72 protein-coding genes are annotated in these 100,276 nt (G+C 73.4%); 50 read left to right on the forward strand and 22 right to left on the reverse strand.

The features are described from left to right. Window positions 1–296 precede the first annotated feature (296 nt). Together ACLJOU_RS43095 and ACLJOU_RS43100 are read left to right on the forward strand one after the other, a co-directional pair. A complete protein-coding gene (locus ACLJOU_RS43095; RefSeq protein WP_410575064.1) occupies window positions 297–2,795 on the forward strand; it encodes a DNA translocase FtsK in 2,499 nt (832 codons plus the stop codon). 38 nt (window positions 2,796–2,833) lie between these two features. Then, complete coding sequence (locus tag ACLJOU_RS43100; protein ID WP_410575065.1) at window positions 2,834–3,256, forward strand: hypothetical protein; 423 nt, start codon at window positions 2,834–2,836, stop codon at window positions 3,254–3,256. On the opposite strand, the gene ACLJOU_RS43105 is transcribed toward ACLJOU_RS43100, so the two are convergent. From ACLJOU_RS43105 to ACLJOU_RS43115, 3 genes are all read right to left on the reverse strand, one after another. Next, the gene (locus ACLJOU_RS43105) at window positions 3,249–3,860 is read right to left on the reverse strand and encodes a nitroreductase family protein (protein WP_410575066.1); all 612 of its coding nucleotides are present in this window, start codon (window positions 3,858–3,860) and stop codon (window positions 3,249–3,251) included. The two genes, ACLJOU_RS43100 and ACLJOU_RS43105, sit on opposite strands and share 8 nt — an antisense overlap. Window positions 3,861–3,893: 33 nt before the next feature. Next, window positions 3,894–4,328 (reverse strand): phospholipase, encoded by a 435-nt coding sequence (locus ACLJOU_RS43110; protein ID WP_410575067.1) that lies wholly within the window; start codon window positions 4,326–4,328, stop codon window positions 3,894–3,896. Between the two features lie 92 nt (window positions 4,329–4,420). Next, window positions 4,421–4,939 carry an amino-acid N-acetyltransferase gene (locus ACLJOU_RS43115; protein ID WP_410575068.1) on the reverse strand — a complete coding sequence of 173 codons (519 nt, stop codon included), beginning with the start codon at window positions 4,937–4,939 and terminating at the stop codon, window positions 4,421–4,423. An 88-nt stretch (window positions 4,940–5,027) separates the two neighbouring features. Between ACLJOU_RS43115 and rimO the strand changes: the two genes are divergently transcribed. The 7 genes from rimO (at window position 5,028) to ACLJOU_RS43150 (ending at window position 12,156) form a co-directional block, all read left to right on the forward strand. Then, complete coding sequence (rimO, locus tag ACLJOU_RS43120) at window positions 5,028–6,455, forward strand: 30S ribosomal protein S12 methylthiotransferase RimO (RefSeq protein WP_410575069.1); 1,428 nt, start codon at window positions 5,028–5,030, stop codon at window positions 6,453–6,455. After that, window positions 6,452–7,093, forward strand: coding sequence for a CDP-diacylglycerol--glycerol-3-phosphate 3-phosphatidyltransferase (pgsA, locus tag ACLJOU_RS43125; RefSeq protein ID WP_410575070.1), 642 nt, complete (start codon window positions 6,452–6,454; stop codon window positions 7,091–7,093). Before rimO ends, pgsA begins: the two co-directional genes overlap by 4 nt. Before the next feature lies 1 nt (window position 7,094). Next, window positions 7,095–7,577: a CinA family protein gene (locus ACLJOU_RS43130; RefSeq protein ID WP_410575071.1), complete on the forward strand. Its 483-nt coding sequence runs from the start codon at window positions 7,095–7,097 to the stop codon at window positions 7,575–7,577. 99 nt (window positions 7,578–7,676) lie between these two features. Then, window positions 7,677–8,135, forward strand: a complete 459-nt coding sequence (locus ACLJOU_RS43135; protein WP_410575072.1) for a helix-turn-helix domain-containing protein — start codon at window positions 7,677–7,679, stop codon at window positions 8,133–8,135. Window positions 8,136–8,400: 265 nt separating this feature from the next. After that, window positions 8,401–9,240: a PspA/IM30 family protein gene (locus ACLJOU_RS43140; protein ID WP_410575073.1), complete on the forward strand. Its 840-nt coding sequence runs from the start codon at window positions 8,401–8,403 to the stop codon at window positions 9,238–9,240. Between the two features lie 31 nt (window positions 9,241–9,271). Further along, complete coding sequence (gene pspM / locus ACLJOU_RS43145; protein WP_410575074.1) at window positions 9,272–10,258, forward strand: phage shock envelope stress response protein PspM; 987 nt, start codon at window positions 9,272–9,274, stop codon at window positions 10,256–10,258. A gap of 503 nt (window positions 10,259–10,761) precedes the next feature. After that, window positions 10,762–12,156: an amidase family protein gene (locus tag ACLJOU_RS43150; protein WP_410575075.1), complete on the forward strand. Its 1,395-nt coding sequence runs from the start codon at window positions 10,762–10,764 to the stop codon at window positions 12,154–12,156. On the opposite strand, the gene ACLJOU_RS43155 is transcribed toward ACLJOU_RS43150, so the two are convergent. The 4 genes from ACLJOU_RS43155 to ACLJOU_RS43170 form a co-directional block, all read right to left on the reverse strand. Beyond that, window positions 12,128–13,159 carry a quinone-dependent dihydroorotate dehydrogenase gene (locus tag ACLJOU_RS43155; protein WP_410575076.1) on the reverse strand — a complete coding sequence of 344 codons (1,032 nt, stop codon included), beginning with the start codon at window positions 13,157–13,159 and terminating at the stop codon, window positions 12,128–12,130. The genes ACLJOU_RS43150 and ACLJOU_RS43155 overlap by 29 nt on opposite strands. Window positions 13,160–13,289: 130 nt before the next feature. Then, window positions 13,290–13,850 (reverse strand): GNAT family N-acetyltransferase, encoded by a 561-nt coding sequence (locus ACLJOU_RS43160; RefSeq protein ID WP_410575077.1) that lies wholly within the window; start codon window positions 13,848–13,850, stop codon window positions 13,290–13,292. A gap of 566 nt (window positions 13,851–14,416) precedes the next feature. Beyond that, the gene (locus tag ACLJOU_RS43165) at window positions 14,417–15,226 is read right to left on the reverse strand and encodes a DNA-formamidopyrimidine glycosylase family protein (RefSeq protein ID WP_410575078.1); all 810 of its coding nucleotides are present in this window, start codon (window positions 15,224–15,226) and stop codon (window positions 14,417–14,419) included. Window positions 15,227–15,229: 3 nt separating this feature from the next. Further along, complete coding sequence (locus tag ACLJOU_RS43170; protein WP_410575079.1) at window positions 15,230–16,123, reverse strand: ParA family protein; 894 nt, start codon at window positions 16,121–16,123, stop codon at window positions 15,230–15,232. A 106-nt stretch (window positions 16,124–16,229) separates the two neighbouring features. Between ACLJOU_RS43170 and ACLJOU_RS43175 the strand changes: the two genes are divergently transcribed. From ACLJOU_RS43175 to ACLJOU_RS43185, 3 genes are all read left to right on the forward strand, one after another. Further along, window positions 16,230–16,955 (forward strand): methyltransferase domain-containing protein, encoded by a 726-nt coding sequence (locus ACLJOU_RS43175; protein WP_410575080.1) that lies wholly within the window; start codon window positions 16,230–16,232, stop codon window positions 16,953–16,955. A 76-nt stretch (window positions 16,956–17,031) separates the two neighbouring features. Further along, on the forward strand, window positions 17,032–18,252 hold the full coding sequence (gene dinB, locus ACLJOU_RS43180; RefSeq protein WP_410575130.1) for a DNA polymerase IV: 1,221 nt from the start codon (window positions 17,032–17,034) through the stop codon (window positions 18,250–18,252). Between the two features lie 250 nt (window positions 18,253–18,502). Beyond that, on the forward strand, window positions 18,503–18,907 hold the full coding sequence (locus ACLJOU_RS43185; RefSeq protein ID WP_410575081.1) for a DUF3040 domain-containing protein: 405 nt from the start codon (window positions 18,503–18,505) through the stop codon (window positions 18,905–18,907). 474 nt (window positions 18,908–19,381) lie between these two features. On the opposite strand, the gene ACLJOU_RS43190 is transcribed toward ACLJOU_RS43185, so the two are convergent. From ACLJOU_RS43190 to ACLJOU_RS43200, 3 genes are all read right to left on the reverse strand, one after another. Beyond that, window positions 19,382–21,919: a transglutaminaseTgpA domain-containing protein gene (locus ACLJOU_RS43190; RefSeq protein WP_410575082.1), complete on the reverse strand. Its 2,538-nt coding sequence runs from the start codon at window positions 21,917–21,919 to the stop codon at window positions 19,382–19,384. 151 nt (window positions 21,920–22,070) lie between these two features. Next, window positions 22,071–23,345, reverse strand: a complete 1,275-nt coding sequence (locus ACLJOU_RS43195) for a DUF58 domain-containing protein (protein ID WP_410575083.1) — start codon at window positions 23,343–23,345, stop codon at window positions 22,071–22,073. Window positions 23,346–23,437: 92 nt separating this feature from the next. Continuing rightward, on the reverse strand, window positions 23,438–24,505 hold the full coding sequence (locus ACLJOU_RS43200; RefSeq protein WP_410575084.1) for an AAA family ATPase: 1,068 nt from the start codon (window positions 24,503–24,505) through the stop codon (window positions 23,438–23,440). A gap of 294 nt (window positions 24,506–24,799) precedes the next feature. On the opposite strand from ACLJOU_RS43200, the gene ACLJOU_RS43205 reads away from it, so the two are divergent. The 17 genes from ACLJOU_RS43205 (at window position 24,800) to ACLJOU_RS43285 (ending at window position 43,610) form a co-directional block, all read left to right on the forward strand. Next, window positions 24,800–25,150 (forward strand): hypothetical protein, encoded by a 351-nt coding sequence (locus tag ACLJOU_RS43205; RefSeq protein ID WP_410575085.1) that lies wholly within the window; start codon window positions 24,800–24,802, stop codon window positions 25,148–25,150. A 4-nt stretch (window positions 25,151–25,154) separates the two neighbouring features. Beyond that, window positions 25,155–25,700: a DUF3558 domain-containing protein gene (locus ACLJOU_RS43210; RefSeq protein WP_410575086.1), complete on the forward strand. Its 546-nt coding sequence runs from the start codon at window positions 25,155–25,157 to the stop codon at window positions 25,698–25,700. Between the two features lie 27 nt (window positions 25,701–25,727). Continuing rightward, on the forward strand, window positions 25,728–26,285 hold the full coding sequence (locus ACLJOU_RS43215; protein ID WP_410575131.1) for a PPE domain-containing protein: 558 nt from the start codon (window positions 25,728–25,730) through the stop codon (window positions 26,283–26,285). Next, window positions 26,282–27,007 carry an ESX secretion-associated protein EspG gene (locus ACLJOU_RS43220; protein WP_410575087.1) on the forward strand — a complete coding sequence of 242 codons (726 nt, stop codon included), beginning with the start codon at window positions 26,282–26,284 and terminating at the stop codon, window positions 27,005–27,007. Before ACLJOU_RS43215 ends, ACLJOU_RS43220 begins: the two co-directional genes overlap by 4 nt. Before the next feature lie 683 nt (window positions 27,008–27,690). Beyond that, window positions 27,691–28,122, forward strand: a complete 432-nt coding sequence (gene mraZ / locus ACLJOU_RS43225; protein ID WP_004561064.1) for a division/cell wall cluster transcriptional repressor MraZ — start codon at window positions 27,691–27,693, stop codon at window positions 28,120–28,122. Window positions 28,123–28,335: 213 nt separating this feature from the next. Next, window positions 28,336–29,289: a 16S rRNA (cytosine(1402)-N(4))-methyltransferase RsmH gene (gene rsmH / locus ACLJOU_RS43230; RefSeq protein WP_410575088.1), complete on the forward strand. Its 954-nt coding sequence runs from the start codon at window positions 28,336–28,338 to the stop codon at window positions 29,287–29,289. Beyond that, window positions 29,286–30,026 (forward strand): hypothetical protein, encoded by a 741-nt coding sequence (locus ACLJOU_RS43235; protein WP_410575089.1) that lies wholly within the window; start codon window positions 29,286–29,288, stop codon window positions 30,024–30,026. Before rsmH ends, ACLJOU_RS43235 begins: the two co-directional genes overlap by 4 nt. Beyond that, complete coding sequence (locus tag ACLJOU_RS43240; protein ID WP_410575090.1) at window positions 30,026–31,951, forward strand: peptidoglycan D,D-transpeptidase FtsI family protein; 1,926 nt, start codon at window positions 30,026–30,028, stop codon at window positions 31,949–31,951. The genes ACLJOU_RS43235 and ACLJOU_RS43240 overlap by 1 nt, the downstream gene beginning before the upstream one ends. 266 nt (window positions 31,952–32,217) lie before the next feature. Then, window positions 32,218–33,762, forward strand: coding sequence for a UDP-N-acetylmuramoyl-L-alanyl-D-glutamate--2,6-diaminopimelate ligase (locus ACLJOU_RS43245; RefSeq protein ID WP_410575132.1), 1,545 nt, complete (start codon window positions 32,218–32,220; stop codon window positions 33,760–33,762). Next, window positions 33,759–35,261 (forward strand): UDP-N-acetylmuramoyl-tripeptide--D-alanyl-D-alanine ligase, encoded by a 1,503-nt coding sequence (locus tag ACLJOU_RS43250; protein WP_410575091.1) that lies wholly within the window; start codon window positions 33,759–33,761, stop codon window positions 35,259–35,261. Before ACLJOU_RS43245 ends, ACLJOU_RS43250 begins: the two co-directional genes overlap by 4 nt. Further along, window positions 35,258–36,340 (forward strand): phospho-N-acetylmuramoyl-pentapeptide-transferase, encoded by a 1,083-nt coding sequence (gene mraY, locus ACLJOU_RS43255; RefSeq protein WP_410575092.1) that lies wholly within the window; start codon window positions 35,258–35,260, stop codon window positions 36,338–36,340. The genes ACLJOU_RS43250 and mraY overlap by 4 nt, the downstream gene beginning before the upstream one ends. Window positions 36,341–36,342: 2 nt before the next feature. After that, window positions 36,343–37,749, forward strand: coding sequence for a UDP-N-acetylmuramoyl-L-alanine--D-glutamate ligase (gene murD / locus ACLJOU_RS43260; RefSeq protein WP_410575093.1), 1,407 nt, complete (start codon window positions 36,343–36,345; stop codon window positions 37,747–37,749). Continuing rightward, window positions 37,736–39,238: a putative lipid II flippase FtsW gene (gene ftsW / locus ACLJOU_RS43265; RefSeq protein ID WP_410575094.1), complete on the forward strand. Its 1,503-nt coding sequence runs from the start codon at window positions 37,736–37,738 to the stop codon at window positions 39,236–39,238. Before murD ends, ftsW begins: the two co-directional genes overlap by 14 nt. A 104-nt stretch (window positions 39,239–39,342) precedes the next feature. Then, a complete protein-coding gene (gene murG / locus ACLJOU_RS43270; RefSeq protein ID WP_410575095.1) occupies window positions 39,343–40,461 on the forward strand; it encodes an undecaprenyldiphospho-muramoylpentapeptide beta-N-acetylglucosaminyltransferase in 1,119 nt (372 codons plus the stop codon). Next, entirely contained in the window at window positions 40,454–41,851 is a 1,398-nt protein-coding gene (gene murC, locus ACLJOU_RS43275; protein WP_410575096.1) for a UDP-N-acetylmuramate--L-alanine ligase, read from the forward strand. Before murG ends, murC begins: the two co-directional genes overlap by 8 nt. 4 nt (window positions 41,852–41,855) lie before the next feature. Continuing rightward, on the forward strand, window positions 41,856–42,704 hold the full coding sequence (locus ACLJOU_RS43280; RefSeq protein WP_410575097.1) for a cell division protein FtsQ/DivIB: 849 nt from the start codon (window positions 41,856–41,858) through the stop codon (window positions 42,702–42,704). 75 nt (window positions 42,705–42,779) lie between these two features. Continuing rightward, window positions 42,780–43,610 carry an NAD(P)H-binding protein gene (locus ACLJOU_RS43285; RefSeq protein WP_410575098.1) on the forward strand — a complete coding sequence of 277 codons (831 nt, stop codon included), beginning with the start codon at window positions 42,780–42,782 and terminating at the stop codon, window positions 43,608–43,610. Between the two features lie 80 nt (window positions 43,611–43,690). Here ACLJOU_RS43285 and ACLJOU_RS43290 read toward each other — a convergent pair whose 3' ends face one another. Then, window positions 43,691–44,860, reverse strand: coding sequence for an MFS transporter (locus ACLJOU_RS43290; RefSeq protein WP_410575099.1), 1,170 nt, complete (start codon window positions 44,858–44,860; stop codon window positions 43,691–43,693). A 79-nt stretch (window positions 44,861–44,939) separates the two neighbouring features. Between ACLJOU_RS43290 and ACLJOU_RS43295 the strand changes: the two genes are divergently transcribed. Next, complete coding sequence (locus ACLJOU_RS43295) at window positions 44,940–45,497, forward strand: CGNR zinc finger domain-containing protein (RefSeq protein ID WP_410575100.1); 558 nt, start codon at window positions 44,940–44,942, stop codon at window positions 45,495–45,497. Window positions 45,498–45,672: 175 nt separating this feature from the next. On the opposite strand, the gene ACLJOU_RS43300 is transcribed toward ACLJOU_RS43295, so the two are convergent. Continuing rightward, window positions 45,673–46,659, reverse strand: a complete 987-nt coding sequence (locus tag ACLJOU_RS43300) for a HEAT repeat domain-containing protein (protein WP_410575101.1) — start codon at window positions 46,657–46,659, stop codon at window positions 45,673–45,675. Further along, window positions 46,653–47,318, reverse strand: a complete 666-nt coding sequence (locus tag ACLJOU_RS43305) for a HEAT repeat domain-containing protein (RefSeq protein WP_410575102.1) — start codon at window positions 47,316–47,318, stop codon at window positions 46,653–46,655. The genes ACLJOU_RS43300 and ACLJOU_RS43305 overlap by 7 nt, the downstream gene beginning before the upstream one ends. 159 nt (window positions 47,319–47,477) lie before the next feature. Here ACLJOU_RS43305 and ACLJOU_RS43310 point away from each other — a divergent pair, with 159 nt between their 5' ends. Continuing rightward, complete coding sequence (locus tag ACLJOU_RS43310; protein WP_410575103.1) at window positions 47,478–48,539, forward strand: hypothetical protein; 1,062 nt, start codon at window positions 47,478–47,480, stop codon at window positions 48,537–48,539. Between the two features lie 113 nt (window positions 48,540–48,652). On the opposite strand, the gene ACLJOU_RS43315 is transcribed toward ACLJOU_RS43310, so the two are convergent. Both ACLJOU_RS43315 and ACLJOU_RS43320 read right to left on the reverse strand, forming a co-directional pair. Continuing rightward, window positions 48,653–49,264 (reverse strand): TetR/AcrR family transcriptional regulator, encoded by a 612-nt coding sequence (locus tag ACLJOU_RS43315; protein ID WP_410575104.1) that lies wholly within the window; start codon window positions 49,262–49,264, stop codon window positions 48,653–48,655. A 56-nt stretch (window positions 49,265–49,320) separates the two neighbouring features. Continuing rightward, on the reverse strand, window positions 49,321–50,772 hold the full coding sequence (locus ACLJOU_RS43320) for a hypothetical protein (protein ID WP_410575105.1): 1,452 nt from the start codon (window positions 50,770–50,772) through the stop codon (window positions 49,321–49,323). A gap of 336 nt (window positions 50,773–51,108) precedes the next feature. Between ACLJOU_RS43320 and ACLJOU_RS43325 the strand changes: the two genes are divergently transcribed. The 7 genes from ACLJOU_RS43325 (at window position 51,109) to ACLJOU_RS43355 (ending at window position 65,838) form a co-directional block, all read left to right on the forward strand. Further along, on the forward strand, window positions 51,109–52,002 hold the full coding sequence (locus ACLJOU_RS43325) for an ArsR/SmtB family transcription factor (protein WP_410575106.1): 894 nt from the start codon (window positions 51,109–51,111) through the stop codon (window positions 52,000–52,002). Beyond that, window positions 51,983–52,210, forward strand: coding sequence for an MbtH family protein (locus ACLJOU_RS43330; RefSeq protein ID WP_410575107.1), 228 nt, complete (start codon window positions 51,983–51,985; stop codon window positions 52,208–52,210). Before ACLJOU_RS43325 ends, ACLJOU_RS43330 begins: the two co-directional genes overlap by 20 nt. A 29-nt stretch (window positions 52,211–52,239) precedes the next feature. Continuing rightward, window positions 52,240–53,259 (forward strand): guanitoxin biosynthesis L-enduracididine beta-hydroxylase GntD, encoded by a 1,020-nt coding sequence (gntD, locus tag ACLJOU_RS43335; protein WP_410575133.1) that lies wholly within the window; start codon window positions 52,240–52,242, stop codon window positions 53,257–53,259. Between the two features lie 44 nt (window positions 53,260–53,303). Further along, window positions 53,304–54,599 (forward strand): sensor domain-containing protein, encoded by a 1,296-nt coding sequence (locus ACLJOU_RS43340; RefSeq protein ID WP_410575108.1) that lies wholly within the window; start codon window positions 53,304–53,306, stop codon window positions 54,597–54,599. Then, window positions 54,596–55,258, forward strand: coding sequence for a response regulator (locus tag ACLJOU_RS43345; protein WP_410575134.1), 663 nt, complete (start codon window positions 54,596–54,598; stop codon window positions 55,256–55,258). Before ACLJOU_RS43340 ends, ACLJOU_RS43345 begins: the two co-directional genes overlap by 4 nt. Window positions 55,259–55,421: 163 nt before the next feature. After that, window positions 55,422–56,435, forward strand: a complete 1,014-nt coding sequence (locus ACLJOU_RS43350) for a TauD/TfdA family dioxygenase (protein ID WP_410575109.1) — start codon at window positions 55,422–55,424, stop codon at window positions 56,433–56,435. Then, entirely contained in the window at window positions 56,422–65,838 is a 9,417-nt protein-coding gene (locus ACLJOU_RS43355; RefSeq protein ID WP_410575110.1) for an amino acid adenylation domain-containing protein, read from the forward strand. The genes ACLJOU_RS43350 and ACLJOU_RS43355 overlap by 14 nt, the downstream gene beginning before the upstream one ends. Window positions 65,839–65,901: 63 nt before the next feature. Here the strand turns inward: ACLJOU_RS43355 and ACLJOU_RS43360 are convergent, their stop codons facing one another. After that, window positions 65,902–67,845, reverse strand: a complete 1,944-nt coding sequence (locus ACLJOU_RS43360) for an FtsX-like permease family protein (protein ID WP_410575111.1) — start codon at window positions 67,843–67,845, stop codon at window positions 65,902–65,904. Next, window positions 67,845–68,609: an ABC transporter ATP-binding protein gene (locus tag ACLJOU_RS43365; RefSeq protein WP_410575112.1), complete on the reverse strand. Its 765-nt coding sequence runs from the start codon at window positions 68,607–68,609 to the stop codon at window positions 67,845–67,847. The genes ACLJOU_RS43360 and ACLJOU_RS43365 overlap by 1 nt, the downstream gene beginning before the upstream one ends. A 237-nt stretch (window positions 68,610–68,846) precedes the next feature. Here ACLJOU_RS43365 and ACLJOU_RS43370 point away from each other — a divergent pair, with 237 nt between their 5' ends. From ACLJOU_RS43370 to ACLJOU_RS43385, 4 genes are all read left to right on the forward strand, one after another. After that, the gene (locus ACLJOU_RS43370; RefSeq protein WP_410575113.1) at window positions 68,847–69,851 is read left to right on the forward strand and encodes a methyltransferase domain-containing protein; all 1,005 of its coding nucleotides are present in this window, start codon (window positions 68,847–68,849) and stop codon (window positions 69,849–69,851) included. Window positions 69,852–69,863: 12 nt separating this feature from the next. Next, window positions 69,864–82,109 (forward strand): amino acid adenylation domain-containing protein, encoded by a 12,246-nt coding sequence (locus ACLJOU_RS43375; protein ID WP_410575114.1) that lies wholly within the window; start codon window positions 69,864–69,866, stop codon window positions 82,107–82,109. A gap of 7 nt (window positions 82,110–82,116) precedes the next feature. Next, window positions 82,117–83,391, forward strand: a complete 1,275-nt coding sequence (locus tag ACLJOU_RS43380) for a serine hydrolase domain-containing protein (protein ID WP_410575115.1) — start codon at window positions 82,117–82,119, stop codon at window positions 83,389–83,391. A gap of 135 nt (window positions 83,392–83,526) precedes the next feature. Further along, a complete protein-coding gene (locus ACLJOU_RS43385) occupies window positions 83,527–84,786 on the forward strand; it encodes an MFS transporter (protein ID WP_410575116.1) in 1,260 nt (419 codons plus the stop codon). 41 nt (window positions 84,787–84,827) lie between these two features. Here ACLJOU_RS43385 and ACLJOU_RS43390 read toward each other — a convergent pair whose 3' ends face one another. Then, window positions 84,828–85,844, reverse strand: a complete 1,017-nt coding sequence (locus ACLJOU_RS43390) for a class I SAM-dependent methyltransferase (protein WP_410575117.1) — start codon at window positions 85,842–85,844, stop codon at window positions 84,828–84,830. 25 nt (window positions 85,845–85,869) lie between these two features. After that, window positions 85,870–86,994, reverse strand: a complete 1,125-nt coding sequence (locus tag ACLJOU_RS43395) for a branched-chain amino acid aminotransferase (RefSeq protein ID WP_410575118.1) — start codon at window positions 86,992–86,994, stop codon at window positions 85,870–85,872. Window positions 86,995–87,150: 156 nt separating this feature from the next. On the opposite strand from ACLJOU_RS43395, the gene ACLJOU_RS43400 reads away from it, so the two are divergent. The 6 genes from ACLJOU_RS43400 (at window position 87,151) to ACLJOU_RS43425 (ending at window position 93,920) form a co-directional block, all read left to right on the forward strand. Continuing rightward, complete coding sequence (locus ACLJOU_RS43400) at window positions 87,151–88,365, forward strand: cytochrome P450 (RefSeq protein ID WP_410575119.1); 1,215 nt, start codon at window positions 87,151–87,153, stop codon at window positions 88,363–88,365. Window positions 88,366–88,565: 200 nt separating this feature from the next. Further along, window positions 88,566–89,711, forward strand: coding sequence for an enduracididine biosynthesis enzyme MppP (gene mppP / locus ACLJOU_RS43405; protein ID WP_410575120.1), 1,146 nt, complete (start codon window positions 88,566–88,568; stop codon window positions 89,709–89,711). Continuing rightward, window positions 89,711–90,895: a PLP-dependent aminotransferase family protein gene (locus ACLJOU_RS43410; protein ID WP_410575121.1), complete on the forward strand. Its 1,185-nt coding sequence runs from the start codon at window positions 89,711–89,713 to the stop codon at window positions 90,893–90,895. The genes mppP and ACLJOU_RS43410 overlap by 1 nt, the downstream gene beginning before the upstream one ends. 2 nt (window positions 90,896–90,897) lie before the next feature. After that, complete coding sequence (gene mppR, locus ACLJOU_RS43415; RefSeq protein ID WP_410575122.1) at window positions 90,898–91,695, forward strand: enduracididine biosynthesis enzyme MppR; 798 nt, start codon at window positions 90,898–90,900, stop codon at window positions 91,693–91,695. A 175-nt stretch (window positions 91,696–91,870) separates the two neighbouring features. Beyond that, a complete protein-coding gene (locus ACLJOU_RS43420; protein ID WP_410575123.1) occupies window positions 91,871–92,968 on the forward strand; it encodes a hypothetical protein in 1,098 nt (365 codons plus the stop codon). A 190-nt stretch (window positions 92,969–93,158) separates the two neighbouring features. After that, on the forward strand, window positions 93,159–93,920 hold the full coding sequence (locus tag ACLJOU_RS43425; protein WP_410575124.1) for a DinB family protein: 762 nt from the start codon (window positions 93,159–93,161) through the stop codon (window positions 93,918–93,920). A gap of 10 nt (window positions 93,921–93,930) precedes the next feature. Here the strand turns inward: ACLJOU_RS43425 and ACLJOU_RS43430 are convergent, their stop codons facing one another. Both ACLJOU_RS43430 and ACLJOU_RS43435 read right to left on the reverse strand, forming a co-directional pair. Next, complete coding sequence (locus ACLJOU_RS43430; RefSeq protein WP_410575125.1) at window positions 93,931–95,739, reverse strand: hypothetical protein; 1,809 nt, start codon at window positions 95,737–95,739, stop codon at window positions 93,931–93,933. Further along, window positions 95,642–96,256: an SEFIR domain-containing protein gene (locus ACLJOU_RS43435; RefSeq protein ID WP_410575126.1), complete on the reverse strand. Its 615-nt coding sequence runs from the start codon at window positions 96,254–96,256 to the stop codon at window positions 95,642–95,644. Before ACLJOU_RS43435 ends, ACLJOU_RS43430 begins: the two co-directional genes overlap by 98 nt. 198 nt (window positions 96,257–96,454) lie before the next feature. Here ACLJOU_RS43435 and ACLJOU_RS43440 point away from each other — a divergent pair, with 198 nt between their 5' ends. Next, window positions 96,455–97,924 (forward strand): amidase, encoded by a 1,470-nt coding sequence (locus tag ACLJOU_RS43440; protein WP_410575127.1) that lies wholly within the window; start codon window positions 96,455–96,457, stop codon window positions 97,922–97,924. Between the two features lie 109 nt (window positions 97,925–98,033). On the opposite strand, the gene ACLJOU_RS43445 is transcribed toward ACLJOU_RS43440, so the two are convergent. Continuing rightward, window positions 98,034–98,801 carry a S1 family peptidase gene (locus tag ACLJOU_RS43445; protein ID WP_410575128.1) on the reverse strand — a complete coding sequence of 256 codons (768 nt, stop codon included), beginning with the start codon at window positions 98,799–98,801 and terminating at the stop codon, window positions 98,034–98,036. A gap of 269 nt (window positions 98,802–99,070) precedes the next feature. Here ACLJOU_RS43445 and ACLJOU_RS43450 point away from each other — a divergent pair, with 269 nt between their 5' ends. Then, window positions 99,071–100,003, forward strand: coding sequence for a hypothetical protein (locus ACLJOU_RS43450; RefSeq protein ID WP_410575129.1), 933 nt, complete (start codon window positions 99,071–99,073; stop codon window positions 100,001–100,003). Window positions 100,004–100,276 lie beyond the last annotated feature (273 nt).

Raw genomic sequence — 100,276 nt, forward strand, 5'->3', positions numbered from 1 at the left:
CTCTGGAACCTCGGACTTGATCTTCGCAAATCCAGTCCTACCAGGGGCCCCACGCCTCAACCCCGGTCAACACGCGCACCCGGCCCCAGCCTTACTGAGAAAACCTCAATGTGGCCTTCGGTGCGTCTGACGCACCGAAGGCCGCCTTGGGTGCGTCAGACGCAACCAAGGCCACATTGGGGCGCTCGGGGGCGTTCACCCGGATGGCCGCTCGACGCGCGGTGTGAGGCAGAAGTTCACCCTGGGCCGAGAGTGGCGCGTGGGACGAACCCCCACGGCCGGTTACCGTAAACGGCATGGCTGGGTCGGCGACGAGGAAGAGAAGCACGGGAAGCGGCGCGAAGGGGGCAGCGGCGCGTAAGCCGCGCACACCTGCGAAGCCACGTACGTCGTCCACCCGCAAACCCCCGCCACGCGCCCGGCGCAAGACACCCGGGATCTTCGGCAAGGGGGTCCGCGGCACCTGGAACCTGCTGGCCAAGGGCCTGGGCACGCTCGCCCGCACGGTCGGCCGCACCCGCGAACTCGAGCCGGAACACCGCCGCGACGGGCTCGCGCTCGGCCTGATCGCCCTGGCCATCGTCGCCGCCGTCGGCGTCTGGTGGCGGGCCGCCGGGCCCATCGGCGCCGGCGTCGAGATCGCCACCCGGACCGTGCTCGGGGCCGGGGCCGTCACGCTGCCGCTGGTGCTGGTCGTCGTCGCCGTCGCGCTGATGCGGTCCGAGCCGCACCCGGAGACGCGGCCGCGGATGGTCGTCGGGACGATCATGGTCGTCCTGTCCGTGCTCGGGATGCTGCACATCTTCACCGCGCTGCCGGAGACGAACGACGGCCGGATGTACGCCGGCGGCATCGTCGGCGCCTTCTCCGGCGGCCTGCTCACCATGGGCGTCACCACCTGGGTCGCCGTGCCGCTGCTGATCCTCGCGCTGTTCTTCGGCGTGCTCGTGTTCACCGGCACGCCGGTCCGCGAGATCCCGCACCGGCTGCGGAACTGGGGCCTCGACGAAGAGGAGATCGCCGAAGCCGAAGGGCAGCGGCCGGGCTTCGCCACCGACGAAGAGAAGGTCACCGACGCCGACCCGAAGGGCGCGCGGCTGCGCAAGCCGTCGCGCCGCCGTCAGTCGAGCGAGGCCCCGCCCGAGCAGCTGGACATCGACGCGATGCTCGCCGAGGCGCCGACGCCGATCAAGCCGCCCAAGGCCCTGCCCAAGCCGCCGCCGGCCGACGTGCCCGAGAAGAAGCCGAAGAAGGCCCCGGAGCCGCCGCTGGCCGTCACGCGGACCGTCGAGGGCGACTACCAGCTCCCGCCGCCCGACCTGCTGAAGCTCGGCGACGCGCCGAAGTCGCGCAGCAAGGCCAACGACGCCATGATCGAGGCGATCACCGGCGTGCTGGAGCAGTTCAACGTCGACGCGCAGGTCACCGGCTTCACCCGCGGCCCCACGGTCACCCGCTACGAGGTCGAGCTCGGCCCGGGGGTGAAGGTCGAGAAGATCACCGCGCTGACGAAGAACATCGCCTACGCGGTGGCCACCGACAACGTCCGCCTGCTGGCGCCGATCCCGGGCAAGTCCGCGGTCGGCATCGAGGTGCCGAACTCCGACCGCGAGATGGTCCGCCTGGGTGACGTCCTGCGGGCGCCGTCCACGGTCAAGGACAACCACCCGATGGTGATCGGCCTCGGCAAGGACATCGAGGGCCACTTCGTCACCGCGAACCTGACGAAGATGCCGCACCTGCTGGTCGCGGGTTCGACCGGGTCCGGTAAGTCGAGTTTCGTCAACTCGATGCTGGTGTCGCTGCTGGCACGCTCGACGCCGGACGAGTGCCGGATGATCCTGATCGACCCGAAGATGGTCGAGCTGACGCCGTACGAGGGCATCCCGCACCTCATCACGCCCATCATCACCCAGCCGAAGAAGGCGGCGGCCGCGCTGGCCTGGCTGGTGGAGGAGATGGAGCAGCGCTACCAGGACATGCAGGTCAACAAGGTCCGGCACATCGACGACTACAACAAGAAGGTGCGCTCGGGGGAGATCACCGCGCCGCCGGGGTCGGAGCGCGAGTACCGGCCGTACCCGTACATCATGGCCATCGTCGACGAGCTGGCCGACCTGATGATGACCGCCCCGCGCGACGTCGAGGACGCGATCGTCCGCATCACCCAGAAGGCGCGCGCGGCGGGCATCCACCTGGTCCTGGCCACGCAGCGGCCGTCGGTCGACGTCGTCACCGGCCTGATCAAGACGAACGTGCCCTCGCGGCTGGCGTTCGCGACGTCGTCGCTGACCGACTCGCGGGTCATCCTCGACCAGCCGGGCGCGGAGAAGCTGATCGGCATGGGCGACGCGCTCTACCTGCCGATGGGCGCCGGGAAGCCGGTCCGCATCCAGGGCGCGTTCGTCGGCGACGAAGAGATCGCCGCGGTCGTCAACTACGCCAAGGAACAGGCGCAGCCGGACTACCAGGACGGCGTGACGGCGCAGAAGGCGGGCGAGAAGAAGGAGATCGACCCGGACATCGGCGACGACCTCGACGTCCTGCTGCAGGCGGCGGAGCTGATCGTGACGTCCCAGTTCGGTTCGACGTCGATGCTGCAGCGCAAGCTGCGCGTCGGGTTCGCCAAGGCGGGCCGGCTGATGGACCTGCTGGAAAGCCGCGGGGTGGTGGGCCCGTCGGAGGGCTCGAAGGCCCGTGACGTGCTGATCAAGCCGGAGGAACTGGAGTCGGTCCTGTTCATGATCCGCGGCGGCGGCCCGGTGGACGCCGACGCCGGCGACGACGAGGAGTAGCGGTGCAACCCGTGCTCGCCCGGTTCCGTCCTGAGCACGTGGACCTACCGCGATTCCTCGCCGGACTGTTCGCCTTCGCCGTCGTCACGGTGGGGGCCGGGAGCTCGATCGCCGCCGCTCCGGCTCCGCCGGCCGCGGCGTCGCCGGCCGTGAGCGTCGCGGCCGGGCAGGACGTCACCCTGCGGCTCGGGCAGGAGGCCGCCGTGCAGGGGAAGGACCTGACGGTGCGCTACACGCGGGTGGTGGCCGACTCGCGGTGCCGGCCCGGCATGCAGTGCTTCTGGCAGGGGGAGGCCACGCTGGTGTTCCTGCTGAAGGAGCCCGGCCACGGCGAAAGCACCACGGCCGAGCTCCACAGCGGCCCGCGCACCGGCCCCCGGGCGACGACGTTCGCCGGGAGCCGGATCGAGCTCGTGTCGGTCAGCGAGGACGCCGGGGAGGCGACCGTCCGGATCAGCTGAGCGGCGTGCCCCACTGGTCGAGGTAGGCGACCTCGGACAGCGGGGTGCGCGCGGCGGGCTTGAAGTCCGGCACCGTCGTGTACGCCACCGGCAGCAGCCCGGCCTGCGTGTGGCCCTCCGGGATGCCGAGGATCTCCGCCGCCTCCGCCTCGCGGGAGAGGTGGTAGGTCGTCAGCGTCGAACCCAGCCCGCGCGAGCGCAGGGCCAGCTGGAAGTTCCAGACCGCCGGGAAGATCCCGCCGTAGAACGCCGCGTCGACCGCGTTGTCCCCGGCCGGGCGCCCCCGCAGGACCGGGATCACGAACACCGGGACGCGCTCGATCACGTCGATCAGGTGCCGGCCGGAGGCCAGCGCCCGCGGTTCGGCGCGCTGCGCCCGTTCCGCGAGGTAGGCCTGGCCCACCTCGCGGAACAGCACGCCGAGCCGGTCTTTCACGCCTTGGTCGCGCACGACCAGCCAGCGCCACGCCTGGACGTTGCCCGGTGTCGGCGCCTGCAGCGCCAGGTTCAGGCACTCCTCGAGGACTTCCGGCTCGACCGGCCGGTCGAGGTCCAGCTTGCGGCGCACCGCGCGGGTCGTGCTGAGCAGGTGATCGATCTCCATGATCACCATCCTGGCCCGGCCCGGGCCGCCACGTCAGCCGCCGAACTTGCGGACCGCCTGGTAGTACGTCCACGCCGCGCCCTTGCACGCGATGTTCGACCCGCAGACGCTCTTCAGATCCGAATACAGGTTGTCGTCGATCTTCAGCCGGTTCGCCGGGGTGAACCGGCCCTGCTTCTTGTAGTTGCGGTAGCCGAAGTCGTGCCGGTGGCAGCCGGGGAGGAACTGCCAGCCGAACGGCGTGTCCGGCGACCAGGAACAGCCGTCCGACGACCAGTCGAGCTGGCCGCTGTAGGGCGCGGAGTTCCGGATCGTCTCGAAGTTCGAAAGGGAGGTGCTGAAGAGGTACTGGTCGGTGACCGTCGGGATGTCGACGGCCGCCGCGGTGCCGGTGCCCAGCAGGGCGCCCGCGCCGACAGAAACGGCCACCGTCACGGTGGCCCCCAGGTTCCGCAGTGTCGTGCGCATTCGGTGTTTTCCTTGCCGATCGGTGGACAAGTGCCGCGATCAGCTTCGGGCAGGGCAGTGGTGCGCGTCACCGCCCGAAAGGAGGTTTTCACTCAGAGTTCGAGCAGCATCCGCGAATTCCCGAGGGTGTTCGGCTTGACGTAGGGCAGGTCCAGGAACTCGGCGACGCCGGTGTCGTGCGAGCGCCGCATCTCCTCGTACACCTCCTGCGACACCGGGGTGCCGTCGATCTCGACGAACCCGTGCCCGGCGAAGAAGCTGGTCTCGAACGTCAACACGAAGAGCCGCCTGAGACCCAGCTCACGCGCCTCGTCGACCAGCCGGGCGACCAGCACCCGCCCCACCCCCTGGCCGCGGACGGCCTTGTCGACCACGACGGTGCGCAGCTCGGCGATGTCCTCCCAGAGGACGTGCAGCGCGGCCGCGCCGACCACCTCGTCACCCACTTCGGCGACCCAAAACTCCTGGACCGCCTCGTACAGCGTGACCAGGTCCTTCTCCAGCAGGACGCGGCCCGCGTCCGAGTCGACCAGGGCCTTGATCTTGCGGACGTCGGCGATCCGGGCGCGGCGGACGGTCGGGCGGGGCGAGTCGGACGGCACGAGCGTCAACCCTGCCACATCGCCCCGTGCGGGCGGATGTCACGACCGGGCTACGCCGTCGTCGGGCCGCCCGGGACCGGCGGCTACCCTAAACGTCGTGCCTTCCCCTGCCGCGGACCCAGCTGCCACCCGACGCGTCTCCCTGCTGACCCTGGGCTGCGCCCGCAACGAGGTCGACTCGGAGGAGCTCGCGGGCCGGCTCGCGGCCGGCGGCTGGGAGCTGGCGGCCGACCCCGAGGACTCCGACGTCGTGGTGGTCAACACCTGCGGCTTCGTCGAGTCGGCCAAGAAGGACTCCGTCGACACGCTGCTCGCCGCGTCCGACACGGGCAAGAAGGTCGTCGCCGTCGGCTGCATGGCCGAGCGCTACGGGCACGAGCTCGCCGACAGCCTCCCGGAGGCCGACGCGGTGCTCGGCTTCGACCACTACGCCGCGCTTTCCGACCGCCTCGACGACGTCGTCGCCGGCCGCAAGATCGCTTCGCACACGCCGGGCGACCGCCGCAAGCTGCTGCCGATCAGCCCGGTCGAGCGGCCCGCCGCCGCGGAGACGGTCGAGGTCCCCGGCCACGGCTGGGGCCCGCGGGTGCTGCGCACGCGTCTCGACGATTCCCCGGTGGCGGCCCTGAAGATCGCTTCCGGGTGCGACCGGCGCTGCTCGTTCTGCGCGATCCCGTCGTTCCGCGGCTCGTTCGTCTCGCGGCAGCCGGACGAGATCGTCGCCGAGGCGCTGTGGCTGGCCGAGCACGGCGTCAAGGAGCTGTTCCTGGTCAGCGAGAACTCGACGTCCTACGGCAAGGACTTCGGCCGCGACGGCGCCACCGCGCTGGAGCGGCTCCTGCCGCGGCTGGCCGGGATCGACGGCATCGAGCGCGTCCGCGTCTCCTACCTGCAGCCCGCCGAGACGCGCCCGCAGCTGGTCAAGGCGATCGCGACCACGCCGGGCGTCGCCGAGTACTTCGACCTGTCGTTCCAGCACTCCAGCGAGCAGGTGCTGCGCCGGATGCGCCGGTTCGGCTCCACGGACTCGTTCCTGGCGCTGTGCGAGCAGATCCGCGAGTACGCGCCCGAGGCGGGCATCCGGACCAACGTCATCGTCGGCTTCCCCGGCGAGACCGAGCACGACCTGAGCGAGCTGGAGCGGTTCCTCACGGGCGCCCGCCTGGACGCCGTGGGGGTCTTCGGCTACTCCGACGAGGACGGCACCGAAGCCGAGAGCTTCGACGGCAAGCTCGACCCCGAAGAGGTGGCCAAGCGCGTCACGCGGATCTCCACGCTGGTCGAGGAGCTGACCGCGCAGCGCGCCGAGGACCGGATCGGCACCTTCGTCGACGTCCTGGTGGAGCTGGACGACGACGGCGAGCTCACCGGCCGCGCCGCGCACCAGGCCCCGGAGGTCGACGGCGAGTGCGTCATCCTGGACGCGCCGGAAAAGGTGCAGGTTGGTGACTTCCTGCGGTGCGAGGTCGTCGACTCGGCGGGCGTGGACCTGATCGTCCGCGCGGTACCGGACGCCGACCGGTGAGTGCGCTCCCCAGCGACGCCGCCGACGAGGGCCTCACCCACGAAGCCGCCGCCGGAGTCCCGGCGCCGACCCCGGTCCCGACGCTGAACGTCGCGAACCTGCTGACGCTGTCGCGCCTGGTCCTGGTGCCGCTGTTCGTCGTCGCCCTGTTCGTCGGCGACGGCCAGGACAACACCTGGCGCGCGATCGCGACCGGGTTGTTCGCGATCGCCTCGGCCACCGACCAGCTGGACGGCTGGGTGGCCCGCAAGTACGGCCTGATCACCGACTTCGGCAAGATCGCTGACCCGATCGCGGACAAGGCGCTCACCGGCGCGGCGCTGGTCGGGCTGAGCGTGCTCGGCGAGCTCGGCTGGTGGGTCACGATCGTCATCGCGGTCCGCGAAATCGGCGTCACGCTGCTGCGGTTCTGGGTGATCCGGCACGGCGTGATCCCGGCCAGCCGGGGCGGGAAGGCCAAGACGCTGGCCCAGATCGCGGCGATCGTCGCGTACCTGCTGCCGCTGCCGGCCGGGGCCGACCCGGTGCGGTGGGCGTTGATGGGGCTGGCGCTCGTGCTGACCGTCGTGACCGGCGTGGACTACCTCGTGCGCGCGGTGCGGCTGCGGGCCGCCGGGCGCCGGGTCACGGGAGCTTGAGGTGACCGCCGCCGGCCCCGACGGGCAGGCCGCCGCCCTGATCGGGGCGCTGACCGCGCGGTCCGAGACCGTCGCCGCCGCCGAATCGCTGACCGCCGGGCTCGTCTGCGCCACCCTCGCCCGCGTCCCCGGCGCGAGCGCCGCCCTCCGCGGCGGCTTCGTCGTCTACGCGACCGAACTCAAGCACCGCCTCGCCGGCGTCGACGCCCGCCTGCTGGCCGAGCACGGCGCCGTGCACCCCGAGGTGGCCGCGCAGCTGGCCGAGGGCGCGCGCGACCGCTGCGGGGCCACCTGGGGCCTCGGGCTGACCGGCGTCGCCGGTCCTGCCGCGCAGGACGGCGTCGACCCGGGTACCGTGCACGTCGGGCTGGCCGGGCCGGGAACACGCACAGTCCGGACCCTGGCCCTGACCGGCGATCGCGACTTGATCAGGACCGAGTCGGTCTTGGCCGCGTTTGCCCTGCTCGGGGAACATCTGGCGTGAAACACGCGTTCGCCCTTGGCGTACGTGCACACCAACTCCTGCGCCCGGGGCGCCGCTCTGGGTAACGTAGGGGGTACTTGTTCGGAAGGGAGGCGCGTGATGACCGTGCTGTTGCGTGAGGCGATCGGTGATCGGCTCCGTCATGCCCGCACCAACCAGCGTCGTACGCTGCGCGACATCTCCCGCGCCGCCAGGGTCAGCCTCGGCTACCTCTCGGAGGTGGAACGGGGTCAGAAGGAGGCGTCGAGCGAACTGCTCGCGTCCATCTGCCAGGCCCTGGACCTTCCGCTCGGCGAACTGCTGCACAACGTGGCAGCGGACGTTTCGGCCCTCGACCACGTCGAGGTCCCACCGGTCGACGAGCGGATCGTGGAAGGCGCGCCCCGGGAGAAGCGGGGCGCCGAGGCCTCGGCGGCCGGCATCGAAGGCGGCCGCCTGATGTCCGAGCTGATCGGGAACGACCTCGCCGACCTGCGGGTTTCCCCGGCGCCGCGGATGAACACGACATTGCGGACGACGATCGGCCAGCCCAAGCTGGCCTCCACCATCGCTGCGTGATCCGACGCGCGGGAGGGCCGGCTCACCCGGCCCGCCCGCCACGTTTCCGCCGAGAGCCCCGGGCAACCCGCCCGGGGCTCGCCGCGTTGTCTACGGGTAGTGATCAGGGGGATCCCTGAATTCGGCCGGGTCGCCTGGAATGGACGTGGCCGACCTGACACGATGGAACCCGACGCCGGGGTCGGTGCGTTGCTAGTGCAGGGGAGCGACGCCCCACCACCCCGAGCACCAAGGCCCGTGGGACGCAAGAAGGCAGGCGGAGGAGATGGCCAACCCGTTCGTGAAGTTCTGGAAGTACATGATGGCGGCGTTCTCGTCGAAGATCGACGAGCACGCCGACCCGAAGGTACAGATCCAGCAGGCCATCGAGGAGGCGCAGCGCAACCACCAGGCGCTGACGCAGCAGGCCGCCTCCGTGATCGGCAACCAGCGGCAGCTGGAGATGAAGCTCAACCGGCAGCTCGGCGAGGTCGAGAAGCTGCAGGCCTCGACCCGGCAGGCGCTGGTCCTCGCCGACGAGGCGCGCGCCAAGGGCGACGAGCAGAAGGCCACCGAGTTCGAGAACGCCGCGGAGAGCTTCGCGACGCAGCTCGTCACGGCCGAGCAGAGCATCGAGGACCTGAAGACGCTGCACGACCAGTCGCTGCAGGCCGCGGCCCAGGCCAAGAAGGCCGTGGAGCGCAACTCGCAGATGCTGCAGCAGAAGCTGGCCGAGCGCACGAAGCTGCTCTCGCAGCTGGAGCAGGCGAAGATGCAGGAGCAGGTCTCCGCTTCGCTGAACCAGATGAGCCAGCTGGCCGCGCCGGGCAACACGCCGTCGCTGGAAGAGGTCCGCGACAAGATCGAGAAGCGCTACACCACGGCGCTGGGCTCGGCGGAGCTCGCCCAGAACTCCGTCCAGGGGCGCATGATGGAGGTCCAGGCCTCCACCACGCAGCTGGCCGGCCAGTCGCGGCTGCAGCAGATCCGCGCGTCGATGCACGGTGACTCGGTCGCCCAGGTGACCGACGGTGGCGCGGCCCAGAAGCCGGCGAGCAGCTCGGCCGACATCCAGCGTGAGATCCAGGCGCGCGTGCAGGCCGAGCAGGGCAAGAACCCGGCCTGACCGGGCGATCCGTTCGAAGGGGGCGAGCACCATGGCGCAGCAGGGCAGGCGGCGTGACTTCGGCGAGCTGAGCGCGAAGCTGGAGAAGCACATCGAGAAGCTGCCCGACTACGCCGTGCGCGCCCAGGAGAAGCTCCAGAAGGTGCAGAAGTACTTCCCGCCGGCCGAGCCACAGGCCGGCGGGAAGTACGCCCGCCCCAACCCGCTGCAACGGCCGCCGGTGCGGCGGCCCGACCTGACGGCCGCGACCTGGTCGTCGGTGGCGAACCAGGTCCCGGCGTTCGCCGAGGCCCGCGCCAAGTGGGACCGCTGGAACCACCCGGCCGCGAAGCTGGAACGCCGCAAGCGCCGGACGTCTCGCGCGCTGACGCTGTGGATCCTCCTGACGATCCTGTGCGGCGTCCTGACCCTGGCCGCCGGCATGGGCTGGCTCAGCGCCGCGGCGACGCCGATGATGCCGCAGGCGATCGCCGCGTTCGCCGGGGCCGTCGTGTTCGGCACGTTCAGCGTCCGCTCCGGCGTGAAGCTGCGCGAACTCAAGCGCACCCCGATCCCCGCGGCGCCCGCCGGCCCGCCGCCACTGCCGCCCGCCCGCTCGGCCGCCCGCGAGCCGATGGAGCGGCTCGCCGAGTGCGAGGCCTCGCTGACGGAGCTGCTGCGCCAGCTTTCGGTGCCGTCCCCGCTGGGCACGCCCCCGGTCTCGGAGATCTCGGTCGCCGACGCCCGCCAGACGGCCACGGAGGCAGCGGCCGCACTGCGCGGCCTGGCGGCCCGCATCCACGCGATCGAGCGCGGCCGCGACTCCGCACCCGCCCGCGAGAAGGCGGCCCTGGACGCCGCGGTGGCCAAGCTCCGCGAACAGCTCGACGACGGCCTCGAGGGCTACCGCGGCCTGGTGGCCGCGGCCGGCCACACGGTCGCCGCCTCCAGCGACGGCCTGGTGACGTCCAAGCAGGCCCTCACCGACGCCACCGACCGCCTGGCCGGCCTCGCCATGGCCCTCCGCGAACTCTCCTGACCCGTGATCCGCAGGTCGACACGCGTGATTGCGGAGCCGACACGCGTGATTGAAGGGTCGACACGGCCAACCGACTCCCTCTGATCACGCGTGTCGACCTTCTGATCACGCGTGTCGACCCTCCCGTCACGTGAGTTCCAGCCTCAATCACGCCGGTTCCGGCTTCAAGCACGCGAGTTTCGGGGTCGATCACGCGAATTCGGGGCTCGCTGGGCCATTCGGATGTCGGACTCGGCCGTTCGAGGGCGGCCGGATGGGCGATCCGGGTCTTCGTCACCCGGCGTGCGTGATCGTGCGTTTCACCCCGGCGTCGCGCCCTGTTCACCTTCCGGTGCCGAAACCCGCGCGTAATCGGAAACTGATGGCTACGGAAACGTCCGCGACCTAACGTTTCTGTCATGCATGCCGAGGTGTCACTCGCCGGGAGGCCCGCCGTGGACTGAGGTTCGCCGGCGCCGACCGTACACAGTGGACTTTCTCGACCGCCGAGGAAAGGACGCCCCGTGAACACGCTCCCGCCGGACCCGGACCCCGTGCCGATCACCCCGCCCACCGCCTCCCAGCGCGTCATCGCGGCCTTCGAACGCCTCACCGAGGCCGGCCGCCCCGAACTCTGGACCACCCTCCGCGCCGTCGAAGACGTCCTCGTCGACGCCAAGGCCGTCGACGCCCGCGTCCAGGCCGGGGAATCCCTCCCGCTGGCCGGCACGGTCATCGCCGTGCAGGACCTGATCGACGTCGCCGGGCAGCCGTCCGGCCACGGCGTCCCGGAGACCAGCGCGGCGGTCGTCACCCGGCTCACCGCCGCCGGCGCCGTCGTGCTCGGCAAGACCGGTGCCGCCCCGGTCTCCGCCGCCTGGGACCGCACCCGGGTGGGCGGCAACGGCGCCGCGGTCGCCGTCGCCCTCGGCGTCGTCGACCTGGCCCTGAGCACCGGCGGCGCGGTCCCGGCCGCGCTGAACGCCGTCGCCGCGGTGAAGCCGACGCGAGGCTTGCTGCCCGACGACGTCTCCGTGTACGCGAACGGCCTGGTCCCCGCGCACCGCGCCCTCGCCGTGATGACCGGCGGCGACCGCTCCTGGCCCGCCGACGTCCGCCTCGGCGCGGGCGAGCACCCCCGCATCGCCTACCCCGACGACCTGCCCCTCGGCGAGGCCGCGAGCCTCGCGCTCAAGACCGTCGTCGCGCGGCTGACCGCGGCCGGGGCCGTGCTCACCCCGGTCTCCGAACCGGCGCTCGACGGCTTCGACGCCCTGGTCATGCCGACCGTGCCGGAGCACCCGGAGATCGCCGACGCGCTGGCCGACCCGGCCGGTGTCGGCCACCGCCTGGCCGCCTGCACCGCCTTCGCGAACCTCCTCGACGTCGCCGCGGTGACCGTCCCGGTGCTGCCGGGCGACCGCCGCCCGTTCGGCGCCACCTTCCTGGCCCGCGCGTTCGAAGACCAGATCGCCCTCGACCTGGCGGCCGTCTGCACGGACGAGCCGATGACGCCCTACCCGGAGCCGGGCGAGGACGTCGTCGTGTTCGGCGCGCACCTGCGCGGTCAGCCGCTCAACGCCGACCTCACCGCCCTCGGCGCCCGCTTCGCCGGGCCGGTCCGGACCACCGAGGCCTACCGGATGGTGCTCCTGGACACCGAACCGCCGCAGCCGGGCGTCCTCGAGGGCGGCACGAGCCTCGACGGCGAGCGCTGGCGGCTGTCCCCGGCCGCGTTCGAGCGCTTCGCCGCGACGCTGAAAGAGCCGTTCGTGCTCGACCGCGTCGTCCTGGACGACGGCAGCGCGCCCCTGGCCGTCCGGTGCCTGACGGCGGAAGGCCCTGACCTGGACCGCTACGAATCCTGGCGCGGCTACGTGCGCTTCGCGTCTACCGCCGGGCCGCGAGACCCCGGCTGACGCGACGCACCAGGCCGGGCCCGTGCAGCGCGAAGCCCGTGTAGAGCTGCACGAGCGACGCACCGGCGTCGACGAGCCGGATCGCGTCGTCGGGGCCCATGATGCCGCCGACGCCGATGATCGGCAGGTTCCCGCCGGTGTGGTCGTGCACGAACCGCGCGACCTCGGCCGCGCGGGTGGTCAGCGGCCGGCCGGACAGTCCTCCCGCCTGTCCGGCCAGGCCGCTTTCCGCGGGCGCGATGCCCTCGCGCGCCAATGTCGTGTTGGTGGCGATGATTCCGGCGACGCCGTGGTCGAGCGCGACCTCCAGCAGCTCGGCCAGCGCGTCGTCGGTCAGGTCGGGCGCGACCTTCACCAGTACCGGCGTCGGCGCACCGCCACCGGCGAGTTCGAGCGACGTCGAACGCAGCTCGCCGAGCAGTTCGGCGAGCGCGGTGCGGTCCTGCAGCCGGCGCAGGCCCGGCGTGTTCGGCGAGCTGACGTTGATCGCGAAGTAGTCCGCGTACGGGTGGAGCGCACGCAGCGAGAACCGGTAGTCCTCGACGGCGTCTTCGAGCGGCGTCACCTTCGACTTGCCGATGCTGATCCCCAGCGGGACGCCCGGTTTCCCGTCGCGGGCGAGCTTCGCCGCGAGCGCTTCCGCGCCGTCGTTGTTGAAGCCCATGCGGTTGATCACCGCGTCACTGGCGGGCAGGCTGAACAGCCGCGGCTTCGGGTTGCCCGGCTGCGCCAGCCGCGTCACCGTGCCGACCTCGACGAACCCGAAGCCCAGCGCGGCCCACGCGGGCAGCGCGCGGCCGTTCTTGTCCATCCCGGCGGCGAGGCCGACGCGGTTGGGGAACCGCAGGCCCAGCACGCTCACGGGGTCGTCCACGCGGAGAACGCCACGGGGGGCGAGTTTGCCGAGCCGCGCGAGGACGGCGATCGTGCGCTCGTGCACCAGCTCGGGGTCGTGGTAGGACAGCCGGTACAGCGCCGGGCGGACGATCTTGTCGAAGAACACGCGTCCATGCTGCCAAATCGCCCGGCAGGTGCGACTCGGGCGTCACTTCCGCGTGAAGGCGATCACCCTCGCCCGGAGGACCTTCGAGGTCGCGCTCGAGGCTCTTCAGCCGAGGCCGCGGGTGGAGACGCTAGTCGCGGTCCTTCCACTCGTCCTCGAGCATCGCGTAGATCAGCTCGTCGGTCCACTCGCCCTTGACGATCTCGTTCTCCCGGAGATGCGCTTCGCGCCGCATGCCGAGGCGCTCCATCAGCGCGGCGGACGCGGTGTTGCGGCCGTCGCAGCGGCCGATGATGCGGTGCAGTCCCAAATCCTCGAAACCGAGCCGCAGCAGTTCCGTGGTCGCCTCGGCGGCCAGGCCCTTGCCGTGGTGGTCGGGGTGGAAGACGAACCCGATTTCGCCCTGGCGGTGCTCGCTGCTCAGCCACTCGAGGTTCAGGTCGCCGATCAGCTGCCCGGTCGCGGCCAGCTCGACCGCCACGGCCAGGAACTGGCCTTCCTTCGTCAGCGTCGAACTGTGCACCCGCTTGGCGAGCGCCGCGGCCGACTCGGCGCGGCTGCGCGGACCCCAGTACAGGTAGCGGGCGACGTCGGCGCGGGACTGGAAGGAGTTCAGCGCGTCGAGGTCCTCGGACCGGAACGGGCGCAGGATCAGCCGGGCCGTGGTGATCGGGTAGTCGGGCCTGAGCATGCGTCCAGGCTAGCGAGGATCAGCCGTCCGGGGGACAGAACACCGAAATGCTGATCGCCGGACGGTCGTCCCGCTACGCCGGGTGGCACGACCTGCCCAAATGAGCGCTGTATCGATCGCCACCAATCCGATCACCGCCACGGCCGAACGCTTTCGTACCAACGGTGACGTGCCGCTCGGAGGGCGGTCTACTTTTGGTCGGATTGATGACGGAGGGACCCCCGGGGTGGCTCTCAAGCGCCGTCAAACGCCTGAGCCCGAGCCGGACTGGTGCTCGGAAACCCCGGGGGCACGGTGACTGCCTGGTATTCGCTATCAGGCACCACGTGAAGCAGGCGATGAGCCGAAGGTGGCTCGGTTGTATCGCTGCTCAAAGTCCTCCACGTGCCATCCGCTAGCGGACAGCCACCTCACGAGTCCTGTTGGAATACAACTTAGGACCACCTCCTTTCTCGTGTACTGCCACGCTAGGTGAAGTCCGCGGTGCCGTGCAACGTCATTTCTGTGATCTCGGCCCGCAGGACGGCTGTTCGCGCAGCGCGAACGCGAGCGTCTCCCTGCCCGGCCTACTGCGCCGGGTACGGGCCGGCCTGGTCCTTCGGGCAGAACCACGTCGGCCGCCGCTGGACGTCGTGGCCCTGCGTGCGGACCAGGAGCTTGCCGCCGCAGCGGAAGCAGCCCTGGCGGGTGCGCTCGTACACCCAGTTCTTGCGGTTGCGGTCGAGGTGGCCGGTGGTGCTCTGGTCGAAGCGGCCCGCGAGGGCGTTGGCCAGCAGCAGCTTGCGGGCCAGCGCGACCGTCGTCCCGGCGTCCACTTCGGACACCGGAGTCCACGGCGTCACGCCGAGCAGGAAAGCGATTTCGCACTTGTACAGGTTGCCGACGCCCGCCAGCACGCGCTGGTCGAGCAGGGCGAGGCCGAGCTCGCGGGCCGGGTCGGCGGTCAGGTTCGCGACCGCCCGCTCCCGGTGCTCGTCCGTCCACTTCGGATCCAGCAGGTCCGGTCCGAGGTGGGCGACGAGGTCGTGTTCCTTGGTCGTGGCCACGAGTTTCAGGTCGTGGACGCGGAAGCCGATCACCTGGACGTCGGCCGCGGTGAAGATCACGCGGGCGTGGTGGCCGGGACGCCGCCACTTCGCGCCGGCCGGGTAGACGTCCCACATCCCGTCCATCAGCAGGTGCGAATGCAGCGTCAGGTCGCCGGAGAACCGGGTGAACAGGTGCTTGCCCACCGTGCCGACCCCGAGCACCTCGCGGCCGGAGAGGTCCACAGTGGCCAGTTGCGGTACGCGGAATTCGCCGCGCAGCAACGTCTTCCCGGTCATCGCCTTGGCGAAGCGCCGGGCGACCAGGAAGACGGTGTCACCTTCGGGCACGGCTCACCCCGCGGATTCGGACACCTCGGCCGGTGCCTCGGGGGTCTCCGGGGCCGGGCCTTCGGGCCAGTCCGGGCCCTCGGCCTCCTCGCCGGCCACGCGGTGCCGCCCCGCCCGGTTGGAGCGGAGGATCTTCGCCAGGACCATGTTGAACGTCAGGGCGATCTCCTGGGCGCCCGGCGAGTGCCACTCGTGGATCGGGCTGCACGCGCCCTGGGCCTGCTGCACCGCGAGCCGGTCGGTGATCGCCGTCGGCATCACCAGCGAGCCGAAGTTCTCGCGCAGCTCGGCGATCCGGAACTGGTGCTCGTAGGAGCGCACGCGCAGCTTGTTCACCAGGACGCCGATCGGGCGCAGCTCCGGGTTGAGCTCCTTGCGGATCTTCTCGATCGCTTCCAGGGCCCGTGCCGCGCCGGCGACCGCGTACATCGTGGGCTCGGTCACGATCAGCGCGCTGTCCGCGGCGACCAGCGCCGACTTCGTCAGACGGCCCAGTGACGGCGGGCAGTCGAGGATCACCAGCTCGTACGGGGTTTCGCGCAGTGGTGTGCGGTGGAGTTCGTCCAGCGCGCGCGAAAAGTTCGCCAGGCGCTCGCTGTCGGCGTCCGGGTCGTTGAGCAGCTCCAGCTCCTCCGAGCCGACGAGGACGTCGACGTCCTCGCTCCAGACGCTCGGCGCGATCGCGCGCTCGAGCATCTCGCGGGTGGGGGTCTCGAGCACGTCCGCGAGGGTGGCGTCGGTCAACGGCGGGTCGAGCGAGGTGGTGGCGTTGCCCTGCGGGTCGAGGTCGACCACCAGCGTCCGCGTGCCCCTACGCAAGGCGGCGGACGCGATACCGAGAGCGACCGTCGTCTTGCCGACGCCTCCCTTGAGGCTGAGTACGGCGACCGTGTGCACGAAGACCAGCCTACGGGTGCGCGCGGGAGGCGCCGCCGGGCAAGGGCCGTTCACTCGAAGGGAGGAGCTCGGGGGGCGGGCCGGGGCGGGCACTACCCTGTGCGACATGAAGACGGAGACCGTGGCCGCCCGGGGTTCGGGCGCCGTCCGCCGGGTGCTCGAGGCCGAGATCCAGGCCGCCCGCGCCCGGGGTGCCGAGCACCCCCGCGTCGTCGACGTGGGCGGCGGCAGCGGCGGCTGGGCGGTGCCGTTCGCGGCGGCGGGCTGCCGGGTGACGGTCGTCGAGCCGAGCCCCAATGCGCTGGCCACGCTGCAGCGGCGGGCCGAGGAGGAGGGCGTCGCCGAGCTGATCACGGTGGTCGCGGACGACTCCGACGCGCTCGGGCGGTACGTCGAGGCCGGCTCGGCCGACCTGGTGCTGGCGCACGGGCTGCTGGAGATCGTCGACGACCCGGCCGCGGTGCTCACGGCGCTGGCCACGGCGGTCGCGCCCGGTGGCGCGGTGTCGGTGCTGGTCGCGAACCGCCACGCGGCGGTGCTCCACCGCGCGCTCGCGGGCCGCGTCGGCGAGGCCCGGCGCCTGCTGGAGAGCGCGGACGGCATCGTCCCGGGCGACACGGTGCTGCGCCGGTTCTCCACCGAAAGCCTGCGCGCCGGCCTGGAAGCCGCCGGTCTCGAGGTCACGCTGCTGCAGGGTGACCGGGTGATCTCGGACCTGGTACCCGGCGAGGTCCGCGAAGACGAGCTCGCGGAGTTCGAGCGGGCGGCCGCGGGCTCGCCGGTGCTGCGGGACGTCGCGGGCCGGCTGCACGCGGTGGCGCGGCTCGCCTGACCTGCGCCGCCGGAACTGTCGGTGGTGACCGGTAGCGTCCCGGGGTGTGGGGCGAAATGCTGAGCTGCCGGGCGGGATGGGCCGGTTCCGCGTCCGGCCGGGGGAGCCGGTGCCGGACGACACCGGCTGCGGGCTGCTGCACGTCGACATGGACGCGTTCTTCGTGTCGGTCGAGCTGCGGACCCGGCCCGAGCTGGCGGACAAGCCGGTCGTGGTGTCCGGGGGCGGGCCGCGGGCCGTCGTGGCCGCGGCGAACTACCCGGCGCGCAAGTTCGGCGTGCGCTCGGCCATGCCGTTCGCCACGGCGAAGCGGCTGTGCCCGCACCTGATCAACATCCCGCCGACGTCGGGGCTCTACGGCTCGGTCTCCCGCGGGGTGATGGGCATCTTCCGCGAGCTGACCCCGCTGGTCGAACCGCTCAGCCTGGACGAGGCGTTCCTGGACGTCAGCGGGGCGTTGCGGCGGCTGGGCGCGACACCGGCTTCGCTGGGCGCGGAGATCCGCTCGCGGGTCGCGGCCGAGCACGGAATCACCTGCTCGGTGGGGGTGGCGAAGGTCAAGTTCGTCGCGAAGCTCGCCTCGGGGATGGCGAAACCGGACGGCATGGTCGTCGTGCCGGCGGCGGAAACCCTGGCGTTCCTGCACCCGCTGCCGGTGTCGGCGCTGTGGGGCGTCGGTGCGCGGACCGAGGAGCACCTGCGGCGGCTGGGGCTGGCCACGATCGCCGACGTCGCGGCGTTCCCGCCGGAGCGGCTGAAGAAGTCGCTGGGTGTTGCGATGGGCGAGCACCTGTACCGGCTCGCGCACGGCGTGGACGAGCGGTCGGTGGTGGTCGACTCGCCGGAGAAGTCGATCGGGGCCGAGCACACCTTCGACGTCGACCGGCATTCCCGTGCCGAGCTGGGGCTGGAGCTGCTGCGCCTGGCGGAGCGGGTGGGGGCGACGCTGCGGGCGCGGGGCGTGCGGGGCCGGACGGTGTCGATCAAGGTGCGGTTCGCGGACTTCCGCACGATCACCCGGGCCCGCACGCTGGTCTCGGCGACGGACGTGGCGCGGGAGATCCACGCGGTCGCCGTGGCGCTGCTCGCCGAGCACGCCCCGACCGGGGCGGTGCGGCTGATCGGCGTCCGCGTCGAAGGCCTCGACACGGGGGAGGCGGGGGAGCAGCTGGTGTTCGACTCACCGGCACCGCGCTGGCGGGACGCGGAGGTGGCGGCCGACGTCGCGCGGTCGAAGTTCGGCTCCGCGGCGGTGCGGCCGGCGTCGCTCCTGGGGCCGAGGGAGAACGGAGGGTGATCTTCGGCGCGGCGGCGTTCCCCCACAACGGCGGCCAGGCCGCAAAACGGTCACGATCAGCCACGGTGACGGTCCGCAGTGCCGTTCGGGCAGGATTTAGCCCAATTCGATCCCTTCCGGATGCGGGATCGGGTAGTCGTGCGGCCGTAGGCCTCGTATCCTGGACAGTGCCACCCCGCCTGGGGTTGGCTGTTGGGTCCAGGACGTTGCGCGGCCCGGCGCCCGCGACAGCTGTGCCGGAGGAGGAAAGATGCCACTCTCCGAGCATGAGCAGCGGCTGCTCGATCAGATCGAGCGCGAGCTCTATGCCGAGGACCCCAAGTTCGCATCCACGGTGCGTGGCACCCGGTTGCGTCGCCCCGCTCGCCGACGGCGTATTCAGGGCATCGCCCTGTTCGTAGTGGGCGTGGCCCTGCTGGTGCTGGGCGTGGTGGTGCCGCAGTTCCGGGTGGCCGACATCCCGCTGATCAGCGTGCTCGGGTTCCTCGTGATGTTCTTCGGAGTCATGATGGCCGTGACATCGATTCGGCACGGCGCCGACGGTGACGGCAGGGGCGGTGGACCGGGTGCCCGCGGAGGCAAGCCATCGGGCCGCCGCAGTTCCTTCACCCAGAGGATGGAGGAGCGCTTCCGCCAGCGCTTCGAGGAGCAGTAGCGCCGCAAGACGACGAGATCCGCGTCCCGCCTCAAGCGGGACGCGGATCTTCTTGTGTGCTCACCCACTCCGGGCGACGGCTGGTCAGCCGCGGTAACTGTGGGTGACCCCCACACGGGTGATCCCCGGCCTCCCGCGACCCGCTCGGTCCTCGCCCGACGCCCTATTCCGGCCGCCGGGTCGCTCTCGCCCCCTCATCTGCCCGAGCCTCAGACCTCTCGTGGTCGCTCTCGTCCCCTCGCCGCGATCGAGCCCGACGTGATCAGGACCGGAACTCGCGTGATTGGGGAGCCATCATGCGTGATTGGGGAGCCAACACGCGTGATTGGGGAGCCAACACGCGTGATCGGGGAGCCAACACGCGTGATTGGAGGGGCATCACGATGATGTCCCTCCAATCACGGGTGATGACCTTCCAATCACGGATGATGACCGTTCAATCACGTGTGGTGCCTCTTTCAGCACACGTGCTGGTCAGGTGCGGTTGCGGAAGATCGAGCGGGGGAACAGCTTGCCCTTCCACGAAAGGGGCGCGTTGCGGCGAAGGCTGCGCCGGAGGCCGTCGAAGGCCGGGGAGAGCTCCGGCTGGGGTGCGTCGTCTTCGCCGTACCAGGACCTCTCCAGGACGCCGATCACCGTCCGGAGGCTTTCGCGGCCGTCGTCGTCGAGGTGGTGCTTGGCCGCCAGTTTCTGGCCCGCCACGCGGACCGTGTCGCTGGTCGGAATCGGCAGCCCGCGGTCCGCGCACTCCGCGCGCAGCTCCGCCCACGCCGCGTCGGCCGAGCCCGGCTGCTGCTGGACTATGCGCTGCAGCCGCCGTCGGCGGACCGCCTCGCGGATCATCGCCGGGCCCGCCACCAGCAGCAGGAGCACCGCCACCAGCACACCGAGCCACCAGGCCACCGTCGCCGCCAGCAGGGCGACCGCGATGATCCACAACCCCGCCCCCACCAGCGGCAGCCAGCCCAGCAGCGCCTGCGCCCGGGACGGGGCCGCCACCGCCGCCGGCGCCCGGACGAGCAGCGCGCCCTCGCTCCGGTCGCCGGCCGGCGGGCTGCTGCCCCGCGGTCCGCGCAGCCGCCGCAGCAGGGCCGCCGCGGCCAGCGCGCCCGCGCCCAGCGCGGCGAGCACCAGCGCGAGGTCGAACAGCCAGTCGTCGCCGCCCGAATCGCTCCGGGCCGTCGGCGCGGGCACGTTCCGGTCCTTGTCCGGCGGGGCGTTCGTCGGCGCCGCGCTCGGCTGGACGGTGGTCGGCGCGACCTGGGTGTCGTCCGGCTGGTCACCGTTCTGCGACCCGGCCTGCAGGTACGACGGGGTGATGCCGCGGCCGTCGGACAGCGGCGTCGGGTCGAACGTCACCCAGCCCTTGTCGCCGAAGTACGCCTCGACCCACGCGTGCGCGTCCTGCGTGCTGATCGACAGGTAGTCGTTGACCTGCGTGCCCGGGGTGAACCCGATCGCCACCCGCGACGGGATGCCCGCCACCCGCAGCATCACGGCCATCGCCGACGCGAACTGCTCGCAGAAGCCGCGCTTGCCGTTGAGGATGAAGTCGGCGAGCGCGTCGGCGTCGTTCGCCGGCGCGGTCTTCGTGTCGTAGACGAACCCGTTCTGCGCCGTGAAGTAGCGCCAGATCGCCGAGGCGCGGTCGAAGTCGTTGGACGCACCGGCGATCAGCTGCCGGGTCTTCGTGCGGACGCGGTCGTCGACCTTGTCGATCTGGGCGTAGCGCGGCGGCAGGTCGTCGACGCGCGAGGTCACGCGCAGCTCGGCGGCCGTCGGTTCCCTCAGCGACGCGTATTCGGTGTACGCCGGCGGCGCTTCGCTGCGGGTGGTGAACACGGTGCCGCTGACCGGGTCGTAGAGGTAGCCGCCGGCCGCCCCGTCGATCACGCGCGGCGCGCCGAACACCGGCAGCCAGTTGTCCCGCCAGCTGGTCGGCTCGATGTCGATCCGGCGCGCGGCACCGGTGCCGTCGTCGCCCGGGGCGGCCGGCAGCTGCGGTCCGACCGGGATGCCCTGCTGCGAACGGCCTTCGTCGTGCAGGCCCCAGCCCTTGTTGGGGTAGTAGGTGTCGAGCGTCATCGCGCGCAGCAGCCGCCGGTCCGTGCCGAGGCCGCGGACCTTGAACAGCTCGTGGTTCGCGCCCTGGTCGAGCATGCCGCGCAGCTCCGTGAACGGCTGGATGCCGAAGCCGCCGGAGCCCGCCCCGGCGCCGTTCCCGCTGCCGCCGAACGGCATCCGCCCGACGGTGCCGACCCACGAGATCGCCCCGCCCAGCAGGCCGAGCACGATCGCCGCGCAGACGACCGCGACCGGCGCGGACAGCACGCCCGGCTTGCCGCTGCTGCCGGGCGCTTCCCGGGTGCGCCAGCGCCGGTGCCGGTGGTTGCCGTCGACGGCCAGCAGGCCGGCGAACGCCGCCCCGCCGAGCAGGAACGTCCACCACGGCAGCATTTCTTCGCTCAGCGCGGCCGGCACGGCGTAGACGCAGAGGAGCACGAGCCCGGTGGCCGCGGGCGCCGCGGCGGCCACGGTGAGCGTGTCGACGAGGACGGCCACGAGCCCGATCAGGATGGTGATGAGGCACAGGATGGGCTGGCTGCCCTCGACCGGCGGCAGCCCGACGCGGATCTGCTCGGCGGCGGCCGAGAGCGTGGTCCCGATCTCGGAAAACGCTTCCGGGCCGGGGATGACCTGCAGGATGCCGTGCGTGGTGAAGGCGCCGGTGATGAGGAAGAGCAGGACGAGCAGCTGCCCCAGGCCGACCAGGACGGTCGGCACCTGCAGCGAGCGGAGCGCGAGCCCGGTGGCGCCGATGAGCAGGACGGCGACGAAGAGGTACCCGAACCAGGCCAGCCCGGAGACGACGCTGGTGACCGAGGTCGCGGCGCAGAGGGTGGCCACCCCGGCGGCGACGGGCGCGAGCACGCTGCTGCGCCAGGCGGACAGCGGCCGGTCGGGCCGGGCAGAGGGCCGCTCGAACTTCCGCGGCGGTGCGGCGGTGCTCATCGCAGACCCCCGATCGAGACGAGGCGGGATGCGGCTCGCCCGCAGCCGCGTTGTGAGGCGAGGCCGTGGATCGGCCGTTCGCCGGCCACGCTCCTCGCGAGCCGCAGGCCGGCTTGGCCTGCGATGCCAACGTGCGCGTCCGCAACCGCGCTCATCGCGGACCTCCGATCAGTGTGCCGCGGCGGGCGCCGCTGCGGCAGAGTTCGGCCCACACCTGGGGCATCGGCGAACCCGGGCCCGCGACGATCACGCCCCAGCCCGCCGCGCGCAGCAGCGCGGCCGAGTCCTCCGTGGCCGCCGCTCGCTGCTCCGGGGCGCTCACGCCCGCCGACCACGTCGGGGTGTCCAGCAAGACGGCGAGGCTCCTGATCCCGCGCGGGCGGAACTGGGTCAGCTCGTGCACCGCCTCCGTGCTCACCGTGCCCAGCACCGCGATCAGCTCCTGGCCCTCCGCCGGGTCGCCGGCCAGCGTGATGTCCCGCTGGTGGGCCGGCTGCAGCGCCGCCAGCGCGTCGAGCACCACGTGGTCGTAGTGGTCGCCGCCGTCGCCCGGGGTGTCCGCCAGCGTGACGCCGTGCTCGCTGACCAGCCGGACCCGGTGCCCGGACCGGCGCAGGTGCAGCGCCGCCGACGCCGCGAACGACACCGCCCACTCCAGGCTCGCCGCCGGGCCGGTGCCGTGGTGGGCGGCCGCGCGGTGGTCGAGCAGCACCGTAGTGCCGCCGCGCCACGGGCGTTCCTCGACGCGGACCATGATCTCGTCCCGCCGCGCCGTCGAGCGCCAGTGCACCTTCCGCAGGTCGTCGCCCTGGCGGTACTGGCGGACGATCACGTCCGCCTCGCCCTGCCCGGCGTGCAGCCGGACCGTGCCGTCGTCGCCGACGCCGATGCCCGCGCCGCTCGGCAGGCCCCACAGCGCGACCACCCGCGGCACCACGACCAGCCGCGAGTGCCCGATCAGCTCGCGCTCGAACTCGCACAGCCCGAACGGGTCGGTGATCGTCGCGCGCAGCGGCCCGACCTGCTGGATCCCGCGCAGCACCGGCTGCAGCGGGTAGCGCAGGGCGACGCGCCGGTCGTGGGGCAGCCGTTCGACGACGAACCGCGGCCGCGAACCCAGCGCGTACGGCACACCGTCCTCGAGGAGGATTTCGCCGGCCGGCAGCCGGCCGCTGCGCCAGAGCTCCAGCTGGACTTCGCCGTTGCCGCCGACCGCGACGCGCTGCGGGCGCAGCGTGCGGGTGGCGCCGATGCGCAGCCGGGTCGCCGAAATGAACGCGGCGACCAGCAGCGGCAGCGCCACCACGAACACCGCCACGCGCAGCAGGTCGCGTTCGTTGAGCACGAACGAGCACACCGCGGCGGCGATCCCCGCGGCCAGGAGGCAGCGACCGCGGGTGGTCAGGCCGGACAGGGCACGCAGCATGCCGTTCTCATCCCCTTCGGGCGGTGAACAACTTTTCGGGGGTTCGGGTGGCGGAGCCCCCGACCCTGGCGCGAAGCCCCGGATGTCACCAGCTAGGGCCGGGTGCCCTGCGGCACCGGTACCCGGTGCAGCACCGCGCGCACGACGTCGGTCGCCGAGCGGCGGGCCGCGTGCGCCTCGGTGGTCAGCACCAGCCGGTGCGCGAGCACCGGGACCGCCACCGTGTGCAGGTCGTCGGGCACGACGTAGTCGCGGCCCGACAACGCGGCCTGCGCGCGCGCCGCGCGGACGAGGTGCAGCGTGGCCCGCGGGGACGCGCCGAGCCGGATCTCCGGGACGCCCCGGGTGGCCGCGACGACGTCGACGGCGTACCGGCGGACCTCCGGCGCGATGTGCACGCCGCGGACCGTCTCGATCAGCCGGTGCACGGTCTCGCCGTCGGACACCGGCTGCAGGTCGTCCAGGGGGTTGTGGCCGGCGTGCTCGTCGACCATGGCCAGCTCGGCCTGCTGGTCGGGGTAGCCGATGGAAACCCGCGCGGTGAAGCGGTCGCGCTGGGCCTCGGGCAGCGCGTAGGTGCCTTCCATCTCGATCGGGTTCTGGGTCGCGATGACCATGAACGGCTCGTCGAGGCGGTAGGTCGAGGTGTCGACGGTGACCTGGTGCTCTTCCATGCACTCCAGCAGCGCCGACTGGGTCTTCGGCGAGGCGCGGTTGATCTCGTCGCCCACCACGATGTTCGCGAACACCGGGCCGGGACGGAACTCGAAGTCGCCGGACTGGCGGTTGTAGATGGAGACGCCGGTGACGTCGCTCGGCAGCAGGTCGGGGGTGAACTGGATGCGGCTGACGGTGCAGTCGATCGACCGGGCGAGGGCCTTGGCCAGCGACGTCTTGCCGACGCCGGGCACGTCTTCGACCAGGAGGTGGCCTTCGGCGAGCAGGGTGACCAGCGCGATCCGGATGACGTCGGGTTTGCCGACCAGCACGCGCTCCACGTTCGCGGCGATCCGCCGGGCGGTGTCGTGCAGCTCGTCCAGGGGCACTCTGCCGGGGTGGCCGTGGACCCGGCCGTTGCCCGAGGGCTCCGCCGGATAAGGCGGCCGCCCGGATGCCTGCTCGCCCGATCCGGGCGCGGCAGACTGGATTCTCGACGTCACTCGACCTCCTGGTGGCGCATGGCCGCGCGCACTGTGCGCACCGCCGGGCCGAACGGCCCCCTCGCTGCTGTCCGCGCGCAGCGACCAGCCTTCCACCCAGTGTGTCAAACCCGGGCGAACCGGGGGGCGGAACCCCGCGAGCACCTCCGGTACCGCGGGTGATGACACTGCGCAAGCAGGGACGATACCCCGAACGGGTGCCCATTCACCCGATTCTGGGTGCTCCCGCTGACACCCCGCTCTGTCGTATGCTGCGGTTCGAGGTCGCCCGGCTACGGAGAGGCGTAACCCCTTATGAGCGAGGTGCGAACGCAGCCGCCCTACGACGTGCGCGGCTTCGCGGTCGCGCCAGAACTGGCCACGGACGCCTACGCGAAGCTCGGTCAGCTGCAGGACGTCGTGGGCGAGATGGTCCGCGAGGCGAAGGTGCTCGGCCGGACGGTGCCGCTGGGCGGCGGGTACGCGGGCGAGATCGGCGAATTCATGGCCGAGTACGGCATCGGCGGCCAGGGCTCGGCGGTGCAGCAGCTCACGGCGTTCGGCAAGGAGCTGGAGACGCTCAAGCACCGGATCGGCGAGGCGCTGGCGAAGTACCAGCACGCCGACGAGGCCGCGGCCGAAGGTGTGGACTGCACGGGTGGCTGAGCCGGTGAGCAGGGCGCGAGCGATCGCGTGCGGGCTGCTCTTCTTCTGCCTTGCGGCCTGCGGGCAGCAGACCACCCCTTCCGCCGCCGTCGGGCACACCTCCGCGCAGGCGTCCGCGCCGGCCGTGTCACCGCCGTCCGCTTCGCCCACCGGGCTCGGCGCCCTGGATCCCTGCACCCTGCTCGGCCCGCAGGACCGGTCGGCGGCCGGGGTGAACGTGCTCGGGAAGCCCAAGGACATCGCCGGCGCCCGGGCGTGCGACTGGACCGTGCCCGGCGCCTTCGGCGTCACCGTCACCTTCGACGAAAAGCACGGACTGGCCGACCTCGACGTCGTCAAGAAGAACGCCACCAGGACGACGGTCGGGCGGCACCCGGCGCTGAAGGTCGCCGACAAGAAGGCCGCCGACGGCACCTGTGCGGTCCTGCTCGGCGTCGGCGACGGCGCCAGCGTGCAGATCGACGTCAGCAACACCGGCTTCTCGGACACCCCGCTCGCGTGCCGCCGCGCGGGCACGGTGGCCGGGCTGGTCGAACCCAAGCTGCCCTGACCAGGAGGTGCCATGCTTGAACCCCCCGTGCCCGAACCCCCCGTGCCCACCGCGCGGTACGAGGCCTACAGCCACGAGGCGATGGCCGCGGAGGTCGAGCGCGGCAACGACCCGGTCGCCGCGGGCGAGGCGGGTGCGCGCTGGGACGGGCTGGCGAAGCGGCTGCAGGAGTCGACCGCCGACGTCGCCGCGCTGGTCGCTTCGTCGCAGGAGCACTGGCGGGGCCAGGCGGGGGACGCCGCGCGGGCGGCGCTGGGCCGTGCGGCGCAGTGGCTGTCGCACTCCGCCGCCGTTTCGGCGTCGGTGGGCCGGGCCGTCGGCGCGCAGGCCGACGTGGCCGCCCGGGCCCGGGCCGACATGCCGCCGCCGGTGAGCTACGACCCGGCGTCGATGATCCGCGACGCGGCGTCCAGCGGGAACGTGCTCGTCCTCGCCGGGCTGGCCGGGGAGATGGCGGCCCGCCGCGCCGAGGCCGAGGCCGCGCGGCAGAAGGCCATCGACGTGCTGCGGACGCGGGACACCGCGTTGCACGGCCAGGTGCCCGCCGAGGCGTTCCCCGCGCCGCCGTCGCTGGGGCGGGCTTGATCCGGGTCTCGGCGTCGGCGTTCGACATCCTCTGGACCGACCTCGGCCACGACCGCCCGCCCGAACCGCTCAGCGTCCGCAGCGTCGGCGTGACCGACGCCGAACGCGCCGAGGTGCGGGCGGCCGTCTACGACAACCTCGCCGAGCGCGGCCTCTACGACGGGTCCCGGCTGGAGCCGGCGCTGGCCTCGCGGCTGGAGCTGCTCGCGGGCGGGGAGGTGTTCGTCGCGTGCGAGGCGCTGGCCGACATGACAGCGGCGACGCCGTTCCGCGCGGTGACGGCGGCCCGCGGCGGCCGCGGTGTCCTCGCGACCCAGCCGGAGCAGACGATCGGCCTGGACTCGATCCGCGAGGGCGAGCTCGCGACGGCGATCGTCGACGTCCTGCCGGAGCTGGCGGCCGGGCCCGGCTACGGCATCAGCCTCCCGGCGTCGACGCTCGCTTCGGACGCCGCCTCGGGGACGGCGTCGGCGCAGCTCGAGGAGGTCCGGGCGATCCAGGCCCGGCCGGTGTACGCGGCGGGGCAGTTCAGTGTGCGCCGCCGGTCGGCGTCGGGCCGGGTGGAGCGGGTGGGCGGACTGACGTGGTTCGACACCGACGTCGGCGCCTACTGCGCGACGAAGACCCCGGGCCGGGGTGGGCAGGAGTGGGTGACGGTCACCCCGGTCGACAGCGCACGCCTCGCGGCCCGCGTCTCGGCTCTCGTCACCCCGGAGGACTGAGCGGCGCGGGGCATCTCGCGTGATTGAGGAGTCAACTCGCGTGATTGGAGGGGTCATCTCGCGTGATTGGAGGGTCGACACGCGTGATTGGGGGGTCGACACGCGTGATTGGCGGGTCGACACGGCGGGGTCCGGGCGGGGCTGGCGTGATTGGGGCCGGAACTCGCGGGTTCCGGGCTGGATCACGCGGGTTACGGGTTGGGGAACGTGAGTTGCGGGGCTGATCACGCGGGTGCGGGCCTTGGGCGTCCCCACTGGGGCCCACCGGAGTCCCCACTTGGTCCACCGTGGTCTCCGCTGGGGCCGCTGGAGTCGCTGCTTTGGTACACCGGAGTCTCCACTGGGGCCCACCCGGGCTCCCCACTTTGGCCCACCGGTGGCTAGCTGGGGGCCGTGGCGGGGGTGGGAGGGTTCTTTCGCGGCCGTTATGCGGACGCATCAGGAACAGCTGAGGTTGCTCCGGCCCCCGGTGCGGGGGATCTTGACCACCGTGCCCCACCACACCCCCCACCGGACCCCACCCTGCTGACCTGCGCAAACGGAACACTCGACGGAGTGAGCCGCCGGTTTCTCGCGTTGACTGTGGTGAAAAGTGGGGTACGGTGGTGGCCAGTGGGGCGGAAGGGAAGCCCCGTCGCCATCCGGGGTGGTTCGCCACCGTGGACGGTAGGGAGGTGGAGGCCGTGTTCCTCGGCACCCACACCCCGAAACTGGACGACAAAGGGCGGCTCGCGCTGCCCGCGAAGTTCCGTGACGCCTTGGCGGGTGGGCTGATGGTCACCAAGGGGCAGGACCACTGCCTCTTCGTCTTCCCCCGCGCCGAGTTCGAGCAGATGGCGCGCAAGGTCGCCGAGGCCCCGTTCACGAACGAGGCGGTTCGGGCCTACCAGCGCTACCTGTTCGCCGGCACGGACGAGCAACGTCCGGACGGCCAGGGGCGCATCACCATCGCGCCCGAGCTCCGCCGCTACGCGGGGCTCAGCAAGGAGTGCGTGGTGATCGGGGCGATCACCAGGCTGGAGATCTGGGACGCCCAAGCGTGGCAGGCGTACCTGGAGGAGCACGAAGACAGCTACGCGAAGGCTCGAGAGGAAGTACTGCCGGGCGTCTTCTAGGCGTGCGGTCGCGGTGCACCTTCGTCGTCGGGGGACGAGGGGTTCGCCGCCCGCGCGAGGAGGGGAAGCCCACCCGGATGCCGTGAGGCCTCTGTCCGCTCAACAGCCCTGGTGCACCTTCCCCGGTACCAGGTCCGCAGCGGGCGGACAGGGACCTGACGGCATCCGCCATATTTCCCCCGAGCCGCCCGGGCGAGAAAGGGGGAGGGAACGATGACGGCACCCGAGCACGTCCCGGTGCTGCTCGACCGGATAGTCGAGCTGTTCACTCCCGTGTTCGCCGACCGCGACGGTGTCCTGGTGGACGCGACGGTCGGCCTCGGCGGGCATTCCGACGCCCTCCTGGAGAGGTTCCCGCGGCTGCGCCTCGTCGCGCTGGACCGCGACCCCGCCGCGCTCGAGAAGTCAGGAGAACGCCTGGCGCGCCACGGCGACCGCGTCGACTTCGTGCACACCGTCTACGACGGGCTCCCGGAAGCCCTCGACGGGCTCGGCATCGCGAAGGCCGACGGCATCCTGTTCGACCTCGGCGTCTCGTCGATGCAGCTGGACCGCGCCGAACGCGGGTTCGCCTACGCCAAGGACTCCCCGCTCGACATGCGGATGGACCCCACCACCGGGTTCACCGCCGCCGACGTCCTCAACACCTACGCACCCGGCGAGCTCGTCCGCATCCTGCGGGACTACGGCGAAGAACGCTTCGCGCAGCGGATCGTCAAGGCGATCGTGGCCGAGCGGGAGAAGGAGCCGTTCACCACCAGCGGGCGCCTGGTCGAGCTGCTCTACGGCGCCGTCCCGGCCGCCACCCGGCGGACCGGCGGCCACCCGGCCAAACGCACGTTCCAGGCGCTGCGGATCGAGGTCAACGGCGAACTGGAGGTGCTGCGGCGAGCCATGCCCGCCGCGCTCGGCGCCCTGAAGGTGGGTGGGCGGATCGTCGTCGAGTCGTACCAGTCCCTGGAAGACCGGCTGGTCAAGCAAGCGCTGGCCGAGCTCGCGAAGTCCCGCACCCCGGAAGGGCTCCCGGTGGAGCTGCCGGGGCACGGACCGGAGCTGAAGCTCCTCACGCGCGGCGCCGAGAAGGCCGGCGAAGAGGAGATCGAACGGAACCCGCGAGCCGCTTCGGTGCGGCTGCGGGCCGCAGAGAGGATCGGAGAGCCGCGATGACCGCTCCCGCGAAGTCCCGCCGCCGGGCCGCGCCGTCGACGCGGGGCCGCACCGAGGCCGCCCGCACCTCGACCACCGTCGAGCCGGACCCGCAGGCACCGCAGCCGGGCCCGGCCGCGCCCCGGCGCGGGTCGCGCGGCCGCACGTCCGCGGCCGAACGCGCCTACGCGCGCCGCGCCCAGCGCGCCGACCTGCTGAAGGAGCGTGAGGCGCGCCCGGAGCCGAAGCCCCGGCCCGCCGAGCAGGCGGAGCAGCCGAAGTTCGAGCTGAAGTCGCTGCTGCCGAAGTCGCGTGCCTCCTTCGTGCTGATGATGATGGCGCTGCTGGCCGCCGGGGTGGCGACCACGCTGTGGCTGACCACGCAGGCGATCGCCGACTCCTACCGGCTCGAGCAGCTGCGCACCACCAACGCGAACCTGGCCGAGCAGAAGGAGCAGCTGCAGCGCGACGTCGCCAAGGCCGAGTCGCCCGCTTCGCTGGCCCCCGCGGCCCAGCAGCTGGGCATGGTGCCCGGCGGTGACCCGGCGCGGATCGTCGTCGGCCCGGACGGGAAGACCGCGCTCGTCGGCGAGCCCAAGAAGGCCAAGGCGGACGCCCCGGTCGTGCCGGCCGCGCCGCCGGCCGCGCCCGCCGAGGGCACGCAGTCGCAGCAGGGCGCGCCGATCGAGGGCGACCAGCCCGCCGTGCCCGCCGAAGAGCAGGCCGCCCCGCCGGCCCAGCCGGGAGCCGGCCAGTGATGGCTTCCGGCCGCAGCCAGGTCCGCGCGCGGGCCGCCGGCAGCGCGCGGCGGACGTACGCCGCCGGGACCCGCAGCGCGGCCGCCCGCCGCGGCAACGGCGGGCACCGCAGCCGGTTCTCCGCCGTGCGGCTGCTGCTGGTCGCCGTGCTGCTGGTCGCCGGCGTGAAACTGGTGCAGGTGCAGTGGTTCGACGCCGCGGCGCTCTCCGCCGCGGCGGAACGCCAGCGCGCCCAGACCATCGACATCCCCGCCCAGCGCGGGTCCATTGTGGACCGCAACGGCGCGAAGCTGGCGTTCAGCGTCGAGGTGCGCACCCTCTCGGTGAACCTCAAGGCCCTGCACAAGAGCATGGACGACTTCGCCGCGAAGAACCCCGGCACGGCGAAGACGTTCGACAGCGAGACCGCCGCGGCCGCGAAGTACATCGCGGGCAAGCTGCCGAACGTGATCACCGAGCAGCAGCTGCTCGACCTGTTCCACAAGCAGGCGTCCTTCACCTACCTGGTGAACAACGTCGAGCCGTCCATCGCCACCGACATCGTCAAGCACTTCGCGTGGATCGGCGTCGAAAAGCGCGCGCTGCGGGAGTACCCGGGCGGCAGCCTGGCGGCGAACATCGTCGGCGCCGCGAACTGGCGCTCCGAAGACCAGGACGTGTCCAAGCACAACCTGCACGGCCTCGTCGGGCTCGAGCTGATGCGCGACAACGACCTGGCGGGTACGCCGGGCCGGATGATGGTCAACACGAAGAACGGCAGCGACAACGTCGTCATCCCGGGCACCGAGCGCGACCTGCAGGCCGCCGTCCCCGGCTCGGACCTCGAGCTGACCATCGATTCCGACCTGCAGTACGAGGTGCAGCGGCAGCTCGCGGACTACGTCCAGCAGTCACACGCCAAGGGCGGGCAGGCGGTCGTCCTCGACGCCAAGACCGGCGAGGTCTACGCGCTGGCCAACGACAAGACCTTCGACCCCAACGACCCGAGCACCTGGTCCACCGACGACCTGGCCAACCCGGCGGTCACCACGCCGTTCGAACCCGGGTCGGTCAACAAGCTCGTCACCGCCACCGGGGCGATCGACTACGGCATCGCGACGCCGGAATCGACGGTCGAGGTGCCCGGCGCGCTGCAGGTCGCCGACAAGACGGTGCACGACGCCTGGACGCACGGCACCCAGACGTTCACCACCACCGGCATCTTCGCCAAGTCGTCCAACATCGGCACGCTGCTGCTGGCGCAGAAGATCGGCGAGGAGCGCTACTCGAACCTGCTGAAGTCCTTCGGCCTCGGCCAGCGCACCGGCGTCGGCCTCCCCGGCGAGAGCTCGGGCGTCGTGCCCGCGCGCAGCCAGTGGTCGGCGACCACCTTCGGCAACCTGCCGATCGGGCAGGGCCTGTCGATGACCATCCTGCAGATGGCCGGGATGTACCAGACGATCGCCAACGACGGCCTGCGCGTCGAACCCCGGATCGTCAAGGCCAAGGTGAACCCGGACGGCACGACCGTGCCCGAGCCGGCCCCGAAGGCGGTCCGGGTGGTCGGCCCGCAGACCGCCAAGACGGTGCGCGACATGATGCGCGCGGTCGCCCAGAACGGCAAGGGCCTGCAGAAGGGCACCGCGCCGACGGCCGCGGTCGAGGGCTACCAGATCTCCGGGAAAACCGGCACCGGCCAGCAGGTCGACCCGCGGACGAAGGCCTACAGCGACCACCTGTACAACATCACTTTCGCGGGCATCCTCCCCGCCGACCACCCGCGGTTCGTGGTCGGCATCCGGCTGGACGCGCCCGACACGACGCTGCCGGTGGGGCACTCCGCGGCGCCGCTGTTCCACACCATCGCGTCGTACCTGACGCAGCGGTACCAGATTCCGTTGTCGGACGGGCCGTCGCCGGAGGTTCCGCTCATCATCACCCCGTAGGCCCCCGGGCTGCAGTGGATGACTCGTTCCCGGCGTCCGACGCCGGGAACGAGTCATCCACTGCGTTCAGTGGGGTTCAGAATGGGCGTCCACATCGGCCGGCGCGGAGGAAACCGTTGCGCGGCAACGGGGTCCGGATCGCCGTTTAGCACATGTGCCCGGCCCGCACGCAATCGCCGTACCGCGTGCGGGTGCCCGAACCGGCCGCCGGTAGCCTCTTGGCCGTGTCCGTGTCCTCGTCCAGTTCCCAGGTGCCGGAAAGCCCGGTGAAAGCGGTCCCCGCGCCGCCCCGCCCGGCGCGCATCGACCCGGTCCCGCTGGCGACGCTGCTCGCCAGGGCGGACGCCCGGCTCATCGCCGCCTCGCCCGACGCGGCCGAGCTGACCGTCACCGGGACCACGCTGCGCGCGCAGCACGTCCTGCCCGGTGACCTCTTCGCCGCCCTCCCGGGCGCCCGGGCCCACGGCGCCGACTTCAGCGACCAGGCCGTCGCGGCCGGCGCCGTCGCCGTGCTGACCGACGCCGAAGGCGCCGAGCGACCCGCCCTGCGGGACGCCGGCGTGCCGATCCTGGTCCACGCCGACCCGCGCGCCGCACTGGGCGAGATCGCCGCCTGGATCTACGGCGAACCCTCCCTGAAGCTGGCCGTCCTCGGCGTCACCGGCACCTCCGGCAAGACCACGACGTCCTACCTGGTCGACGCCGGGCTGCAGGCCGCCGGCCTGACCACCGGCCTGATCGGCACGGTGGAGACCCGGATCGCTGGCGAACGGCTGGTCAGCGGCTTCACCACGCCAGAGGCCCCCGACCTGCAGGCGCTGCTCGCGGTGATGCTCGAACGCGGCGTCACGCACGTGCCGATGGAGGTCTCCAGCCACGCGCTCGCGCTGGGCCGGGTCAACGGCACCCGGTTCGCGGTCGGCGCGTTCACCAACCTCTCCCAGGACCACCTGGACTTCCACAAGGACATGCAGGAGTACTTCGAGGCGAAGGCGCTGCTGTTCGACGGCCGGTCGACGCACGAGGTCGTCGTGGTCGACAGCGCGTGGGGTCAGGCCCTGCGCACGCCGCGGACCATCACGGTGACCACGGATCCGGGCACCGACGCCGCGTGGAAGGCCACGGACGTCGAGGCCACCCCGCAGGGCGAGCAGACGTTCACGCTGCACGGCCCGGACGGCGCCCGCGCCGCCGCCCGGATCCCGCTGCCCGGCGAGTTCAACGTGGCCAACGCCGTGCTCGCGGCCGCCATCCTGGGCACCGCGGGCGTGTCGCTGGAGCACATCGTCACCGGGCTCGCCCGGGTGCAGGTGCCGGGCCGGATGGAGCGCGTCCACGTCGGCCAGGAGTTCACCGCCGTCGTCGACTACGCCCACAAGCCGGCCGCGGTCGCCCAGGGCCTCGACGCGCTGCGGGCCCGCACCGACGGGCGGATCATCACCGTGCTCGGCTGCGGCGGCGACCGGGACACCGCCAAGCGCCCGATGATGGGCGAGGCCGCGGCTCGCCGCAGCGACGTCCTGATCGTCACCGACGACAACCCGCGCTCCGAGGACCCGGCCGCGATCCGCGCCGCCATGCTCGCCGGCGCCCGCGCGGTCGGCCCCGCCGAGGGCGGCGAGGTCGTCGAGATCGGCGACCGCCGCGAGGCCATCGCGCACGCCGTCTCGCTCGCCAAGCCCGGCGACATCGTCTTCCTCGCCGGCAAGGGCCACGAGTCCGGCCAGGAGGCCGGCGGCGTCGTGCACCCGTTCTCCGACCGCGACGAGCTGGCCGCGGCCATCCGCAACAAACTCGAGGTGAGTGTGTGATCGTGCTCAGCCTGGCCGAGATCGCCGACGTCGTCGGCGGCCGGCTGCACCAAGCCGAGCCGGGCGCGCAGGTGACCGGCACCGTGGAGTTCGACACCCGGAAGCTCACGCCCGGCGGCCTGTTCGTCGCACTGCCGGGCGAGAAGGTCGACGGGCACGACTTCGCCGCGCAGGCCGTCGCGGCCGGGGCGGTGGCCGTGCTGGCCGCCCGGGAGGTCGACGCGCCCGCGATCGTCGTGCCGCCGCTGCCGGCGGGCGAGGCCCACGAGCGGTCGGTCGCGCTGACCGGCGACAAGGACGGCTCCGGCGCCGCCGTGCTGGCCGCGCTGGCCAAGCTCGCCCGGTTCGTCGTGCAGCGCCTCGCCGAGGGCGAGCTGACCGTCGTCGGCGTCACCGGCTCCTCCGGCAAGACTTCGACCAAGGACGTCATCGCGCAGCTGCTGGAGCCGCTCGGCCCGACGATCGCGCCGCCCGGGTCGTTCAACAACGAGCTGGGCCACCCCTGGACGGCGCTGCGGGCCGACGCGGGCACCCGGCACCTGGTGCTGGAGCTGTCCGCGCGGGGCCCGGGCCACATCGCCCACCTCGCCGAGATCGCGCCGCCGAAGATCGGGGTCGTGCTCAACGTCGGCAGCGCCCACGTCGGCGAGTTCGGCTCGCGCGAAGGCATCGCGAAGACCAAGGGCGAGCTGGTCGAGGCGCTGCCCGCGGACGGCGTCGCGGTGCTCAACCTCGACGACCCGCTGGTCGCGGCCATGGCGAGCCGGACGAAGGCCCGGGTCGTGTTCGTCGGCGAAAGCCCGTCCGCGCAGGTCCGCGCGGAGAACATCACCCTCGACGACGAGGCCCGCGCGTCCTTCCGGCTGGTCACCCCGGCCGGCGAGGCCGACGTCCAGCTCCCGCTGCACGGCGAGCACCACGTCGGCAACGCGCTGTCGGCCGCCGCGGTCGCGCTGGAGCTGGGGGTGCGCCCGGCGGACATCGCCACCCGGCTCTCCGGCCTCGAACGGCGCTCCGCGCGCCGCATGGAGGTCGTCACGCGGCCGGACGGCGTCACGATCCTCAACGACTCCTTCAACGCCAACCCCGAGTCGATGCGGGCGGGCCTCAAGGCCCTCGCCGCGATGACCCGGGGGACCGGCCGCCGCTCCTGGGCCGTGCTCGGCGTGATGGGCGAGCTCGGCGCGGACTCGGTCACCGCCCACGACGAGATCGGCAGGCTCGTCGTCCGGCTCAACATCTCGAAGCTCGTCGTGATCGGGCCCGAAGCGGCGGCCATGCACCAGGGGGCGTTCCAGGAAGGCTCCTGGGGCGAGGAATCCACTCTGGTACCCGACGTCGAGGCCGCGATCGCCCTGCTGCATGATCAGCTCCGCCCCGGGGACGTGGTGCTGGTCAAGGCCTCCAAGGCCGCCGGCCTCTGGCGGGTCGCCGAAGCCCTGCTCGAACCCCGGGAAACCGACAACTCCGAGAATCGCTCGAACGGTGGTGACGCGTGATCAGCATCCTGATCGCGGCCGCGGCGGGCCTGCTGATCTCCATCCTGCTCACGCCCTACCTCATCCGGGTCTTCTCCCGGCAGGGCTTCGGCCAGGAGATCCGCGAGGAAGGCCCCCAGGGACACAAGTCCAAGCGCGGTACCCCGACCATGGGCGGGGTCGCGATCATCATCGCGATGGTCGTCGGGTACTTCGCCGCGCACCTGATCAACTGGATGTTCAACTCCCGCAGCGGCGCGCCGACGGCCTCCGGGCTGCTCGTGCTGATGCTCGCGGTGGGCCTGGGCGTCGTCGGGTTCCTCGACGACTTCATCAAGATCCGCAAGCAGCGCAACCTGGGGCTGAACAAGACCGCGAAACTGGTCGGGCAGCTCGTGGTCACCGTCGCGTTCGCGGTGCTGGTGCTGAACTTCCCGAACGAGCACGGCATCACCCCGGCGTCGGAGAGCCTCTCCTACGTCCGCGACCTCGCGCTGATCACCTTCCCGTCGGTGATCTTCGTGGTCTTCTGCTACATCGTCATCTCCGGCTGGTCGAACGCGGTGAACTTCACCGACGGCCTCGACGGCCTGGCCGGCGGCGCGGCGGCGATGGTGCTGGCCACCTACGTCGTGATCTCGTTCTGGCAGGAGCGGCTGTCCTGCGCCAACGCGCCGGCCGCCGCCTGCTACGACGTCCGCGACCCGCTGGACCTGGCCGTGGTCGCCGCCGCGGCGACGGGGGCGTGCGTCGGGTTCCTCTGGTGGAACGCGGCCCCGGCGAAGATCTTCATGGGCGACACCGGCTCGCTGGCCCTGGGCGGCCTGGTCGCCGGCCTGTCCATGACCACCCGCACCGAGCTGCTCGCCATCGTCATCGGCGGCCTGTTCATGGTCGAGATGATCTCGGTCGTCGCGCAGATCGCGGTGTTCCGGACGACCCGGCGAAGGCTCTTCCGGATGGCGCCGTTCCACCACCACTTCGAGCTCGCCGGCTGGGCCGAAACCACGGTGATCATCCGGTTCTGGCTGCTCTCGGCGATCTGCTGCATGTTCGGGCTCGGCCTGTTCTACAGCGAGCAGCTCGGGCTCGGAGGCTGACCTTGGACGTCGAGGGTCGTCACGTTCTGGTCGCCGGAGCCGGGGTCACCGGCAAGTCGGTGGTGCCGGTGCTGGTCGAGCTGGGTGCGCGCGTCACCGTCACCGACGGCAACGCCGACCGCCTGGCCGAGCTCGAGGGCCTCGGTGCCGAGCTGGTGCCGGGCCTGACCGAGCCGCCCCCCGACGTCGTCCTCGTCGTCACCAGCCCGGGCTGGCGGCCGACGTCCCCGCTGCTCGTGGCCGCCGCCGAAGCCGGGGTCGAGGTGATCGGCGACGTCGAGCTGGCCTGGCGCGTCGGGCAGCTGCGCGAGCACCCGCCGTGCTGGCTGGTGGTCACCGGCACCAACGGCAAGACGACCACCGCCGGCATGCTCGAGTCGATCCTCAAGGCCGCCGGCAGCAACGCCGTGGCCTGCGGGAACATCGGGTACGCCGCGCTCGACGCGGTCCGCGCGGGGTACGACGTCCTGGCCGTGGAGCTGTCGAGCTTCCAGCTGCACTGGTCCTCGACGCTGGCCCCGGACGCCGCCGTGGTGCTGAACCTGGCCGAGGACCACATCGACTGGCACGGCTCGATGGCCGAGTACGCGGCCGCGAAGGGCCGCGTCTACACCCGCGCCAAGGTCGCCGTGCACAACGCCGACGACGACTGGTCCACCCGGATCGCCGCCGAGCACGCGCCCGAGGGCGCCCGCCGCGTCGGCTTCCAGCTCGACACCCCGCGCACCGGCGAACTGGGCGTGGTCGAGGACCTGCTGGTCGACCGCGCCTTCGTCGCCGACCCGGACAACAGCGCCGAAGCGCTGGCCACCCTCGCCGACGTCCGCCCAGCGGGCCCGCACAACGTCGCGAACGCCCTCGCCGCGGCCGCGCTGGCCCGCGCCCACGGCGTCTCGCCGGACGCTGTGCTGAAGGGCCTGCGGGAGTACCAGCCGGCGCCGCACCGGGCCGTCGAGGTCGCCGAAGTGGCCGGGGTCCGGTACGTCAACGACTCGAAGGCGACCAACCCGCACGCGGCCGCCGGGTCGCTGCGGGCGCACGAGTCGATCGTGTGGATCGCCGGCGGTCAGCTCAAGGGCGCCTCGGTCGACGAACTCGTGCACAGCATCGCCGGCCGGCTGCGCGGGGTCGTGCTGCTCGGTGTGGATTCACCCGTGATCGCCGCCGCGGTGGCGCGACACGCGCCGGATGTCCCGGTGAACAGCCTCCGTCCGGGTGACGATGAACCCATGACTGCGGCGGTGAGTGCGGCCAGCGCGATGGCCCGGCCCGGTGACGTGGTGCTGCTGGCACCCGCCGCGGCGTCGTTGGACATGTTTTCGAGCTACGGCGAGCGCGGCGACGCGTTCGCCGCGGCCGTGCGTGTCCTCCGCGACGACGCAGCGGGGGAGCCGAGTGACGACAGCTGAATCCAAGCCCGCAGAACCGCCGAAGCGGCCGCGCCGCGAGCGCAAGGAGAGCGGCTTCGTCGCCTTCCGGACCGCGTTGACCGCGTGGCTCTCGCGGCCGCTGGCGTCCTTCCACCTCGTGCTGGCCCTGACCGGGGTGCTCACCGTGATCGGCATCGTCATGGTGCTGTCGGCGTCCTCGGTCACCTCCTACAACCCGAAGACCGGCAGCGGCGTGTATTCGCTGTTCACCAAGCACGTGGTCTTCGTCGCGGTCGGCTCGGTCGTCTTCTGGCTGGGCCTGCGGGTCAACCTGGAGCGGATCCGGCGGATGTCGGCGACCGCGACGGTCGTCTGCCTCGGCCTGCTGGTGCTCGTGCTGACGCCGCTGGGCTCGACGGTCAACGGCTCGCAGGGCTGGTTCAAGATCGGCGAGTTCACCTTCCAGCCGGTCGAGGCCGCGAAGATCGCGCTGGCCTTCTGGGGCGCCCACATCCTGGTGATCAAGTACAACGTGATCCACCAGTGGCGGCACCTGCTGGTGCCCGTCGTGCCGATCGCGCTGCTGATGTTCGCCCTGGTCATGCTGCAGCCCGACCTCGGCGGCACGGTCACCCTCGCGGTGGTGCTGCTCGCGCTGCTGTGGTTCGCCGGCGCCCCGAAACGGCTGTTCGGCGTGATCCTCGCTGGCGGCCTGGCCGGCGTGCTCGTGCTGGCGGTGATCGCGCCCTACCGGCTCGACCGGGTCATGTCGTTCCTCTCGCCGGACGCCGACACCACCGCCGAGGGCTTCCAGGCCAACCAGGCGAAGCTGGCGCTGGCCGACGGCGGGTTCTTCGGCAAGGGCCTCGGCCAGGGCGCGTCCAACTGGGGTTACCTGCCGAACGCGCAGAACGACTTCATCTTCGCGGTGATCGGCGAGGAGCTCGGGCTGATCGGCTGCGTCGTCGTGCTCGCCCTGTTCGCCGGGGTCGCGATCGTGGGCCTGCGGATCGCCACCCGCAACATCGATCCGTGGATCCGGATCGTCTCCGGCACGCTGACGGTGTTCCTCGTGGCCCAGGCCGGCATCAACATCGGCTACGTCGTCGGCCTGCTGCCGGTCACCGGTGTCACACTGCCGCTGATCTCCTACGGCGGCACCTCGCTGGTGATCACCATGCTCATCATGGGCGTGCTCGCGAACGCCGCCCGGCACGAACCGGAGGCGGTGGCCGCGCTGCGCACACAGGGGCCGGGTAAATTCGGGCGTCTGCTGCGGCTGCCCGCGCCCGACCCGTACCGTCCGCCCGCCACGCGCAAGGCGGCGGGGCGGAGTGGGGCGAAGGCGGCCAGGCCGGCGCCCCGTGCGGCCCGGCCCGCGCCGGCGCAGGAACGACGGAGGTCGGTCCGCGAACCGGTGCGCCGCAGCGCGGCACGGACGAGCACGGCCACGTCTCGCGGCGGGGCCGCGCGGACAACAGCGAGCCGTGGTACCCGGAGTACCGCGAACCGGAGAGGTCATAGGTGAGTAAGCCCGTCAAGGGAACCGAGCCCGCCGCCGATGGTGCCAACCCGGCCGAAAGCAGGCGGACACGGGCAGGAGCCGACCCGCTCACCGGAACCCGTTCCGCCGTGGCTGCCGGTCGGGTTGACACCGATCGATACAGCAAGGCGCCCGTGGTCGTGGTCGCCGGAGGTGGCACCGCAGGACACATCGAACCCGCCCTCGCCCTGGCCGACGCCGTCATGCGGCTGCGCCCGGACGCGAAGGTCGTCGCGCTCGGCACCGAGCGTGGCCTGGAGAACAAGCTGGTCCCGGCCCGCGGCTACCCCCTCGAGCTGATCCCGCCGGTGCCGCTGCCGCGCAAGCCGACGCCGGAGCTGGTCCGGCTGCCGCTGAAGATCCGCGACTCGGTCCGCAGGACCCGCGAGGTCCTCGACCGGGTCGGCGCGGACGTCGTCGTCGGGTTCGGCGGGTACGTCGCCCTGCCCGCCTACCTGGCCGCGCGCGGGCGCGTCCCGATCGTCGTGCACGAGGCCAACAAGTCGGCCGGCCTGGCGAACAAGGTGGGTGCGCGGTTCGCCGCGCGCGTCGCGGTCGCCGTGCCCGGAACACCGCTGCCGAAGGCCGAGGTCGTCGGGATCCCGCTGCGGCGGTCGATCACGACCCTGGACCGGGCCGCGCTGCGGGCCGAGGCGCGCGAGCACTTCGGGCTGGACCCGGACGCGCCCACGCTGCTGGTGTTCGGCGGTTCGCAGGGTGCGCAGTCGATCAACGCCGCGGTCTCCGGCGCGGCGAAGGACCTCGCGGACGCCGGGGTCGGCGTCCTGCACGCGCACGGGCCGAAGAACACGCTGGTGGTGCAGGAGTTCCCGGGCAGGCCGGCGTACGTGCCGGTGCCGTACCTGGAGCGGATGGACCTGGCCTACGCCGCGGCCGACGTCGCGATCTGCCGGTCGGGCGCGATGACCGTCGCCGAGGTGACCTCGGTCGGGCTGCCCGCGGTGTTCGTCCCGCTGCCGATCGGCAACGGCGAACAGGCCACCAACGCCCGTCCCGCGGTCGACGCCGGGGCCGCGCTGATGGTTGCCGACGCCGACCTGTCCCCGGCCAAGGTCGCCGAGCTCGTCGTCCCGCTGGTCACCGACGCCGACCGCGTCGCCAAGATGGGCGCGGCGGCGGTCGGCATGGGCCACCGCGAAGCCGACGAGACCCTCGCCCGCATCGTCCTGGAGGCCGCCCGTGCTTGAGCTGCCGGAAGAACTGCGCCGGGCGCACCTGATCGGGATCGGCGGGGCCGGCATGTCCGGGATCGCGCGGATCCTGCTGGCCCGTGGGGCCTTCGTGTCGGGCTCGGACGCCAAGGAGTCGCGCGCGCTGCTGTCGCTGCGCGCCCAGGGCGCCGAGCTGTTCGTCGGCCAGGCCGCGTCGAACATCTCGGCGCTGTCCGAGCCGCCGTCCGCGGTGGTCGTCTCGACGGCGATCAAGGAGACCAACCCGGAGCTGGCCGCGGCCCGCGAGGCCGGGATCCCCGTGCTGCACCGGGCGCAGGCGCTGGCCGGGCTGATGGAAGGCCACCGCGTCGCCTGCATCGCGGGCACGCACGGCAAGACGTCGACGACGTCGATGCTCACCGTCGCGCTGCAGCACTGCCGGCTCGACCCGTCGTTCGCCATCGGCGGCGACCTCAACGAGTCCGGGGCCAACGCCCACCACGGCGAAGGCGGGATGTTCGTCGCCGAAGCCGACGAGAGCGACGGCTCGTTCCTGACGTATTCGCCGTCGGTCGCGGTGGTCACGAACGTCGAGCCCGACCACCTGGACCACCACGGCACGGCCGAGGCCTACACGAAGGTGTTCAGCGACTTCGTCGGCCGGATCGAGCCGGGCGGGCTGCTGATCGTGTGCGCCGACGACGAGGGCGCCACCGCGCTGGGCGACGAGGCCGAGAAGCGCGGGGTCCGGGTGCAGCGGTACGGCCGCGAGGTCAGCGGCGTCGACGACGTCCGGATCGCCTCCTACGAGCCCCTGCCCGACGGCGGGATCGTGCGGGTCTCGCTGCGCGGCGAGCCGGTCGACGTCCGGGTCGCCGTGCCGGGTGAGCACATGGCGCTGAACGCGGTCGCGGCCCTGCTGGCCGGGATCGAGCTCGGGGCGCCGGTGGACGGCATGGTCCGGGGGCTCGCGGCGTTCGGCGGGGTGCGGCGGCGGTTCGAGTTCAAGGGCCGGGCCGGCGACGTCCGCGTCTACGACGACTACGCCCACCACCCGACCGAGGTGGCCGCGCAGCTGCGTGCGGTGCGGACGGCGGCCGGGTCCGGGCGGGTGCTCGTGGTCTTCCAGCCGCACCTGTACTCGCGGACGAAGACGTTCTCGGCGGAGTTCGCTTCCGCGTTGTCGCTGGCCGACGAGGTCGTCGTGCTGGACGTCTACGGCGCGCGCGAAGAGCCCGAGCCCGGGGTCACCGGTGCGCTGATCGCGGACCGGGTGACCGCGCCGGTGCACTACGAGCCGGCGTTCGACGTCGCCGCGCCGCTGGTGGCCGGGCTGGCCAAGCCCGGCGACCTCGTGGTGACCATGGGCGCCGGGGACGTCACCCAGCTGGGGCCGGAGATCCTCGCCGAGCTGGAGAAGCGCTGAGGTCATGAGTCCGACCAGGGAACGCCGCCGTCCGTCCGGCTCCGAAGCGAACACCGAGGACGTGCCGGATCGTGCGGCCCTGGCCCGGCAACGGCGGGGGCGGCGCTCCGAGGAGGAGCGCCGCCGGACCCGCGCGGCGCGGCCCAAGCCCAGCGCCCGCAACCGGCCCACCCGGCAGGTGGAGATCCGCCGCCGGTGGGTCGCGCTGCTGTCCGTGCTCACCGTGGTGGCCCTGGTCTACCTGCTGTTCTTCAGCTCGATGCTCGGCGTGCAGGACGTCTCGGTCAGCGGCTCCCGCACGGTGTCCGCCGACCAGATCCGCACGGTGGCGGCGGTCCCGGCCGACAAGCCGATGCTGCGGCTGAGCACCGACGAGATCCGCGACCGGGTGGCGGCGATGCCGGGCATCGCGACGGTCGAGGTGTCGCGCTCCTGGCCGAACACGGTCGAGATCACGGTGACCGAGCGGACGGCGATCGCGTTCTTCGACAGCGGCCCGGGCGGCGACGGCGTCCACCTCGTCGACGGCGGCGGCGTGGTGTTCAAGACGGTCCCGGCCCGGCCGCCGGGCCTGCCGGAGCTCAAGCTCCCGAAGGTGTCGGCCGACGACCCGGTGACCCGCGCGGTGACCGCGGTGCTCGGCGTGATCCCGGAGCAGCTGCTGAAGCAGGTCACGACGGCGACGGCGAAGACGCCGGCGAGCGTGGAGTTCACCCTGGCCAACGGGAAGATCGTGCGCTGGGGGACCGCGGAGCAGACCGACCGCAAGGCCAAGGTCCTCGCCGCGCTGCTCACGCAGGACGGCAAGGTCTACGACGTCGCGGCGCCCGAGCTGCCGACCATCTCCTCCTGAAGTTCGATTCGGCGGCGCCGAGATTCTCGTATGCCGTACGATCTCGTACGTCATACGAGAACGAGGAGGGTGCTCATGACGATCCTGGTGACGGGAGCGACCGGCAGCGTCGGCCGGCTGGTGGTCGACGAACTGCTCGCGGCGGGCGTGCCCGTGCGGGCGCTGACCGTCGACCCGGACCGCGCGCGGCTGCCGGCGGAGGCGGAGGTCGTCGTCGGGTCGCTGGCGCGGCCGTCGACGCTGCCGGTGGCGCTCGCGGGCGTCTCGGCGGTGTACCTGGCGCCGATGGCGCGGACCGTCCGGCGGTTCTGCGAACTGGCCGCCGCCGCCGGGGTCGAGCGGGTCGTCGCGCTGTCGGGCAGCAGCGTCGGCGACGAGCACGAGGGTTCCAGCGGTCACGGATACGCCGCCGTCGAGGCCGCCGTGCGGGACGCCGGGTTCGCCTGGACCTTCCTGCGGCCCGGCGTGTTCATGGACAACACGCTCGACTGGGCACCCATGGTCCGTGCCGGCGAGGTGGCGGTGGCGTACGGCGACGCGACGCAGACCCCCATCGACCTCGGCGACATCGCGGCGGTGGCCGCCCGGGTCCTGGTGTCGGACGGGCACACCGGCGCCACGTACGTCCTCAGTGGACCGGAGGCGATCAGCCCGCGTGGCCAGGCCGAGACGCTGGCATCGGTGCTGGGCCGGGACATCCGCTTCCGCGAGCTGACTCCCGAGGAGCAGCGCGAGCAGTGGATCGGTTACGGCGTCCCGGAAGCGGCCGTCGGGTGGCTGCTCGAAGGGTTCGCGGAGACCCTCCGGAACCCGCAGGTGCCGACCGGCGTCGTCGAGGAACTGCTGGGCCGTCCGGGAACGACGTATGCGCAGTGGGTGGCCGCGCGGCGGGAGGTCTTCGCCTAGCGCGGACTTGACGAACGTTCCGGCCGGCTGGACCTGGCATCGCCCGACGGCCGATGACGCACGGCCTGGCGCGGCGCCCGTCAGACGCGGGTACGGGTCATCCCGGCCAGGCCCAGCAGCGGGAGCGCGCCGGCGAACACGACGACCGCCGTCCAGCCGCCGAGGTGGTAGGCGATCGAACCCGCCTGGGAGCCGATTGCGCCGCCGATGAAGAACGTGCCCAGGTAGACGCTGTTGATGCGGGCGCGGGCCGACGGGTCGAGCTGGTAGATCGTGTGCTGGCCGACCACCAGCGTCGTCTGCACCGCCATGTCCACGGCGATCGCCGCGATCGCCAGCAGGATGACGCTGTGCGCGCCGAATCCGGCGAGCGCGAAGGCGGCGGCGCAGAGCACGAACGCCCCCGCCGTGAGCTGCCGGCCGTGGCCGTGGTCCGACCAGCGTCCGGCCAGCGGGGCCACCGCCGCGCCGGCCGCGCCCGCGAGCGCGAACAGGCCCACGCCCAGCTGGGAGTAGTTGAACGGCGGCGCGGTGAGGACGAACGCGATGGTCGTCCAGAACGCGCTGAACGCCCCGAACATCGCCGACTGGTACAGCGCGCGGTGGCGCAGCGGCGGGTGCTTGCGCGCCATGGCGAAGGTGGAGCGGAGCAGTTCGCCGTAGCGGACGTCGGTCTTGGGTGCGCGGGGCGGCAGGATGAAGCGCAGCACGAGGGCCAGTGCGGCCATCGCCGCCGCCGAGATCAGGAACACGACCCGCCAGCTGGTCACCTCGGCCAGCAGGCTCGCGACGACCCGCGAAAGCAGGATCCCGAAGAGCAGCCCGCTGACGACCCGCCCGACGATCCGGCCGCGGATGGCGTCGGGGGAGATGTCGGCGGCGAACGGGATGAGGATCTGCACGACCACCGAAGCCGCCCCGACCGCCAGCGAGGCGATGAGCAGCACGGCGAACCCGGGCGCGACACCGGTGACGACCAGCCCGGCGCAGGCGACCGCGAGCAGCGTCGCGACGAGGCCGCGGTTCTCGAGCCGGTCTCCGAGCGGGACGAGCAGCAGCATGCCGGCGGCGTAACCGATCTGCGTGGCGGTGACGACCCCGCCGGCGGCGGCCTCGCCGATCCCGAACGCCTGCCGCAGCTCGGCGAGCAGCGGCTGGGCGTAGTAGAGGTTGGCGACGGTCAGTCCACAGGAGACGGCCAGCAGCAGCACGAGCCAGCCGGGTGGGGCCTTCTGCTCGGTCTCGGTCATGCGTGCCCCCACTGTTGGAACCGGTTTGATCGGTTCCAGACGGTACCAGTCAAACCGGTTCCGGCGTACTGTGACGTCCATGACGGAGAAATTCCGCTCGGGAGCGGGCCGCCTGTGCCTCGACTTCGTCCGCACGCTCCGGTACCGGGGAACCCCGTCGGAGACCGAGGAACTGCCGGACGCGCCGGCGTGGGGAGCGTGGATCGACCAGTTCGGGCCCTTCCCGGCCCCGGTCCGCCCGGAAACGGCCGAGGACGCCCGCGCGGTCCGCGAGGCGATCCACGAACTGCTCACGACCTCGGTGCGCCCGTCGACGCGGCAGCGGCTGAACCGGACCGCGGCGCTGCCGGTACCGGCGCCTTCTCTCACGCCGTCGGGCGAACTGCGGTGGCAGGCCGCGGATCCCGCGTCGGCGATGCTGGCGTGGCTGGCCCGGGACGCGCTGGAGCTGGTGACGTCGCCGGAGTTCGCGAAGGTCCGGCGCTGCGAGGGCGCCCGGTGCGGCGCGTTGTTCCTGGACACGTCCCGGCCGGGCACGCGGCGGTGGTGCTCGATGGGGGTGTGCGGCAACCAGGCGAAGAAGTCGACTTATCGAGCGAAGGCCGGTACGGCCGGCCCGGGGCGAACGCTTCGGTGAGCAGAGGCCGGACACCGGCCGGAACAGCGGGTCCGTCCGCAGCCCGGCGGCGTCCGCCAGGACAGCGGGATCGACGGCTGGCCGGAAGCTGTTCGGACAACCCGGGACGGGCACGTTTCAGGCCGGCGGCCGCGGCGTCCGCCGATTCCCGCGCGGCGGCGTGCACCGGCGGTCGTCACCGGCCGGTGGACTGCCCGTCGAGCAGGGCCGCGGCGAGGAGGGCGACCGCTCGCTCCTCGTCGTCCACCAGGTGGCGCAGCACGTCGTGGGCGAGCGTGCCCGGCAGCTCGGCGAAGGCCTGGGTGATGCGGATCCGGACCGCCGCGGGCGCGGCCAATTCGCCCGCCAGTGCGTCGAGGATCCGCTCGCCGCGGCCGGAATCCGAGGCCAGCACGCCCAGTACCTCCGCGGCTTCGACGTCGTTCGTGCCCTCGACCACCATCGCGACCAGGAGCGGCACCGCGGCGGGCGTGCCGCGGCGGCCGGCGGCCAGTGCCGCGTGGCGGCGCACGTCCGGGTCGGGGTCGTCGAGGGCGCCGGCCAGCACCGCGGTCGCCTCGTCGCCGGGGAGTTCGGCGATCGCCTGGACCGCGCGCCGCCGGACGGCGACGTCGGGCGAGCGCAGTCCGGCGGCCACCGCGGCCAGGCCCTCGTCGCCCGCCCGGGCGAGGGCCCAGCGGAGCGCGCCGGCGACGTTCGGGTGCGCCTCGGTCAGGACCGCCTTGGCCAGCAGGGACACGTCCTCGATCGGCGCGAGGGCGGCCTGCTGCCGGCGTGACGGGCTGGGGGAATCGAGCCCGTGCAGCAGCTCGACGACGTGCAGGACGCCGTCCCAGCCCGCGGGCTCCGACGCGTCGATCGCCCGCAGCCGGTCGAGCAGTTCCTGTTCCCGCTGCAGCCGGTCTTCGGTCCGCCGGATGAGGTCGCTGACCAGCGTGGCCGGGGTGAAGGCGGGATCGGCCAGCGCCTGGCCGATCTGCCGCAGCGACATCCCCAGCGACCGCAGGCCTTCGACGTGGAAGATCCGGCGGATGTCCGCCTCGGAGTACTCGCGGTAGCCGCCCACCGTGCGGCCGGTCGGCCGCACCAGCCCGAGGGAGTCGTAGTGCCGCAGCATCCGCGTGCTCACCCCGGACCGGCGGGCCACCTCGCCGATCAGCACGCGGTGCTCCCGGCCCGCTCGGGCCCGAGCGCGACGATCCGCTTCGCCTCGTCGACGGCCAGGTCGAACCCGGCGTCCGGGTCGGCCAGCAGCCGTTGCGTGGCGCGGGCGTGGGCGCGCACGCCCGGGTCGGCGCCGGCGAGTCCCGGCTGCAGGGCCGCCTCGGCCGCGTCGCCGAGCGCGACGAGGGCCCGGCTGAGGCTCAGCTGCACGGCCCGGTCGCCCCGGCCGAGCTGACGCGCCAGTTCCACGGCCAGTTCCGCGTGCTCGCCGGGCGGCGCGAGGACGACGGCGGCCCGCCACGCACTGCGCGCGACTTCCTCGTCGGCGTCGTGCAGCAGCGACCGGGTGAGCGCGGGCCACGCCGCCCGGTCGCCGATCTTGGACAGCGTGTGCAGCGCCTGGCTGCGTGCCTGCGCCCGCCCGGACGCCAGCTCGGCGACCAGCTTGGGCACGGTGAGCTCCGCCGGGAGCCGGGTCAGCGCCCAGGTGAGCATGTCGCGCACGAAGAAGTCGGGCTCGACCGCGCACCGCGCCACGAGCGCGTCGGCGAGCCCCGGGTCGGCCTGCGTGCCGGCGGCCAGTGCGGCCTGCAGCCGGGTGGACGAGTTCCCGGCGCCCAGTGCGGCGAGCAGGCGGGTGTCCGTTGCGTGGTTCATGGTGACCACCTCCTCTCCGCAGTGAAGACCTTGTCACAGTGTCAAGGTCAAGCGAGCGGCGCCAGGCGGGCCGTCACGGTGGTACCGCGCCGCGGTTCCCTCGGTACGCCGGGGTTAGGCTGCCGCGTCCGGAGTGCGGATCGAGGGGGGCAGTGAGCCGTGGAAATCGCTTCCGGGGTGGACCGGGTCCGGGTCCACGAACCCGTGCCGAACGTGCCGTCGGGGGCGGAGGTGCTGTTCGCCGGGTTCGTCCGGCAGCTGACCACGGCGACCGTGGTCCGCATCGGGCTCAGTGGTGCGCTCGTCGCGTTGGGCGTGCTGCTCGTGGCGGTCGACCGGCGGGGGAGTGCGGTGCCCTACTTCTACTTCGGGGGCTTCGGCTCTTCGCTGGTGCTGTGGAGCTACGTGCTGAGCGTCTACCTGCGGGTCCGGCGGCTGTTCGGGGAGCCGTACCACCGGCTCGACGTCGCCCCGGACGGGTTGCTGGTCAAGGGTTCGCGGGTCAGCGTGCGGCTGCCGGACGGGCGGTGGCTGCGGACGCGGCTGGCCGACGGACCGCGGGTGCAGCTGGCCGGTGAGCGGCGCCTGTGGGTGCTCGGCACCGGCCGGCGGGTGTTCGTCCGCCTGCCCAGCGCGATGTGGTTGCGGGCCGGGCGGATCGAGGACGCGCCGGTGCGGGGAGCGACACCCGCGGAACCCGTCTCGCGTCATCCGACGCCGCCGCGGCTCGATCCCGTGCTCGCCGCCCACCGGGCGTACCGGATCCGGCGGATGGTCGTCGCCGGGGTGACGTACCTGGTGCTGGGCGGGGCGGGACTGGCCGTCGTGCCGAACCTGCGGTTCGACGAGGACTCCGTCGCGGCCCCGGCCGCGGTGGGCGGCATCGCCGGCGGCAGCGCGGTGCTGGCGTTGCTGGGGCTGCTGGTGCTCGTCGGTGTCCTGCGGATACGCCGTCGGATCACCGAGGACGTGTGGGTGGAGCTGCGGGTGGCGCTCGACCGGGCGTTCGTGCCGCGGACGCGCGGGCTGACCCGGCTGACCGGCTGGGCCCTGCACCCCGACGGACGGCAGACCCGCTTCCGGCTCGTGGCCGACGTCTCCCTGGCGGCGAACGTGGCGACGACCGGGCAGCTGTGGCTGCTCGGCTACCCGCGGCCGGGCAAACCGGCGAAGGCGGGCGTCCCGGGCTACCCCTGCACGGGGAGTTTCCGCCTGGTTTGAGGCGGGGCGGTGCTGTCGATCCCGAGCGCGGACCGGTCGGCCGCCGTGCCGAGGAGTTCGAGAAGGCGAGTGGCCGCCGCGGCCGTCGCGGTGGTCACGACGGTCGCCTGAGCTCACTTCGACGACGGGACGCCGAGGGCCCGGCGCCAGTGCTCGCTGACGCTGCGGCGCAGCGATTCGGGGTCGACGCTGCCGGGGTCCAGGAGCCGTTGCAACGCGATCCCGCGCAGCTGCCCGACGACGGCGACCGCGACCCCGGCGGGCTCGGCCCCGGGGTCGATGGTGCCGTCGGCGATGCTGGCCTCGACGTCTTCGCGCAGGTCGGCACGGAAGGCTTCGTCGCGCTCGCGGAAGATCGGCGCCAGGTCCGGCTGGGTGATCGCTTCGGTCCACAGCAGCAGGAACGCCTGGTTGTTCGCGCCGATCCGGCCGAGCTCGCCGAGGTAGCCGTCGATGAGCCGCAGCAGCCGGTCGAGCCCCGGCGGCAGGTCGGCCAGGCCGGGTACGAACCCCACCTGGCTGGCCCGCGCCAGCCGTTCGACGAGCGCCTGCTTGCCCCCGAAGTAGTGCGTGACGATTCCCCGGCTGTACCCGGCGCGTTCCCCGACGTTGGCCAGGGTGAGCGCCCGGACGCCCTGCTCGACGATCAGTTCCCCGGCGGCGTCCAGCAGCGCGGCCTCGGCCTGTTCGCGACGTTCCCGCTGGGTGCGGCGTGGGGGTGGCATCGGGCGGAGCTTAGCAAGGAAACTTGCGTGTCGGCCAACCAGTCTTCTCGGTGCGGTCAGGAGCGGACGACCAGCAGGACGAACGCGATGGTCAGGAGCACGGCCACCGACGTCAGGACGAGCACCACGCGGTGTCGCCAGGCCGCGCTTTGCCCGGCCACGGCTCGCTCGAGGTCGCTGAGCCGGTTTTCGGTCAGCCAGGTCTGCAACCGCGGCCAGTCGCGGACGATCGCCTGGTGGGCCACCGTGACGCCGCGCTCCCCGATCGTCAGCAGGCGGCCCTTGACCAGCAGTTCCACCAGGGTGCTCGCCGCCTGCGGGTCCTCGTCGGGCAGGAGTTCGCCGAGGGGGACCACCGCGCGATCGCCGCACGTCACCAGCCGGAGGAAGACCTTGCGGGCCAGCCGCCACTGGTGGACGTCGAGCAGGCTGAACGTCTCATCGCCCAGCCGGGTGATGACGCCGGCGATGTCCCCGGCCGCCAGGTAGCCGGACAAGGTCAGCTGCGGGCCGGCGCGGTGTTCCCAGAGCTCGTGCAGCGTGCAGGCGAGCACCGGCAGGTTCCCCGGCTCGTCCGCCGCTTCGGTGACGAGCCGGTCGACCAGGTCCGGTTCGATCTCCGCCCCGGCCACCGCGGCCGGCTCGACGACGACCGTCCGCGGGTCGGGGGGACCGACCGCGACCACCCGCCCGGCCAGCGCCGTCGTCAGCGCCGGATGGCCGGCGAGCCGCGGGGGCTGTCCGGCACGGGACACCAGCAGGACGTGCACGCGGTGCTGCCCTTCGGTGGCGAAGGCCAGCAGCCGGGAGACGAACTCGGCGCGTTCCCGCTGATCCCCGCAGAGGGTGTACAGCTCCTCGAACTGGTCCACCACGAGCACCAGCCGGGTGCCCGGCGGCCGGCCGGCCAGCAGGTGCCGCAGCGCCGCGGCCGGGGATTCCGGGCGGCCGGCGGGCAGGCGCAGCGCGGCCCGCAGCGCGGCGCACGGGTCGGCGCCGGGGGAGAGCAGGATCGGGTGCACCGGCGGCGTCGCCCGGCGCAGGCTGGGCAGCAGCCCCGCCTGGACCAACGACGTCTTGCCGCAGCCGGACGCCCCGGAAAGGGCGACCAGGCCGTTCGCCAGCAGCCGCCCGCGCAATTCGTCCACCAGCCGCTCCCGGCCGAAGAAGTATTCCTCGTCCGCCGCCGTGAATGGACGCAGCCCCGGGTACGGTGTCCGCTCCGGTCCGGACTCCGTGGTGCCGAGTTCGGCAGCGACCGAGTGCCACCTCGCCTCCCAGTCCGGGAGGTCTCCGCCGCAGGCTTCGACGAAAGCGAGCGTCACCGCCAGCGTGGGAAAACGATTCCCGCCGGCGGCTTCGGCGAGCACGGTCATCGAATAGTTGGATCGTTTCGCGAGTTCCCGGTAGGTCGGACTCCCCGCTTCGTCTCGTAGTTTCCGCAGCTCGAGAGCGAAGCGGGGCACCGGGCCGCCGGTCGGGTCGATGGATCTTTCACGACGTCCCATGAAGCCCCCAGTAGTCACTTGCCGTCGTAAGTGCCTGACTTCATGATGCCCGCTGACGGACCTTTTCGGCCAATGCAGCCGGACGGCGCACCCCGCCTGCTGCCGTTCGGTCAGCCGGGCTGCGGCCATCCGTGGTGCGCCGATCATCGGGTTTGATTGTCCGGCCCTCGTGACCTCGCGGACAACGCGGAGGGCTTGCTAGACAGGAGATCGCCGATCCGTGGGAGTGTCGGAGAACACCGGACGGCTCTCGTGGAGCGCGCTTTTCCCGCCATCGGCGATCGCCGGCGTGTGTTTGGGGGACTGTTGCTGAGGATTCATTTCACGGTCGAAGACATGGCCAGACTGCGGATGCGGGCCCAGCTGGGGCCGGTGGCCGAAAGCGTTTTTGCGCTGGATCTGTTCGCCCGGCGGGGCAGTGTCCCTTTTCCGGGTTGGCGCAAGGAGGTCCGCGCCCGGCTCGGGCAGCGCTTGCCGGAGTTCCAGCAATGGCCGGAGTACCACGCTTCTCCGCAGTTGCTCTGGTTGCTGGAAATGGGCGGACAGCCCGGCGCCGGCGAGCACGACCGGTGGAAGGGCGCCGCGGCGGTGTTCGAGTTCTGCCAGGTGGGGGTGTTGCCCTACTGGGAACGGGTGTACGGCCACCTGTCCGCGTTGCGCGACGCCTACGGCCGGATCGAAATCGCCAACGGGGTGCGGGGCCTGCTCGGCAACCTGCATTGCCGCCTGCACTGGAATTCGCCGGTGCTCGAAGCGCCCGGTGAGCCCGACCGCGACGTCCACCTGGACGGCCGGGGCCTGGTGATCGGCCTTTCCGCGTTCCTGCACGGCCGAACCTGCGTGGTCCTCGACGCCGAACGCGACACGGGGCTGCCGGCGCTGGTGGTGGCGGCCCCGGTCGACCCCGGCCCCGCCGTCGAAGCCCGCCGGGACGCGCACGGCCAGGCCCTGAGCGCGCTGGTGGGGCACACCCGGGCGGCCGCGCTGGAGGCACTGACCGACAGCTGCACCACCGGCGAGCTGTCGGTCCGGCTCGGCATCTCGCTGGCCGGGGCGAGCAAGCACGCCACCGTGCTCCGCAAGGCCGGCCTGGTCACCACCGCCCGCCACCGCAACACGGCCCTGCACACCCTGACCCCACTGGGCGTCGCCCTGCTGCGCAACCGCGGCTACGAGCCGCTCCCCGTACCACCGGGACCGAAGGAGATCCATGAGTACCAATCCGTTTGACGACCCCGACGGCCACTACGTGGTGCTGGTCAACGACGAGGGCCAGTACTCGCTGTGGCCCGCCTTCGCCGAGGTGCCGCCCGGCTGGACCGTCTCGCTGGCCCGAACCGACCGCCGGACGGCGCTGGAGCACGTCAGCACCCACTGGACCGACCTGCGGCCGAAGAGCCTGATCCGGGCCATGGACGGCGAGCCGCAGCCGGGGTGAACCGGAGAGGAGCTCCTGCTGTGCTGAAGATGTCACTGACGGCCGAGGACCGCGAGGCGGTCACGGCACTGGCGGGCGAACTCGCGGCCCGCTTCGGTACGGTCGAATCCGCCGAGTTCCAGCGGGAAGCCCGCACCTACGCCGAGGAGCTGCCCCGGCGGCTGCGGCAGGCGGCCCACGAATTCCGGCTCACCGAGAGCTCGGGGGTCTTCCTGCTGTCCGGGCCGGCCGTCGACGACGAGCGGATCGGCCCCACCCCGGCGCACTGGCGGGATCGGCCCCGCACCTCGCCGACCCTGGCCCACGACCTGGTGTTCTACCTCGTGGCGTGCCTGCTGGGCGAGCCGATCGGCTGGGCGACCCAGCAGGACGGCCGCATCATGCACGACGTCTTCCCGATCGAGGAGCACACGCACGAGCAGATCGGCTGGGGCAGCGAGGAACTGCTCGCCTGGCACACCGAAGACGCCTTCCACCCGATGCGCACCGACTACCTGGGCCTGCTGTGCCTGCGCAACCCCGACGACGTGGAGACGACGTTCGCCGACATCGCCGACGCCGAACTCGACGAGGGGACCCGGGAGCTGCTGTTCGAAGAGCGGTTCTACATCCTGCCGGACAACTCGCACCGGCCGGAGAACCAGCTCGGCGGGGACGAAGCGGACGACGGGGCCGCCCGGCTGCGGCGGCGCAGCCGGGAGCGGGTGGACCGGGCCCTGGCCGATCCGACGCCGGTCGCGGTGCTGTTCGGCAGCCGGGAAGCGCCCTACCTGCGCATCGATCCGTACTACATGCAGTACCCCCACGGCGTGCCGGAGCGGCAGGCGCTGGAGCGGGTCGAGGCGGCGCTCGACGCCGTGCTGACCGGGGCCGTGCTGCGGCCCGGGGACATGTGCTTCCTCGACAACTACCGGATGGTGCACGGCCGCAAGCCGTTCCGGGCGCGGTTCGACGGCACCGACCGCTGGCTGCGGCGGTTGAACGTGGCCAGGGACCTGCGCAAGTCGCGGGAGCTGCGGCTGACGGCGGAATCGCGGGTAATCTTCTGAGAGAACGGTAACCGCCGCGTCACCGAGGGAGAGGGGCGACCGCCGTGGCAGCCGCCCCGCCCGCGACGCCGTGGCAGGCGATGACCACCCGGCCCTGGCGGTTCCTCGCGTCCGGCTGGCCGTGGCGCAGCCTGGCCTACCTCGCCTGCGGGATGCTCGCCGTCGTGCCGCTGCTCGCGCTGGTCCGGGCGGTCGCGGTGGCGGGCGGTGGGGGCGCCTACCTCGCCGGCGCCGCCGCGGTGCTGGTGTTCTGCCTGGTCGCCGCCCTGCCGCTGGCGGCACTGGAGCGGTGGCGGCTCCGGCTCGTCGACCACACGGCGGCCGCGGTGACGCACGGCCACGCGGCCGCGCCGAAGGGACCGCGGCGGCTGTGGGTGCGGCTGGCCGAGCGGGCGACCTGGCGCGAATTCGGCTACGCGGTCCTGTTCGTCACGGTGCTGGCCCCCGCCGGCGCCGCGATCGTGCTCTTCGCGTCCGGCCTGCTGCTGGCCCCGGCGGGCCCGGTGCTGATCCTGGTGCTCGACACGGGTGACCTGCTCGGCGACGGCGGCGGCCCGGACGGCGACCCGCTGGGCGTGGTGCTGGCGATCTGCTGCTGGCTGGTCCTGCTGCCGCTGACCGCGTACCTGGTCGCCGGGTTCGCCGCGGCGCAGGCCGCGCTCGCCCGGCTGCTGCTCACCCCGGCCGACGCGGAACTGGCCACCCGGATGCGGGAGCTGACCCGCTCTCGCGCCCGGCTGGTCGACGCCTTCGAGATCGAGCGGTCGCGCATCGAGCGCGACCTGCACGACGGCGCGCAGCAGCGGCTGGTGGCGCTGACCATGACGCTCGGGCTGGCCGAACTGAAGCTGGCCGGCGCCGAGGGCGACGTGCCGGACCTGGTGGCGCGCGCCCGGACCGAGGCCGAGGCGGTGCTCGGCGAGCTGCGCGAGCTGATCCGCGGCATCCACCCCCGCGTCCTCACCGACCGCGGGATCGAGGCCGCCGTGCTGGAGCTGACCGACCGGTGCCCGATCCCGGTGCGCGTCGGGATCGAGCTGCCGCGGCGGCCGTCCCGTGCCATCGAAGCGGTGACCTACTTCGCGGTGAGCGAGGCGCTGGCCAACGTGGTCAAGCACGCCGGAGCCACCCGCGCCGAGGTGACCGGGCGCGCGTCCGGCGCCGGGCTCGTGCTGACGATCGCCGACGACGGAGTGGGCGGGGCGGCCCCCGAGACCGGCACCGGCCTGCAGGGGCTGGCCGACCGGGTGGCCGCGGTGTCCGGCACCCTGGGGCTGAGCAGCCCGCCCGGCGGGCCGACCGTACTGCGACTGGAGCTGCCGTGGCAGACACCGGACTGACCGTGGTCCTGGCCGAGGACGCCGTCCTGCTGCGGGCGGGGCTGGCCGAGCTGCTCGGGCACTTCGGCCACCGGGTCGTCGCCGCGGTGGCCGACGCGCAGGCGCTGATCGAAGCCGTGGACGAGCACCGGCCCGACGTCGTGGTGACCGACGTGCGGATGCCGCCCGGCTACAGCGACGAGGGCCTGCGCGCGACGACGACCCTGCTGGAGCGCCATCCGGGCCTGAACGTGCTGGTGCTCTCGCAGTACGTCGCCACGGCGTACGCGATCGAGCTGCTGGACTCGGACCGGCACGAGGCCGCCGGCGGGCTCGGCTACCTCCTCAAGGACCGGGTGGGTGCGGTGGCCGACTTCGTGGCCGCGATGGAACGCATCGCCGCCGGCGACACGGTCATCGACCCGGAGGTGGTGCGCCACCTGCTGCGCCGCGAGCGGGCCGCCGAACCGCTGCACAGGCTCACCGCCCGCGAGCGGGAAGTGCTGGCGCTGATGGCGGAGGGCCGGACCAACGCGGCGATCGCGCGGGAGCTGTTCGTCAGCGAGGCCGCGGTGGCGAAGAACATCGGTTCCATCTTCACGAAACTCGGGTTGTACGCTCCGGAGGGGAACCGGCGGGTGCTGGCGGTTTTGGCTTACCTGCGGGGCGGCGCGGCCTGAGGGTGGCGGCCGGTCCGTTGCCCGGTGGTCGCCGGCCCACCTGAGGGCCGCCGCCTGACCTGAGAGTTTCGGCGCCACGTCAAGCAGATTGCCTCCCCGGCCGCCCGGCGGCGAGACTCAGACCGACCGGTTGTGCTCGAACTTCCCCGGGAGTTGGCGAACCATGCGCGGCACTCTTTCGGACGATCTCGCCGTTCTCGGCCCGCTCGGCGGCGAGCTGATCGGCGGCAACGGGACCCGGCTGGTGGAGTACGACGGACCGCGGGAAGCGCTTTCCGTCGTGCCGTGGGCCCACGAGCACCGGGACGCCCTGCGGACCGCACTCGGCGAGTACGGCGCCGTGCGCGTGCGGGGCGCCGTCGACACCCCGGAGCTGCTCGAGGAGGTCACCCGGGCGCTGGGCGGGGAACTGCTGGCCTACACCGAGCGGACCACACCGCGCACGTCGGTGCACGGGAACGTCTACACCTCCACCGAATACCCGGCCGCCCAGACCATTCCGCAGCACAACGAGCTGTCCTACGCCCGCGTCGTGCCGCGGTGGCTGTTCTTCGCCTGCGCCGTGCCCGCGGCCTCCGGCGGTGCCACCCCGCTGGCCGACGGGGCGGCGGTGCTGAGCAGGCTGCCGCGCGATCTGGTGGCCCGGTTCCGGGAGCAGGGCGTGCGCTACACGCGGGCCTACCGGGTGGGCATGGGGCTGACCTGGCAGGAGGCCTTCCAGACCCGGGACCGCGGCGAAGTCGAGGACTACTGCAGCCGCAACGGACTGGAGTGGGAGTGGGGCGGGGACGACGAGCTGCGGACCCGCAGCCACCGCCCGGCCGTGGTGACCGATCCGGTCTCGGGCCGCGAGGTCTGGTTCAACCAGGCGCACCTGTTCCACATCTCCAACCTGCCGGACGACGTCGGGGCCGCCCTCGTGGCGATGTACGAGGAACGGGACTACCCGCGGCACGCCTACCACGGCGACGGCACGCCGATCACGGCGGACGAGCTGGCGCTGATCCGGCGGGCGTACGCCGACTCCCTCTTCGAAACCCCTTGGCACAGCGGCGATCTGATGGTCGTGGACAACCTGCTGGTCTCCCACGGGCGGCGGCCGTACACCGGGCAGCGGCGCGTGCTGGTCACCATGGCCGGCGCCGTCGAGATCGGCAGCGGCGATGACGATCGCTGACGCCGCCGAGCGGCACCGGGTCCTGGTGGAGTGGAACGAGACCGACACGCCCTACCCGAGGGACAGCTGCCTGCACGAGCTGTTCGAGGACCGGGCCCGGCGGGCGCCGGACGGCCCGGCCGTGGTGTGCGGCGACCGGACGCTCACGGCGGCCGAGCTGGACACGCGGGCGAACCGGCTCGCCCACCGGCTGCTGGCCTGCGGGGCGGGCCCGGAGGTCCTGGTCGGCATCTGCCTCGAACGGGGGCTCGACCTGGTGGTCGCCGCGCTGGCCGTGCTGAAGGCCGGCGGCGGTTACGTGCCGCTGGACCCGCACTACCCGGCGGCGCGGCTGCGCGTCATGCTCGCCGACACGGCGGCACCGGTCGTGCTCACCCACCGGCGGCTGGCCGACCGGATCCCCGGTTCCGGAGCGACCGTGCTCTTCCTGGACGACGCCGGGGACGCCGGGGACGCCGGGGACGCCGGGAACGACGAGCAGTGGCCCGCGCAGGCACCCGAGGTGGCCGTCGGCCCGGAGAACACCGCGGTGACCCTCTACACCTCCGGGTCCACCGGTGTGCCCAAGGGCGCCGTGCTCACCCACCGGGGGCTGGTGCGGCTGGTGCGGCCCGGCGGCGTGGCGGTGTTCGACGGCACCGAGACCTCCGGGATGCTCGCGTCGCCGTCGTTCGACGCCTCCGCCTTCGAAATGTGGAACGCCCTGCTCGGCGGCGCGCGCCTCGCGGTGTACCCGGCGGGGATGCCCTCGGCCGAGCAGCTGCGGGAGTTCGTCCGGGGGCACGGCGTCACCACGATGGTGTTCACCACCGGCTTCTTCCACACCCTGGTGGATTCCGCCGTGGACGTGCTGGACGGGCTGCGGCAGATCGTCGTCGGCGGCGAGGTCCTGTCGCCCGCGCACTGCCGCCGGGCCACCGACCGGGTGCCCGGGCTGCGGATCGTCAACGTCTACGGGCCGACCGAGTGTGCCTCGGTCACCTGCTGCAGCACCTTCGACCCCGCGGGCACCGACACGGTGCTGCCGATCGGCAAGCTGATCCCGAACACCCGGATCTACCTGCTCGACGACCGGCTCGAGCCGGTGCCCGTCGGCGTGCCCGGCGAGGCCTACATCGCCGGGGACGGGCTGGGCCGCGGTTTCCTGGCCCGCCCGGGCCTGACCGCGGAGCGGTTCGTGGCCGCCCCGGCCGGCGTGCCCGGTTCGCGCGTGTACCGCACCGGGGATCTGCTGCGCTGGCGCCCGGACGGCAACCTGGACTTCGTCGGCCGGGTGGACGACCAGGTCAAGGTGCGCGGGTTCCGCATCGAGCTCGGCGAGATCGACGCGGTGCTCACCCGCCACCCCGACGTCGTGCGGGCGGTCACCGTGGTCCGCTCCGACGGCAACGGCGGTAAGCGCCTGGTGGGTTACGTGACCGGGACGGCGACCGACGCCGCCCGGATCCGCGACTTCGCCGCCGGCGTGCTGCCGGAGTACATGGTGCCGTCGGCGATCGTCGTGCTGGCCGGATTTCCCCTGACCCCCAACGGAAAGGTCGACCGGGCGGCGCTGCCGGAGCCCGATCCCCGCTCGCCGACCGGAAGCGGCGCCCCGCGCACGGAGGCGGAGCGGCGGCTGGCCGCTCTGTGGGCCGAGGTCACCGGTGCGGCCCGGGTCGGCATCCACGACAACTTCTTCGCCGACCTCGGCGGCGACTCCATCCGCGCGATGCAGATGCTGTCGCGGGCGCGGGCGGTGTTCGGCGAGGACCTGCCCGCGCGGGCGCTGTTCGACTCGCCGACCGTCGCGGACCTGGCGAAACTGCTGCCGGTGACGGTGCCCGAAGGCCGGGGCGAGGTCATTCCCGTGGTGCCGCGGGACCGGCCGCTGCCGCTGTCCACCGCCCAGCGGCGGCTGTGGATCCTGGAGCGGCTGGAGCCGGACAGCGTCGACTACAACACCACCGCCGGGCTGCGGCTGTCCGGCCCGCTGGACGTCGACGCGCTGCGCGCCGCGCTCGAGGCGCTGGTGCGGCGGCACGAGCCGCTGCGGACGACGTTCGACGTCGCCGGCGGCGAGGGCGGGCAGATCGTGCACCCGCACGGCAGCGCCCCGCTGGAGGTGATCGACGCCGCCGGTCTCGACGGCGCGGCGCTGGACGAGCTGCTGCGCGAGAACGCGGCCCGGCCCTTCGACCTGCGGCACGGGCCGCTGCTGCGCGCGTCGCTGCTGAAGCGGGCGGGGGACGAGCACATCCTGGTGCTCGACCAGCGCCACATCATCACCGACGGCTGGTCGGTGGGGGTGGTGATCGGCAAGCTGCTGCGGTTGTACGAGGCGATCCGGCGGGACGAACCGGCCGGGCTGCCGCCGCTGCCGGTGCAGTACGCCGACTTCGCCGTGTGGGAGCAACAGCGGCTGTCCGGCCCGGCCCTCGAGCCGCAGCTGGCCTACTGGCGCACCCAGCTGGACGGCGTGCCCCCGCTGGCTCTGCCGGCCGATCGCACGCCCGGCCCGGCCCGCACCTCGGCCGGGGCGGTGCACCGGTTCGAGCTGCCCGCCGGGCTGGTGACCCGGCTGACCGAGCTGGGCGGACGGCGGGACGCGACCCTGTTCGTCACGCTGACCGCCGCGATGCAGGTGCTGCTGTCCCGCTACTGCGGCCAGGAGGACGTCAGCGTCGGCACCGTCACGGCGGGCCGCGACCGGGCCGAGCTGGAGTCCCTGCTCGGCTTCTTCGTCCGCACGCTGGTCCTGCGCTCCCGGGTCCACCCGGCGCTGCCGTTCGCCGAATTCCTCGACGACACCAGGGAAATGGTGCTGGCCGCGTTCGCCAACCAGGAACTGCCCTTCGACCGGCTGGTGGAGGAGCTGCGGCCGGACCGCGATCCGGCCCGGACCCCGTTCATCCAGGTGATGGTGGCCCTGCAGAAGCCGTTCGTGCACGCGGGCGAGGTGGCGGGCCTGCACGTCGAAGAGCTCGACATGCCCCGGGTTTCGGCGCCCTTCGACCTGTTCGTCGAGTTCTGGCCCACGGGCGGCTCGTTGCGGACGGTGTTCACCTACAGCACCGACCTCTTCGACGCCGCGACGATCGAACGGCTGGCCGGCCACCTGCGCGTGCTGCTCACGGCGATCGCGGACGACCCGGAGCAGCCGGTGTCGCTGCTGCCGCTGCTCGGCGCGCGAGAACGGCGGCAGCTGCTCGTCGAGCGCAACGACACCGCCCGGCCGGTACCGGAGGCCACGCTGCCCGGACTGTTCGAGGCGCAGGTCGCGCGGACGCCGCACGCCACCGCGCTCGTCGACGGCGAGGTGGCACTGACCTACCGCGAACTGGCCGGGCGGGCCAACGCTCTCGCGCACCGGCTGGCCGCGGCCGGGGTGCGCCCCGAGCGGCCGGTCGCCCTGTTCTTCGAACACTGCTCGGCGGAGATGGTCGTGGCCGAGCTGGCGATCGCCAAGGCCGGCGGGGTGTACCTCCCGCTCGACGTGCGCTCGCCGGTCGCGCGGTTGCGGGCCGTGCTGGCCGAAGCGGCGCCGGACGTGCTGATCGCCGACCGGCACCGGCTCGACACCGCCCGGACTCTCCACAGTGGACAAATTTTGGCGGTGTCCGGCGAGTCCGCCGCGGAGGCGCCCGCGTCCGGTGTCCTGCCGGACAACCTCGCCTACGTGATGTACACCTCCGGGTCGACCGGGACGCCGAAGGGCGTGGCGGTGCGGCACCGGGACGTCGCCGCCCTGGCCGTCGAAAGCCGGTTCCGCGGCGGCGGGCACGACCGGGTGCTGCTGCACTCGGCACCGGCCTTCGACGCGACCACCTACGAGACGTGGGTGCCCCTGCTCAACGGCGGCCGGGTCGTCGTGGCCCCGCCGGGCGCGCTCGACGCCGCCGGGCTGCGGCGGCTGGTCACCGGGGCCGGGGTGACCGCCGTCTTCCTGACCTCCGCCCTGTTCCGCCAGTTCGCGGACGAGGCACCGGACTGCTTCGCCGGGGTGCGGGAAGTCTGGACCGGGGGCGAGGTCGTCTCGCCGCACGCAGTCCGCCGGGTGCTGGCCGGCTCGCCCGGCGTCACCGTGGTGGACGTGTACGGGCCGACCGAGACGACGACGTTCGCGACCGCGTACCCGATGCCGCCCGGCACCGAACCGCGCGAGCCGCTGCCGATCGGCACGCCGCTGGACAACCTGCGCGCGTACGTGCTGGACCAGCGCCTGCAGCCGGTGCCCGACGGCGTGGTCGGCGAGCTGTACCTGGCCGGAGCCGGGCTCGCCCGCGGCTACCTGGGCCGGCCGGAGCTAACCGCCGAGCGGTTCGTGGCCGATCCCTTCGCCGGCGCTGCGCCGGGCGGCCGGCTCTACCGCACCGGCGACCTGGTGCGCTGGCGCCGCGGTGCGCTGGAGTACGCCGGCCGCACCGACGACCAGGTCAAGATCCGCGGGTTCCGGATCGAGCCCGGCGAGATCGAAGGCGTGCTGGGCCGCTGCTCCGGGGTCGAGGAGGCCGTGGTGGCGGTGCGGACCGAACGGACCGGCCGCCGGCTGGTCGGTTACGTGGTGGGCGACGGGCTCGACCCCGAGCGGCTGCGCGAGGAGCTGAGCCGGGACCTGCCCGAGTACATGGTCCCGGCCGATCTCGTCGTCTTGGCCGCGCTGCCGCTGACCCGCAACGGCAAGGTCGACCGGGCCAGGCTGCCCGCTCCGCGGCGCGAAGCGGGCGGGCAGGCCCCGCGCACCGGGACCGAACGCGTGCTCACCGAAATCTGGGCGGAGCTGCTGGGCCTGCCGTCGGTGGGCATCGAGGACAACTTCTTCAAGCTCGGCGGGGACTCCATCCTGGGTCTGCAGCTGGTGCACCGGGCCCGGGAGCGGGGGCTGACCTTCGGGGCCCGCGACGTCTTCCGCTGGCAGACCGTCGCGGCGCTGGCCAGCCACGCCGAGCACGCGGCCGCGCCGGAGGCCGAGCAGGGACCGGTCAGCGGCGCGGTGCCGCTGACCCCGATCCAGCACTGGTTCTTCGCCACGCACACCGCCGACCCGCACGACTTCGCGCAGACCGTCCGGGTCGAGCTGACCGACCCCGAGCCGGACGAAGCCGCGTTGCGCGTCGCGGTCGAAGCCCTGCTCGCCCACCACGACGCCCTGCGGATGCGGTTCGAACCCGCCGGGGACACCTGGCGGCAGTACGGCCTGCCCGCCGAGACCGCGGACGTGTGGCGCGCCGGCGACCCGGACCTGACGAACGGGCCGCTGCTGCGCGTGGCGCTGGACCGCGTGCCGGGGCGGCGGCCGGTGCTGCGGATGGCGGCGCACCACCTGGTCACCGACGGCGTTTCGTGGCGGGTGCTGCTGGCCGATCTCGAGCGGGCCTACCGGCAGGCCGTGCGGGGCGAACCCGTCGACCTGGGCCGCAAGACGACGGCGTTCCGCGACTGGGCGGTGCGGCTGGCCGCGCTGGCCGGCGACGGCGGGTTCGACGACGAGCTGCCGCACTGGACGGCACTGTCCGAACAGGACTGCCCGCGGCTGCCCGTGGACGCGCCGGGTGCGAACACCCCCGGCTCCGCGCGCGCGGTCACCGTCCGCCTGTCCGCCGCCGACACCCGGGCGCTGCTGCGGGACGCCCCGCACGCCTACCGCGCGCGGGTGGACGACCTGCTGCTCACCGCGCTCGCCCGGGTGCTGGCGGACTGGACCGGCGGCGAACGGGTGCTGATCGGGCTGGAGGGCCACGGCCGCGAGGAGCTCTTCCCCGACTTGGACCTCTCCCGCACCGTCGGCTGGTTCACCAGCCTGTACCCGGTGGTCCTGGACGTTCCGCCCGGCGCCGGTCCCGGCCCGCTGCTCAAGGCGGTCAAGGAGCGGCTGCGGGCGGTGCCCCGGCACGGGCTCGGCCACGGCGTGCTGCAGCACCTGCGCGGGACGCTCGACGGGCCGCGGCCGGAGATCAGCTTCAACTACCTGGGCCGGTTCGACCTCGGCGGCTCGCTGTACGACCCCGCCGGTCCCGGGCTCGGCCTCGCCGAGTGCCCGGAGGGCACCCGGCCGCACCTGCTCGACGTGGTCGGCCTGGTGGCCGGGGACCGGCTGGAGTTCCACTGGTTCCACTCCGGCGCCGTCCACCGGGAGGAGACCGTGCGGCGGCTGGCCGGGGAGTTCGCCGCCGGGCTCGCCGAGCTGGCCGCGCACTGCACCGCGCCGGGGGCCGGCGGCCGGACGCCGTCGGACTTCCCGCTCGCCGGGCTCGACCAGGCGGCGGTGGACCGCATCGCCGGCGACGGCCGCGGCGTCGCCGACATCTACCCGCTGACCCCGATGCAGAGCGGGATGCTCTTCCACAGCCTGATCGGCGACCAGCGCGGCCTCTACCTCGAGCAGACGTCGCTGGTGCTGGACGGCGTGGCGGACCCGCGGCTGCTCGGCGCCGCCTGGCAGCGGGTGGCCGACCGCATACCGGTGCTGCGCACTTCGCTGGTGTGGGAGGACGTCCCGCAGCCGGTGCAGGTCGTGCACGAGCACGCCGAACTGCCCGTCGAGTACCACGACTGGCGGGCGCTCGGCGAAGCCGCGCGCCGGGAGGCCGCCGCGCAGCACCTGCGGCGGGACCGCGAGCGGCCGCCGGAGCTGGGTGCGCCCCCGCTGCTGCGGCTGGCGGTCGCCCGGCTCGGCGACACCCGCGTCGAACTGCTCTGGACCTTCCACCACGTGCTGCTCGACGGGTGGAGCGTGGGACAGGTGCTGGCCGAGGTGTTCGGCGAATACGCGGCGCTGAGCGGCGGCCGGCCGTTCACGGCCCCGTCCCGCCGTCCGTACCGCGACTTCGTCGAGTGGCTGTCCGAAAAGGACCTCACGGCGGCCGAGGCGCACTGGCGCGCGGCGCTGGCCGGGTTCACCACGCCGACGCGGCTGCCGTTCGACCGTCCCCGCGGGAGCGGGCACCGGCCGCCGGAGCCCGCCGAGCTGGCCGTCGAGGTCTCCCCGGAGATCTCCGAAGCGCTGTACGACGTGGCGAAGCAGGCCTGGGTCACGGTGAACACGGTGATCCAGGGCGCGTGGGCGATGGTGCTCGCGCGCTACGGCGGCACCGAGGACGTCTGCTTCGGGGCCACCGTCGCGGGCCGCCCGGCCGAGCTGCCGGGGGTGGAGTCGATCGTCGGGCTGTTCATCAACACCCTGCCGGTGCGCGTGCGGGTGGCCGGAGCAGCCGACCTGATGGCCTGGCTGCGCGAGCTGCAGGCGGCCCAGGCGGAGGCCGGCGGGCACGAGCACGTGTCGCTGGCCCAGGTGCAGGGCTGCAGCGAGGTGCCGCCCGGCGTGCCGCTGTTCGACAGCATCGTGATCTTCGAGAACTACCCGTTCGACCCGGGCACCGCGGCCGAGCACGGCATCGGGCTGGCCGGCGTCCGGTCGGACAGCGGGACGAACTACCCGCTGAACCTCATCGCCTACCCGGGACCGCGGCTGTCGCTGCTGCTGAACTACGACGCCGCGCTGTTCGAGCGGGACACCGCCGAGCGGGTGGCCGGCCGGCTGCAGGCCGTGCTCGCCGCGATCGCGGCCGACCCGAACCGCTCGGTGCGGAACCTGTGCGGGCTGACCGGGGACGAGCGCCGGCAGGTGCTCGTGGAGTGGAACCGCACCGCGGCGGAGTTCCCCGCGGACCGGTGCCTGCCCGAGCTGATCGACGAGCAGGCACGCCGGTCGCCGCACGCGGTGGCGGTCACGACGGCGACCGGGCCGGACCTGACCTACGCCGGGCTGACGGCCCGGGCCGACCGGCTCGCCCACCACCTGATCGCCCACGGGGCCGGTCCGGACGTGCGGGTGGTGACGTGCCTGGAGCGCGGCGCCGACCTCGTGGTCGCCCAGCTCGCCGTGCTCAAGGCGGGTGCCGCCTACGTGCCGCTCGATCCCGGCGTCCCGCCGGCGCGGGCCGCGTTCGTCGCGGCCGACGCGGAGGCGGCGCTCGTGGTGACCCGCCGGTCGATCCGGCTGCCGTGGCCCGGCGGCGTCGAGGTGGTCCGGCTGGACGAGGACGCCGCGGAGATCGGGGTCCGCCCCGACCGCGCGCCGGCCACGGCGACCCGGCCGGAGAACCTGGCCTACGTCGTCTACACCTCCGGCTCCACCGGGCAGCCCAAGGGGGTCATGGTCGAGCACCGCAACCTCGTGCAGCTGTGCACCTGGCAGGCGCGGGAGTACGGCATCGCGCCGGGGGACACCTCGGCGCACCTGGCCGCACTGGGCTTCGACGCGTCGGTGTGGGAGCTGTGGCCCTACCTGGTGGCGGGGGCGACGGTGGCCGTGCCCGGGCCCGAGGTGCTCGACGACTCGGCCGCGATGGTGGCCTGGTTCGCCGCGGCCGGGGTGACGATCTGCTACCTGCTGCCCGCACGGGTCGAGGCGCTCCTGGACGAACCCGGGCTCGCCCGCACCAGCCTGCGGCTGGTCCTCACCGGCGGCGACACGGTGCGCCGCCGTCCGCCGCGCGGCACGCCGTTCCGGCTGTTCAACCACTACGGCGCCACCGAGATGACGGTCGTGTCCACCGGCGGCGAGGTGCGGCCCGACGGCGACCGGCTGCCCGCGGTCGGCGGCCCGCTGGCCAACGCCACCGCCTACGTGCTCGACGCCCGGCTCGGCCCGGTGCCGGTGGGTACCCCGGGCGAAATCTACCTGGGCGGTGCGGGGCTGTCCCGCGGTTACGCCGGCCGCCCGGACCTGACGGCCGAGCGGTTCGTCGCCCACCCCTTCGGCCCGCCCGGGGCGCGCCTTTACCGCACCGGCGACCTGGGGCGGTGGACCCCGGACGGGCAGCTGGAGTTCCTCGAGCGGACCGACGACCAGGTCAAGATCCGCGGCTTCCGGGTCGAGCTCGGCGAAGTCGAGCAGGCGCTGCTGCGGGTACCCGGCGTCACCGCGGCGGTCGTGGTGGCCCGGCGCGAACCCGACGGCCGCGCGTGGCTGACCGGCTACGTCGTCGGCACCCCGCCAGCGGACCTGCGTGCGGCGCTGGCGGAGTCGTTGCCGCCGTACCTGGTGCCCTCGGCGTTCGTCCGGCTCGACGAGCTGCCGCTGACCGCCAACGGGAAGGTCGACCGCCGGGCCCTGCCGGCCCCGGCGCGCGAGGACCGGGTGAGCGAAGGTTACGTCGAACCCCGCGACCCGACCGAGGCGGCGCTGGCCCGGCTGTGGTCGGAGGTGCTGGGCATCCCCCGGGTGGGCGTGCACGACGACTTCTTCCGCCTGGGCGGAGATTCGATCGTGAGCCTGCGGTTGGCTTCGCGGGTGCGGCGGGCGTTCGGGGTGCCGGCTTCGCCGCGGGATTTGTTCGAAGCTTCGACGGTGGCGGAACTGGCGGAGCTGGTGCGGGAGCGCATCCTGTCGGGATTGGAGCTGCGGCAGCCGGAAGGGTGACTTCGCCGGTCCTGGGCGGCTCGTTCCCGTCCCCCGACGAACGGGAACGAGCCGGCCAGGGGCTCACTCCCGGGCGGCCACCAGGCTGATCGGGCGGGGGCGGGTGGCGGCCAGGGTCGTCAGCACGCTGGTCGCGCCGATGGCGGCGAACGCCACCAGCACCACCAGGCCCAGCAGCGGCCAGGGGAAGTCCACCACCGCGACGCCGATCGCCCGGGCCGTGCCCGCCGCGACGCCGGCCAGTGTCCCGGCCACCACCAGGCCGCCGAGGAACAGCCCGATCACCGTCACGGCCCAGGACTCGATCAGCGCCATCCCGATCACCTGGGGCCGGCTGAGGCCGATCACCCTGGTCACCGCGAAGTCCCGCTTGCGCTCGGTGCCGGCGATCACCACCGCGTTGATCACCGCCATCAGCGCGTAGAGGCCGGACAGGGCCATCAGCACGATCATCGTCCGGACGTTGGTGTCCTGCTGCCGGGCCGAGCGGTCCGCCGCCCATTCCTCCACGGTGGACACCGTGCCGAGGTGGGCGGCGCGGATGCGGTCGGCGACCGCGGCGGGTGCGGCGCCGTCCGCCAGCCGCACGAGGGTCTGGGCCGGGGCCCCCGCCAGCACGGCGGGGGGCAGCAGCTCGCGCGGGACGAGGAAGTCGTCGCTGGTGGACAGCCGCTCGGGCAGGATCGCCGCCAGCCGCAGCGAAAGGGCCGTGCCCTCGACCCGGGCCGAGAACGTGCTGCCGAGGGTCAGCTGCTGTTCGCTGCGCTCGGTCGCCGCGATCGCCGGGCCGCGCAGGTCCGCCAGGGACCCGCCCAGCAGGGCGGCGTGGTGGGTCCGTGCGTAGGCCGCCGGGTCCACCGCGACGATTCCGGAGTGGACGCTCTCCTCCTCGGGTTCGTCGGTGTCGCGGTCGATGACCGGCATGGTCAGCGTCATCGGCGCGGTGATCTCCGGGGAGGCCACCGCGACGCCGGGCACCGCCGCCACCCGCTGGGCGTCCGCTCCGGTCGACTCCACCACGAGATCGGCGTCCACCGTCCGGGTCAGCTCCTCGCCGGCGGCCCGGGCCAGCGAGGAGAGCGTGCCGGACAGCCCGAGCACCAGCGCGACGAGCACGATCAGCGGAGCCGCGGTGGCGGCGCTGCGGCGGACGCCGGCCCGCAGGTTCGCCTCGGCCAGCCCGCCCAGCGTGCTGCCCCGCAGCACCAGGCCGAACACCCGGCCGGTCAACGGCACCACCAGCGGGCTGAGCAGGCTCAGCGCGATCCCGCCGGTCATCGTCAGCGACATCGACAGCGCGAGGGCGATGAGCAGGCCCGCCGACTGCGACAGCAGCACCAGCACGACCGAGCAGCCCAGCAGCAGCAGGCCGAGCACCCAGCGCGAAGCGGTCATCACCGTGGCCGCGGTGCCGCTGTCGCGCAGGGCTTCCAGCGGCCGGATCCGCGAGGCCCGCCGCGACGCGGTCAGCACGCCCAGCAGGGCCACGGCGACGCCGGTGCCCGCCGCCGTCACGACCGTCCAGCCCGCCGAGGCGGACGTGAAGTCCGCGGGCAGGAAGCCGAAACCGGTCAGCATCGCGGTCTGGGCGGCGGCGGCCGGTGCCGCGAGCGGGAGGCCGGCGGCCACCCCGCACAGCCCCAGCAGGACCGCCTCCGACAGCAGCAGGCCGCGCAGCTGCCCGCGGCCGCCGCCGAGCAGCCGCAGCAGGGCGAGGTCCCGGCGGCGCTGGGCCACGGTGAAGGCGAACGTGGAGCTGACGATGAAGACCGCGAGGAACGTCGACAGCATCGCGGTCATGCCCATCAGGGTCGTCGCGCCGTCGTAGGTGTCGCGCAGCTGCTCCGCCTCCGGCGAGGACAGCCCGGGCGGGATCGGCGGGGTGGCGGCCGCGGCCAGGATCCGCAGCGAGGATTCGACCAGCGCCACCCCGACGGCGACGCTCAGCACGGCCCCGATGAACAGCGGCCAGCGGTCGCGGAAGGTGCTCAGCGACAAGCGGAACATCAGCCCTCCAACCGGGCGAGCCGGTCGGCGACCGCGAGCGGGGTCGGCCGGTCCGCGGTGTCCACCACCCGGCCGTCGGACAGGAACAGCACGGTGCCGGCCCGCGCCGCCGCCAGCGGGTCGTGGGTCACCATCGCGACCGTCTGGCCCCTCGTGGCCACCAGTTCGCCGAGCAGGTCCAGCACCAGCCGCGCCGACGCCGAATCCAGCGCCCCGGTCGGCTCGTCGGCGAAGAGCACCGCCGGCCGGGTCACCATGGCGCGGGCGAGGGCCACCCGCTGCTGCTGGCCGCCGGAAAGCTCGTGCGGGCGGTGTCGCACGCGGTCGGCGAGCCCCACCGAGCCCAGCGCCGCGCGGACGTCCGATTTGGACACCCGCATGCGGGCGAGCCGCAGCGGCAGCGCGACGTTCTGCTCGGCGGTGAGGGAGCCGACGAGGTTGAAGGTCTGGAACACGAACCCGATGTGCCGGCGCCGCAACGCGGTCAGCTCGGCGTCGGTGCCGGCGGTGATCTCCCGGCCCGCCAGGAAGACCTGGCCGGCGTCCACCCGTTCCAGCCCGGCCGCGCAGTGCAGCAGCGTGGACTTGCCGGAGCCGGACGGGCCCATCACCGCCGTCCACGACCCGGCGGGAAAGCGCAGGCTCACGCCGTCGAGCGCGCGCACCCGCGCTTGTTTCGCCCCGTACTCGCGGACGACACCGCGCAATTCCACGGCCGTCGCCGCGACATCGAGCACGTTGCGGCCCCTGTTTCCCAGCACCATGCCCGCCATTGCACCACGAAGCCGCGGTGCGCCGCGGGCGGCGAGCGGGGGTTCGGCGAGAAGTAGCACCACGGATACCGGTGGAGTCGAGAAAACTCTACCCCCGAAAGGGGGAGTGCGGGGCCGGATTCGCCACCTGGCTGTTTCGCCGCCGAGTCAAACACCTGTCCGCGCCGCCCGTTTTCGCCGAAGCTGATCGAACCTGCGGTCGCAGTGACCGGAAAGTGGAGAGGGCGCATGAAAGCGACGGTTGAGAACAACGACGCCGAGCGGGCCGCCGCCGACATCTTCAACTCGGTGGTGGCTTCCGCGGCGATCGGCGCGGCCTGGGAACTCGGCGCGCTCGACGAGCTCGATCGCGACGGCAAGGTCGATCCCGCCGATTTCGCGGCCCGCCACGACCTGCACGAACCGTCCACGCGGGGGATGTTCACCGCGCTGGCCAGCGTCCGCGTGGTCGAGCGGCGGCAGCACACCTACGTCATGGGGCCGAACTTCGGCGAGGTCTTCCGCCACCGCTCGCTGTTCCACTGGCTGAGCCTCGGCTGCGGCGAGCTGTTCGCGAAGATGCCTTACGTGCTGCGCAACGAAAACCGCGTCGGCGACTACTACCGGCGTGATGCCGCGGCCATCAGCTACGCCTGCCGGGAAATCAACACCCGGTACTTCGACCCCGCCTTCTGGGCCGCGATGGACGGCCTCGACTACGCGTTCGGCGTGGTCGCCGACCTCGGCTCGGGCAGCGGGGAACGGCTCATGCAGCTCGTGGAGCGCTATCCCGGCACGCGGGGGATCGGCGTGGAAATCGCGCCCGCGGCCCTCGAGCTGTCGCGTGCCGACGTGGCCGAAAAGGGGTTCGCCGACCGGATTTCCTTCTTCGAAGGCGATGTCCGGGCGCTCGCCGACCGGCCCGAGTTCGCCGAGGTCGACCTGCTGACGTGTTTCATGATGGGCCACGACTTCTGGCCGCGCGAGGATTGCGTCGCGGTGCTGCGCCGGCTCCGGCGGACCTTCCCCCGCGTACGCCGGTTCCTCCTCGGCGACGCGACCCGGCTGCCCGGGGTCGCCGAGACCGAGCTGCCCATCTTCACCCTCGGTTTCGAGGTCGGGCACGACCTGATGGACGTCTACCTGCCCACGCTGGAGGAATGGGACGGCGTCTTCGCCGAGGCCGGCTGGCGCTGCGTGCGGCGGCACCTGATCACCACCCTGACCCGGTCCGTCGTCTTCGAGCTGGAATAGGACCCCCGACTCATGACGCTGGACGACCGGCTGTCCGCGCTGCCCGCCGACCTGCGCCAGACCGTCCTGCGGCAGCTGGCGGGCCAGGCACCGGACGGCGAGGAGGACGGCGGCATCCCCCGGGTCGCGCGCACCGGCCCGCTGCCGCTCTCGCCCGCCCAGCAACGGCTGTGGTTCCTGCACGACTTCGAGCCGGACAGCGTCGAGTACAACGTCGTCCGCGTGCTGCGGCTGGCCGGCGAGCTGGCCCTGGAGCCGTTGCGGCAGGCGCTGGACCGGCTGGTGGCGCGGCACGAGGTGCTGCGCACCACCTTCGACTCCGTCGAGGGCGAAGGCGTGGCGGTGGTGCACCCGGCGGCGGGGTTGCCGGTGCCGCTCACCGACTTCTCCGGGCTGCCGGTCCAGGACCGCGAGGTGGCCGTGGACCGGCTGCTGCTGACCGAGGTCACAACGCCCTTTTCGCTGCGGCGTGGCCCGCTGTTCCGGGCGGGCGTGGTCCGGCTCGGCGCCGCCGAGCACCTGCTGGTGCTGAGCATGCACCACATCGTCAGCGACGGCTGGTCGATGGGGGTGCTCGCGCGCGAACTGGACGCGCTGTACTCGGCGGCGCTGCGCGGCGAGCCGGACGGCTTGCCGGAGCTGCCGCTGCAGTACGTCGATTTCGCGGCCTGGCAACGGGATCGCGACCTGGCCGGGCAGCTGGCCCACTGGCGCGACCGGCTCGACGGGCTCGGCCCGCTGGAACTGCCCACCGACCGGCCGCGCCCGGCGGTGCGCGGGCCGGCCGGGGCACTGCACGTCTTCGAGGTGCCGGCCGCGCTGACCGGACAGCTGAAGGACCTCGCCGCGGCGCGGGGAGCCACCCTGTACATGGCGCTGGTGGCGGCCGCGCAGCTGTTGTTCGCCCGGTGGTCGGGCCAGACCGACGTCGCCGTCGGCACTTCGAGTTCGGGCCGCAACCGGCCCGAGCTGGAAGGGCTCATCGGGTTCTTCGTCAACACACTGGTCATCCGCTGCCGGATCGACGAACACCGCTCGTTCGCCGACCTGCTCGCGCTCGTCCGCGCCACCGTGCTCGATGCCTTCGACCACGACGAAGTCCCGTTCCAGCGGCTCGTGGAAGCCCTGCGACCCGAGCGGGCGGCCGGCCGCGCCCCGCTGGTGCAGGCCATGGTCAACCTGCACAACGCCGACGAGGGCGTCTTCCGGCTGCCGGGGCTCGACGTCACCGACGTCCGGCCGCCCGCAGTGATCGCGAAGCTCGACGTCACCCTCGACTTCGCCGAGCACGACGGCGGGCTCACCGGCTACCTGGAGTACAGCACCGAGCTGTTCGACGAGCCGACGGCGCGGCGGCTGGGCCGTGCCCTGCTGGTGCTGCTGGAAAGCGTGGTGGAGCGGCCCGCCGAGCCGCTGCGCGCGCTGCCGCTGACCACCGCGGCCGAGCGCGCGGAACTGCTGCCCCCGTGGGCTCCGCCGGAGCCCGCCGACGACGTGCTGGCGCTGTTCGCCGCGCAGGTGCGGCGGGCGCCGGACGCGATCGCGGTCGGGGACGAGCTGACCTACCGCGAACTGGACGCGCGGGCCGGGCGGCTGGCGAACTTCCTGGCCGGGCGCGGCGTCGGCCCGGACGTCCTCGTCGCCCTGCGCGTGGAACGCGGGGCCGACTTGGTGACCGGCATGCTGGGCGTGCTCAAGGCGGGCGGCGCCTACCTGCCGCTCGATCCGGCCGACCCCCCGGACCGGCTGGCCGTGGTGCTGGCGGACGCGGGCGCCGCCGTCGTGCTCACGCAGGAACGGCTGCGCGGCGACCTCGACGAGGCAACGGCTCCGCCGGTCGTGTGCCTGGACACGGACTGGCCCGCCGTCGCCGCCCACCCGGCACAGGCGCCGGAACCGGCGGCCGGGCCGGGAAACCTGGCGTACGCGATCTACACGTCGGGCTCGACGGGACGGCCCAAGGGCGTGCTCGTCGAGCGCGGGCAGCTGGCCGAGTACCTGTGGTCGGCCACCCGCGACTACCCGGGACTGGCCGGCACCACGCTGCTGCACTCCTCGGTTTCCTTCGACCTCGCCGTGACATCGCTGTGGGGCACGCTCGCCCGCGGCGGCCGCCTGGTCGTCGGCGGGCTCGACGGGCCCGGCTCCGGCGGCCCGCGTCCCTCGTTCCTCAAGGTGACGCCCACGCACCTGCCGATCCTGCTCGATGCCCCCGAGGACCGGTCGCCCACCGCCGAGCTGGTCGTCGGCGGCGAGGCGCTGCTCGCCGAAGGACTCGACCGGTGGCGGGCCCGCCACCCCGGGGTCACCGTGATCAACGAGTACGGGCCGACCGAAGTCACCGTCGGCTGCGTGGCCCGGCGCGTCGAGCCGGGGGAGCGGCTCGCGCCCGGCGCGGTGCCGATCGGCCGCCCGCTGCGCGGTGCCCGCGCCTACGTGCTCGACCGGTTCCTGCGGCCGGTGCCGGCCGGCGTGGCGGGGGAGATCTACCTCGGCGGCGTGCAGGTGGCCCGCGGCTACCACCGGCGGCCCGGTCTCACCGCGGAGCGGTTCGTCGCCGATCCGTTCGGCGGTCCCGGGGAGCGGGCCTACCGCACCGGCGACCTGGCCCGGTGGCGGGCCGACGGGGCGCTGGAGTACCTGGGCCGCACCGACGACCAGGTCAAGATCCACGGGTACCGGGTCGAGCCGGGCGAGATCGAATCCGTGCTCGCCGGCTGCCCCGGCGTCCGCCAGGTCGCCGTGATCGCCCGGGAGGACCAGCCGGGCGACAAGCGGCTGGTGGCCTACGTGGTGGCGCCGGGCGTGCCCCCGGCCCGGCTGCGCGACCACGCCGCCGAGCGGTTGCCCGGGTACCTCGTGCCCGCGCACTTCGTGGCGCTGGAGGCGTTGCCGTTAACGGCGGGCGGCAAGCTGGACCGCCGCAAGGTGCCCGCGCCCGAGGAACCCGCGCGGCCCGCCGGCCGGGTGGCCCCGGCGACCGGGCTCGAAGCGACGCTGGTGGAGATCTGGGCCGACGTGCTCGGGATCGAGGCGGGCGAGTTCGGCGTCGACGACAACTTCTTCGACCGCGGCGGCGACTCCATCCAGGCGATCCTGGTGGTGTGGCGGGCCCGGCAGCGGGGCATCGAGCTGACGTCCAAGCAGTTGTTCCTGCACCAGACGGTGGCCGAGCTGGCGCCCGAACTCGCCGCGGCACCCGCACCGGCCGCGCCGCCGCGGCCGGCCCGCCGGGCGAGCACCGGGGACGTGCCGCTCACCCCGATCCAGCGCTGGTTCTTCGCCGAAGCCGGCGGCGACCCGGCCCGGTTCAACCAGTCGGTGTTCCTCCAGCTGCGGGCCGACGTCGACGAAGCCGCGCTGCGGCGCGCGCTCGCCGCGGTCCTGACCCACCACGACGCGTTCGCCCTGCGGTTCGAGCACCGCGAACCGGGCGGGTGGCGGCAGTGGCCGTCCGGTGAAGCGCCCGGTGACGTGCTGGAGCGGGTGACCGTGCCCGCGCGGCCGCCCGCCGCGCGCGAGGACGCCGAGCGGGCCGCGATCGCCCGCGTCCAGTCCGGGTTCGCCCTCGCCACCGGGCCGTTGGTCAAGGCCCTGCTGTCGGTCCCGGCCGACGGGCAGGCCGGCCGGCTGTTCCTCACCGCGCACCACCTCGTCGTCGACGGGGTCTCCTGGCGGATCCTGCTCGCCGACCTCGACGCCGCCTACGGGCAGGCCGTGCGCGGCGAGCCGGTGACGCCGGTCCCGCCGTCGACGTCGTTCGCGGACTGGGCGCACCACCTGTGGGAGCACGTCCGGGCGGGGGACTTGGACGCCGACCTGGCGCACTGGCGGGCGGTCGAAGCGGCCACCACCCGGGTGCGCGGGCTGCCGGTGGACGGCACCGGCGAGAACACCGCCGAGTCGGTGCGGACCGTGACGGTGCGGCTGGCCGCCGCGCACACGGACGCGCTGCTGCGCCGCGTGCCGGAGCTGTACCGGACGCAGATCAACGACGTGCTGCTCGGCGCGCTCGGCCGGGTGCTGGCCGAGTGGACCGGCGGCGACGAGGTCGCGCTCGAACTCGAGGGCCACGGCCGGGAAGAACTCTTCGGCGGGGTCGACCTCACCCGCACGGTCGGCTGGTTCACCACGCACTACCCGGTGGTGCTGGCCGTTCCGCGCGCGGGCTGGGCGGAGGTGCTGAAGTCGGTCAAGGAGCAGCTGCGGGCCATCCCCTCGCAGGGGCTCGGCTACGGCGCCCTGCGGTACCGCGACGGCAGTGCGCTCGGCGCCGGTCGCCGCCCCGAGGTCGTGTTCAACTACCTCGGCCGGTTCGACACCGCCTCGGCCGAGCCCGGCGGGCTGTACGCCGGCTGGTGCCCCAACCCGGGCACCGACGGCCGGGCGGGCCGCCGCGGCCCGCTGCTGGAGATCAGCGGGTACGTGCAGGACACCGAGCTGGAGTTACGCTGGGACTACGCGCCGGAGGTGCACCACGCGGAGACGGTGACCCGGCTGGCCGAGCGGTTCCGGGCCGCGCTGGAGCGGATCGTCGAGCACTGCGCCGAACCCGGGGCCGGCGGCTGCACGCCGTCGGACTTCCCGCTGGCCGCGCTCGACCAGTCCACTGTGGACCGGATCGCCGGGGACGGCCGCACGGTCGAGGACATCTACCCGCCGACCCCGACGCAGAGCGGCATGCTCTTCCACTCGCTCGCCGAACCGGGCACCTACGTCAGCCACGCCGCGCTGGACCTCGACGGGGTCGGCGACCCCGAGACGCTGGCCCGCGCCTGGCAGCTGGTGGTGGACCGCACCCCGGTGCTGCGCACGGCACTGGTCTGGGAGGGACTGCCCGAGCCGCTGCAGGTGGTGCACCGCGACGTCCGGCTGCCGGTCGTCCACCACGACCTGCGGTCGCTGCCCGAGCCGGCGCAGGAGGCGGAGGTCGAGCGGCTGTGGGCGCAGTGCCGGGGCGCGGGCTTCGACGTCGCCCGCGCCCCGCTGCTGCGGCTGACGCTGGTGCGCCGGACCGGTTCCCGCGTCACGGTGCTGCTGTCCTCGCACCACCTGGTGGTGGACGGGTGGAGCTTCTCCGACGTGCTGACCGAGGTGTTCGCCCAGCACGCGATCCTGTGCGGGGACGACACGGTCACGCTCCCGCCGCGCCGTCCCTACCGCGACTACGTGCGGTGGCTGGCCGGGCAGGACCAGGCGGCCGCGGACACGCACTGGCGGGACGTGCTCGCCGGGTTCTCCGCACCGACGCCGCTGCCGCGGGCTCGCGGCCCGGTGTCACCGGCCGGCTCGCGCTCGTCGCGGAGCCTCGACTTCGGGCTCTCGCCCGGGGATTCGGCGGAGCTGGCGGCCTTCGCCCGCGCCGCGCGGGTCACGGTGAACACGGTCGTGCAGGGCGTGTGGGCGATCCTGCTCGCCCGGCACGCCGGGGAGGACGACGTCTGCTTCGGGGCGACGGTCTCGGGACGGCCGGGCGACCTGCCCGGCGCGGACGCGATCGCCGGGCTGTTCATCAACACGCTGCCGGTCCGGGTGCGGGTCGGCGAAACCGGGCCCCTGGCGGCGTGGCTGGGGGAGCTCCAGGCCGCGCAAGCGAGTTCCCGGCCGTACGAATACGCCGCGCCGGCCCAGGTCGCCCGGTGCAGCGACGTGCCGGCGGGAACTTCCCTGTTCGACAGCATCGTCGTGTTCGAGAACTACCCGTACGACCGGGCCTCGGCCGGGCGGCACGGGCTGCGCGTGCTCGGTTTCCGGGGCGAGGAGCACACCCACTACCCCCTGACGCTGACCGCCTACACCGAAGGCGAACTGCACCTGTCGCTGGGCTACGACCCGGACCTGTTCGACGCCGACGCGATCGGCGACCTGGCCGGGCAGCTGGAGACGCTGCTGACGGCGATGCCCGCGGCCCCGGAAACCCGGCTGGCCGACCTGCCCTTGCTCGCGGCGCGGGAGCGGCAGCGGCTGCTGGCCGGCTGGCAGGGCGAGCCGGTGCCGCAGCCCCGCTGCGGGGTGCACGAACTGGTGGAGCGGCAGGTGGACCGCCTGCCGTCCGCGATCGCGATCCGCGCCGGCGGCGAGCCGCTCAGCTACGCCGAGCTGGACGAACGGGCCAACCGGCTGGCCCACCACCTGATCGCCCGCGGCGCCGGGCCGGGCACGCTGGTCGGCATCTGCCTCGACCGCGGCCCCGGCCTCGTCGCCGGTTTGCTGGCCATCCTGAAGACGGGGGCCACCTACCTCGCGCTCGATCCCGAACACCCCGACGGCCGGCTGCGCGAACTGCTGCGGGACGCGGGCGACCCGCTGGTGCTCACCGCCGGGAGCCTGCGGGAGCGGCTGCCGGACCCGGTTTTGTGCACCGACGCCGAGGCGGCCGCCATCGCCGCCCGGCCCGCCACGCGCCCCGGCGTGCCGGTCGATCCGGCGCAGGCGGCCCTGCTGATCTACACCTCCGGCTCCACCGGCCGCCCGAAGGGCGCGCTGAACACCCACGCCGGCATCGTCAACCGGCTGCGCTGGATGCAGCACGAGTGCCCGCTGCAGCCCGGGGACGCGATGCTGCACAAGGCATCGGTGGGCTTCGACTCCGCCGTGGTGGAGTGCTTCGGCCCGCTGATCGCGGGGGCGACGCTGGTGCCGGCCCGGCCCGGCGGGCAACGCGACCCGGCGTACCTGGCCCGGCTGATCGCCGAAGAGCGCGTCACGATGGCCGAGTTCGTCCCGTCGATGCTGCGGGTGTTCCTCGACGAACCGGCGGCGGCGACCTGCCGCGGCCTGCGGCACGTCGTCTGCGGCGGCGAAGTCCTCGATCCGGACCTGGCGGCCCGGGCGGCCGAGGTGCTCGGCGCCACGCTGCACAACACCTACGGCCCGACCGAGGCGGCGGTGGACGTCACGCACTGGCGGTGCGGGCCCGGATCGCGGCCGCGGCTGGGCAGGCCGGTGTGGAACGCCCGGATCCACGTGCTCGACCGGTTCCTGCGCCTCGCCCCGGTGGGCGCGCCGGGCGAGCTGTACGTGGCGGGTGTCCCGCTGGGCCGCGGCTACCACGGACGGACGGCGCTGACCGCGGAGCGGTTCGTGGCCGACCCGTTCGGCGCGCCCGGCACGGTCATGTACCGCACCGGCGACCTCGGGCGGTGGGCCCCCGACGGCACCCTGGAGTTCCTGGGCCGCACCGACGACCAGGTCAAGGTCCGGGGCGTCCGGATCGAGCCCGGCGAGATCGAGACCGTGCTGCGCACGCACCCGGCGGTGACGCAGGCCTGCGTCCTGGTGCGCGACGACGCGCACGGAGACCGGCGGCTGGTGGCCTACCTGGCCCGGAGCGGGGAGCTGACCGCGGCGCAGGCCCGGCGGTTCCTCGCCGAGCGGGTGCCGGCGCACCTGGTGCCGTCGGGGTTCGTGGTCCTCGACCGGCTGCCGCACACCGCGAGCGGCAAGATCGACCGGCAGGCCCTGCCGGCGCCGTCGGAGTTCGCGCCGCCGTCGTCCGGGACCCCGCAGCCGCCGGGCACGGAGCTGGAACACCGGCTGGTGGCCATCTGGGCGGACGTGCTCGGCGTGGCGGCGGACGGCCTCGGGGTGGCGGACGACTTCTTCGAACTCGGTGGCGACTCGATCCTGGCCATCCGCGTGATCTCGCGCATCCGGGCCGCACTCGGTTACGCGCCTTCGCCGCGGCAGCTGTTCGACACGCCGACGATCGCCGAACTCGCCCGCGCGCTGCACGGCCGGGCGGACGCGGCGATCCCCCGGGCCCGCCGCGAGGGTCCGCTGCCGCTGTCGTTCGCCCAGCAGCGGCTGTGGTTCCTCACCGAGTTCGACCCGGACAGCACCGAGTACACCACGGTGTTCGGGCTCCGGCTGCGCGGACCGCTGGACACCGCCGCGCTGGAGACGGCCCTGCGCGAGCTGGCCGGGCGGCACGAGTCGCTGCGCACGAAGTTCGGCACCGTGGACGGGCGCGGGGTCCAGGTGGTGGTGCCGCCGTCGCTCACCCCGGCCGGGGTGGACGTCTCGGGCGAACCCGATCCGGAGGCGGCGCTGCGGGAGTTCGTGCGGGCGGAGACGGCCCGGCCGTTCGACCTCGAGGCCGGCCCGCCGGTGCGGCCCGCGCTGGTCCGGCTCGGTGCCGCCGACCACGCACTCGTGCTGGTCGCGCACCACATCGTCACCGACGGCTGGTCCACCGGCGTGCTCGCCGGGGAACTGGCCGTCTGCTACGGCGCGGCCGTGCGCGGGGAGCCGCCCGCGTTGCCGACCCTGCCGCTGCAGTACGCGGACTTCGCGGTGTGGCAGCGGGAAACGCTGTCCGGCTCCGCGCTGGACGAGCACCTCGGCTACTGGCGGCGTGAGCTGGCCGGCCTGGCTCCGCTGCCGCTGCCCACCGACCGGCCCCGCCCGGCGGTCCGCCGGCCCGCGGGTGACGCGGTCTTCTTCGCGGTGCCACCCGAGCTGGTGAGCCGGCTGCAGGCGGTCGCGGCCCAGCGGGGCGCCACGGTGTTCATGCTGCTGGTGGCGGCCGTGCAGGCGCTGCTGGCGCGGTACACCGGTCAGCGGGACATCGCGGTCGGCACGGTCACCTCCGGCCGCGGCCGGGTGGAGCTGGAAGGGCTCGTCGGGCTCTTCGCCAACACCGTCGTCCTCCGTTCCACAGTGGACGAGTCACTGTCCTTTGCGGACTTCCTGACGGCCGTGCGGGCCACCGTGCTGGGCGCGTTCGAGCACGACGACGTCCCCTTCGAACGCGTGGTGGAGGTCGTCGAGGCCGACCGCGACCCCAGCCGCAACGCGGTCGCCGAGGTCATGGTCGCGCTGAACACCCCCGCCGCCGAGGTGTCCCTGCCCGGGCTCGACACCGAGGAGCTGTCCTTCGGCAGCACGGACGTCGGCCACGACCTCGCCTTCGACTTCGGGCTTCGTGCGGGCGCGCTGACCGGGGCGATCAGCTACGCCACCGCCCTCTTCGAACGGTCCACTGTGGAGCGCATGGCGGGGCACCTGCGGACGCTGCTGGCCGCGGTCGCCGCCGATCCGGCCGGGCCGCTGTCCGCCCTGCCGCTGCTCACCGAGCCGGAACGGCACCGGCTGCTGGTGGAGTGGAACGGGCCCGAGCTGCCCGCCGGTGCCCCGCGGTGCGTGCCCGAGGTGTTCGCCGAGCAGGTCCGGTCCACCCCGGACGCCGTCGCGGTCGGCTGCGCCGGCACCGAAGAGACGTTCGCCGGGCTGGACCGGCGCGCCAACCAGCTGGCCCACCGGCTCGCCGCGCTCGGGGCGGGCCCGGGCACGCTGGTCGGGGTGTGCCTCGACCGCGGCGTGGACGCCGTGGTGGGCCTGCTCGGGGTGCTCAAGGCCGGGGCCGCCTTCGTGCCGCTGGACCCGGCGTACCCGCCCGCCCTGCTGGCCGAGCTGGTCGCCGACGCGGCCGCCCCGGTCCTGGTGACCTCGGCCGCGCAGGCGGCGCGGGTGCCGGGGCACACCGGTGCGGTGGTGCTCCTCGACCGGGAGCGGCCGGAGCTGGACGCGCTGCCGCCGGACCCGCCCGGCGTCCGGACCGGGCCGGCCGAGCCGGCCTACGTGGTCTACACCTCGGGGACGACCGGGCGGCCCAAGGGCGTGCTGATCACCCACGCCAACCTCGCCTACATCACGCAGGCGTGGGACGCCCGCTACGACCTGGCGGCCCTGCGGCCGCGGTGCCTGTCGGTGTCCGGCTTCGGGGTGGACCTGTTCTTCGCCGACTTCCTGATGTCCACGCTGTTCGGCGGGACGATGGTGATCTGCCCGCAGGAGGTCCTGACCGACGTGCCCGCACTGGTCGACCTGGCCCGCGCCTCCGGCGCGCAGCTGATGGTGACGGTGCCCGCGCTCGCCGCGGCGATCGGCGAGGAGCTGGCCTGGACCGGGAAGCGGCTGGAGGCCCTGCGCGTGCTCGCGGTCGGGTCCGAGGGCTGGCCGCTCGGCGACTGCGCGGAGCTGCTCGACCGGCTCGAGCCGCACACCGTGGTCGCCAACGCCTACGGCGCCACCGAAACCACCGTCGACGCCTCGGTGTTCCTCGCCCGGCGCGAGCCGCTCGGCAGCTCGGCGCTGGCGCCGATCGGCCGGCCGCTGCCCGGCGCCCGCTGCTACGTGCTCGACCCGGCCGGGCGGCTCGTGCCCGCCGGGGTGCCGGGCGAGCTGTACGTCGGGGGCCCCGGTGTCGCGGCGGGCTACTGGCGCCGCCCCGGGCTCACCGCGGACCGTTTCCCCGCCGACCCCTTCGGCGGCGGGCGGCTCTACCGCACGGGCGACCGGGCGCGCCACCGCGCCGACGGCGTCCTGGAGTTCCTGGGCCGGGTCGACGACCAGGTCAAGGTCCGCGGCTTCCGCGTCGAACCGGCCGAAGTGGAGTCCGCGCTGGTGCGCCACCCCGAGGTGGCCGCGGCGGCCGTGGTCCAGTGGGAGGACGGCAGGCTGACCGGGTACGTGGAGCCCGCCGCCGGTGCCGCTCCCGAACCCGCCGCCCTGCGGGCGTTCCTGGCCGGCCGCCTGCCCGGGTACGCGGTGCCGCCGGTGCTCGTGCCGGTGCCCGAGCTGCCGAAGACCCCGGCCGGGACGCTGGACCGGCGCCGGCTGCCGCGCCCGGCACCCGAGGACCGCGCGGCGGCGGGCCGGGTGGCCCCGCGCACCGCGACCGAGACGGCGCTCGCCGAGGTCTGGGCGCGGGTCCTGGGACTCGAGGTGAGCCGGATCGGGGTCCGCGACGACTTCTTCGACCTCGGCGGCGATTCGATCCTCAGCATCCAGCTGGTCTTCCAGGCCCGGCGGGCCGGGCTGGGGTTCTCCTCCCGCGACCTGTTCCTGCACCCGACCATCGAGCGGCTGGCCGAGGTGACCGGCCGGGCGGAAACGGTGGTGGCGGAGCAGGGCCCGGTGTCCGGTGCGGTGCCGCTGACACCCGCGCAGCGCGAGTTCCTCGACGGCGCTCCCGTGGACCCCGGCTGGTTCACCCAGTCCGTGCTCGTGGACCTCGACGCCGGCACCGACCTCGCCGCGCTGGAGACGGCGCTCGGCGAACTGGTGCGCCACCACGACGCCCTGCGCATGCGGTTCCGCCGGGAGGACGGCGGGTGGCGGCAGCACAACGCGCCCCGGGAACCGGCGCGGCTGCTGGAGCGCCACGACCTTTCCGGCGTGGCGGACCAGGACGCCGAACTGCGGCAGCTGGCCGAAGCCGCCGGCCGCGGCCTCGACCTGGCCCGCGGGCCGCTGCTGCGGGCGCTGGTGTTCGAGTTCGGGGCCGGGCGCGCCCCGGCGCTGTTCCTGGCCGTCCACCACCTCGTCGTGGACGGCGTGTCGTGGCGGATCCTGCTCGACGACCTCGACCGGGCCTACCGGCAGGTCGCCCGCGGCGAGCCGGTGGACCCGGGCCCCAAGACGTCCTCCTTCCGGCAGTGGGCCGAAACCCTGACCCGGCACGCCGAGGCGGGCTCGTTCGACGCCGAACTGGCGCACTGGACGGCGGTGCCCGTGGACGCGCCGCTCCCGGTCGACGGCACCGGCCCGCGCCGGCTGTCGGCCACGCGCACGGTGTCGGTCTCGCTGAGCGAACCGGCCACCACGGCCCTGGTGCGCGGCGCTCCCGCGGTGCTGCGGACGCGCGTCAACGAGGTGCTGCTGGCGGCGCTGGCCTGGGCGGTGAGCCGCTGGACCGGCCGCCCGGACGTGGTGGTCGAGCTGGAGGGCCACGGCCGGGAGCAGCGCTTCGACGAGCTGGACGTCTCCCGCACCGTCGGCTGGTTCGCCACCGGCTACCCGGTCGCCCTGCGGCTGCCGCCCGGCGAGCCCGCCTGGCCCGACCTGGTGCGCGCCGTCCGGCGGCAGCTGCGGGCGGTACCCGGGAGCGGCCTCGGCTACGGCGTGCTGCGGTTCCTGAGCCCGCCCGGCTCGCCGGGTGCCGTGCTCGCCGGCCGCTCCCGGCCGCCGGTCCTGTTCAACTACCTCGGGCAGATCGACCAGGTCGGCGGCTCCGGTGACGGCGGGCTGTACCGGGGCTTCCGGGATTCCGCGGTCCGGCCGCAGAGCCCGCGGGAACCGGCACCGCACCTGCTGGTGGTCACCGGCGCGGTGCGCGACGCCCGGCTGCGGCTGGACTGGGACTACCTGGACACCGTGCACCATAAGTCCACTGTGGACCGAGTGGCCGGCGACTTCCGCGCGGCGCTCGAAGCGATCGCCGAGCACGTGGCGGCCGGCGGGACGACGGGGTAGGGGCGGCGTGGACGACGAGGCCGTGCGCGCGCTGCTCACCCGGGCGGCCGCGGAACACCGGGTGCCCGGAGCCCAGCTGGTCGTGCACACCCCGGGCGGGACGGCCGCGGCCGCCGTGGGCACCGAGCCCGCGGCCGCCGTCCCGCTGGGCTCGCTCACCAAGCCGTTCACCGCGACGCTGGCGGTGCAGCTCGTCGCGGACGGCGAAGTGGACCCGGACGCGCCGCTGGCGGAGTACCTGCGCGAACCGGTCCCGCCGGTCAGCCTGCGGCAGGTGCTCGCGCACGTCGCCGGCCTGCCGTCCGAGGTCCCCGAGCACACGACCGGGACCGCCGAGCGGAGCCGGTGGGTGGCCCGGTACTGCGGGCCGGACACGCTCGTCCACCCGCCGGGCACGGTGTTCTCCTACTCCAACGTCGGCTACCTGCTCGCCGCCCACCTCGTCGAGGTGATCACCGGCATGAGCTGGCACGAAGCGGTCTCGGACGTCCTGCTGGCACCGCTGGGCATCACCCCCTCCTTCGTCGCCGGTCCGCCCGGTCCCCGCCCGGCCGCCGCCGGGCACACCGTCACCGCCGCCGGCGTGCAGCCGGTCTTCGACCAGAGCCTGCCGCCGGTGGAGGCGCCGACGGGAGCACTGGCCATGAGCGCGACCGACCTGGTCACCTTCGCCCGGCTGCACGCGGCCGATCCGGGACTGCCCCGCCTGCTCGCCCCGGACGCGGCCCGGTGGATGCGGGCCGAGGAGACGGCGTCGGCCGAGGCGGGCCCGTTCGGGCTGGCCGACGGCTGGAGCTGCGGCTGGGCGCGCTACCACCACGACGGCCGCACCTGGTACGGCCACGACGGCACGGGCGTGGGCACCTCCTGCCACCTGCGGTTCGACCCGGTGTCGGGGGTCGCCGTCGGGTGCACGGCCACCGCGAGCACCGGGCTGGCGATGTGGGCGGACGTGGTGACGGCTCTGCGCGCGGCGGGCATCGGGGTCGGGAGCTACTCGCTGTCCACCCTGCCCCCGGCCGCCCGCCGGGCCTGCGTCCCGCCCGGCTGCCGAGGCCGCTTCGCCAACGGGGACAACGCCTTCTCCGTCGTGGACGGCCCCGGAGGTCTGCGGATGATGATCGGCGATGCACCGTACGCGGACCTGACGTGTTTCGACGACCTGTGTTTCACGCTGCGCGAGCTGGCCGGCGGATCCGTCTACATCGGACGGTTTCTCGGCGGGCCCGGTGACGTGCAGTGCGTCCAGGCGATCGGCCGGGTGGCCCGGCGGTGTGGCTAGTGCCGCGCGCCGCAGGTTCGTCGGCGCCCACCGAGCCGGGCCGCGGTCAACGAACTTCAGACGCGCGACACCAGTGTCGCGCGGCCGGGCGGGCGGCCCGGTGCTCCGGCTGAGCGAAAGGAACGGGGAAGCGCCGTGGAAGCGATCGAGGCCGGGCCGGTTCGGCTGTCCCGCAACCGCAACTACAACATCCTGTGGTCGAGCCTGCTGCTCTCGGAGCTGAACACCGCGCTGGTGGCGGTCGCGTTCCCGCTGCTGGTGCTGGCCACCACCGGGTCCGCGCTGCAGCTGAGCCTGGTGGCGACGGTGCTGGCGGTGGCGGCCATGGTGGCCACCGTGCCGGCCGGGGTGGCCGCGGACCGGTGGAACCGCAAGCTGGTGATGCTCGTCTGCCAGAGCGTGCGCGTGCTGGCCGCGGCGAGCCTGGCGGTCACGCTGCTGCTCGGCGTGGCGTCGTTCGCGCAGCTGCTCGCGGTGGCCGCCGTGGAGGGGCTGGCCGGTGCCGTGTTCGCCCCCGCCGAAGACGCGGCCCTGCCGCAGGTGGTGCCCGCCGCGCAGCTTTCGCAGGCCATCGCGCGCAACACCTCGCGGCCCTACCTGGCCAACCTCGCCGGCCCGGCCCTGGCCGGCCTCGCCTTCGGGGTCGACCCGGCGCTGCCGTTCGCGCTCACCGCCGTGCTGCTCGCGGGTTCGTGCCTCACCCTGCTGTTCCTGGTGCTGCCGTCGCGGACCGCGCCGGCGGAGGAGGCCGGGACCGGGTTCGGCGGCGACGTCGGCCGCGGGTTCCGGTGGGTCTTCGGGCACCGCGTCATCCGGACCACCCTGGTGTGGCTGGTGTTCAACCAGCTCTTCTTCAGCGCACTGGTGATCATCGTGCTGTTCGTGTCCGGGGAGCAGGACGTGGCGCCGGGGGAGACCGGGGTGATGATGGCGTTCTTCGGCGCGGGCGGCATCCTGGGCGCGGTGTGCGCGTCGCGGCTGGTCGAGCGGGTGCCGGCCGCGGCGATCGTCCTCGGGTTCTCCTTCGCGGTCGCCGGGTTCACGGCGCTGATGGCGTTCGTGCCGGCCGGGTGGCCGCTCGGCCTGGTCCTGGCCGCGACCGCGTTCTTCGCCCCACCGGCGGTGACGACCGTGATGACCTACCAGATGGTGGTCACCCCCGACGAGCTGCGCGGCCGGCTGAGCGGGATCGTCGGCCTGTGCGCCGAGGGCGCCGGCGCGCTGGGGCCCCTGGCCGGCGGTCTGCTGCTCGTCCTGCTGGGCGGCGGCGGCCGGACGGAGCTGCTCGTGTGCGCGGCGAGCCTGGCCGTGGTGGCACTGGGCAGCCTGGCCAGCCCGGCGCTGCGCCGCTTCCCTTCGGTGCGCGAACCGGAGCAGGCACCCGAACAGGCTTGAGGGGCACGGGTTCGCCGAACCCGTGCCCCTCGAGGGAAACGCTACTTCGTCGCGATGAACAGGCGTCCGGTGGGGAAGCGGTGCGGCACGCAGCGGACGTCGGAGAACCCGGCCGCGCGCAGCTTGTCCATCCACTCCGTCTCGTCGAGCAGCCGCCGGCGCATGAACTGCTGGTGGTAGTAGGTCACGATCGCGCTGAACCGCCGCTCCCGCTCGGCCGGTGCGTACGGCACCGCCTCGGTGAGCGCCATCATGCCGCCGGGGCGCAGCCCCTCGCGGCAGCGGGCGAGCACCTGGTCGGCGACGTCCTCCTCTTCCGGCATCATGTCGTGGAACACGAACCCGGCGTGCACGACGTCGGCGCCCTGCACGGGCGCGGGGTCGTCGGCGACGGACTGGATCGACCGCTCGACCACCGACAGCCGGTCACCCGCCCCCGCGCGTTCGGCCGCGAGTCCGGCCTCCTTGCAGGCTTCGCCGTCGAGGTCCAGCGCGACCGCGGTGGACTCCTTGAGCTCCAGCAGGATCGTGATGAGCAGCCGGGCCGTGCCGGCCCCGAGGTCGACGACGTGGCCGGGCCGCGCGTCGAGGATCGTCCTCAGCGCCACCGGGTAGAACCCCTTGGAGCCCATCCACTGCGAGCTCACCGCCACGTGCCTGCCGTCGCGCTGATGGCGTTTTCCGGCGTCCGGTGCGGCGCGGAGGAACTCCGGGCTGTGGGTGATGAAGGGCCGGTTGGCGCCGAGCGCCCACGACAGGTAGCCCGACTCGTACTGGATCTGCGGGAACTCCTCGATCACCCGGAACGTGCCCGCCGTTTCGCCGGCCTCCACCATCAGCCCCGCGCGCGCCATGGCCTCCAGGTACCGGGCCACGCCTTCGTGTGGCACCAGGGTGTCCCGCGCGAGCTGGTCGGCGGTCACCGGCTCGCCGTTCTCGAAATGCGGGACCAGGCCGAGCCGGTCGCCGATCTCGAGCAGGGCCGCGGCGCCCGCCGCGTCGGCGACCACCTCCCGGACACCGGGTTCGACGGCGATCTCCCTGTCCTGAATGGTCATCTCGTCCCACTCCTCGAATCGCGGGTCATCTGGGGGAAACCGGGTGCACCCAGCCCCACGGATCGGGGGCCAGCCCGTGCTGGATGTCGAGCAAGGTCTCGCGCAGCCGCAGCGTCAGTGCGCCGGGTTCGCCGTCGCCCATCCGCCACTGCGCCGTGGCCGACCGGACGGTGCCGATCGGCGCCACCCCCGCTCCCGTGCCGCAGGCGAAGGCCTCGGTGATCGAGCCGTCGGCCGCGCCGCCGCGCCAGTCCGCCACGCTCATCGGGGCTTCGGTGACGGGCAGCCCGAGCGAGGGGGCGAGGGTGAGGAGGCTGTCCCTGGTCACGCCGGGCAGGATCGTGCCGGTGAGCGGCGGCGTGGACAGCCGGGGCGCGCCCGCCGGTCCGTGGGCGAAGAACACGTTCATCCCGCCCATTTCCTCCACCCACCGGCGTTCCCGCGCGTCCAGCCAGACCACCTGGTCGCAGCCGCGCGCGTGGGCCTGCTCCGCGGCGAGCAGCGTGCCGGCGTAGTTGCCGGGGTACTTGGCCTCGCCCGTTCCCCCGGGTGCCGCGCGGACGTAGTCCTCGCAGATGCCGACCGTCAGCGGCCGGACCCCGCCCGGGAAGAACGTGTCGGTGACGAAGGCGAGCACCAGGAACAGGTATTCCGCCGAGGGCCGCAGCCCGAGGTGGGCTTCGGTGGCCAGCAGGATCGGACGCAGGTACAGGCTCTTCCCGCGCTCGGGCGGCACCCAGTCCCGGTCGGCCCGCACCAGTTCCGTGACGGCCTCGGTGAACAGGGCCGCGGGCGGCTCGGGCATGGCCATCCGCCGCGCCGAGCGCTGCAGGCGGCGGGCGACGAGGTCCGGGCGGAACAGCCCGGCGCGCTCGCCGGGCAGGGCATAGGCCTTGAAGCCCTCGAACACGATCTGCCCGTAGTGCAGGCCGATCGCCGCCGGGCTCAGTGTGAGCGCTTCGGCCGGTTCCAGCCGGGCGTCGTGCCAGCCGCGGCCGGCCGACCAGCGCACGGAAGCCAGGTGCTCGGTGAACACCCGGCCGAAACCGGGATCGCGCATCCGCCGCGCCCGCTCCGCGCCGCCGAGCCGCTTCTCCGCGGCGATCGGGCGTCCGGTGAAACGGGGGGCATCGGTGTCCAGAACTGTCATCGCGTCCTCGGTCGGCCGATCCATGGGCACCAAAGGCTGCCCGCGCGCGGGCCGGGCGACAATGACCTTGAATCGTGTGGAAAGAACGCTGGTCGTTTCTTTTACCGCCGTCAGCCGACATTGCCGGTGCCGGGTGCGGCCGTTATAACTGGTGAGATGACGAGCGAGCCGTCGGTCGAGCCGTGCCTGCCGGACACGGTCAACCTGGCCGATCCCGATACGTTCCTCGAACAGGATCTCACCGGATTCTGGCGGTATCTGCGGACGGACCGGCCGGTCTACCGGCACCCGGAAATCGCTCCCGGCAAGGGCTTCTGGGTGCTCAGCAGGCACGCCGACCTGCTCACCGTCTACCGCGACACCGAGCACTTCACCTCCGAACGCGGGAACCTGCTGGACACCCTGCTTTCGGGCGGGGACTCGGCGGGCGGCCGGATGCTGGTGGTGACCGACGGCGAACGGCACCGGCAGCTGCGCCGCCTGCTTTCCCCGGCGTTCGCCCCCCGCGCGTTGCGGGTCATCGTCGAGCACCTGCACGGGGCGGTGCGCCGGCTGCTGCGCGAGGCGATCGACGCGGGGACCTGCGACTTCGCCACGGACGTGGCCGCCCGCATCCCGCTCGCCACGATCTGCGACCTGCTCGCCGTGCCCGACGCCGACCGGGCGCGGGTGCTGGAGCTGACGACCGCCGCCCACGGTCCGCAGGCGGCGCTGGCGATCCAGGACATCCTGCTGTACTTCGCCGGCCTGGCCCGGCAGCGCCGCGACACCCCGCACGCCGACGTCGTCAGCCTGCTGGCCGGCGGCGAGGTCGGCGGGGCGCCGCTGACCGAGGACGAGATCATCCTGAACTGCTACAGCCTGATCCTCGGCGGCAACGAGACCACCCGGCTGTCGATGATCGGTGCGGTGCTGGCCTTCGCCGAGGCTCCCGCGCAGTGGGCAGCGCTGCGGGACGGCGATGTGGCGGTGGCCGGTGCCGTCGAGGAGATCCTGCGGTGGACCTCACCGACGATGTACATGGGCCGCACGGTGGTGGCCGAGGTGGTGGTCAACGGCACCCGGCTCGCTCCCGGTGACGTGGTCACCCTGTGGAACGTCTCGGCCAACCACGACGAAGAGGTCTTCGCCCGGCCCGGGGTGTTCGACCTCGCCCGCGCGCCCAACCCCCACCTGACCTTCGGGCACGGCCCGCACTTCTGCCTCGGCGCGTACCTCACCCGCGTCGAGCTGACGGCGTTGCTCGACGGCCTGCGCGCCGCGGTGGGCGGGATCGAACTGCGGGGCGAGCCGGTGCGGATCTCGTCGACCATCCTGACCGGCTACCGCTCGCTCCCGGTCGCCCTGCGGCCGCGTGCGGCCGGAGCTTGAATTGTGCGGAAACAGCGCTGGTGGTGGCCGGACGAATAGCCGTCCGCGATTCGATCACGGGCGAAGGGCGTGATTCACCGACTTTTTACTGCTAGTGTTCTCGTGTCCCGTCGGGCGATTTGCCTGCCGGTGAATGCGTCGGACATCCGGTGCATTCCAAGCACGTACACCAACTCCCAAGTTAGGTGCTTGTGATTTCGATGGCGCAGACGAAAACGGAACCAGTCGCGGAACGGCCCGCGAACCTCACCCAGTTCGAATTCCTCGCGCTCAACAGCGCGCTCAACCTGGCGGACGGCCACGCCCGCCAGCACCTGACCCCCGGGCAGGTCCGCATCGTCGACGAACTGCCGGCGTTGTGGGCCGAGTCGGTCAAGAGCCCGGTCGAGGAGGTCGAAGACGCCGCCCACCGGGCCTTCCTGGAGCTGCTCGGCCAGCACGGCTACCGCACCCTGGCCGGGCAGGTGCTCAGCTGCTACTCCTCCTCGGTCGCCATGGAGATCCTCGCCCGGTCCCTGGTCACCGTGTCGGACTCGATCCTGCTGCTGCACCCCACCTTCGACAACATCCCCGACATCCTGTCCGGGGTGGGCCTGCGGCTCGTGCCCCTGGAGGAGACGCGGCTGCACGAGGCCGACCTCGATCCCGCCGTGCTGCGGTCGGTCGGCTGCGTTTTCGTCACCACACCGAACAACCCGACCGGCCGGGTGCTGCCCCCGGACCGGCTGCGCGCGCTCGCCGCCCAGTGCGCGGAGACCGACACGGTGCTCGCGCTGGACACCTCCTTCCGCGGGTTCGAGCCCGCCTCCCACTACGACCACTACGCGATCCTCGACGAGAGCGGCTGCCGATGGGTGGTGATCGAGGACACCGGCAAGCTGTGGCCCACCTTGGAACTCAAGGTCGGCTGGCTGATCTCGGCGCCGAACGTGGGCCTGCCGCTGGCCGACATCCACTCCGACATCCTGCTCGGCGTTTCGCCGCTGGTGCTGTCGATGATCCGGCGGTTCGCCGAAGACGCCGCGGGTGGCGGGCTGGCCGAGCTGCACCGGTTCATCGCGGCCAACCGCCGGACCCTGCAGGAGGGCCTGGCCGGGGTGCCGGGGGTGGCGTTCCCGTACCCGGGCTCGCGGACCAGCGTCGAGCTGGTCGACGTCGGGGACCGGCCGGCGCTCGAGGTGTGGTCGGCGCTGCGGCAGCGCAACGTGTTCACCCTGCCGTGCCAGCAGTTCCACTGGGCCACGCCGGTCGAGGGCGAGCACCGCCTGCGGCTGGCACTGGCCCGGCCGCCCGCCGCCATCGCCGCCGGCACGAAGGCGCTGCGCCACGTCCTGCTGGGGGACTGATGGCCGGGTCCGGTGACCGGGCGGGCCCGCTGTCGCACGCACGGCGGTGGCAGGCCGGTGTCGTGCAGGCGGTGTCGCCGCCCGGCGTCGTCGACCTGGCCACCGGCTACCTCGACCCCGCCCTGTTCCCGGTCGACCTGGTGCGCGACGCGTACACCCGCGCCCTCGCCGAGTTCGGCTCCGCTGCACTGTCCTATGGGGACGATCGGGGCGTCCTCGCTCTGCGGGCCGCGCTGGCCGCCAGGGCGGGCCCGCCGTGCGGACCCGGGCACGTGCTGCTCACCGCGGGGACGTCGGCGGCGCTGTACCTGCTGGCCACCCGGCTGGCGCAGCCGGGGGCCGTGGTGTTCGCCGAGCAGCGCAGCTACGACCTGGGGTGCCGGCTGCTGGCCGACTGCGGCCTGCGCACGTGGCCGGTGGCGATGGACTCCGCGGGCATGGATCCCCAGGCGCTGCACGATGCCCTCGGCGAAGTGCGCGCGCTCGGCCTGCCCCCGGCCTTCGCGTACCTCATCCCCACCTTCCACAACCCGACGGGCCTGGTGGTGCCGGCCCGGCGGAGGCGGGAACTGCTGGCCGTGGCGGCCCGGCACGGCCTGCTGGTCGTCGAAGACGACGCGTACGCGGAGCTGCCCCTGACCGGGGCCGCCGAACCCAGCATGGGCGAGCTGGCCGGCTACCACGGGGTGATCCGGCTCGGCACGTTCTCCAAGACCCTCGCCCCGGGACTGCGCCTGGGGTGGCTGCTGACCGACCCGGCGGTCGTCTCCCGGCTGGGCGGGCACGGCGTCTTCCGCAGCGGGGGCTCGCCGAACCACCTCGCGTCCCTGGCCGTGACCACGCTGGTGGAGTCCGGCGCGTACGACCGGCACCTGAACTGGCTGCGGAACCGGCTGCGCACCCGGCGCAACGCGCTGGCCGCGGCCCTGGAAGCCCGGCTGGCCGGCGTGGCCGACTTCACCCTGCCGGCCGGGGGCTACTTCCTGTGGCTGTGCTCCCGCGGCGAGGTCGGCGAAGCGGAGCTCACGGCCGCCGCGGCGCGCGCGGGTCTCGTCGTCGCCGCCGGCAGCCGGTACGGGAGCGGCCCGCCGAGCCTGCGCCTGTCGTACAGCTTCAACGCACCGGACCGGCTGGCCGCCGCCGTGGACCGGCTGGCCGGCGCCCTGACCATGGAACGGACGTGACCATGCCCGCGCCTGGAGAAACCGGCCCCCGCGGCTACAGCCTGCCGTTGTCCCCGACCGGCGCGGCGGCGATGCTCACCCCGCCGCCGTGGCACTTCTCGGGCGAGATCGTCATGGTGGACTACCGGGCCGACCCGCGGGCCGTCCGGCGGTTCCTGCCGTCGGAGCTGGACCCGGGACCCGATCCCGGCGCGGCCGCGGCGGTGTTCGCGGACTGGCAGTGGTGCTCGGACTCCGGCGCCGAGCAGGCCGACCCGGGTAGCTGCCGGTTCGGGGAGTTCCTGATCCTGCTCGGCTGCGCGTACCGCGGGCGGCCGATGGCGCGCTGCGCCTACGCCTGGGTGGACAGCGCGGTGCCGATGCTGCGCGGCTGGGTGCAGGGCATGCCCAAGCAGTTCGGGGAAATCGCCCAGAGCCGGCCGGTGGCGGTGGGCCGGGCGGGACCCCGTGTGGCCGAGCGGGGCCGGTTCCACGGCGCATTGTCGGTGCGGGGCCGCCGGGTCGCGGAAGCGACGGTGACGCTGGCCGGCCGCGCGGCCGGCCCACCCGCCCTGCACACGGTGCCGCTGGTGCACACCAGGACCTTCCCCGGCTGGATCCGGGACCACCCCGAGCCCCGGCAGCTGGTCTGCTCGGAGGTCACCGACGTGGAATTCTCCGAGGTCTGGACCGGCGCGGCCACGCTCCGGCTGTCCGACGCGGCCGACGCCGACTTCCCCCTGCTGGCCCCGCTCGAGGTCGGCGACGGGCACGTCTTCTCGTACGCGGAAACGCTGTGCGCCGGGCGGCTCCTGCGATGACCGGCCGGGACCGGCCCACCTGGGCTGGGGGAGACACCACGTGGGCCGGCCGGGTCGTCCCCGGGTCCTGGAGGGGACGAGCTCCAGGTAACCACGCCCGCGGCGCCCCGGTCAGTAGTCCTGGCTATACGAACGAGGTAGTGCCAAGTTCCGCATCTGTCCTAAGGAGACACCGATGACCACGCCACCCGTTCCGCCGTCCCGGCTTCCGTACGGCCAGCCCGAGTTGTACGCCGGCGTGGTCGATTCCGGGTTCGAGCAGCGCCTGATCGAGGGCATCCGCCCGATCGCCGAGCACTTCCTCGCGTCGGCCCTGCACCACCTGTTCGACAGCGGGATCTTCGACACGCTGCAGGCCGAACAGGGCTACCGGCCCATCGCCGGCCTGGCCGACCAGCTGGTGTCCGAGGAGTACCGCCTGCTCGGTCTCCTGCAGTTCCTGGCCAACGAAGGCGTGGTCGAAATCGAGGCGGACGCGGTGCGGCTCACCGCGAAAGGGCTCGGCTACGGCGAATTCCGGGCGTGGTACACGATGATGGTCGGCGGGTACTCGTCCACGCTCGGCCAGCTGGGCGACGCCCTGCACAAGGGCAGCCCGGCGTGTGGCCGCAACGGGCGCCACGTCAGCCGCGGCAGCTGCGAAATGAGCCGCTACGACGGCATTCCCATCACCCGCGAGCTGATGGCCCGGGGCGCGGTCGAGTACCACGAGGTGCTCGACCTCGGCTGCGGCAGCGCGCTGTACCTGACCGACTTCTGCAAGGAGGTCCCCGGCATCACCGCGTGGGGGGTGGAGCCGGACCCCGGCGGTTACGCCGAAGCGGTGTCCCACGTGGCGGGGGAGGGGATGAGCGGCCGCATCAAACTGGCGAACCGCTCGGCGACGGCGTTCCTCGACGATCCGCCGGAGGAGTGCCGTCCGGACCTGCTCGTGCTGGGCTACGTGCTGCAGGAGGTCCTCCAGCAGGAAGGCGAGGAGGCGGTCGAGGGCCTGCTGCGCAACGTGGCGAGGGCGTTCCCGGGCATCAGCATCGCGGTGATCGAGGTGGCCAACGAGATCGCCAACCCGACGATCATGCGCCACGGGCTGGCCACGAACTTCTGGAACGCGTATTTCCTCATGCACGTGTTCACCGCCCAGCGCCTGGAAAGCCCCGACTACTGGGAGCGCCTGTTCGCCCGGACGGGCTGGCGGGTGGACGCGTTCGTGAGCACGGACCGCAACATCGACTCGACCGGCTTGGAGCTCGGGTACCTGCTGCGCGCAGCCTGACGACCCGGCCGACCCCGGGGGCGCGCGGCCCCCGGGGTCGGCCGGAAGCCCCGACAAGGCCGCCTCGGGCAGCCAGGACCTCGACGATGGCATGTCTCCAGCACACCGGGAAGAACCCGCGGTTGCCCGGCGGCCGCGAACCCTGCTCATGCGGTGGACGCTGCGCGAACGAGTGCGCGAGACTGCTCCGATGGTTCCCGAACACGCCGACACCGACCGGTTCCGCGGCGCTCGTATCCACCTGTGCGACCTGACCGGCCTCGAGATCCGTGATTGCGAGGTGACCGGGCTCAAGATCGTCGACTGCTACGGCGGCGATGTCTACCTCGGTGGTGACTTCGCGCGCCTCGTCGTCAACGACGTCGACGTGACCGCCTATGTCGAGGCCGAGCTCGACCGCTGCCACCCCGCGCGGGTGCTGGCGCGGGAGGCGGCTTCACCCGAGGACTACCGGGCTGCCTGGGACGCCATCGAAACCCTGTGGAACGCGACGCTCGACCGGGCGAGACTGCGGCCCGAAACCCCACTGCACGAGCGGGTCGACGGCGAATGGTCGTTCGTCGAGACGCAACGGCATCTGCTGTTCGCCGCCGACGCCTGGCTCGGCAACGCCGTGCTCGAGGAGGAAACGCCCTACCACCCGTTGGGCTTCCCCGCCGGGGGGATGCCGCCGGAGGAGGCGGCGAAACTCGGCCTGACCCTCGAAGCGACCCCGGCGCTCGACGAGGTGCTCGAGCCGCGGCTCGCTCGCATGGCCGCGATGCGGCGGGTCGTCGACGGACTCACCGCGGCCGAACTCGACCGCGTGTGCCGTCGCAAGCCGGCTGACCCGTACCCCGATCAGGAATACGTCGTGCGCCGCTGCCTCAAGGTGGTGCTGAAGGAAGAAGCCGAGCACCACCGGTACGCGGTGCGCGACCTCGCGGTGCTCGAAGCCCGCGCGATCGGCTGAAACCCCGGGGCTACGCCGGGCCGCCCAGGTGCCGCTGCAGGTGCTGGTGCCGGAACTGGTGCACCGCTCCGTACTGGCGCAGCACACCGCGGTTCCGTGCGTCGTCCAGGAACCCGAACAGCCGCCACGGCAGCTTCCCGCGCCCGGCGAGCACGACCCGGGCAACGGTGAACCTGGCGTACGCGCTGTACAACATCCACGCGGCGGCGTAGCCGGCGGCGATCTGGACGGCGAACCCGACGCCCAGCACCGCGAAAACGGCCGCGATCGCGAGCATGGTCGCCGTGCCGGCCAAGGCCACGTTCCGGTCCGCGCGAAGGGTTTCACCGGGACTCGTCGGGCGGTTGAGGTCGGCGAGTACCACCAGGCCGTCGCCGCGGCCGTGGCGCATCCGGTGCCACAGCCGGCGCCCGAACCGCCACGCGAGGAAGCCGCCGCCGAGGGCCAGGGCCGCCAGCACCAGGGCCGCGCGGACGTTGTGCACCAACCCGGCCGCGACGCTCCGGCCGGCGACGAGCAGCGCGAGCGCGCCGACCGAGAACAGCAAGGCGCTTCCCAGCAGTTTCACGAAGTCGCGCACCTCGGCGCGCACCTTGGACGCCGAACGGTCGAACGCGTACGGCGTCTCGACGTCGGTCACGGTGAAGTAAGCCAGGTACCGGGAGTTGCCCGCGGCCAGCCCGACCACGGCGGCGCCCACCAGCCCGGGCACGACGCCGATCGTGCTGACCAGCCCGAACCCCAGCACGGCCCCCGCCGCGACCCGGCAGGCGGGCGCGACCCACCGGACGGGACGATCGAGCTGCCACCACGCGATGTCCGCCGCCCCGGTCGAGGCCAGGTGCGCCAGCCAGCGCTGCACGGTGCTGTGGTGCACCCCGGCGAAGGCCCCGCGGGGACGGCGGCCGGGGTGCTCCGGGTAGACCGCCCGGACGAGGTGCTGCACCAAGTGGGCTTCGACCGAGTCCGGATCCGGGAACCGGACTCGGTCGCACAGCTCACCGGGATCGCGGCCGACGTCCTGGTGGACCACCCGGAGCAGCCACACGAGCAGCGGTGTCGGCGCGGGTTCCGCGCGCAGCCGGGCGAACAGCGGGGCCAGCCGGGACCCGCCACGGGGAACCGTCTCGGCCAGGTAGTCCTCGACGTCGTCGCGGTCGAGCGGCAGCAGTTCGGCGTGGGTGGCGCGCGCCAGCCCGGTACCGGCCGCGTCCAGTTCGCGGTACTCGGCCCAGCCGCAGGTGACGATCAGCGGAACCGACGACCCGAGGCGGTTGAGCGCGGCGATCGCCTCGGGCCGCAGGTCCGCCGCGATCGTCTCCAAGCCGTCGAGGACGGGCAGCACCAGGCCCACCTCCAGGAGCGCGGACGCCAGCGTGATCCGCGTCCCGTCGACCCAGCGCACGGTCCGGCCCAGCCGGTGGTCGCGGGCCAGCCGGCGCGCGAGCCAGTCGAACGGGTGCAGCCTGCCCGGGTGCCAGCCGGTGACCGGGACGAGCACCGGCACCGGGTCGCCCCTGGTCCACCCGGCCAGCAGGTCGGACACCAGCCGGATCGCGGACACGCTCTTGCCGGAGCCGGAGCCGGGACGGCCGAGCACGAGCAGCCGCCGGGACGGCACGTTCCGCCGGAAGAACGGCCCGATCCGGTCGAATTCACCGCCGTCGGCGCGCCAGCGGGTGGCGAGGGGGCGCGGGTCGTCCAGGCCGAGCCGCGTCGACTCACCCCGCCAGAAGTCGGCGACGGCGGCCGCCAGACCCTCCGCGGCCTCGAGCAGTACCCGGCTCAGGTCCGCGCTCAGCACGGGGGCGCGGAACAACCCGTCTCGTTCGGCGACCGCGGGGTCGGCGAGCGGTCCCAGCGGGGGCTGGACGCAGCGGGGGCCGGCCGGTCAGCACGCGCAGCAGCTCGTCGAGTTGCGCGGGGACGACGTACCGGGTCGCGGAGTAGGGCTGGAGGAACGCCGGCAGGTCGTCGGCGGAGCACCCGGGGAGGACGACCGGAAGGATCTTGGGCAGCCACCGGGCCCGGTCCGCCGCCAGGTGCTCGCGCAGCATGGCGAGCTGGAAGCGGGCGTGGTTCTGCGACTCGCCGTCCGAGGCGGCCAGCCGCTTGTACTCGGGCGAGCCGATCGCGAGCACGAAGTCACCCTGCTCGATCTGGTCCACCACCCATTCGAGCCAGTCCCGCCGCCGATCGCGCTCCCACAGGTCCAGGCGGACGTCGATGCCCAGCTGGCCGCGCAGTTCCCTGGCGAACTCGTGGACGGTGTCGGTGTGTGCGCCGGAGTCACCGGCGTACGAGACGAACACCCGGGGACTTCGCGTGACCGGCACGCCGAGCGATCCTAGTGGCGCCACGCCGGGCGGCGGGCCGGATCGCGGTGATTCGTTCGGGGTCACCGCTCGCCGAGGCCTCGGACGTCGAGCCGTCGCCGGCTCGCCACCTTCCGCACATCACGCGCCCGAGACCGACTTTCCGTTGCGCCGAACAGGATTTCGTGCCCCCGAAGCAACCCCGCTAGCGTCGAAACCATGGATTGGAACGCCCAGACAGCCGAACACCTCGTCGCCGCGATGCGGGACGGTTCCGTGACGTCCGTGGAACTGACCGACGACGCCATCGCCCGGATCGAGCGGGACGACAAAGTGATTAACGCGATCTGCACCCCGGACTTCGACCGCGCGCGGGCCGCCGCACGGCGGGCCGATCAGGCACGCGCGCGGGGTGAAGACCGGCCGCTGCTCGGCGTTCCGGTGACCGTCAAGGAGTCCTACAACGTCGCCGGGCTGCCCACGACCTGGGGTATGCCGGCGCACCGGGACCACTTTCCCGCCGAGGACGCCGTCCAGGTGTCGCGGATCAAGGCCGCGGGCGCGGTGGTGCTCGGCAAGACCAACGTCCCCTTGGGACTGCAGGACATCCAGACCTTCAACGACATCCACGGCACCACCACCAACCCGTGGGACCGCGGCCGTACCGCGGGTGGGTCCTCCGGCGGGTCGGCGGCGGCTTTGGCGGCCGGGTTCGGTGCGCTGTCCCTCGGCTCCGACCTCGCCGGTTCGCTGCGCACGCCCGCGCACTTCTGCGGCGTGTACGCGCACAAGCCGACGCTCGGGCTGGCGGCCGGCCGCGGGATGACCCCGCCGGCCGAGCCCGCCTTGCCGGTCGAGCCCGACCTCGCCGTCGTCGGTCCGATGGCGCGCTCCGCCCGCGACCTCGCGCTGCTGCTCGGCGTCATGGCCGGGCCGGACCCGCTGACGCTCGGTGTCGCGCACCGCCTCGCCCTGCCGCCCGCCCGCCACGAGCGGCTCGGCGGCTTCCGGGTCCTCGTGCTCGACGAGCACCCGCTCCTCCCGACCGGCGCCGCCGTGCGGGCGGGCGTGCACCGGGTGGCCGCCGCCCTCGCCGACGGCGGCGCCCGCGTCGAACGGCACAGTCCGCTGCTGCCCGACCTGGCCGAAGCCGCGACGCTCTACATGCAGCTCCTGATTTCGGGTTCGCAGGCGCGGTTCCCGATCGAAACCGACGAGCAGCTGCGGACCCGCGTCGCCCGACTGGGCGCGGACGACTGCAGTCTCGACGCCGTGCGGCTGCGCGCCATGACGTTCAGCCACCGCGACTGGCTGGCGGCGAACCACCGCCGCGAACTGCACCGCCACGGCTGGCGGCAGCTGTTCGCCGCGTTCGACGCCGTGGTGTGCCCGATCACGCCGACGCCCGCCTTCCCGCACGACCACACCCCCGACCCGATGCACCGGCGCATCGACATCGACGGCGTCGAACACCCGTACTTCGACCAGCTCGTCTGGGCCGGCCTGGCCACCATGTCCGGCCTGCCCGCCACCGCCGTCCCCGCGGGCCGGTCTCCCGAGGGCCTGCCGGTCGGGGTGCAGCTCATCGGCCCGATGTTCGAGGACCGCACCCCGCTGCGGCTCGCCGAACTGCTCGAACCGCGGCTCGGCGGCTTCCGGGCACCGGAGCCCGGCCAAGCCCGGCGGTAGAGTTCACCCGTGACCAGCTGCCGGGCCCGGTGCGGTTTGCGGCCGTGCCGACCGGTGACGCAGGGGCCGCCGGCCGGGCCGGGGATCCCGGCCGGCGACCCCGGGCCGGTCAGATGCCGCTGACCTGGCGGATCCAGCTGCGGCCCGCCGCGACACTGCCGTAGGTGGTGGTGCTGGACCGGTCGCTGGTCGAGCACACCCCGACCTGCACGCCGTCGTCGATCATCGGGCCGCCGGAGTCGCCGCCGGCCACGGCGCCGTTCGGGGTGTCGGCCGCGATCGCCGGGCCGCCGAAGTAGTCGGTGGCGCCGGTGTCGGCGATCTGCACCGCCGCCTGCTTCAGCACGGACGACTGGTGGCTGCCTTCGTCGGTGGACTGGGTCGCGCCCCAGCCGTAGACGCGGGCCGCGTCGCCTTCCTGCGCGTCGGAGGAACTGCCCGCGAGCCGGGCGAACGTGCGGCCGCCGTCGGTGTTCAGCTTGATCAAGGCGAGGTCGCCCCCGGAGTACACGTACGTCGTCGACGCCTTCGCGTGCACGCCGCCGGACGCGCTGTTCGAACCGATGTAGAGGTCGATGTCGGTGAGGCGCCGCCCGTTGTCGTCGTACATGCAGTGCTTGGCCGTCAGCACCCACCGCGTACCGATGAGCGTGCTGGTGCAGAAAAAGGTGTAGCCGTTGGCGTGCCCGTTGAACCGGGTGACGTAACCGGGGTTCTGGGCCGTGCTGCCGCCGATGATCGACGGCTGGGCGGCCGGCGAAAGCGGCGTGACCGGGGTGCTCGCGGACGCCGGGGCCGCGGCGAGCGTGGTGACCGCGGCGCACGAACCGGCGAGCAGCGCGGCGGCGCGGGCGAACCGGCCGGAGGGGTGGCGCATGGGGACTCCTTGGAGGAGGAACCGGTGGGGACTCACCGAACGTAAGCGGACGGTGGCTCCCCGGTAAGCGCCCGAAGATCCGAGTCGATCAACGGAACAGAACGGATCTTTCGGCGGGTTGCGCGGCAGCCGGCCGACGTTCGTCGGGTGACAGCCGCCGTCCGCGCTGTTAAACCGAGGACCGTCCGGCACCACCGGACGTCTCCGCCACCACGGCGCGATCCGCCGGAGGCGCACCCGTTTCCCCGCACCGACGCCGAGGACCGCCGATGCCGTTGTTCGCGGTGCCGCCCCCGGACCCCGCCGGCCGGGAGCTGCGGGAGGCACTCGCCACGGGCCCGTTCAGCCGGGCGCTCTCCCTGGCCATCGACCGCAGCGGCCTGGGGCTCGCCCGCCTCCGGGGCCGCCTGGCGGCCGCGGGGGTGCCCGTCAGCACCACGACGCTCAGCTACTGGCGGACCGGCCGGACCCGCCCGGAACGACCGGACTCCCTGCGCGCGGTGGCGGTGCTGGAGGACGTCCTCGGCGTGCCGGCGCGGTCGCTGGTCGAGCTGCTGTCCCGGCCCGGGCACCCGGGCGCCCCGGACCCGGTGCGCTGGGAACGGTTGTGGGGCCCGCGCAACGACGTGCTGCCGGTGCTGCATTCGTTCGACGCGGCCGACGAGACGTCGTTGCTGGTGCTCAGCCTGCACGAGGCACTGCAGGTCGACGCCGCCCGGTGCCTCACCCGGCTGCGGGTGCGCGAAGTCGTGCGCGCGGTGGAAGAACCGGTCCAGGCCAAGGTGGTGGCGCTGCGCGGTTGCGTCCCGGGCCGTCCGCCGCGCCTGGTGTCGGTGCGGTACTGCCGGCCCGTGCGGACCGAAGTCCGCCCGGAACAGGGGTTCGTGGTCAGCGAGCTGGTGCCGGACCGGTCGATGGCGGTCGGGGAGACCGCGATCCTCGAGTACGAGTTCGAATACACCGACGGCGTCCCGGACACCAGTTACGACCGCCGGTTCCGGCACCCGGTGGCCGAACACCTGCTGGAGGTCCACTTCGCCCCCGGCGCGCTGCCGGCGGCCTGCGCCGCTTACCGGCTGGACGCACCCGGCGGTCCGGAACGGGACGTGACCGCTGTCCCGGTGTCCCCGGCCGCGCCCGCCCACCACTTCGCCACCGGCGTCGGGCCGGGCATCCGCGGTCTGCGCTGGAGCTGGTCCTGACGCACGCCTGGTGGCGTCCGGCGTCGGCGAACCGGGTCGGCAGGGTCCCTGAGCACGTCGAGTTCGGCCTCGGTGAACGGCCGCGCTGGCCGTTCTGTCCCGCGGCGCGGTACCTCGCGGGGTCGCCCTGCTCGCCGTGACGTCCTTAGGGCGTGTCCTCAAAGCCAGAGGAGCAGGGTGGCCAGGTCGATCAACCCTCGGTAGGAGGTAGCGGTCTTGTCGAAACGGGTGGCGATGGCACGGAACTGTTTGAGGCGGTTGAAGCAGCGTTCG

Source organism: Amycolatopsis sp. cmx-4-61 (assembly GCF_046548775.1).
GTDB lineage: Bacteria > Actinomycetota > Actinomycetes > Mycobacteriales > Pseudonocardiaceae > Amycolatopsis.

What these genes read in the sequence shown, in the direction of transcription:
- ACLJOU_RS43445 (WP_410575128.1), bottom strand. Translation starts at nt 98,801, where the DNA reads ATGCGCCACCCCTCCGGCCGGTTCGCCCGCGCCGCCGCGCTGCTCGCC.
- ACLJOU_RS43360 (WP_410575111.1), bottom strand. Translation starts at nt 67,845, where the DNA reads ATGTTCCGCTTGTCGCTGAGCACCTTCCGCGACCGCTGGCCGCTGTTC.
- ACLJOU_RS43190 (WP_410575082.1), bottom strand. Translation starts at nt 21,919, where the DNA reads ATGAGCACCGCCGCACCGCCGCGGAAGTTCGAGCGGCCCTCTGCCCGG.
- dinB (WP_410575130.1), top strand. Translation starts at nt 17,032, where the DNA reads ATGGGCCGGTTCCGCGTCCGGCCGGGGGAGCCGGTGCCGGACGACACC.
- ACLJOU_RS43450 (WP_410575129.1), top strand. Translation starts at nt 99,071, where the DNA reads ATGCCGTTGTTCGCGGTGCCGCCCCCGGACCCCGCCGGCCGGGAGCTG.
- ACLJOU_RS43140 (WP_410575073.1), top strand. Translation starts at nt 8,401, where the DNA reads ATGGCCAACCCGTTCGTGAAGTTCTGGAAGTACATGATGGCGGCGTTC.
- ACLJOU_RS43320 (WP_410575105.1), bottom strand. Translation starts at nt 50,772, where the DNA reads ATGGGACGTCGTGAAAGATCCATCGACCCGACCGGCGGCCCGGTGCCC.
- ACLJOU_RS43425 (WP_410575124.1), top strand. Translation starts at nt 93,159, where the DNA reads ATGGTTCCCGAACACGCCGACACCGACCGGTTCCGCGGCGCTCGTATC.
- ACLJOU_RS43355 (WP_410575110.1), top strand. Translation starts at nt 56,422, where the DNA reads ATGACGATCGCTGACGCCGCCGAGCGGCACCGGGTCCTGGTGGAGTGG.
- ACLJOU_RS43135 (WP_410575072.1), top strand. Translation starts at nt 7,677, where the DNA reads ATGACCGTGCTGTTGCGTGAGGCGATCGGTGATCGGCTCCGTCATGCC.
- ACLJOU_RS43420 (WP_410575123.1), top strand. Translation starts at nt 91,871, where the DNA reads ATGACCACGCCACCCGTTCCGCCGTCCCGGCTTCCGTACGGCCAGCCC.
- ACLJOU_RS43305 (WP_410575102.1), bottom strand. Translation starts at nt 47,318, where the DNA reads ATGAACCACGCAACGGACACCCGCCTGCTCGCCGCACTGGGCGCCGGG.
- rsmH (WP_410575088.1), top strand. Translation starts at nt 28,336, where the DNA reads ATGACGGCACCCGAGCACGTCCCGGTGCTGCTCGACCGGATAGTCGAG.
- ACLJOU_RS43325 (WP_410575106.1), top strand. Translation starts at nt 51,109, where the DNA reads ATGGCCAGACTGCGGATGCGGGCCCAGCTGGGGCCGGTGGCCGAAAGC.
- mppR (WP_410575122.1), top strand. Translation starts at nt 90,898, where the DNA reads ATGCCCGCGCCTGGAGAAACCGGCCCCCGCGGCTACAGCCTGCCGTTG.
- ACLJOU_RS43175 (WP_410575080.1), top strand. Translation starts at nt 16,230, where the DNA reads ATGAAGACGGAGACCGTGGCCGCCCGGGGTTCGGGCGCCGTCCGCCGG.
- mppP (WP_410575120.1), top strand. Translation starts at nt 88,566, where the DNA reads ATGGCGCAGACGAAAACGGAACCAGTCGCGGAACGGCCCGCGAACCTC.
- ACLJOU_RS43110 (WP_410575067.1), bottom strand. Translation starts at nt 4,328, where the DNA reads ATGCGCACGACACTGCGGAACCTGGGGGCCACCGTGACGGTGGCCGTT.
- ACLJOU_RS43105 (WP_410575066.1), bottom strand. Translation starts at nt 3,860, where the DNA reads ATGGAGATCGATCACCTGCTCAGCACGACCCGCGCGGTGCGCCGCAAG.
- ACLJOU_RS43400 (WP_410575119.1), top strand. Translation starts at nt 87,151, where the DNA reads ATGACGAGCGAGCCGTCGGTCGAGCCGTGCCTGCCGGACACGGTCAAC.
- ACLJOU_RS43160 (WP_410575077.1), bottom strand. Translation starts at nt 13,850, where the DNA reads ATGCTCAGGCCCGACTACCCGATCACCACGGCCCGGCTGATCCTGCGC.
- ACLJOU_RS43395 (WP_410575118.1), bottom strand. Translation starts at nt 86,994, where the DNA reads ATGACAGTTCTGGACACCGATGCCCCCCGTTTCACCGGACGCCCGATC.
- ACLJOU_RS43235 (WP_410575089.1), top strand. Translation starts at nt 29,286, where the DNA reads ATGACCGCTCCCGCGAAGTCCCGCCGCCGGGCCGCGCCGTCGACGCGG.
- ACLJOU_RS43315 (WP_410575104.1), bottom strand. Translation starts at nt 49,264, where the DNA reads ATGCCACCCCCACGCCGCACCCAGCGGGAACGTCGCGAACAGGCCGAG.
- ACLJOU_RS43240 (WP_410575090.1), top strand. Translation starts at nt 30,026, where the DNA reads ATGGCTTCCGGCCGCAGCCAGGTCCGCGCGCGGGCCGCCGGCAGCGCG.
- ACLJOU_RS43350 (WP_410575109.1), top strand. Translation starts at nt 55,422, where the DNA reads ATGCGCGGCACTCTTTCGGACGATCTCGCCGTTCTCGGCCCGCTCGGC.
- ACLJOU_RS43280 (WP_410575097.1), top strand. Translation starts at nt 41,856, where the DNA reads ATGAGTCCGACCAGGGAACGCCGCCGTCCGTCCGGCTCCGAAGCGAAC.
- ACLJOU_RS43290 (WP_410575099.1), bottom strand. Translation starts at nt 44,860, where the DNA reads ATGACCGAGACCGAGCAGAAGGCCCCACCCGGCTGGCTCGTGCTGCTG.
- ACLJOU_RS43390 (WP_410575117.1), bottom strand. Translation starts at nt 85,844, where the DNA reads ATGACCATTCAGGACAGGGAGATCGCCGTCGAACCCGGTGTCCGGGAG.
- ACLJOU_RS43205 (WP_410575085.1), top strand. Translation starts at nt 24,800, where the DNA reads ATGAGCGAGGTGCGAACGCAGCCGCCCTACGACGTGCGCGGCTTCGCG.
- ACLJOU_RS43410 (WP_410575121.1), top strand. Translation starts at nt 89,711, where the DNA reads ATGGCCGGGTCCGGTGACCGGGCGGGCCCGCTGTCGCACGCACGGCGG.
- ACLJOU_RS43295 (WP_410575100.1), top strand. Translation starts at nt 44,940, where the DNA reads ATGACGGAGAAATTCCGCTCGGGAGCGGGCCGCCTGTGCCTCGACTTC.
- ACLJOU_RS43370 (WP_410575113.1), top strand. Translation starts at nt 68,847, where the DNA reads ATGAAAGCGACGGTTGAGAACAACGACGCCGAGCGGGCCGCCGCCGAC.
- ACLJOU_RS43285 (WP_410575098.1), top strand. Translation starts at nt 42,780, where the DNA reads ATGACGATCCTGGTGACGGGAGCGACCGGCAGCGTCGGCCGGCTGGTG.
- pspM (WP_410575074.1), top strand. Translation starts at nt 9,272, where the DNA reads ATGGCGCAGCAGGGCAGGCGGCGTGACTTCGGCGAGCTGAGCGCGAAG.
- ACLJOU_RS43195 (WP_410575083.1), bottom strand. Translation starts at nt 23,345, where the DNA reads ATGCTGCGTGCCCTGTCCGGCCTGACCACCCGCGGTCGCTGCCTCCTG.
- ACLJOU_RS43375 (WP_410575114.1), top strand. Translation starts at nt 69,864, where the DNA reads ATGACGCTGGACGACCGGCTGTCCGCGCTGCCCGCCGACCTGCGCCAG.
- ACLJOU_RS43095 (WP_410575064.1), top strand. Translation starts at nt 297, where the DNA reads ATGGCTGGGTCGGCGACGAGGAAGAGAAGCACGGGAAGCGGCGCGAAG.
- ACLJOU_RS43185 (WP_410575081.1), top strand. Translation starts at nt 18,503, where the DNA reads ATGCCACTCTCCGAGCATGAGCAGCGGCTGCTCGATCAGATCGAGCGC.
- ACLJOU_RS43330 (WP_410575107.1), top strand. Translation starts at nt 51,983, where the DNA reads ATGAGTACCAATCCGTTTGACGACCCCGACGGCCACTACGTGGTGCTG.
- gntD (WP_410575133.1), top strand. Translation starts at nt 52,240, where the DNA reads ATGTCACTGACGGCCGAGGACCGCGAGGCGGTCACGGCACTGGCGGGC.
- ACLJOU_RS43365 (WP_410575112.1), bottom strand. Translation starts at nt 68,609, where the DNA reads ATGGTGCTGGGAAACAGGGGCCGCAACGTGCTCGATGTCGCGGCGACG.
- ACLJOU_RS43440 (WP_410575127.1), top strand. Translation starts at nt 96,455, where the DNA reads ATGGATTGGAACGCCCAGACAGCCGAACACCTCGTCGCCGCGATGCGG.